98 protein-coding genes, 1 tRNA gene and 2 pseudogenes (1 of these 101 running past the window's edge) are annotated in these 115,343 nt (G+C 38.0%); 50 read left to right on the top strand and 51 right to left on the bottom strand.

The genetic code is table 11. The annotated features are described in order from the left end of the window. The 3 genes from BM141_RS07435 to BM141_RS07425 form a co-directional block, all read right to left on the bottom strand. On the bottom strand, positions 1-639 hold the 5' portion of the coding sequence (locus BM141_RS07435) for an MFS transporter (RefSeq protein ID WP_091542622.1). It extends 597 nt beyond the left edge of the window; only the first 639 of its 1,236 coding nucleotides appear in the window; its start codon is at positions 637-639; its stop codon lies off the left edge, out of view. A gap of 190 nt (positions 640-829) precedes the next feature. After that, positions 830-1,420 carry a carboxymuconolactone decarboxylase family protein gene (locus tag BM141_RS07430; protein ID WP_091542620.1) on the bottom strand — a complete coding sequence of 197 codons (591 nt, stop codon included), beginning with the start codon at positions 1,418-1,420 and terminating at the stop codon, positions 830-832. 163 nt (positions 1,421-1,583) lie between these two features. Further along, on the bottom strand, positions 1,584-2,084 hold the full coding sequence (locus tag BM141_RS07425; protein ID WP_091542617.1) for a hypothetical protein: 501 nt from the start codon (positions 2,082-2,084) through the stop codon (positions 1,584-1,586). Positions 2,085-2,289: 205 nt separating this feature from the next. Here BM141_RS07425 and BM141_RS07420 point away from each other — a divergent pair, with 205 nt between their 5' ends. Beyond that, entirely contained in the window at positions 2,290-4,722 is a 2,433-nt protein-coding gene (locus BM141_RS07420; protein WP_091542614.1) for a S9 family peptidase, read from the top strand. A 90-nt stretch (positions 4,723-4,812) separates the two neighbouring features. On the opposite strand, the gene aspS is transcribed toward BM141_RS07420, so the two are convergent. Beyond that, positions 4,813-6,561, bottom strand: a complete 1,749-nt coding sequence (gene aspS / locus BM141_RS07415) for an aspartate--tRNA ligase (RefSeq protein ID WP_091542611.1) — start codon at positions 6,559-6,561, stop codon at positions 4,813-4,815. 373 nt (positions 6,562-6,934) lie between these two features. On the opposite strand from aspS, the gene rplB reads away from it, so the two are divergent. The 5 genes from rplB (at position 6,935) to BM141_RS07390 (ending at position 9,941) form a co-directional block, all read left to right on the top strand. Continuing rightward, entirely contained in the window at positions 6,935-7,759 is an 825-nt protein-coding gene (rplB, locus tag BM141_RS07410) for a 50S ribosomal protein L2 (RefSeq protein WP_091542609.1), read from the top strand. Further along, the gene (gene rpsS, locus BM141_RS07405) at positions 7,759-8,034 is read left to right on the top strand and encodes a 30S ribosomal protein S19 (protein ID WP_091542606.1); all 276 of its coding nucleotides are present in this window, start codon (positions 7,759-7,761) and stop codon (positions 8,032-8,034) included. The genes rplB and rpsS overlap by 1 nt, the downstream gene beginning before the upstream one ends. Then, a complete protein-coding gene (rplV, locus tag BM141_RS07400) occupies positions 8,034-8,435 on the top strand; it encodes a 50S ribosomal protein L22 (RefSeq protein ID WP_091542602.1) in 402 nt (133 codons plus the stop codon). The genes rpsS and rplV overlap by 1 nt, the downstream gene beginning before the upstream one ends. 18 nt (positions 8,436-8,453) lie before the next feature. Continuing rightward, the gene (gene rpsC, locus BM141_RS07395) at positions 8,454-9,224 is read left to right on the top strand and encodes a 30S ribosomal protein S3 (protein WP_091542598.1); all 771 of its coding nucleotides are present in this window, start codon (positions 8,454-8,456) and stop codon (positions 9,222-9,224) included. A gap of 336 nt (positions 9,225-9,560) precedes the next feature. After that, on the top strand, positions 9,561-9,941 hold the full coding sequence (locus BM141_RS07390) for a DUF1987 domain-containing protein (RefSeq protein WP_091542595.1): 381 nt from the start codon (positions 9,561-9,563) through the stop codon (positions 9,939-9,941). Between the two features lie 108 nt (positions 9,942-10,049). On the opposite strand, the pseudogene BM141_RS07385 reads toward BM141_RS07390, so the two are convergent. Further along, a pseudogene (locus BM141_RS07385) lies at positions 10,050-10,493 on the bottom strand (cobalamin B12-binding domain-containing protein); the annotation flags it as partial. A gap of 136 nt (positions 10,494-10,629) precedes the next feature. Between BM141_RS07385 and BM141_RS07380 the strand changes: the two are divergent. The 3 genes from BM141_RS07380 (at position 10,630) to BM141_RS07370 (ending at position 15,565) form a co-directional block, all read left to right on the top strand. Further along, on the top strand, positions 10,630-11,082 hold the full coding sequence (locus BM141_RS07380; RefSeq protein ID WP_143090834.1) for a Uma2 family endonuclease: 453 nt from the start codon (positions 10,630-10,632) through the stop codon (positions 11,080-11,082). Between the two features lie 235 nt (positions 11,083-11,317). Next, entirely contained in the window at positions 11,318-13,207 is a 1,890-nt protein-coding gene (locus tag BM141_RS07375; protein WP_177217298.1) for a 3-keto-disaccharide hydrolase, read from the top strand. A 168-nt stretch (positions 13,208-13,375) separates the two neighbouring features. Then, on the top strand, positions 13,376-15,565 hold the full coding sequence (locus tag BM141_RS07370; protein ID WP_091542585.1) for an AAA-like domain-containing protein: 2,190 nt from the start codon (positions 13,376-13,378) through the stop codon (positions 15,563-15,565). A 130-nt stretch (positions 15,566-15,695) separates the two neighbouring features. Here BM141_RS07370 and BM141_RS07365 read toward each other — a convergent pair whose 3' ends face one another. The 4 genes from BM141_RS07365 to BM141_RS07350 all read right to left on the bottom strand — a co-directional run bounded on the left by BM141_RS07365 (position 15,696) and on the right by BM141_RS07350 (position 21,309). After that, positions 15,696-17,375 carry a sodium:solute symporter family transporter gene (locus tag BM141_RS07365; RefSeq protein ID WP_091542582.1) on the bottom strand — a complete coding sequence of 560 codons (1,680 nt, stop codon included), beginning with the start codon at positions 17,373-17,375 and terminating at the stop codon, positions 15,696-15,698. Positions 17,376-17,769: 394 nt separating this feature from the next. Next, positions 17,770-19,053, bottom strand: a complete 1,284-nt coding sequence (locus BM141_RS07360) for a mandelate racemase/muconate lactonizing enzyme family protein (protein ID WP_091542580.1) — start codon at positions 19,051-19,053, stop codon at positions 17,770-17,772. Positions 19,054-19,165: 112 nt separating this feature from the next. Beyond that, positions 19,166-19,801 carry a flavin reductase family protein gene (locus BM141_RS07355; protein WP_091542577.1) on the bottom strand — a complete coding sequence of 212 codons (636 nt, stop codon included), beginning with the start codon at positions 19,799-19,801 and terminating at the stop codon, positions 19,166-19,168. Between the two features lie 656 nt (positions 19,802-20,457). Continuing rightward, a complete protein-coding gene (locus BM141_RS07350) occupies positions 20,458-21,309 on the bottom strand; it encodes an Rpn family recombination-promoting nuclease/putative transposase (RefSeq protein WP_091542574.1) in 852 nt (283 codons plus the stop codon). Between the two features lie 340 nt (positions 21,310-21,649). On the opposite strand from BM141_RS07350, the gene BM141_RS07345 reads away from it, so the two are divergent. The 3 genes from BM141_RS07345 to BM141_RS07335 all read left to right on the top strand — a co-directional run bounded on the left by BM141_RS07345 (position 21,650) and on the right by BM141_RS07335 (position 26,921). Continuing rightward, positions 21,650-22,783 (top strand): DNA polymerase III subunit, encoded by a 1,134-nt coding sequence (locus tag BM141_RS07345; RefSeq protein ID WP_091542571.1) that lies wholly within the window; start codon positions 21,650-21,652, stop codon positions 22,781-22,783. A 24-nt stretch (positions 22,784-22,807) separates the two neighbouring features. Then, entirely contained in the window at positions 22,808-25,138 is a 2,331-nt protein-coding gene (locus BM141_RS07340; RefSeq protein WP_091542568.1) for an FdhF/YdeP family oxidoreductase, read from the top strand. A gap of 100 nt (positions 25,139-25,238) precedes the next feature. Next, positions 25,239-26,921, top strand: a complete 1,683-nt coding sequence (locus BM141_RS07335; protein ID WP_091542565.1) for an amidohydrolase — start codon at positions 25,239-25,241, stop codon at positions 26,919-26,921. Here the strand turns inward: BM141_RS07335 and BM141_RS07330 are convergent. Beyond that, complete coding sequence (locus BM141_RS07330; protein ID WP_091542562.1) at positions 26,901-28,775, bottom strand: SpoIIE family protein phosphatase; 1,875 nt, start codon at positions 28,773-28,775, stop codon at positions 26,901-26,903. The two genes, BM141_RS07335 and BM141_RS07330, sit on opposite strands and share 21 nt — an antisense overlap. Before the next feature lie 126 nt (positions 28,776-28,901). Here BM141_RS07330 and BM141_RS22855 point away from each other — a divergent pair, with 126 nt between their 5' ends. Continuing rightward, a complete protein-coding gene (locus BM141_RS22855) occupies positions 28,902-29,045 on the top strand; it encodes a hypothetical protein (protein WP_177217297.1) in 144 nt (47 codons plus the stop codon). Between the two features lie 6 nt (positions 29,046-29,051). Here BM141_RS22855 and BM141_RS07325 read toward each other — a convergent pair whose 3' ends face one another. Then, positions 29,052-30,764, bottom strand: a complete 1,713-nt coding sequence (locus tag BM141_RS07325) for a hypothetical protein (protein ID WP_091542558.1) — start codon at positions 30,762-30,764, stop codon at positions 29,052-29,054. A gap of 586 nt (positions 30,765-31,350) precedes the next feature. Here BM141_RS07325 and BM141_RS07320 point away from each other — a divergent pair. From BM141_RS07320 to BM141_RS07310, 3 genes are all read left to right on the top strand, one after another. Then, entirely contained in the window at positions 31,351-31,641 is a 291-nt protein-coding gene (locus tag BM141_RS07320; protein WP_143090833.1) for a hypothetical protein, read from the top strand. A 167-nt stretch (positions 31,642-31,808) separates the two neighbouring features. After that, entirely contained in the window at positions 31,809-32,801 is a 993-nt protein-coding gene (locus BM141_RS07315) for a sugar phosphate nucleotidyltransferase (protein ID WP_091542554.1), read from the top strand. Between the two features lie 92 nt (positions 32,802-32,893). Beyond that, on the top strand, positions 32,894-34,213 hold the full coding sequence (locus BM141_RS07310) for a hypothetical protein (RefSeq protein ID WP_091542551.1): 1,320 nt from the start codon (positions 32,894-32,896) through the stop codon (positions 34,211-34,213). Positions 34,214-34,360: 147 nt separating this feature from the next. On the opposite strand, the gene BM141_RS07305 is transcribed toward BM141_RS07310, so the two are convergent. Then, entirely contained in the window at positions 34,361-35,623 is a 1,263-nt protein-coding gene (locus tag BM141_RS07305) for a M56 family metallopeptidase (RefSeq protein WP_091542547.1), read from the bottom strand. Positions 35,624-35,702: 79 nt separating this feature from the next. Continuing rightward, a complete protein-coding gene (locus BM141_RS07300) occupies positions 35,703-36,062 on the bottom strand; it encodes a BlaI/MecI/CopY family transcriptional regulator (RefSeq protein WP_091542544.1) in 360 nt (119 codons plus the stop codon). Between the two features lie 227 nt (positions 36,063-36,289). Between BM141_RS07300 and BM141_RS07295 the strand changes: the two genes are divergently transcribed. Beyond that, positions 36,290-38,113, top strand: a complete 1,824-nt coding sequence (locus BM141_RS07295) for an ABC transporter ATP-binding protein (RefSeq protein ID WP_091542540.1) — start codon at positions 36,290-36,292, stop codon at positions 38,111-38,113. Positions 38,114-38,205: 92 nt separating this feature from the next. Here the strand turns inward: BM141_RS07295 and BM141_RS07290 are convergent, their stop codons facing one another. Further along, positions 38,206-39,306, bottom strand: a complete 1,101-nt coding sequence (locus BM141_RS07290) for a type III polyketide synthase (RefSeq protein WP_091542536.1) — start codon at positions 39,304-39,306, stop codon at positions 38,206-38,208. Positions 39,307-39,388: 82 nt separating this feature from the next. Between BM141_RS07290 and BM141_RS07285 the strand changes: the two genes are divergently transcribed. The 3 genes from BM141_RS07285 (at position 39,389) to BM141_RS07275 (ending at position 42,384) form a co-directional block, all read left to right on the top strand. Next, positions 39,389-39,895, top strand: a complete 507-nt coding sequence (locus tag BM141_RS07285; RefSeq protein WP_143090832.1) for a hypothetical protein — start codon at positions 39,389-39,391, stop codon at positions 39,893-39,895. A 184-nt stretch (positions 39,896-40,079) separates the two neighbouring features. Next, a complete protein-coding gene (gene pdhA, locus BM141_RS07280; RefSeq protein WP_245764007.1) occupies positions 40,080-41,042 on the top strand; it encodes a pyruvate dehydrogenase (acetyl-transferring) E1 component subunit alpha in 963 nt (320 codons plus the stop codon). 151 nt (positions 41,043-41,193) lie between these two features. Then, positions 41,194-42,384: an outer membrane beta-barrel protein gene (locus BM141_RS07275; protein ID WP_091542529.1), complete on the top strand. Its 1,191-nt coding sequence runs from the start codon at positions 41,194-41,196 to the stop codon at positions 42,382-42,384. Between the two features lie 3 nt (positions 42,385-42,387). Here BM141_RS07275 and ytxJ read toward each other — a convergent pair whose 3' ends face one another. Further along, positions 42,388-42,735 (bottom strand): bacillithiol system redox-active protein YtxJ, encoded by a 348-nt coding sequence (gene ytxJ / locus BM141_RS07270; RefSeq protein ID WP_091542527.1) that lies wholly within the window; start codon positions 42,733-42,735, stop codon positions 42,388-42,390. A gap of 122 nt (positions 42,736-42,857) precedes the next feature. Here ytxJ and BM141_RS07265 point away from each other — a divergent pair, with 122 nt between their 5' ends. Next, on the top strand, positions 42,858-43,478 hold the full coding sequence (locus BM141_RS07265) for a cytochrome c oxidase subunit 3 (RefSeq protein ID WP_091542522.1): 621 nt from the start codon (positions 42,858-42,860) through the stop codon (positions 43,476-43,478). A 94-nt stretch (positions 43,479-43,572) separates the two neighbouring features. On the opposite strand, the gene BM141_RS07260 is transcribed toward BM141_RS07265, so the two are convergent. The 3 genes from BM141_RS07260 to purS all read right to left on the bottom strand — a co-directional run bounded on the left by BM141_RS07260 (position 43,573) and on the right by purS (position 45,825). Next, complete coding sequence (locus tag BM141_RS07260) at positions 43,573-45,000, bottom strand: arginine deiminase family protein (protein ID WP_091542519.1); 1,428 nt, start codon at positions 44,998-45,000, stop codon at positions 43,573-43,575. A gap of 129 nt (positions 45,001-45,129) precedes the next feature. Continuing rightward, positions 45,130-45,453 (bottom strand): thioredoxin, encoded by a 324-nt coding sequence (gene trxA, locus BM141_RS07255; RefSeq protein WP_091542516.1) that lies wholly within the window; start codon positions 45,451-45,453, stop codon positions 45,130-45,132. A 123-nt stretch (positions 45,454-45,576) separates the two neighbouring features. Beyond that, complete coding sequence (gene purS / locus BM141_RS07250; RefSeq protein ID WP_091542514.1) at positions 45,577-45,825, bottom strand: phosphoribosylformylglycinamidine synthase subunit PurS; 249 nt, start codon at positions 45,823-45,825, stop codon at positions 45,577-45,579. 168 nt (positions 45,826-45,993) lie between these two features. Here purS and BM141_RS07245 point away from each other — a divergent pair, with 168 nt between their 5' ends. The 3 genes from BM141_RS07245 to BM141_RS07235 all read left to right on the top strand — a co-directional run bounded on the left by BM141_RS07245 (position 45,994) and on the right by BM141_RS07235 (position 53,888). Then, positions 45,994-49,788, top strand: a complete 3,795-nt coding sequence (locus BM141_RS07245) for a zinc-dependent metalloprotease (protein WP_091542511.1) — start codon at positions 45,994-45,996, stop codon at positions 49,786-49,788. Positions 49,789-50,125: 337 nt separating this feature from the next. Next, complete coding sequence (locus BM141_RS07240) at positions 50,126-52,312, top strand: ATP-binding protein (protein ID WP_091542508.1); 2,187 nt, start codon at positions 50,126-50,128, stop codon at positions 52,310-52,312. A 130-nt stretch (positions 52,313-52,442) separates the two neighbouring features. After that, the gene (locus BM141_RS07235; protein WP_245764006.1) at positions 52,443-53,888 is read left to right on the top strand and encodes a Gfo/Idh/MocA family protein; all 1,446 of its coding nucleotides are present in this window, start codon (positions 52,443-52,445) and stop codon (positions 53,886-53,888) included. Between the two features lie 92 nt (positions 53,889-53,980). Here BM141_RS07235 and dprA read toward each other — a convergent pair whose 3' ends face one another. Both dprA and rbsK read right to left on the bottom strand, forming a co-directional pair. Further along, positions 53,981-55,081 (bottom strand): DNA-processing protein DprA, encoded by a 1,101-nt coding sequence (gene dprA, locus BM141_RS07230; RefSeq protein WP_091542502.1) that lies wholly within the window; start codon positions 55,079-55,081, stop codon positions 53,981-53,983. Between the two features lie 95 nt (positions 55,082-55,176). Further along, entirely contained in the window at positions 55,177-56,100 is a 924-nt protein-coding gene (gene rbsK / locus BM141_RS07225) for a ribokinase (protein WP_091542500.1), read from the bottom strand. Between the two features lie 118 nt (positions 56,101-56,218). Here rbsK and hisB point away from each other — a divergent pair, with 118 nt between their 5' ends. From hisB to BM141_RS07205, 4 genes are all read left to right on the top strand, one after another. Beyond that, positions 56,219-57,331, top strand: coding sequence for a bifunctional histidinol-phosphatase/imidazoleglycerol-phosphate dehydratase HisB (gene hisB, locus BM141_RS07220; protein WP_091542497.1), 1,113 nt, complete (start codon positions 56,219-56,221; stop codon positions 57,329-57,331). Positions 57,332-57,408: 77 nt separating this feature from the next. Next, a complete protein-coding gene (locus BM141_RS07215; protein ID WP_091542495.1) occupies positions 57,409-58,779 on the top strand; it encodes a hypothetical protein in 1,371 nt (456 codons plus the stop codon). 284 nt (positions 58,780-59,063) lie between these two features. Beyond that, positions 59,064-62,453 carry a transglutaminase family protein gene (locus tag BM141_RS07210; protein WP_091542492.1) on the top strand — a complete coding sequence of 1,130 codons (3,390 nt, stop codon included), beginning with the start codon at positions 59,064-59,066 and terminating at the stop codon, positions 62,451-62,453. A 29-nt stretch (positions 62,454-62,482) separates the two neighbouring features. Beyond that, positions 62,483-63,913, top strand: a complete 1,431-nt coding sequence (locus BM141_RS07205) for an alpha-L-fucosidase (protein WP_091542489.1) — start codon at positions 62,483-62,485, stop codon at positions 63,911-63,913. Positions 63,914-63,920: 7 nt separating this feature from the next. Here the strand turns inward: BM141_RS07205 and recN are convergent, their stop codons facing one another. Then, a complete protein-coding gene (recN, locus tag BM141_RS07200) occupies positions 63,921-65,576 on the bottom strand; it encodes a DNA repair protein RecN (protein ID WP_091542487.1) in 1,656 nt (551 codons plus the stop codon). Positions 65,577-65,917: 341 nt separating this feature from the next. Here recN and BM141_RS07195 point away from each other — a divergent pair, with 341 nt between their 5' ends. Then, on the top strand, positions 65,918-66,301 hold the full coding sequence (locus tag BM141_RS07195; protein ID WP_091542485.1) for a nuclear transport factor 2 family protein: 384 nt from the start codon (positions 65,918-65,920) through the stop codon (positions 66,299-66,301). Positions 66,302-66,326: 25 nt separating this feature from the next. Here BM141_RS07195 and BM141_RS07190 read toward each other — a convergent pair whose 3' ends face one another. The 7 genes from BM141_RS07190 to BM141_RS07160 all read right to left on the bottom strand — a co-directional run bounded on the left by BM141_RS07190 (position 66,327) and on the right by BM141_RS07160 (position 72,347). After that, complete coding sequence (locus BM141_RS07190) at positions 66,327-67,982, bottom strand: mechanosensitive ion channel family protein (RefSeq protein WP_091542482.1); 1,656 nt, start codon at positions 67,980-67,982, stop codon at positions 66,327-66,329. Between the two features lie 315 nt (positions 67,983-68,297). Next, positions 68,298-68,537, bottom strand: coding sequence for a DUF2798 domain-containing protein (locus tag BM141_RS07185; RefSeq protein ID WP_091542479.1), 240 nt, complete (start codon positions 68,535-68,537; stop codon positions 68,298-68,300). Positions 68,538-68,539: 2 nt separating this feature from the next. Beyond that, positions 68,540-69,145 (bottom strand): hypothetical protein, encoded by a 606-nt coding sequence (locus tag BM141_RS07180; protein ID WP_091542477.1) that lies wholly within the window; start codon positions 69,143-69,145, stop codon positions 68,540-68,542. A gap of 71 nt (positions 69,146-69,216) precedes the next feature. Further along, positions 69,217-69,801: a Crp/Fnr family transcriptional regulator gene (locus tag BM141_RS07175; RefSeq protein WP_091542474.1), complete on the bottom strand. Its 585-nt coding sequence runs from the start codon at positions 69,799-69,801 to the stop codon at positions 69,217-69,219. Between the two features lie 339 nt (positions 69,802-70,140). Further along, a complete protein-coding gene (locus BM141_RS07170) occupies positions 70,141-70,941 on the bottom strand; it encodes a hypothetical protein (protein ID WP_091542471.1) in 801 nt (266 codons plus the stop codon). 87 nt (positions 70,942-71,028) lie between these two features. Then, a complete protein-coding gene (locus BM141_RS07165; protein ID WP_177217295.1) occupies positions 71,029-71,598 on the bottom strand; it encodes a Crp/Fnr family transcriptional regulator in 570 nt (189 codons plus the stop codon). 44 nt (positions 71,599-71,642) lie between these two features. Further along, positions 71,643-72,347: a 16S rRNA (uracil(1498)-N(3))-methyltransferase gene (locus BM141_RS07160; RefSeq protein ID WP_091542465.1), complete on the bottom strand. Its 705-nt coding sequence runs from the start codon at positions 72,345-72,347 to the stop codon at positions 71,643-71,645. 155 nt (positions 72,348-72,502) lie between these two features. Between BM141_RS07160 and BM141_RS07155 the strand changes: the two genes are divergently transcribed. After that, positions 72,503-73,663, top strand: a complete 1,161-nt coding sequence (locus BM141_RS07155; RefSeq protein ID WP_091542462.1) for an MFS transporter — start codon at positions 72,503-72,505, stop codon at positions 73,661-73,663. Positions 73,664-73,767: 104 nt separating this feature from the next. Beyond that, complete coding sequence (locus BM141_RS07150) at positions 73,768-74,292, top strand: DinB family protein (protein WP_091542676.1); 525 nt, start codon at positions 73,768-73,770, stop codon at positions 74,290-74,292. 13 nt (positions 74,293-74,305) lie between these two features. Here the strand turns inward: BM141_RS07150 and BM141_RS07145 are convergent, their stop codons facing one another. Further along, positions 74,306-75,409: an NAD(P)/FAD-dependent oxidoreductase gene (locus BM141_RS07145; RefSeq protein ID WP_091542459.1), complete on the bottom strand. Its 1,104-nt coding sequence runs from the start codon at positions 75,407-75,409 to the stop codon at positions 74,306-74,308. Positions 75,410-75,494: 85 nt separating this feature from the next. On the opposite strand from BM141_RS07145, the gene BM141_RS23410 reads away from it, so the two are divergent. The 4 genes and pseudogenes from BM141_RS23410 (at position 75,495) to BM141_RS07130 (ending at position 78,395) form a co-directional block, all read left to right on the top strand. Then, positions 75,495-75,677 (top strand): GNAT family N-acetyltransferase, encoded by a 183-nt coding sequence (locus tag BM141_RS23410; protein WP_221407640.1) that lies wholly within the window; start codon positions 75,495-75,497, stop codon positions 75,675-75,677. 15 nt (positions 75,678-75,692) lie between these two features. Continuing rightward, positions 75,693-76,022 (top strand): annotated as a pseudogene (locus tag BM141_RS23405) (GNAT family N-acetyltransferase); the annotation flags it as partial. Positions 76,023-76,059: 37 nt separating this feature from the next. Continuing rightward, positions 76,060-76,791, top strand: a complete 732-nt coding sequence (locus tag BM141_RS07135; RefSeq protein WP_091542455.1) for an MlaE family ABC transporter permease — start codon at positions 76,060-76,062, stop codon at positions 76,789-76,791. Positions 76,792-77,111: 320 nt separating this feature from the next. After that, a complete protein-coding gene (locus tag BM141_RS07130; RefSeq protein WP_091542452.1) occupies positions 77,112-78,395 on the top strand; it encodes a metallophosphoesterase in 1,284 nt (427 codons plus the stop codon). Between the two features lie 10 nt (positions 78,396-78,405). On the opposite strand, the gene BM141_RS07125 is transcribed toward BM141_RS07130, so the two are convergent. Beyond that, a complete protein-coding gene (locus BM141_RS07125; protein WP_091542449.1) occupies positions 78,406-78,798 on the bottom strand; it encodes a hypothetical protein in 393 nt (130 codons plus the stop codon). A gap of 123 nt (positions 78,799-78,921) precedes the next feature. Then, the gene (locus BM141_RS07120; RefSeq protein ID WP_091542446.1) at positions 78,922-79,908 is read right to left on the bottom strand and encodes an ABC transporter substrate-binding protein; all 987 of its coding nucleotides are present in this window, start codon (positions 79,906-79,908) and stop codon (positions 78,922-78,924) included. Positions 79,909-80,211: 303 nt separating this feature from the next. Here BM141_RS07120 and BM141_RS22845 point away from each other — a divergent pair, with 303 nt between their 5' ends. Next, positions 80,212-80,385: a hypothetical protein gene (locus BM141_RS22845; protein ID WP_177217294.1), complete on the top strand. Its 174-nt coding sequence runs from the start codon at positions 80,212-80,214 to the stop codon at positions 80,383-80,385. A 64-nt stretch (positions 80,386-80,449) separates the two neighbouring features. Here BM141_RS22845 and BM141_RS22840 read toward each other — a convergent pair whose 3' ends face one another. Further along, positions 80,450-80,611, bottom strand: a complete 162-nt coding sequence (locus BM141_RS22840) for a hypothetical protein (RefSeq protein ID WP_177217293.1) — start codon at positions 80,609-80,611, stop codon at positions 80,450-80,452. A gap of 126 nt (positions 80,612-80,737) precedes the next feature. Here BM141_RS22840 and BM141_RS07110 point away from each other — a divergent pair, with 126 nt between their 5' ends. Beyond that, positions 80,738-81,466, top strand: coding sequence for a PPK2 family polyphosphate kinase (locus BM141_RS07110; protein ID WP_091542441.1), 729 nt, complete (start codon positions 80,738-80,740; stop codon positions 81,464-81,466). 139 nt (positions 81,467-81,605) lie between these two features. Here the strand turns inward: BM141_RS07110 and porN are convergent, their stop codons facing one another. Beyond that, positions 81,606-82,478, bottom strand: a complete 873-nt coding sequence (gene porN, locus BM141_RS07105) for a type IX secretion system ring subunit PorN/GldN (protein WP_091542438.1) — start codon at positions 82,476-82,478, stop codon at positions 81,606-81,608. A 200-nt stretch (positions 82,479-82,678) separates the two neighbouring features. Next, positions 82,679-83,119, bottom strand: coding sequence for a peptidylprolyl isomerase (locus BM141_RS07100; protein WP_091542435.1), 441 nt, complete (start codon positions 83,117-83,119; stop codon positions 82,679-82,681). 221 nt (positions 83,120-83,340) lie between these two features. Here BM141_RS07100 and phhA point away from each other — a divergent pair, with 221 nt between their 5' ends. The 7 genes from phhA (at position 83,341) to BM141_RS07060 (ending at position 90,017) form a co-directional block, all read left to right on the top strand. Then, positions 83,341-84,078, top strand: a complete 738-nt coding sequence (gene phhA, locus BM141_RS07090; RefSeq protein ID WP_245764005.1) for a phenylalanine 4-monooxygenase — start codon at positions 83,341-83,343, stop codon at positions 84,076-84,078. A 209-nt stretch (positions 84,079-84,287) separates the two neighbouring features. After that, positions 84,288-85,121 carry an EcoRI family type II restriction endonuclease gene (locus BM141_RS07085; protein ID WP_091542428.1) on the top strand — a complete coding sequence of 278 codons (834 nt, stop codon included), beginning with the start codon at positions 84,288-84,290 and terminating at the stop codon, positions 85,119-85,121. Between the two features lie 12 nt (positions 85,122-85,133). Next, entirely contained in the window at positions 85,134-86,171 is a 1,038-nt protein-coding gene (locus tag BM141_RS07080) for an adenine-specific methyltransferase EcoRI family protein (protein ID WP_091542425.1), read from the top strand. A gap of 44 nt (positions 86,172-86,215) precedes the next feature. Further along, on the top strand, positions 86,216-86,926 hold the full coding sequence (locus BM141_RS07075; RefSeq protein WP_091542421.1) for a methyltransferase domain-containing protein: 711 nt from the start codon (positions 86,216-86,218) through the stop codon (positions 86,924-86,926). An 80-nt stretch (positions 86,927-87,006) separates the two neighbouring features. Further along, positions 87,007-87,090: transfer RNA gene (locus tag BM141_RS07070), tRNA-Leu, on the top strand. A 171-nt stretch (positions 87,091-87,261) separates the two neighbouring features. Continuing rightward, positions 87,262-88,803: a histidine ammonia-lyase gene (gene hutH / locus BM141_RS07065; RefSeq protein WP_091542418.1), complete on the top strand. Its 1,542-nt coding sequence runs from the start codon at positions 87,262-87,264 to the stop codon at positions 88,801-88,803. A gap of 62 nt (positions 88,804-88,865) precedes the next feature. Beyond that, positions 88,866-90,017, top strand: a complete 1,152-nt coding sequence (locus BM141_RS07060) for an efflux RND transporter periplasmic adaptor subunit (RefSeq protein ID WP_245764004.1) — start codon at positions 88,866-88,868, stop codon at positions 90,015-90,017. 21 nt (positions 90,018-90,038) lie between these two features. Here BM141_RS07060 and BM141_RS07055 read toward each other — a convergent pair whose 3' ends face one another. Both BM141_RS07055 and BM141_RS07050 read right to left on the bottom strand, forming a co-directional pair. Then, on the bottom strand, positions 90,039-92,915 hold the full coding sequence (locus BM141_RS07055; RefSeq protein WP_091542412.1) for an Eco57I restriction-modification methylase domain-containing protein: 2,877 nt from the start codon (positions 92,913-92,915) through the stop codon (positions 90,039-90,041). Between the two features lie 52 nt (positions 92,916-92,967). Beyond that, positions 92,968-94,587 carry a Na+/H+ antiporter gene (locus BM141_RS07050; protein ID WP_091542410.1) on the bottom strand — a complete coding sequence of 540 codons (1,620 nt, stop codon included), beginning with the start codon at positions 94,585-94,587 and terminating at the stop codon, positions 92,968-92,970. Positions 94,588-94,718: 131 nt separating this feature from the next. On the opposite strand from BM141_RS07050, the gene argC reads away from it, so the two are divergent. Together argC and BM141_RS07040 are read left to right on the top strand one after the other, a co-directional pair. Further along, positions 94,719-95,675, top strand: a complete 957-nt coding sequence (gene argC, locus BM141_RS07045) for an N-acetyl-gamma-glutamyl-phosphate reductase (RefSeq protein WP_091542407.1) — start codon at positions 94,719-94,721, stop codon at positions 95,673-95,675. A 134-nt stretch (positions 95,676-95,809) separates the two neighbouring features. After that, the gene (locus BM141_RS07040; RefSeq protein WP_091542405.1) at positions 95,810-97,720 is read left to right on the top strand and encodes a TlpA family protein disulfide reductase; all 1,911 of its coding nucleotides are present in this window, start codon (positions 95,810-95,812) and stop codon (positions 97,718-97,720) included. Between the two features lie 125 nt (positions 97,721-97,845). On the opposite strand, the gene BM141_RS07035 is transcribed toward BM141_RS07040, so the two are convergent. Beyond that, positions 97,846-98,700, bottom strand: a complete 855-nt coding sequence (locus BM141_RS07035) for an SDR family oxidoreductase (protein WP_091542401.1) — start codon at positions 98,698-98,700, stop codon at positions 97,846-97,848. A gap of 220 nt (positions 98,701-98,920) precedes the next feature. Here BM141_RS07035 and BM141_RS07030 point away from each other — a divergent pair, with 220 nt between their 5' ends. Beyond that, the gene (locus tag BM141_RS07030) at positions 98,921-99,190 is read left to right on the top strand and encodes a hypothetical protein (RefSeq protein ID WP_091542398.1); all 270 of its coding nucleotides are present in this window, start codon (positions 98,921-98,923) and stop codon (positions 99,188-99,190) included. Between the two features lie 3 nt (positions 99,191-99,193). Here BM141_RS07030 and BM141_RS07025 read toward each other — a convergent pair whose 3' ends face one another. The 3 genes from BM141_RS07025 to BM141_RS07015 form a co-directional block, all read right to left on the bottom strand. Next, the gene (locus BM141_RS07025) at positions 99,194-99,991 is read right to left on the bottom strand and encodes an RNA methyltransferase (protein WP_091542396.1); all 798 of its coding nucleotides are present in this window, start codon (positions 99,989-99,991) and stop codon (positions 99,194-99,196) included. A 12-nt stretch (positions 99,992-100,003) separates the two neighbouring features. Continuing rightward, the gene (locus BM141_RS07020; protein ID WP_091542394.1) at positions 100,004-101,113 is read right to left on the bottom strand and encodes a DegT/DnrJ/EryC1/StrS family aminotransferase; all 1,110 of its coding nucleotides are present in this window, start codon (positions 101,111-101,113) and stop codon (positions 100,004-100,006) included. Positions 101,114-101,273: 160 nt separating this feature from the next. Continuing rightward, entirely contained in the window at positions 101,274-102,455 is a 1,182-nt protein-coding gene (locus BM141_RS07015; protein ID WP_091542391.1) for a sensor histidine kinase, read from the bottom strand. A gap of 380 nt (positions 102,456-102,835) precedes the next feature. Here BM141_RS07015 and phnD point away from each other — a divergent pair, with 380 nt between their 5' ends. Beyond that, a complete protein-coding gene (phnD, locus tag BM141_RS07010; protein ID WP_143090831.1) occupies positions 102,836-103,777 on the top strand; it encodes a phosphate/phosphite/phosphonate ABC transporter substrate-binding protein in 942 nt (313 codons plus the stop codon). A 112-nt stretch (positions 103,778-103,889) separates the two neighbouring features. Here phnD and BM141_RS07005 read toward each other — a convergent pair whose 3' ends face one another. From BM141_RS07005 to BM141_RS06985, 5 genes are all read right to left on the bottom strand, one after another. Then, positions 103,890-105,605 (bottom strand): IlvD/Edd family dehydratase, encoded by a 1,716-nt coding sequence (locus BM141_RS07005; protein WP_091542386.1) that lies wholly within the window; start codon positions 105,603-105,605, stop codon positions 103,890-103,892. Between the two features lie 24 nt (positions 105,606-105,629). Continuing rightward, complete coding sequence (locus BM141_RS07000) at positions 105,630-107,051, bottom strand: APC family permease (RefSeq protein ID WP_245764003.1); 1,422 nt, start codon at positions 107,049-107,051, stop codon at positions 105,630-105,632. A 78-nt stretch (positions 107,052-107,129) separates the two neighbouring features. Next, on the bottom strand, positions 107,130-107,750 hold the full coding sequence (locus BM141_RS06995; RefSeq protein ID WP_091542382.1) for a TlpA family protein disulfide reductase: 621 nt from the start codon (positions 107,748-107,750) through the stop codon (positions 107,130-107,132). A gap of 43 nt (positions 107,751-107,793) precedes the next feature. Beyond that, positions 107,794-108,711: a lytic transglycosylase domain-containing protein gene (locus BM141_RS06990; protein WP_091542379.1), complete on the bottom strand. Its 918-nt coding sequence runs from the start codon at positions 108,709-108,711 to the stop codon at positions 107,794-107,796. Between the two features lie 39 nt (positions 108,712-108,750). Next, on the bottom strand, positions 108,751-109,710 hold the full coding sequence (locus tag BM141_RS06985) for a metal ABC transporter solute-binding protein, Zn/Mn family (RefSeq protein WP_091542377.1): 960 nt from the start codon (positions 109,708-109,710) through the stop codon (positions 108,751-108,753). A 284-nt stretch (positions 109,711-109,994) separates the two neighbouring features. Here BM141_RS06985 and BM141_RS06980 point away from each other — a divergent pair, with 284 nt between their 5' ends. Then, positions 109,995-110,753, top strand: coding sequence for a hypothetical protein (locus BM141_RS06980; protein WP_091542373.1), 759 nt, complete (start codon positions 109,995-109,997; stop codon positions 110,751-110,753). On the opposite strand, the gene coaE is transcribed toward BM141_RS06980, so the two are convergent. The 6 genes from coaE to BM141_RS06950 form a co-directional block, all read right to left on the bottom strand. After that, a complete protein-coding gene (gene coaE, locus BM141_RS06975) occupies positions 110,743-111,375 on the bottom strand; it encodes a dephospho-CoA kinase (RefSeq protein ID WP_091542369.1) in 633 nt (210 codons plus the stop codon). The two genes, BM141_RS06980 and coaE, sit on opposite strands and share 11 nt — an antisense overlap. Beyond that, complete coding sequence (locus BM141_RS06970) at positions 111,326-112,285, bottom strand: YbbR-like domain-containing protein (protein WP_091542365.1); 960 nt, start codon at positions 112,283-112,285, stop codon at positions 111,326-111,328. The genes coaE and BM141_RS06970 overlap by 50 nt, the downstream gene beginning before the upstream one ends. Before the next feature lie 13 nt (positions 112,286-112,298). Then, on the bottom strand, positions 112,299-112,622 hold the full coding sequence (yajC, locus tag BM141_RS06965; RefSeq protein WP_091542363.1) for a preprotein translocase subunit YajC: 324 nt from the start codon (positions 112,620-112,622) through the stop codon (positions 112,299-112,301). A gap of 133 nt (positions 112,623-112,755) precedes the next feature. Beyond that, complete coding sequence (locus tag BM141_RS06960; protein WP_091542361.1) at positions 112,756-113,049, bottom strand: putative quinol monooxygenase; 294 nt, start codon at positions 113,047-113,049, stop codon at positions 112,756-112,758. Between the two features lie 5 nt (positions 113,050-113,054). Further along, positions 113,055-113,954 (bottom strand): lipoyl synthase, encoded by a 900-nt coding sequence (lipA, locus tag BM141_RS06955; RefSeq protein WP_091542359.1) that lies wholly within the window; start codon positions 113,952-113,954, stop codon positions 113,055-113,057. Positions 113,955-113,992: 38 nt separating this feature from the next. Continuing rightward, positions 113,993-114,721, bottom strand: coding sequence for a hypothetical protein (locus tag BM141_RS06950; protein ID WP_091542356.1), 729 nt, complete (start codon positions 114,719-114,721; stop codon positions 113,993-113,995). 364 nt (positions 114,722-115,085) lie between these two features. Between BM141_RS06950 and BM141_RS06945 the strand changes: the two genes are divergently transcribed. After that, on the top strand, positions 115,086-115,343 hold a 258-nt coding region (locus BM141_RS06945; protein WP_143090830.1), incomplete at its 3' end, for a hypothetical protein.

The raw sequence follows: 115,343 nt of genomic DNA, 5'->3' as shown, positions 1-115,343 counted from the left end.
GCTTGAGCGGGTTTGTTGTTTTGTACTTTTGCTTTTTTTCCACCTTTCAGATTCAGGCAATAAAGCAAAAACAAGGATTGACAAAATCAAAGGCAAAACTCCCAGCCAAAATGCTTGTTTCCAATAAGAAAAAACGACATTTAAGCCTCCTGTCAAAACGATGCCTATGGGGAAAGCTACCGCCAAAATGCCCAAAGCCACAGGGCGACTGTCCTCTTTCCAAATTTCTGCAATGTAAACAGTGCTAATGAGCAAAACTCCTCCTACGCCCATGCCCGCCAAAAAGCGATAAGCCAATAAAACCTGCCAATGAGGAACAAAAACGACCAATAGAGTGAATAAGCCATACAGACCTACCGAAAAAGACAAGGCTTTGACACGACCTATTTTGTCGCTGAGAAAGCCCATACACATTCCGCCGACCATCCAACCATAAATAAATGAGGAGTTTAAGTACGCACCTATTTCTCCTAATTCTTGCTCTGAAACTACCTTTTGCAATAGCTCAGGAATTGCCACAGGCAAGTAAGCAGACATCAAAGTAGCCACCGTTCCTCCAATCAGGTAGGAAAGCATACACAAGGCAAAAGCCAAGTTATTGCATTTATTGGTTTGATTTTCAGCTATTTTTAATTTCATTTCCAATGTTAGTTATAAGTTATGAGTTTTGAAATGCTTGTTATCCGTTATTCAGTTCCGTTAAGAACGATAGCTTTGTAGAAACAAAAAATCTAAGTCTCATAGGGACGTAACTTGTTGTTATGTAATTCATTGTTCCGTCCTTATGGGACTTAAAACCTAACATTAACTTCCTACAAAGCGGTCATCTCTACGAGATTGATTGAATAAGACTTTCGTTTTGTTTTTTGATTTCATCAAAACCGTACTTAGGGCGGTTATAACCCAGATTGACAATGCGTTCCCCTAATTTTTCATAAAATTCAGGGTTAGAAGGTGTAAAGGTTGCCAAGCCATCTACATACTTGTTGTAAAGGCAAAACAAAGCCGCAATCAGCACAGTATCATGGATTTCCATGTCTGTTGCACCTGCTTCTTTGGCTCGTGTGATTGCCTCAAAGGTTACGTTTTTTCCGTTTTGCTGTACCAAAGCTGCAATAGCCAGCAAAGCCTTCATTTTTGCGCTAATAGGTGCATTCTCGTAATCTTGTTTGACTAATTCGCAAGTTTCCGACTCACCCAATAGTAAATCTGCGGCGGCAGTGTGTGCGGCAGTACAGAACTTACATTGGTTTTTGGAAGATACCAAAGTCGCAATGAGTTCTCTTTCGCCTTGCGTAAGCGTAGAATCACCTCTGAGCAAAATTTGAGTTAGCTCACGAATCGGTTTGGCGGTATCCTGACGGTATTCGAGCAAGCCTGTAATCCCGGGCAAATGCTCATCTAAGGAAATGTATGGCATATTTTTGTGTTTTTTTGAAATAAGGTGTACAGATTATAAGTACCTTATAATCAAATAAATTAGAAACAACAGTAAATTGAGTAAGTCATTCCGTTATTTCTTTAAAAACAGAAATTGTAAAGAATGAAGTATCAAAAATGAAGTAACCAATAAGAAGAAGAAGTTATGCCTGCTTAGGGGGAGGTAAGCTAATTTGCATATTAATAGAGGAGTACTTAACGATTAAAGGAGGATAAACTACTTTAGTATGCTGCGGTAATATAATTAAATTGATTTTTTGTATAATAGCTATGTAGTCTTTGAGGTAAGGTTTAATTACTTTTTTTGCGTTATTGGAAGAGTTAGTTTGTTCGTGATTTACAATATGTTCTTTATTGTGTTTAGAGAGGTCTTGATGGAGTTTTGCTTTTTTGGGATTATTATAACAATAAGTGTACAAAGTATCTTTGGAAATACTTTGTTTCACTATATCGTAGTAATTACCTTTATACTCCAGCTCACCTTTTGCATGATGTAGTTCTCTATCAGGATAGTGATATATAAGTATGGGGATTTTAAACACAACTAATTCACTCTCTTTAATTTGATTACTATTTATATACTCTGCCAATTCTTGATTTATTTGTATTCTTTTGAATACTAAAAATAGATAATACCCCAGCATATTGTGCAGAAGTAATATCAATAAAAATATGGAAACTAATTTTTTCAGAAGGATCTTTATTATTTAGGGCAAATTTAGAGATAAGTTCGAGTATTCCAAGAAGAAGGAATATTTTATTTTTTTGATGCTTTTTGCTTAGAGAGTTGTATTATTGTTATAAAAAATATTACCATTATTCTAATTAGTTAATCTAAAATTATTTATCATGAAAAGACTATATCCAATCGTATGCTTTTGCTTAGCACTCTGTCTGATGACTCCTGTGCTTGCCCAAGAAGCCCTTACTTACCAAAAACCTCCGAAAGAAATAGAGGACTTGTTCAATGCCCCACTTACGCCTTTGGTGAGCATAGACTCCAAAGGGAGCATGATGTTGTTCATGGAACGTGCTGATTATCCAAGTATCGCCGAGCTTTCTCAGCCTGAGCTTCGTTTGGCAGGTTTGCGAATCAATCCCGCTACTAATGGACAAAGCCGCACCAGCCACTATATTGGCTTAAAACTTCGCAAACTACTTGGGAAAGAAGACATTGCTATCAAAGGCTTGCCAGAGAATCCATTGATTAGCAATGTGCAATGGTCGCCTGATGAAAGTAAGATTGCTTTTACTAATACGACTGCTTCTGAAATTCAGCTTTGGGTAATAGACGTAGCCACTGCCCAAGCTAAAAAAGTAACAGATTTAGCTATGAATGATGCTTACTATGGGAGTCCTTTTGAGTGGTTGGCAGATAATAACACCTTCATTTGCAGAACAGTAGCACAAGGCAGAGGCAAAGCCCCAGAGCCAAATAGAGTGCCTACAGGTCCTACTGTACAAGAAAATTTGGGTAAAAAAGCCCCTGCCATGACTTTCCAAGACTTACTAAAAAATAGCTATGATGAAGCCTTATTCGACTACTATTGCACTTCGCAAGTAATGAAAATTTCCTTAGACGGGAAGGTAGGAAAAATAGGTAATGCAGGAGTAATTCAGTCTGCCAATGCTTCCCCTGACGGAAAATACATAATGATAAAAACCACTCATCGTCCTTATTCTTACTTAGTTCCCGCAGGGCGTTTCCCTTTAAAAGTCGATTTGTACGATATTAATGGAAATTTTGTAAAAACACTGGTGGACAATCCTTTGTTGGACAATATTCCTTCGGGCTTTGATGCAGTGCAAACAGGGCAAAGAAACCATGCTTGGCGCAGTGATGCTCCCGCTACCTTGTACTGGGTAGAGGCTCAAGATGGCGGCGACCCTAAAAAAGAAGTAAAAATCCGCGACAAAGTATTTACCCTCGATGCTCCGTTCAACGGTACTCCAAGCGAGTTATATGCTTCTACTTACCGTTTTGGGGGCTTTACTTGGGGCAACGCGAACTTGGCTTTTGCCTCAGAGTATTGGAGAGCTACCAGGAAGTCCATTACTAAAATCATCAATCCAAGTGCAAAGACAGAGCCTGTCGTACTTTTTGACCGTTCTTCTGAGGACAGATACAATAACCCCGGCTCACCTGAACTAAAGAAAAATCAATATGGAAAATATGTTTTGGATATTAGCAAAGACAACAGCATTGTCTTATTTGGGCAAGGGGCTTCTCCCGAAGGCGACAGACCTTTTGTCGATATTTTGAACCTCACTACCAAGCAAACTAAGCGTTTGTGGCGTTCAGAAGCACCTTATTTTGAAAGACCTGTCGCTGTTTTGAACTTGGAGCAGCAGCAAATTTTGACTACCAGAGAGTCTCAAACTGAGAACCCTAACTACTTCATTCGCAGTTTGAAAGCAAAGAAAAATAACCTCGCTCAAATCACTTTCTTCCCGCACCCTTATCCTCAGCTGAAAGATGTGAGCAGACAAGTGCTAAAATACAAACGCAATGATGGAGTGGATTTGACCGCAGAATTGTACTTGCCCGCAGGCTATACCAAAGAGCAAGGCGCATTGCCTACCTTCCTTTGGGCATACCCTGTCGAGTACAAAAGCAAAGATGCGGCAGGGCAGGTAAGCGGCTCTCCGTATCAATTCACTCGTTTGAATTGGGGAACGCCACTGTTTTGGGTTACGCAGGGGTATGCAATTTTGAATAATGCCACTATCCCCATTGTAGGCGAAGGCAATCAGCAACCCAACGACACCTACGTAGAACAGTTAGTCGCAAGTGCAAAAGCAGCAATAGATGAAGGCGTAAGATTAGGAGTGGTCGACCCGAAGCGTGTAGCGGCAGGAGGACACTCCTACGGTGCATTTATGACTGCCAACTTGCTTACTCACAGCAACTTGTTTAGGGCGGGTATTGCCAGAAGTGGGGCTTACAACCGTACTTTGACTCCTTTTGGCTTCCAAAATGAAGAACGCACTTACTGGGAAGCACCACAAGTATATAATGCCATGTCGCCTTTTATGAATGCCCATAAAATGAACGAACCTTTGCTACTCATTCATGGAGAAGCAGACAACAATACAGGCACTTTCCCAATCCAAAGCGAACGCTACTTCAACGCACTCAGAGGCTTAGGGGCAACAGTTCGCTACGTAAGTCTGCCTTATGAAAGTCATGGCTATGCGGCGAAGGAATCCATTATGCACACCCTTTGGGAAATGCACCAATGGCTGGAGAAGTATGTGAAAAACGCAAAAACTTCAGAGTAATAAAGGATTATTACCGTTTATAGCTATTTGAATAAAATAAGCCAATAAAAAATTTTATCGGCTTATTTTATTAGATTATTTTAGTGCTTATCAATTAGCATCAACCTTGATATGCAATTCTTTTAGTTGCTCCTCAGAAATCGTGGAAGGGGAATCTATCATTACGTCGCGCCCTGCATTGTTTTTAGGGAAAGCAATGAAATCCCTAATTGAATCTGCTCCACCAAACAAAGAACATAATCTATCAAAACCAAAGGCAATACCGCCATGAGGAGGGGCACCAAACTCAAATGCGTCCATGAGAAAGCCAAACTGTGCTTTTGCCTGCTCGTCAGAAAAACCAAGTAGGCGAAACATGGTAGATTGCAGCGTTCTGTCATGAATACGGATAGAGCCTCCACCTACCTCTACTCCATTGATAACCATGTCATAAGCATTGGCTCTGACTTCTCCTGGACGAGAGTGTAACTTGCCGATGTCCTCTGGCTTGGGTGAGGTAAAAGGGTGGTGCATGGCGTGGTAGCGACCAGACTCCTCGTCCCATTCCAACAAGGGGAAATCCAACACCCAAAGAGGTTTGAACACATTTTTATCTCTTAGTCCTAAGCGAGTCCCCATTTCTAAGCGTAACTCATTGAGTTGCTTACGCGTTTTATCTGTTTCTCCCGCTAAAATCAATAAAAGGTCGCCTTTTTCTGCCTTGAAATAGCCAGCCCACTCGCTTAACTGCTCGGCAGAGTAAAACTTATCTACCGAAGACTTGATACCCTCATCGCTCAAACGCACATAAATCAAGCCTTTGGCTCCTATTTGTGGCTTTTTCACAAATTCCGTCAATTCGTCCAACTGCTTGCGCGTATATTCCGCGCAACCTTTGGCGTTGATACCTACTACGATTTCTGCCTCATCAAATACCTTAAACCCTTTGCCTTTGGCTAAATCCGTAATTTCTACAAACTGCATATCGAAGCGCGTGTCAGGCTTATCAGAACCGTAATATTTCATGGCATCAGCATAGGTCATTCTTGGAAACTGCCCAAACTCAATTCCTTTGATAGTTTTAAAAAGATGTTTTACCAAACCCTCAAAAGTATTTAAAATATCTTCTTGGTTTACAAAAGACATTTCACAGTCTATTTGGGTAAACTCTGGCTGGCGGTCAGCGCGCAAATCCTCATCTCTAAAACATTTTACAATTTGGAAATAGCGGTCAAAACCCGAAACCATGAGTAACTGCTTGAAAGTCTGGGGCGACTGTGGCAGGGCATAAAATTCGCCAGCATGAAGCCGAGAAGGCACAACAAAATCTCTCGCTCCTTCGGGAGTGGACTTAATCAATACGGGTGTTTCTACCTCTAAAAAGCCCTGACTATCCATGTAATCTCTGGTGGCTTTTGCCATGCGGTGTCTTAGTTCCAAACTTTGCCGAACTATTGGTCTGCGAAGGTCTAAATATCTGTATCTCATTCGCAAGTCGTCCCCTCCATCGGTTTCATCTTCTATCACAAATGGAGGGGTTTTAGCAGGGTTCAAGATTTCTAACTCGCTGACTTTGATTTCTATATCTCCTGTATCTATCTTATTATTTTTAGAAACACGTTCTATCACCGTTCCGACTGCCTTCACGACAAATTCACGCCCTAACTGCCTTGCTGTCAATACAATCTGCTCCGCACTTGAATTTTCCTCAATCATCAACTGCGTAAGCCCGTAGCGGTCGCGCAAGTCTATCCATATCAGGCTTCCCTTATCCCTTATTCTTTGTACCCAACCACAAAGTGTAACAGTTTTATTGACATCTTGGAGGCGAAGTTCTCCGCAAGTATGCGTCCTCAACATATATTTTAAAGTTTTAATGCTAAATTTGATTTACTTTGAATAAAAGTTCGCAAAGTTAAAGTTTTTTTGAAATTTTGGGAATTAGGTAAATGAATTTTCTACGCCTCAGTATTTTTTAGCTCTTTCCTAAATGTAAACCAACCTTAGCAAAATACAAACTAAGCACAAAATAGAATCAAAATTCTGCTAACTTACCTAAAATCAATAGCTTAAAGATATATAAATCAAATTGAATAAAAAAATAGCAGTAAAGCATTGTCATTATCAATATTTTATATAACTTTGCGGTCTCAAAACGGTGTTTGGTAACAAATCGTTGCATTAAAACCTTGCAAATAAGCAAGTTATCTTATTGCTAAATACTTTAATCACAATGGCAGTAAAAAAATTAAGACCGATTACACCTGGTCAGCGAGGACGGATAGCTCCTACCTTTGAGGAGATAACCAAAAGTAAGCCTGAGAAATCGCTGATAGTTCGTTTGAAAAGAACGGGTGGTAGAAACAACACAGGCAAAATGACCATGCGCTACATAGGCGGCGGTCATAGAAAACTCTACCGTATTGTAGATTTCAAAAGAAACAAGCATCACGTACCTGCTGAGGTAATAGGGGTGGAATACGACCCTAACCGCACAGCGCGTATCGCTTTGGTACAATACGAAGATGGAGAAAAACGCTACATCATTGCCCCAAACGGAATTAAAGTGGGTCAAAAAATTATTTCTGGTCCAGGCGTAGCCCCTGAAGTAGGTAATGCCCTTCCCCTTGCTGAAATTCCTGTGGGTACTATCGTTCACAACATTGAAATCCAACCCGGTGGAGGTGGTAGTTTGGCTCGTAGTGCTGGTACTTATGCTCAATTGCTTGGTAGAGAAGGTAAATATGCTATACTGAAAATGCCTTCTGGAGAAACTCGTATGGTACTTACCGCTTGTTTGGCTACCGTAGGTTCTGTGTCTAACAGCGACCATATGAACGTAGAACTTGGCAAAGCAGGTCGTACGCGTTGGATGGGACGCAGACCGCGTAACAGAGGGGTTGCAATGAACCCAGTAGACCACCCAATGGGCGGTGGTGAAGGTAGAGCATCAGGTGGGCATCCACGCTCTCGTAAAGGTCTTTATGCTAAAGGTAAGAAGACCCGTACACCTAAGAAATATTCTAACTCACTAATTATCAGCAGGAGGAAAAAATAATGGCACGTTCACTTAAAAAAGGACCTTATATAGATTTTCGCCTTGAGAACAAAGTATTGGCGATGAACGAAAGTGGGAAAAAGTCAGTCATTAAAACATGGTCAAGACGTTCAATGATTTCGCCTGACTTTATTGGTCATACATTCGCAGTACACAACGGGAATAAATTTATTCCAGTTTATGTAACTGAAAACATGGTAGGGCATAAACTTGGTGAGTTCGCACCTACTCGCACTTTTAGAGGACATACAGCTAAAAAAGATAAAAAGAAATAATGGAAGCAGTAGCAAGACTAAAAAATGTCCCTACCTCACCACGAAAAATGCGTATGGTGGCTGATATGATTAGGGGACAGAAAGTAACGAAGGCATTGAACATATTGAAGTTCGAGGCTCGTATAGGAGCAAAAAAATTAGAAAAATTATTACTTTCTGCTATCTCTAACTGGGAACAGAAAAACGAGGGCAGAAAGATAGAAGATGCAGACCTATATGTAAAAACCATTTATGTAGATGGTGGAACTATGCTTAAAAGAATGCGTCCAGCCCCACAAGGTCGTGGCTATCGCGTTCGTAAGCGTTCAAATCACGTAACTTTGATAGTAGATGAGTTAGCCGCTCCCCAAGCAGTTTTTAACTCTACTGATAACAATACAACAGAGTCAAATAACGATTAAAAAAAGAGGTAAAATACTATGGGACAAAAAGTAAATCCTAATGGTCTAAGACTTGGAATCATCAAAGGTTGGGATTCTAATTGGTATGGTGGCAGAGATTTTTCTGAGAAGTTAGTAGAAGACGAAAAAATCAGAAAATACTTAAATGCGCGTATTCCCAAAGGAAGCATCGCCAAAATCGTTATTGAAAGGACTTTGAAGCGTATCATCATTACTATCAATACTGCTCGTCCTGGCGTAGTCATTGGTAAAGGCGGCAAGGAAGTAGATACTATCAAAGAGGAGTTAAAGAAAGTTACTAAAAAAGATGTGCAAATCAATATCTATGAAATCAAAAGACCAGAAATTGATGCACGCCTGATAGGTCAGCAGATAGCTCAACAAATAGAAGGTCGTATCTCTTATCGTCGCGCGATGAAGCAAGCAATTAGCAATGCGATGAGAGTAGGGGCACAAGGTATCAAAGTTCGTATTTCTGGTCGCTTGGGAGGTGCTGAGATGGCTCGTACCGAAGAGTACAAAGAAGGCAGAGTACCATTGCATACCCTTAGAGCGGATATTGACTATGCAATCTCAGAAGCATTGACGGTATATGGCAAAATAGGCATTAAGGTTTGGGTTTTCAAAGGTGAAGTATATGGCAAGCGCGACCTTTCTCCTATTACGGGTACTGTTCCTAAGGCAGAGCAAGGCACTGGTGGTGAAGGAGGCAACAGACGCAACGAAAGAGACCGCAATGATAGGGACAAACGCAAGAAAAAAGACCGCAATAAAAAGAAAGGGAAATAAGCAATTTTCTCATAAAGGCATAAATTATAAAAGTTTATGCCTTTATTTTTAAAAAAAAATTGTGATTTTATAAATATTGTCATAATTTTTGTATTATTGCTTTATAAAAGGCATTTATCAGACAGCCCCCACAAATGTTCTTGTTTTTTATATAAACTCCTGCAAAAGTTTGTTTCAATTTGTATTTCCAAAGTATTATTTTTATAAAATTGTATTGGAATTAAAAAATTGTTTATTTTTGAGAGTTTTATAACCAATTTTAATTAATAAAACAAAGGTATTTTTAGGAAACAGTTTGACTTTAGCTGTTAGATTATCTAAACCCGAGCAAAGCACATGGACAACTTATTCATCAAAGGCTCAACCTACATTCCTACGGTAGATTTTAATGCGCAGACGAATATCTTAGAAATGTCAGGTGAATCTTATCACGAATACACCATAGAATTTTTTCAGCCTATTTTTGAATGGCTCAGTACTTACCTCTCACAACCTGGGAGAAGTTTTGTATTCAATTTTAAAATGACTTACTTCAATACAAGTTCATCAAGACGTTTCTTAGAAATATTTGACATGCTGGAAAACTATGTGAAAAACAAAGGAGGTAAGGCTGAGGTAAATTGGTATTACAAAGAAGGTGACTTAGACATGCTTGAGAGTGGCGAGGAGTACGCCGATGACGTAGATTTGAAATTTAACTTCATTTCCTACCCATAAAAATGAACCTCAGCTGATTAAAATATTGCGTTGATAAATCAACGCTTTTTTTGTTGTATCATTTTTATATATCTACTTTAAAGTGCTAATCAAATTAGCTATATCAATCGTAGGAAAGTCACACTTTTCTAATAAATCATTAATCATGCCTTGCAAACCCATCGCTCTGCCGTCATCTGGTGAGTAGATACGTGCAATGCCATAAGCATGCAACTCCTCTATCTCAGAGGGAAGAATCGTCCCCCCTCCACCTCCAAAGATTTTGATATGCCCAGCATTTTTTGCTTTCAGAAGGTCATACATATATTTGAAATACTCTACATGCCCGCCTTGATAAGAAGTAACAGCAATTCCTTGCACATCTTCCTGAATGGCGCAATCTACTATCTCTTGCACAGAGCGATTATGACCTAAGTGAATAACCTCAGCCCCAGAGGCTTGCATAATTCTTCGCATGATATTGATAGCTGCATCATGACCGTCAAAAAGCGAGGCGGCAGTAACAATGCGTATTTTATTTTTTGGCTGGTAAATAGGCGTTGCTGTGTTCATTTGATAGTTATTTACTTGATGTAAACAAGACTTTGCTTACAAAATTAACTTTTAGATTTTTTATTTTACATATCCCAAAGTCAAATACTTGAAAATTTTTGGGGAATTTGTAAATTTGAACAAAATCTTATTGCTTATGCAAACAGAAGAAATCAGTATAGATATGCCAAGCCTCTATCATTCCGTAGTGCAGTCTAATCTTGCGGCACTTTTTTATATCGGTTACGGAACGGAATATCGCGCACTCACGCAACCTACTCTTTTGCTCAATGATTGGGAATCTGAGCCTGATTTGGCTATTTTTCCTAAGCGTCCTCTCAACTGGGTACTTGATGAAATCAGAATTACAGAAATTCCTCTTTGCATTATTGAAATCATCTCGCCAAGGCAAGGCACTCAAGAAATTAAAGAAAAATTTGTCAAGTACTTTGAGGCTGGGGTTCCCTCTTGCTGGTTAATCAACCCTCTTATGGAAACAGTACAAATCTATTCCTCAGATTGGCAGCACAAATCTTTTTCTAAGGAACACACTTACATTCAAGATAGTAGCATTAATGTAAGTATTGAGTTTGCAAAGATATTTTCTTGAAAATCATACATCTATTAGTTATCCTTTTTCAAAATAAGTAAGTTCTAACAAATATTCATTTCTTGTAGGTCTGACCTTTTAAGCCATATTGAAATTATTAGGAGCTATCCCTCTTGCCTTGTTATTTTCTTACCCTGCTCCATGATTTGTTTTTTAGATTTCTAACGAATTACTATTTTTACCCCAAGAATTACTTTAATTTAGCACCAAAGAAATCATTAAAAACGTAATGAAAATGAATAAATCGCTTATTATCAGCATAAAATGTTTGGTTTTATGCTTTCTCCTGACTTTAAGGATATATCCTACACTGTTGGCTCAGACCAAAGAATATCCTTTATCTCCACTTTCTTTAACAGACCTCAGTAATTTTAAGAATCCAAGTACCAACTGGCAAATTGTAGGCGATGTTTATGCAGACCGCAATAAAAATGCTTCTATGAGTACCTCTACAGGAACGGGTATATTGGTAAATATGCCCTCAGAAAAAGCTAAAGAAGACCTTTTTACTGCTTGGGAGCATGGTGATATAGAAATGGAATTGGAGTTTATGATGCCCAAAGGCTCTAATTCTGGGATTTATTTTCAAAGCCGTTACGAGCTTCAGCTATTGGACTCTTGGGGAAAAAAAACCGTCAAAGCTGGAGATTGCGGAGGCATCTATGAGCGATGGGACGAGAGCAAACCCGAAGGGCAAAAAGGCTATCAAGGACACCCTCCCCGTATGAATGCCTCTAAAGCACCCGGACTATGGCAAAAATTGAGGATAGAGTTTTCTGCTCCTAAGTTTGATGCCAATGGAAAAAAGGTCGCTAACGCTCAGTTTGTGAAAGTGTTTCTTAACGGTATCTTGATTCATGAAAATGTAGAACTGCTTGGAGTAACCAGAGGGGCAGTTTCTGAGCGGGAAGTGGCTTCTGCTCCCTTGAGGATACAAGGCGACCATGGAGCCATTGCTTTTCGCAATATCAAATACAAAAGATTTGATAGACAGGCACTTAAATTAGAGAATATTACTTACCAATGCTACAAAGGGATTTTCAATGGAATGCCAAGCTATGATACCTTAAAGTTAGTAAAACAAGGAAAAGCAGATGCCATAACAAGTGAGCTGACTTGCTTAGAAAATGACTTTTTGATTCGTTTCAAAGCTGAACTCACTGTGCCAGAGACAGGCAATTACTATTTTACTATCCAACAGGGTGGCATGGCACATTTATACATTGATGAGAAAGTAGCTATAGAAGCCAATAAGTTTGAAAGTTGGTTCAACGAACAACGTACAGAAATAATCCCTCTTAGCGAAGGGAAACATAGTATAGATATAGCATATAGAAAAAACACTAATTGGATTCCTACGGCTTTAGGACTTTTTATAGAAGGAAATGGAGTGCGCTTCCAGCCCTTACACGCTTTAGGTTCTATTCCTCTGATAGCTTCTGAGGGAGCGATTTACCTCAACCCAGAGCAAAAACCACATCTGCTCCGTAGTTTCATGTTTTTCAAAGGAGAAAAGCGTACCCATGTTATTTCAGTAGGGGAAATTAGCAAAATTAACTACGCTTATGACCTAAGTCAAGGAACACTGATGCAAGTATGGAGAGGGGATTTTTTAGACGTAACAGGTATGTGGCAAGACCGAGGTGGCTCGCAAGTAGCCGCCCCTATCGGCAATCCTGTGGAACTTTTTGCTACACCGACTTTGCTCATCTTGAATGATGCCAATGCTTCATGGATAAGTAAATACAAAGAAAATGATGGATTTAGACAAAAAGGCTACAACCTCGACGACAGTGGAAGACCTACTTTCAAGTACATATATCAAGGTATCACTGTAGAGGATAAAATTATGCCTATAGAAGATAGCAGGGCGTTGAGCAGAGAGCTATTGCTTAATGTTTCTCAAACAGTCAATAACTTGTACGCTAAAATAGCAGAAGGCAAAGAGATAGCCCAGCTACCAGATGGGGCTTATAGTATAGACGACAAACAATATTACATACAAATCTCAGAGGCTAATAAGCCCAAGGCATTTATTCGCCAAAGTGGAGATAAAAAGGAACTACTCATTCCTGTTGTTTGGGACGGCAACAAAGCAAAAATACAGTATGCAATAATTTGGTAAAGAATAATTTTTCCTTATTTCATTTTCTTAGCAATAACTCCCCTACCCTATTGCTAAGAAAATGAAAAATTATTGAATAGCAAAATTAGCTACTAATTACAAAATAAGTTACAACTAAATTGAAGCCCTTTTCGTAATATAAATAAACATCTTTTTGGCTTTATTTTCATGAGTTTACACACCACTATCAATTTCTACCAAACAGGCGGCTCGCTTCCTTTTGATTCTCCAAGCTACGTCAAAAGGAAGGCAGACGATGAGTTGTTCTATCATCTGAAAGGTAGTCATTTCTGCTATGTGCTTACCGCAAGACAAATGGGGAAATCGAGTCTAAGAGTGCAAACTATGAAACGTCTTATAGAACAGGATTTTCTTTGCTCTGCCATAGATTTGACCTCCATAGGTACGCACAACGTTTCTGCTGAGCAGTGGTATTATGCTCTGCTTGACCGTATCGCCTATGACTTGGATATTTACGAAGCACTCGAGGTTTGGTGGGAGGATAACCTCAAACTGCCTCCTGTGAGTCGTTTTGCCAACTTTTTAGAACAGGTCGTTTTAGAAAAGACCAAGCAATCCATAGTGATTTTTATTGATGAAATCGATACGGTTTTAGGTCTAAACTCTGCTGAATTTAACGCTGACGACTTTTTTGCTGTCATTCGTAGCTTCTACAATGCAAGGGACACCAACCCCAAACTAAATCGCTTAAACTTTACCCTATTAGGGGTTGCTTCACCTGATGAACTGATGCGAGATTCTGCACGCACCCCTTTTAACATTGGCGTTCCTATTTATCTGGAAAATTTCAATTTTGAAGAATCCAAACACGTCCTTACACAAGGATTCTCCTCCATTACTCACGAACCAGAAAAACTGTTGAAAGCTGTTTTTGAATATACCAATGGACAGCCATACCTTACGCAAAAAATATGTGCCTATCTCTTGCAGAAAGGCTTTATTGTCAATGAAAAAGAAGTAGTCAAGCAATTAGTCGAGCAGCTATTCCTTAGTCATCAAACAGGAGAGTTAGATGCCAACTTAGCCAATATTCAAAACAGAATCTGCTCTGATATGCGCTATGGAGTAGAGATGTTGCACTTATACCAAGACCTACTTAACAGAACTTCTATTCCTATCCAACGCTCCAATCCTGTGCAAATTTACCTGAGGCTTTCTGGTTTAGTATCAGAAAGTAACAAAGGGTATTTGCGCATAGACAACAAGATTTACGAGCAGTTTTTTAACAAACACTGGGTAGTAGAAATGCTGAGCAAGTTGGATAGACCTTTTACTTTTGACTTGGCAAGGTGGGTACAATCGGGGAAAAGTGATAAAGCTACGGCACTTAGGGGAAAGTTTTTAAAAGATATGATTGCATGGTCAAAGGTTAGTGATTTGACCGATTTGGAAAAAGAGTTTTTGATTTTTTCTCAAGATATTTACACCCATGAAAAGGAAAAAGAATACGAAAGAAAACGCCTTAAACAAAGAAATGTTACACTACTTATCGTATTGATTATTACTATTATAGCAAGTACTGTTACCATTGCTATCCAAAGGCGTTATTTGCGTGCTGATAAAGAGTTAGATGCAAAAGTCAAAGAATTAGAAGAAAAAGAAAGTCAATATAACCAACTCTTAGAACTTAATGATGACCTTAGTGACCAAATTAAAGCTAGAGAAGACTCAGCATTAGCTTATTCCCTCAAATTGAGAGAGTTACAAAACAAATATGGAGAAATCATTAAGCGATTAGATGAAGGGAACAAAGATGAACAAGAGCAGAACGCGCAAATTGCAGCACTTAGAAAAGCCCTTAGTCAGCTTCGTAGCGACACCATGCAATTAAGACAACAAATACGAGAAATACAAAAAAACAATGAGTTAGCGGACAAGCCCGTACCAGAGCAGATTTGTCGGAATGCACGCTTGGCAATCATGCAGTTCCGCTACGGAGAAGAAAATCAGTTTGACCAAGGACACTACAAAACGGTTACAGAGCGGAATACAATATTCATCGGTAGGGAACTATCTGACTCGAAAAAGTTTATTAACTTTAAATACTCTAAAAAAGACTATTTTGACCATACAACCAACCCAGAAACTATCCGAGAACAAGGCTATCATGGTTATATCACTGGTAATTTTATTCCTGCCAGAAATCATGAGATAGTAATAAGGGTAGATGTACATATCTTTGGTCAGAAAAAGCCTTGCACAAGTTTCCTTATTACAGGCATTACCGAGCAGATGTTTTTTGATAACTCTACCATAGGAGTAGAGCGAATCAAGCAAAGATACAGAGAATCTATACAGCACCCACCAAGCCAAATGCGGTTTCAGATAGGAAATTAAAAATTTTTCATATTTACCCTCAACCACTAACCTCTAATGAACTGTATCCACTTAAAAAAACCTGTTAGCCAAGACAACAAACCTTGACTAACAGGAAATATCTATGACTTGTTAAAAAATATTACTTATTTTACCAAAAGTACGCATACAAAAAGACAAGTATAGCAAAAATTAGCCCTGCTCCCCATGCAAAACTTGGGCTTACTTTGAACATCTCTTTGTTAATCTCTAAGCCTTTGTGCGAAGGATTGCGTATGCCTGTAACCCAAATTACCAAAGAGCAGTAGATAAAAACAAAGCCCATGCGGTCAAGGAAAGGAATTTCATACACACCTGCTTCATTAGGATTAGGATAAGAAAAACCAGAAGCATACAAGAAAGACAAATCTACTCCCATAGCTGGCAAGAATTTGAGAATCACCGACAGGGCAAAACCACCTACAATCGCCAAAACTGCTCCAAGCGAATTAGACTTTTTCCAGAAAAATCCCCAAATGAATACGGCAAAAATACCGGGCGACATGAAGCCTGTGTATTCTTGAATGTACTGAAAACCACCTTTCTTGTCTATGCCTAAAAAAGGAGAAATCAGTACAGCGGCTAACATAGAAACCACAATCGCAATTCGCCCTACTATTACCAAGTGCTTTTCACTTGCCTCTCTTTTGAAATAATGTTTGTAAATATCTAAGGTAAAAATAGTAGAAATAGAATTTGCCTTCCCTGCCAAAGAGGCTACAATTGCCGCCGTCAAAGCCGCAAAAGAAAGTCCTTTCAAACCCACAGGAAGTAAACCTAATAGTACCCCGTAAGCATTGTCGGGATTGATAGTACCATCAGCACCTAACATTTTTTCAGAAAAATTGCCGTAACCATCTTTGTAAAGCACATAAGCAGCTATACCGGGCAGTACTACGATGATAGGCATGAGTAGTTTTAGGAAAGCGGCAAAAAGAATCCCATTTCTTGCAGTTGTGAGGTCTGCACCTAAAGCCCTCTGCGTAATGTACTGATTACAACCCCAATAGTTCATGTGAACTATCCACATACCACCTAAGATAACCGTAAGTCCCGGTAGGTCGACATAATTGGGGTTGTCTTTGGTCAGAATCATGTGAAAATGACTATCCGCCTTGCTTTGCATTTCTCTTAGCCCAGCCATAATTCCCTCCAAACCATTGTGCATGGAAACCAACTCAATAGCTAAGTAGGTAGTAGCTAAACCTCCCAAAATCAAAAAAAGTACCTGAATTACGTCAGTAAAGCCGATTACTTTCATTCCTCCCAAGGTGATAAAAATTGCAAAAATCGCCAGCCCCATCATGCAAGTATAAATATCAATTCCTGCCAGCGTACCTATGGCTATTGCTCCCAAGTACAAAATAGAAGTCAGATTCACCACAATATAAAGCAAGAGCCAGAATATTGCCATAATCAAACTCACCGTAGTATTATACCTTTGGGTAATGTACTGTGGCATAGTGAAAATTTTGTTTTTCAGATAGATAGGCATAAAAAAGATAGCAATAATAATCAGAGTAGAAGCCGCTAACCACTCGTAAGTAGCAATAGTCAAGCCCATTTTGAAGCCCGAGCCGGACATTCCAATAAACTGCTCCGCCGAGATGTTAGAAGCAATCAGCGAAGCCCCAATAGCCCACCAAGTAAGCGAACCTTCTGCCAAAAAAAAGTCCTTAGAGGAGGCTTCTTTGGCTTTTTTTCTTTGATAAATCCAATAGCCATAGCCAGCTACTACGATAAAATAAAAAATAAATACCAGATAATCGAGTGTTTGAAGTCCTTGTTGCATGATTTCTTAGATTAGTTTTCGCTGTAAATGATAATGTTAAAAGACAAAATATAAATTAAGTTTATGCAATCGGTTGCAGATGCTAAACTATGTATTATTTTGGAATATTTTTACAATGTTGCACTATTTTTTATTTGCATGATTTCTTAGTGCAGGTCTGACTTCCCAAACCTCAATGGAACTGTTAGAAACTGCCTAAAAGTTCCACTAAGGTTTAGAAACTCTTGTCAATAAAATTTTGGGGTTATTTCACAAGATAGCATAGAACACAAATTTTACAGATAGCACAACCTAAATCTGTGAAAGGCTGTGTAATCCGTAACATCTGCAATTTTAAACAAGCAGCTATAGCTATCCCCCGCTTTATGATTGGACAAATGGGAATCAAACCTTTTTATTCAAAGAAAGGAACGCCCGGTTGAGCATATTTTCTCATACCCTCCTCATTGATTTCTACACCTATGCCCGGCTTTTCGGATACGGTAATGTAGCTATCTTTGACCATTTCTCCCTCAAAAGTAATAATTTCTTTGAACATAGGGTCAGTATGGAAATAGATTTGCCACTCCAAAATCAGGAAATTAGGCACAGAAGCGCATACATGAGCCGAAGCCATTGCCCCCAAATAAGAGGCTACCATGTGAGGAGCAAAGGGAACATAATAAAGATTGGCTAAATTGGCGATGCGTTGTCCTTCGCCAAGTCCTCCTGCTTTTTGCAAGTCAGGCATGATTATATCTACTGCTCCCAACTCTAAAATTCTCCTAAAACCATGAGCCAGATATAAGTTTTCACCTGCACAAATAGGGGTAGAGGTAGAATCTGTAATTTTTTTGTAGGCTTCTACGTTCTCAGCAGGGATGGGTTCTTCTAACCACATTAGGTTTAGCGGCTCAAACATTTTAGCTACCTGCTCACCTGTAATAGCGTCATACCTTCCGTGCATATCTACGCATATATCTATCTTGTCCCCTACAGCTTTGCGAGCTGCGGAGATTTGGTCGTACATTCTTTGGAGTTCGCCTCTACTTGCCGTCCAGTTATAGAAGTCATACTTTGCAGGGTCATTAGCTTGGTCGACATCAAACTTAATAGCATTAAAGCCCATCTTTACTGCTTGAGTTGCCGCTTCTGCGAACTGTGCAGGAGTTGGTAGTTTGCTTTGGTACAGCGCAGTATCGCAATATACCCTTACTTTGTCGCGAAACTTCCCTCCAAGTAATTGATAAACAGGAAGATTGAGAGCCTTGCCTGCCAAATCCCAGAGGGCTGACTCCACCGCAGAAAGTACTGCCACATACATCCCAGACTGCGCCCCCTCAAAAAAACCAGACCTACGTAACTCTTCAAATAAGCGATGCACATTTAGCGGATTTTTACCCTCTAACCTTCTTTCAAACATCTTGACTAAGTGATAAGTACCCGGTGTAGCATCTACACCCTCTCCACACCCCCAAATGTCTTGATTGGTGTAAATTTTTACAAATAGGCTATGCCCTCCACGAATATAACCACACTTGATATTGGTGATTTTCAAGTCAGAAGGACGAGACATCACGGGGGATTTTTCTAAGGCGTTTTCCAGTTCTTTCCCAAAACCTGTCAAAGAAAGTGTACTAAATGCTCCTGTCAAAGCACTTTTGGCAAGAAAAGAGCGTCTTGATTGTTTCATTTTCATATCAAATAAGTTTGTAGTTTGGTATTAAAAAAGTGGGTCGTAATAAATTTATTCAATTATACCAACAAATTTTCTTATTTTAATAGGATTATGACAAAAAATCTTGCTTTGGCTACTTTATCTCTTCCAATGCTTTGTCTGGTTTAGCATAGGAAAGCCTTGACAATCTTTGTGTAGTGTGGTAAGAGTCCAAAGAGGAACAGGTGATGCTTTCTGCTTTCTCTATGTCAATATAGCCATCGGGCATAATGTAATCCATAGGAACAAAAGTTTCTATGACCTTGCCTATCACCAAAATAGTCCCATTAATAGCTAAGTGATGCGTTTCGGCTAAAGCCAATCCTATTTTGATGTGAGCTTCCGCCACATAAGGGGCAGGGTGCAGAGAGCCAAACTCGGGAGTGAGTCCACAAGCCTCAAACTCAGATATTTGATAGCGCGCACTTGTTTGATGTGCTTGTTTGTAAAAACTTGGACGAATATGGTTAAGTGTAAAATAACCTGTAGTTTCTATGTTTTCCAAACTATGTCGGCGAACTGTATCGGGTCTGACCAATACTCCCATAAGAGCTGGATTTGCGCCAATATGAAATACTTGGCTGAAAATAGCTACATTGGTAATGCCTTCTTTGGATACAGTTCCTACCAAATTGACACTTTTAAAACCACTCAAAGAGTTAATGAAATTGGTACGGAACTGTTTTTCAAATCCTTCAAAATCAGATGCTACGTAATGTGAAACGGTCATAGACGATGTAATTTAAAGTAAATTTGTACCTTTAATGTAAAGTTGGAAACTACTAATTTTCTAAAACGTTTCCAATTTGTCTATCAATAAGTTTTTTAGGTGGTAATTCTGAAAAATCTGCTATGCTACCAAATAATTCAATAACTTTTTGCCTTTCCAAGAAAGTGTTTTCTCTACCAAAAAACTATGACAAGAAATAGCTTCAGTATTTTTTCTAACTGGTGTTTCAGTGGGTTAAAGTGTATGTAATGCAATACTCTTACTAAATACTCATCGGTATCTATTTTTTTTCGTTTAAAGTTGGGTATGAAAAGGCTACCCATTTGGTCTTATTGCTTGTTGAAGGCTTAGGTAGTTAAACTGCACCTTATTCTCCTTACTCGCCACCTGCACACAATCCAAACCAAAAGGACAGAGAAGTAATTTATGCACTTCGTACCGAGAGATAATATATAAATTACTGGCAAAATACGCTTTTTCGCGTATTTTCACGCGAAAAACTATACTTTACATAACCTGCTGACTACCAAGAAATAAAACTTATTTTTCATTCTTACGCACCTACACGCCAATCAGAAACTGGCAGATAGAACGTCTTAGACACACTGCGTTTAAGTCTAAGAAGAACGGGTAGAAATAAAAGTTTACAACTTCTCCTACTTCACCTCCTTCCTCAATGCTTCTATCTGCTCAAGGGTTAAGCTTGTTACCTCTCCAATGGTTTCATTGTCAAAGCCTTTTCTTATCATGTTCTTGGCTATTTCAATTTTTCCTTCAATTTTCCCTTCATTAAACGAAGTTTCCAAAGAGGCTGTAAAGTCCAAATAGTTCTTTTCGCTATCTCGGTAAGATTGCAACTGCTTCTCATCAAAACGTGCAATCTCTGCGATTTGAAACAGCTTTTTAAATACTTTTTCTTGCAACTTAGCTGGTATCTCCTCTATTTTTACTAAGTTTTTTAGCACATACAACCACTTGTCAAAATGTGTTTCTATCTCCTCTAAGGTCTTGTCAAACTTCTTGATTTCTACATAGATAAAGCGCAACTTGTCATAAAATATCTTATGTGTTTCCTTTTCTATCAGTCTGATGTCATGCACTATCTTGTTTTTGTTTGCTTTGTCATCGTCTATGAGAAAGTCGGTAATAGCTATGGAATAAACCCCTTTCAATTGATAGTTCCAATCGCCTCGCTTTGCCTGTTCTTGAATGGGAAAAGTGGCGTAGTATAAACTCCTATCCTTAAAAAAATCCTGTTTTGCTCTTTGCATTTCCACAATGAATTTTTCTCCTTTTTCGTTTTCACAATATAGGTCAAAGATTGCCTTTCTATCCAAGTCAGTAGTCCCCAAATGCTCGCTTTTCAAATAAGTCAGGTCTATGATTTTGCCTTTGTCTGTGAGCAGTTCATTCAAAAAATCAATGAGCAGGTCTTTGTTTGCCTCTTCCCCAAAAATTTTCTTGAAGCCGAAATCGGTAAAAGGATTGATGTATTTTTTTGCAATCATATTCTATCTTGTTTTAGACAAAGATAGGGAAAATCATGGGCAAATCTGGAATGAAAAGGCAAGATTATAAATACATGATAAATTTGGATCGCAAAGCCTTGATAAAGTAGGGCGAAATTACAAATCCCAACCAGCAAGGAATTAGGTTAAGCATATTTGTCAAAAGTAAAAATAAAAATTTTATCTTAAAGACAGAAGCCCTTTGCCTGTTTGATAAAAAACCATCTATTCTTTAAAATCTGTGTGCCAAATCAGCAAATAGACAACTTTTGAAAGAAATCTCTTATCAAAATTCATTAATTTTGAACACTAAAACAGTAATGTTCTTAAATATAAGCAAATGCAATTTTCTCAAATCATTGGTTTAGAAGATATTAAACAAACTCTTGTGCAGTCGGTCAATAAAAATCATGTTGCTCACGCTCAGCTTTTTTTAGGCATAGAAGGGAGTGCCAATTTAGCTTTAGCTGTGGCGTATGCTACTTTTCTGAATTGTGAGAATAAGACTGAAACAAGCACGGACTCTTGTGGGACCTGTCCCTCTTGCTATAAAATGAACCGCCTGATTCACCCTGACTTACATTTTATTTTTCCTACAGCAACCACTAAGCAAATTACCAAAAGGGACGAGGCAGTAAGTCAGGCATTTATGAAAGAATGGAGAGAGTTTTTTACGAAGAATCCTTACAATTCTCTCAAAGCGTGGTCTTTGGCTTTTGGGGCAGAGGGAAAACAGTGTATTATTCCTGTGGAAGATGGAAGAAACATCATCAGAAGTTTGGCTTTAAAGGCATTTGAAGCAGAATATAAGGTGCTGATAATCTGGCTACCAGAACTCATGAATGTCAATGCTGCTAATGCCATTTTAAAAATATTGGAAGAGCCACCAGAGAAAACCATCTTTCTCTTGGTGGCTAACAGTGCGGAAAATATGCTGGCAACTATCCAATCACGCACACAGTTGGTACTGATTAGACCATTTAAAGATGAAGAAATCAAAAAGCACCTAACAGAAGTTTGGAAAACCGATGAGGAAAGAGCCAGCCAAATTGCTATGTTAGCCGACGGCAATATGAACGAAGCATATCGCTTACTCAATGATACACAGAACCTTAGCCAAGACACTTTTCGCGATTGGATGCGTTTATGCTTTCGTTTTGATATTCCCAACCTCATCAAAGAGGCAGACAAATTCAATGACTTAGAAAAAGAAGCCCAAAAAAGTCTGCTCCAATATGGCATGAATTTACTCAGAGAGGCATTTGTTTATAAGTTTGGAGGTGAGCATTTGGTCAGGGCAGACAAGCAATCCTTAGAATTTATCAAAAACTTTTCTAAAGTCATTCATGAGGCTAATGTAGAAAAACTACAAAATAAGTTCAATGAAGCCTATTTTCACTTGGAAAGAAACGCCAATTCTAAGATTTTATTTTTAGATTTGTCCTTACAAGTAGCAGGAATTTTTAAGCAGTGATTTAGCTTTAACTTTTATTTTCTTATGCAAGACAAGCCTCATGCCCAGCCCCCAGAAAAGCTCACTGGACTGACCCTGACCGAACCCAAAGACAGTGCGGCAGGACTAACCGCAGTGCTATCGACTGCCAAACACATCTTGGAGGAGATGAATTTGAGCAAAGGAGTAGCCCTACTCTCGAAACTCAATCAAAAAGGTGGGATAGACTGCATGAGTTGTGCTTTTCCTGACCCCAAAGAGCGTTCTGCCGTTGCTGAGTACTGCGAGAATGGAGCAAAGGCAATCGCAGAGGAGGCTACTGACAAGCGAATCACAGCTGATTTTTTTGCTAATTACAGCGTTGAGGAACTCTCTGAGCAGTCTGATTATTGGCTGGGCAAGCAAGGCAGACTTACCCAACCTATGATACTGCGAGCAGGGGAAAAATACTATAAACCTATCACTTGGGAAGAGGCTTTTGCTTTCATTGCCAAGCAGTTAAATGCACTTTCCTCTCCTCACGAAGCCATTTTTTATACTTCGGGAAGAACAAGCAATGAGGCAGCTTTCCTTTACCAACTCTTTGTACGTCAATTTGGTACAAATAACTTGCCCGACTGCTCCAATATGTGCCACGAGTCGAGTGGAGTAGCACTTTCTGATACTTTGGGTATAGGCAAAGGCTCTGTAATCTTAGAGGATTTTGAAAAAGCAGAAATTATTATGATTATTGGGCAAAATCCAGGGACTAATCACCCCCGTATGCTCTCTGCCCTCCAAAAAGCAAAGAAAAAAGGTGTTAAAATCATTTCTATCAATCCTTTGAAGGAAACAGGCTTGCTCAACTTCAAACACCCTCAAAATCCAATAGACTGGGTAGGCAAAGGAACAGAACTGACAGATTTGTATTTGCAAGTAAAAATTAATGGAGATGTCGCCTTGCTCAAAGCATTGATTTTGTGTATATTAGAAAATGAAAACCTCCAAACACTTGAGAACTGGAGTAAAAGTGCAAATCAGCATCATTCCGAAAGAAATACGATTGATTATGGTTTTATCCAAACACAAACCACAGGCTTTGAAGATTTTATTACAGACTTGAAAAAATACAATTTAGAATATTTAGTAGAGCAAAGTGGGGTGAGCATAGAAGAAATAAAAAAAGCGGCAGATTTACTCAAAAAATATCATAAAATCATTGCTTGTTGGGCAATGGGCTTGACTCAACATAAAAACGCAGTAGGAAATATCCAAGAAATTGTCAATTTGCTATTGCTAAAAGGGAGCATAGGAAAAGAGGGAGCGGGAACTTGCCCTGTGCGCGGGCATAGCAACGTGCAAGGCGACCGCACTATGGGCATAGTAGAAAAGCCTAAACCAGAATTCTTAGACCGCTTAGGCAAGGTGTTTAACTTTACCCCTCCCCAACAGCATGGCTACGATACCGTTGCGGCTATCAAAGCCATGTACGAAGGTACTGCCAAAGTGTTTATTGCCTTAGGTGGAAATTTTCTTTCGGCTACGCCTGATACTGAATATACTGCTAAAGCACTGCAAAACTGCGATTTAACAGTGCATATTTCCACCAAGCTCAATCGCTCTCACCTCATTCATGGGAAAAATGCCTTGATTCTGCCTTGCTTAGGCAGGACAGAAAAAGATGTGCAAGCAAGCGGCGAGCAGTTTGTCAGTGTGGAAAACTCTATGGGTATCGTCCATTCTTCACAAGGCATACTGCCTCCTGCTTCCAAGTTTTTACTGAGCGAAGCCTCCATAGTGGCGGGCTTGGCAAAGGCAACTTTGGGAGAAAAAAGTACAGTAAACTGGGATAAAATGATTGAAAATTATGACAATATCAGAGATAAAATAGAGCAAGTAATTGTAGGATTTGAAAACTACAATCAAAGAGTAAGACATCCTGACGGGTTTTATTTGCCCAATGGCGCAAGAGAAGGAAAGTTTCATACCAAAGATAAAAAAGCACATTTTACCATTAACGAACTGCCTAAACACGAACTCCAAGAAGATGAATTTCTGATGATGACCATTCGCAGCCATGACCAATTCAATACGACTATTTATGGGCTGAATGACAGATACAGAGGCATTTTTAACGAGAGGAGAGTAGTACTAATCAATCCTCAAGACATGAAAAAGTTTGCTTGGCAAGCCCAACAAGTGGTAGATTTGTATAGCAAGTATCATGGTGAGGAAAGAATCGCTAAAACCTTTGTACTTGTGCCTTACGATATTCCTCAGCAGTGCATCGCTACCTACTTCCCTGAAGCCAATGTACTCGTTCCCATAGATTTGAAAGCGGACAAGAGCCATACCCCTGTTTCTAAGTCCGTGATAGTGAAAATAATAGCAAAATAAGTTTGAGCCAATTAGCAATTATTTTTTTGAAAAAAAAGAAAACGCTTTAAAAGCAATAGCTCAAATTTTATACATTTGTATCAATTCAAAAAATATTCTTATGAAAAAACAATACTATATTTTTGTTCTTTTGCTTTTCCTCTTAGCTTGTAGTGGCAAAAAACAAGCAGATTTAATCGTATTCAATGCCAAAGTTTATACAGTGGATAGTAGCTTCACTACTCAAGAGGCTTTTGCTATCAAAGACGGCAAGTTTATTGCCATAGGGAGTTCCAAAGAAATTTTAGAAAGCTACCAATCTGCTAATCAGATAGATGCTAAAGAGAAATTTATCTATCCGGGGTTTTACGATGCTCATTGTCATTTTTTTGGTTTGGGCAATTCCATGCAACAAGTAGATTTGGTAGGCACATCTTCTTTCCAAGAAATTGTCCAAAAATTAGTAGATTATAAAGCACAAAATCCTAATAAACAATGGATTTTAGGGAGAGGCTGGGACCAAAATGATTGGGAGGATAAAACTTTCCCTCACCGAGATACCTTAGATATACTTTTCCCTGAAACGCCTGTATATTTAGTAAGGATAGACGGACACGCCGCCTTAGCCAACGGTGCGGCTCTTAGGCAGGGAAGGATAGGTGAGAAGCCTCTGATAGAAGGCGGTCAAGTAGAAGGTGGCTTGGTAGAAACTAAAAACGGAAAAACCACAGGCATACTGATAGACAATGCCATGCGTTTAGTAAGTAGCGTCATTCCCCCTCCTAACGAAGAGGAAAGCAAAAAAATATTGCTTACCGCTCAAAAAGCCTGTTTTGAAAATGGATTGACTACGGTAGATGATGCAGGTTTAGGTAAGGAAATTATAGATTTGATAGATAAAATGCAGAAAAGCAATGAATTAAAAATAAAAATCTATGCTATGGTAAGTGCCACAAGAGCAAATGTAGAACACTTTATCCAAAAAGGAATTTACAAAACAGATAGGCTCAATGTGCGTTCTTTTAAAATCTATGCCGATGGAGCCTTGGGTTCTCGTGGGGCTTGCTTAATCAAACCTTACAGCGATGACCCCAAGACTACGGGCTTCTTACTTTCTCGCCCAGATGAGTTAGAAGCAAACTTCCAACTCATCGCCAATAGCGATTTCCAAGCCAACACCCATGCCATAGGCGACTCTGCCAATAGGATTATCTTGGATATGTACGGTAAAATGCTCAAAGGTAAAAATGACCGCCGTTGGCGCATAGAACACGCTCAAGTGGTTAGCGATGAGGACTTAGCCAAATTTAAAAATTATAGCGTAATTCCTTCCGTCCAGCCTACGCACTGCACTTCGGATATGCCTTGGGCAGGAGCAAGATTAGGTTTCCCAAGAGTAAAAACAGCCTACCCTTACCAAAAACTCTATGAGCAAACCAACATACTTGCTTTGGGGAGTGATTTTCCTGTGGAGGCAGTCAATCCGATATTCGGATTTCATGCCGCAGTAGCCCGCCAAGATGCAGAAAATAAGCCTGAGGGAGGCTTTCAAATGGAAAATGCCATCAGCAGAGAAAATGCTTTGCGTGGCATGACTATCTGGGCGGCATATTCCAATTTTGAAGAAAAAGAAAGAGGAAGCATAGAAGTAGGGAAGCAAGCAGATTTTGTAATGTTGGAAAGTGATTTGATGACCACTGAAAATCAAAAACTAAGAGGCATTAAGGTTCTTTCAACTTTTGTAAATGGGGAAAAAGTTTTTGAACACAATAAAAATCATATATCAAATGCGAAAGCCTATTAAGGAAATATCATCGCGCTGAGCTTGTGTTTGCATAAAATTATTTAGTTCTATCAATAAACGTCCATATTGCTCTCTTAAAGGAAGGTGAGATACATTCATTAGCAAATCTTTCAATCGCTCTTTGCCATATTTTTCTCCCGAAAGATTTTGCTGGTCGGTGATGCCATCAGTAAATAGATAGATAATCTCACTTCCTTTTAATACAAACTCTTGATTTTCAAATGATTTAGCCTCTGATTTTTTTCCTCCTCCTATGGAGCGTTTAGTACCTTTGAGTTCTTTTAGCTCTCCTTTGTCAGTATAAAAAAGTTTAGATTTTGCCCCAGCAAAAGTTACTTTACAATGCTTAGGATTGTGCTTATCACTCTCTATCAAGCAAATACCGATGTCCATTCCATCATCATTTTTGTTATTTTCCTGCTTTAAAGCGTCTTTGACTTCTATGTGCAAGACCTCCAAAATGGTAGCAGGGTCATGGATTTTGGTTTGCGTAACGATTTTATTTAGCAAAGTATGCCCTATCATAGACATAAAAGCCCCCGGTACTCCATGCCCCGTACAATCCACCATAGCCACAAAGAGCTTGTCATTTCTCCGATTTATCCAATAAAAGTCCCCAGAAACCACGTCTTTGGGCATATACAAGACAAAATATTCTGCAAAGCAATTACTGAGGTCTTCGTCGTCGGGAAGGATAGCACTTTGAATTTGTTTGGCATATTCCAAACTTTTCATTAGTAAGTGCTGCTTTTCTTCTATTTTTTCAGATTTCTTACTGATTTCTTCTATACTTTCCTGAACTTTGGTAAGCATATATTGAAAATCCTCTGCCAGCCCCCCAATTTCATCTTTGGACTGCACGCTAATTACTTTCATATCTTTAGCAAAATTACTGTCTATTACATCATTAATAGACCTTGATAAGCGGCTAATAGGAAGGCTGAGAGATTGAGTAATAAAAAATGCAAAAACGATGAAAACAACTACGTAGAGCGCAATCGTAGAAAAAAAAGCATAGTTGATGTTGGCATATACATCATTGGTCTTTTGGATAAGCAGGTGGTTAAGGAGATTTAATTGAATCAAAAGTTTATCAGAAATCTGACGTAATTGTTTTTTTAATCCACTTTGGCTGTCAAAACCTATCTCTTTTTCTACATTGGCTAATTGCAAAAAGGTATCTCTGTAGTTATTAATTAGGTATTTCACTTGCTTTTGAGCCTCTTCTTGCTTGATTTTTTTCACTACATCTTCTTCTAACTCTCTCAAAGCCAATATATTTTTTCTTACATAATCTTCATCTTTCCTCAATATAAAATCCTTTTCATGGCGGCGAACAGTGAGTAAGATAGTTTTATCCAAAGGATAAGGTGATTCTTCTATGGTATGAATGCTCTCTCGCATTTTGCCCTCCAAGCCGTAGTCTTTAAAGCCTCTAATCCGAACAAAATCATGGAGTTTATTAAAAATCTCACAGTACTCATCGATATCTTTTTTCACCGCATCTAAATCTGACAGCAGCTCAAATTGACTTATTTCAGGAAATTGGCGTAGCCCTTCTATTTTGCTGTAAATAGTATTAAGTACCCTCTCACGCCGATACAAATATTCGCTCTTGCCAGTGCGATAAAAATCTGGATTAATGGCTTCGTCTGTAAAAAAATCTTTTTCTAACTTATTCAAGATGTGTATATTGCGGTCTATATCTCCAAGCAAGGCAACTATACGCCCGAGCCTTTCTTCTTTGTTTGTAAACCACAGATTTGACCCAATTACCACGCAAGTAATCAAAAAAATGATGCCAAAAGAGAAAAGTAATTTAGCCTTAATGGTTTTGAAAGTATTAAATGGCATAGGAAAAATATGTGCTTACGTATGACTTGCAAAGTTACTATCTATCTATTACCAAATAATTACTAAACCTTGAAAGATGTATGAAGTTTTCTGCTGAAGCCTACGGTCTTTATTTTTAAACCTCTTGTGAGCGGTGAAATCATATTTATTAAAGAGCAATTTTTTATCCCTATCTCGGTAGAAAAGAAAACTAAGGACAAAGAGAAGCAAGCCAAAGAAGAAGCATTGGCAGAGTTAGGAAGATTGAGAAAATCAATCCGTCAAAAATAATAATCCTTAAAACTCATGCAAACGCTGCTGTATATTTAGCCGCAAGGAAAGTGCAGTATAGTTGGTATTGTAATTCCTACTCGCAAAATCCGTTTGCTGATTTCTAATCACTTGCTTTAAGTCTATAAAAAGATTATGTTTAAGTTGATAAGATGCCGTTAAATCTATAAAAGTCAGATTAGTAGCTACCCCTTGCCCTACTCGGTTTCCATATTCCAATTCTTTGGTCGTGTTGTCCAATAAAATATCACTTCCCCAATTTTTGCCGTCCCAATCCCTGCCCATTTTTGTAGAAAATACTTTGGCTGTCAGGCTCAGTTTAGGGATAGGCTGATAACGCAAGATTGCCAAAATTTCCCTAAAATTCGCTCCCAGCGGGTGTGCCAAAGGCTGGCTAAAATGCGTATAATTGGAAAGTCTGGGCTTGTCGAAGTGCGTATAAGTAAAGGGTCTAACCGTATTTAGCTCCACTTGCAAGTCCAAGTTGGGGATATTCAGTACATCTATGTACTTGAAACCCAACTGCCAAGCCTGTTTGTTTGCCCACCAACCGTTTCCTGCCCTTACCTCGCTAATGACTAACTCATCTATCACTAACTGTCCATACAGCTGAAATTGCTTCAAGAAATTCCACTTAAAATCAATACCCGCAATGGAGTTATCTTGACTGCCCATGTTTTGTTCTAAGCTACGGTAAAAAATAATTGGGTTCAGGTAAGCCAGCTCAAAAGTATCATCTCTGTAAAGGTCATCTCTCCCATAAGCGATGGACTCAAAAAAACCAAAATTTAGATTGTCCGTTAGATTTAGGCTAAGATGATGAAACATCACATATTTTTTGGGATACAGACGATTCGTGCCAGAAGATTCAGAAAACATCTGGGTATAAAGGTTGGAATAGTTAAATTTCCAAATCTTGGTGTTAAGTTTCAAAAAAGTATAATTATTGGCAAAATCAGACAGTTGTAACGAGCGGTAGCCCACGCCGTACGCATTTTTATCGTAGCCAAATTGGAGGGAAACATATTTTTTGATAATGTCAAAAGAAATATAGCCTCTTGCAGTCAAGAAATCTACCCCGTTAGTAATACTTGTACCTGTAGGGTCTTTGTAAGTTTTCCAAAATCCTTCATAAGGCACAGCTTGGAAATCAGTAATAAACTGCTGGGCATAAAAGGGAAAAATCGCTTGATTTTCTGCTATATAGGAGTAAAAACCCAGCCTACGCGCTATCATACCCCTGATTTCTGCCCCTCGCGTATTGGTAAAAGGTCTTTTTTGGCTATTGCCGTCATTGCCTACGCTTAGGTGCAGGACGGGATTTAAGTGAAAATCAAAATCCTTAGAAGTATCTAAGTCATTGTCTTTCAATCGGAAAAGGTCTGCTTTGGTTTTGTAAAAACGATTCCAAATCGCTTTTTTGCTTTTATTGTCCAGACTATCCGCCCATTCTGAGTTGTCGTTGAGCAGATAAATCAAATTGAACCTATCTACTTGCGAAAGCCCCTGTTTCAAAATCATGGAATCTGCTAAAGCCGCCACCCCTTTGCGACTGTACGGCTTCATAGCAGTAAATAGATGCTCGGCAAAACTCCCTTTTTTGATTTCATACCTATCTACTAAGTGATAATAGTCTGTATTGAAGGGGACAAATGTGCTTTGTGCTTGTAAATGAAAGATATATAAAAAAGAAAATGCGAGAAGGAAAATTTTTTTCATTGTATTATGTTTTCAGGATTAGTGTCTTGTGTATGATATTTTTGTTAAAATAGATTAAAAATCAAATCAATAAAATAAAAATAAGTGATTAAATATGAAATACTTACATTTTAATATGTTAAACTATTTTAAAAATGCTTAAAATTAATAGCATGGAAAGTACAAATTTTTTAAAAAAAACTGAATTAAGCCTAAAAATAATCAAATAAAAAGAGGAAAATGCTCACTTAATAAGCAGAGTGTCCTAAAATTTGTACGTAAATGAACACATTGTATCTAAAAACGTACACTTTTTTAGATAAAGCTGAGGCAAAAAAATATATAAAATAATGATTGTCAAACTTTTACTATTTTTTGGCATATCCTTTGGCTAATAGAGAAGTATTAGAAAAATAATTAGAAAAAATAGATAGTAAATAGAAAGAAAAATCTTAGTTAGATAGAAAAGTTAAACCTGAAAGAAAATTAATTACTTAAACTTAAAATAGCTTTAATAAAGATGAAAACTAATAGAATGAGTATTATTAGAAGTATAAGTTTCAGATTATTGTCATTAGCTTTTATATTTTTCTCCTTGATTTTCAGTGTGAAAGCTGAAGATAACAAAGACAAAGGAAAAAAGAAAGAACAAAATCAGGAGAATGTAGTTATATATAGTGCAAGTGAGATGGCGTTTTTAGAGCAGGTAAGTAAAGAGTTTGAAGCGAAAGTAAGCAAAGCTATCTCAAATACTTTGGAGCGAGGTGTAGAGTTGATAAAAGTAGTTGATAGTGAGGGGAATGTGATTTTGAAAACTACCGAGATGAAAGATATTCCTTCTAACGCCGAAAAGCTAATGGAGTACAGAAAAATAGCATTTTATATTGTGAATTTATAGGTTGATATGTTTTAATTGTTGTAGCTAAAAGCTACCTCCTATGGAGGTAGCCTTTTTCTTTTTAGGGGAGTGCTGCTATAATTTTTCTAATCTTTTTACTCTTACACTTTACAAATCCAATAAAATTTACAAATTTTACCTTTTAGAACATTCTCCATTTGCAAAATATGAAAGTTGTCATACCCTTAGCAGGCATAGGTTCGCGTTTACGTCCTCATACTTACACCCAACCTAAAGCACTCTTACAAGTGGCAGGAAAGCCTATTTTAGGACACATCTTAGACCGCTTGCTGAGGGTGGGTTTAGATGATTTTGTGTTTGTTATAGGGGATTCGGGTTACTTAATAGAAAGCTATATCAGCAGTTTTTACCCTCAAATCAAGCGGGTATTTGTGGCACAGGACAGCCTACTCGAAACTGCTCATGCAATATGGACAGCAAGACAATTTATTGAAAATGATGAAGAAATACTCATCGTGCCGGGAGATAGCATTTTCAGTTTGAAACCACAGGAAGTACTTTGGGTGAGAAACTCCGTAGCAGGAGTGCATAGAGTAGATAATCCTGGACAGTACAATATTGTAGAGTTAGATGATGATAAAAAGTTTATCGAGAAAGTCAGTGTAAAACCTAAAATTCCTATGTCTAACTTGGCACTGATTGGGATTTATAAAATTAGTAACGTGCCTCTATTATTAAAAGCAGTAGAACATTTGGTAAGCAACGAACTCATTACGCATGGTGAGTATTACATGACTGATGCCCTGAAAATCATGCTTTCCGAAGGAGAAAAAGTAGGCATTGCTGAGGCAAACTACTGGTATGATTGTGGGAAAAAAGACAGCCTGCTCGCCGCCAATGTAGTGCTGCTCAATCGCCCTGAGTTTCAGTCAGCTGACCCTGAAAAATACCGCTCTTGTATCCTGATTCCTCCTGTAAGTATAGGGGAAAACTGCCAAATAGAAAATTGCATTATCGGACCCGATGTAGCCATAGGCAATGACACTAAAATCAAGGAATCTATTATTAAAAACAGCATTATTGGCTCTTACAGTGAACTGCAAAATACCGTTTTAGATGCCTCGCTGATTGGAGATGATGTCATACTGAAAAGCCCAAGCCTCAAACTCAATCTCGGCGACCATACAGAAATGAAATAAGTGTATCAGGTTACTTACTTTTTCAGAAAAGTAGGCTTTCTTTGCTAATTAATCAATAAATTTGGTAAATCATATCAGAAAAATTGACATCTATGACGAACACCCAACTTTCTGCCAAACCTTTACAAGCTACCAAACAGGATATTCAAACTGTACAGCAAGAACTTCAAAAGCAGAAACAAGGTATGACTCCTGCGGATTTGATAGTAAGAACAGGGCTTTCTGTGTACCAAGTCAATGATGCCTTAGCAGAGCTCATCAAAAAGCACCCTTGCCGCTTAGATGTCAATGAAAAAGGAGAACTTATCTATGAGTTTGATTTTCAACCTGAAAAAAATACTTTAGCAAAGTGGGCAAGCAAAGCATGGCAAAGTACCAAAAAAGGCATCGTTAATTTTGTTAAATGGCGGGTTTCCAATGACCTATACAAAAACTATAGTGGTGGTATCATTAATTGGGTGATTGCCCTTGCCCCTCTCTCACCGCTGATTCCTTTTTACTATCTTTTTCGCAAGTTTATCCCAAGTTTTAAAGTTAAAACAGATAACCTTATCCAATTTTTTTGTGAAGGAGAACCTCCACCTTACTACAATGCTTTTCGCAAAGATGAGATAAGAAAAATAGCTTTTAACTTTATCTTTGGAGAAAAAGAGAACAAAGATGAATTAGATTTAGAAAAAAGAATTTTGTCATACATAGATTTGCACAGGGGAAAAATCACTACGGCAGATTTAGTCATGCTGACAGGTTGGAGTTTTGATAAGGCAGAGCAGGAAGCTACTAAACTGATGGTACAATACCAAGGAAATGTATATGTTACCGAAGAGGGAGTCATCGTTTATCACTTTCCAGAAATAGACAGCCAAAACAAGGTTTGGTACAATACTAAGCCCAATGCCTCCCCCTACATTTGGGATAACCTTATTCCTTTGCGAAAGTGGAACAGCAATTACGCTTCAGAAAATACCACTATGGCAAAGGCAATTACTATACAGTTTTTGTATGCTTTGTTTTTCTTACCGCTTTGGTTTTTTCTTATGCAAAATTCTAATTTTATGTTCAGTACAATGTTTAGCTTGCTTTACTATGGATTTTGGATAACAATAAGTTTAGCGTATAGTACCTTTTTACCTACTTTTATTGTGGGCAAGACTAAAATGCTCAAAGAAAACAAAAAGAGAAAGCAAGAAAATGAGTATTTTTCCTTTCTTCAAAAAGTTTTCTCCTCCCAAGAACTTCTTTTAATCCTCGATGAGAATATACCCAACAGCGAAAAAGAAAAACTTTACGATAGGGTACTGCATGAATGGCAAGCAGAGATTAAACATGATGAGCAAGGCAATATCGTTTATCATTTTGAAAGGTTAGAAAAAGAATTAGAAGTAGTACAAAGAGAAAGAAACCGAGAATGAAGCGAGTAATTTTAAATAAAAATCAACATTGATAAGGCTGCGAACCTCATAATGTTGATTTTAAATGGATTAACTAACATTTGATTGAATTTTATGCAACTTTCGTTGATGCAAAGGATATTTGTTTGTTAGGAGAGCGTTCGCTTGCTATTCTACACGCATCTTGCACGGGCTACAAGAGCACGCATAATAAGCTGGTTTATTATTTTGCGGTGGATGATACTCTACCACACACCCACAACTACCTTCACATGAAATCGAGGATTCTGTGCTACTTATTTTAAATGTTTTACCGTCTTTTTCTAAAGGAGTAGCTATAGAAATTAACCGATTGTTTTTGTCTTTAATAGCAGTATATAAGACACTTTTCCCATCTTTATAACTCACTATTTTTCTCTCTGCCATGCTGTTTTCATCAAGTTCCATAGAGGCATTTTTGGCATGGCGAGTAATGATTGGGCTTAATTGTTTTACAAAATCCTTCTCACTCTGATAAAAATAAACATCTTTTCCATTCTGATAGGCAATTGTGGCTTTATCAATTTCAGGAAGAATTTGCTTACTACAAGCTACCAATAGGGCAGTTGTAGCCACTAAGGCTATCGCCAAAACCGTTTTAGCATTGCCTTTCAACTTGGTTGTTTTTTGTGCGTGTAACATTTTGATTCTTTGTTTAATTTGTTGATTGTGAAATGAATGTATAAAATCAAGTTGTAAATTTTTAAATAGAGAACTAACCATAAGGCTGACATAATCCTCTGTATTAGAGATAGTTTTTGCCTTTCGGTCTGCAATAAACTCGTGCTGATTGACGATTTCTTTTTCGTATAAGTAAATGAGAGGGTTAAACCAAAAAATAACCTTTTGCAAGGCTATGAAAATCAAGTCGTAGGAATGTCCTCCTCTGATGTGTGCTAACTCATGCTCTAAGATTTGCTTCTCCTCCTGCTTAGTCAAGTTTTGTGAACTATCCCAAAAAAGGTAGTTGAAAAAGGAAAAAGTACTGGAGTGCGAGTTTCTAACTCGTATATTTGAATAATTGTGGAAACGATTTTCTAACTCGTTTTCCTTTATCATTTTTATTAATTTGAAAATACGTATCAGAAACATTATCAAGGCAATACCCACTCCTAACCAATAAATTCTCCCAACTATTTCTCCCCATGACCAGCTTTGCGTTTCTGTTTGCTCTACAGTAATCTCTGGAAGCACAAAAACTTGCATTTCACCTATTTCGGTAGCACGCTGTCTTGATAGAGGAATATCCAAAAAAGGGGCAAGCAGAGCCACTGCCAGAGAAGTCAGCAGATACCAACGATTCCTTTCAAAAAAAGTATCCTTTTTTAGGAAAACTTGGTAGAAAGCAAAAAAGACAAGCACGCTAAGAAAGTGATAAATGAAGTAGGTCATTTTAGTTATGAGTTATAAATGGGAAAATAATGTCAGACTACTTCAAGCAGTCCTCAAACCGTTTTTAAACAATTGTAAACTATTCTAAATCTTTCTTTACATGCTTCATCAACTCCTCTACATCTTTCAAGTCCATATCATTTTGCTTGACAAAGAAAGATACCATTTTCTCAAACGAGCCACCAAAATAGCCGCTTAAAAAGTTCTTTAAGAATGAGTTACTGTATTCACTTTTAGAAATCAAAGGAAAATACTCATAAGTATTTCCATAGACATTATAGTCGACAAAACCTTTTTCTTTTAGAATCTTCATAAAGGTTCCCACTGTGTTATAGGCAGGTTTGGGTTCGGGCAGCTTCTCTATGATGTCTTTGACAAAACCCTTTCCTAAGTCCCACAATACCTGCATGATTTGTTCTTCTGCTTTGGTAAGTTGCATCTTTTTTCGAGTTATGAATTAGTAATTATAAGTTATGAATGATTGATATACATTATAATTTATAATCTATCATTTATCATTCGCAATTCAAACATAGTACTAATTTTTTAGTTTTGCAACTAATTTATTAGGAATTTATTGTTAAATTTTGCTAAGAAAGGCAATGTAGGGAAAAATTCAATACTTTTCCTAACTTTGCCAGCTCAAAAAGATACCCTTTTCAAATAATGAATTCTTATTTACGCATTATCTCTTATTCCAAGCCATACAGTAGTTACGTTCCTACCTATCTGATTTTGACCTTATTAGCTGTGATTTTTGGCTCTTTGAACTTTGTATTGCTTACCCCGGTCTTAGATGTACTTTTCCAAAGCATTCCTGCTGAAAACTTGCAAAAGCCAGAGTTTGCATGGAGTATCAATTACCCTAAGCAGTTTTTTTACTATTATTTGTCCAACATAGTGAAGCAATACGGAAGCATGAAGGCTTTGCAGTTGGTCTGTGCCGTTATTGTGGTTTCTGTACTGCTTTCCAATGTATTTCGCTATGCTTCTTTTGTAGTGATAAACAAGGCGATGTATAAGATTTTGAGTAAGATACGAGAGGAAATTTTTAATAAAATGTTGTCTTTGGACTTGGCTTACCTCTCCAATGAGGCAAAAGGAGATTTGCTTTCTCGCATCACTAACGATGTAGAGCAAGTAGAGCATGGGGCGGTGATGCAACTCAAAGGCATTATCAAAGAGCCATTGACTATCCTTGTCAATTTTAGTATTTTGCTCTATATTTCCTTCAAACTAACGATTTTTGTAATTTTAGTACTGCCCGTAGCTATTTTGCTTATTGCACGCTTGGCAAAAAGCCTACGAAAACACGGCATAGATAGCCAGCAACTGTTAGGGAAAATCCTTTCCACCGTAGAGGAAACGCTCTCAGGCTTAAAAATTATTAAGGCTTTCAATGCGTCTGACTTTATCCGCCAGAAGTTTCACCAACAAAATCAAAGCTTTACTAAGACAATCATATACATTCTTAATAAGGGAGATTTGGCAAGCCCGATTTCCGAAACCGTAGGCGTAGTTACTGTTTGTATTATTTTGCTTTATGGTGGTTCTTTGGTACTGAGCGACTCCCCGGATTTGACTGCCTCTCAGTTTTTTGCTTACATTGCGATTTTTCTACAAATTCTCAATCCTGCAAAAGCGTTTTCCTCTGCGGTGAGTGCTTTGCAAAGAGGACTTGCTGCCGCCGATAGGATTTGGGCTGTATTAGATATTCGACCAAAGATAAAAAATGCAGAAAATCCTATCTCCATCAAGGCATTTAAGGAAAGTATTATTTTCAAAAATGTATTCTTCAGCTATAATTCAGAACGTACTATACTGAAAAACATCAATTTGGAAATAAAAAAGGGTAAGATGGTTGCCTTAGTAGGCAACTCGGGGGGCGGAAAATCTACTTTAGCAGACCTCATTCCAAGATTTTATGACGTGAGCGAAGGAGAAATTTTGCTTGACGGCACAAATATCCAACAATACGACTTGGAAGAGTTGAGAAAACTCATGGGCATAGTAACCCAAGAGTCTATTTTATTCAATGATACTATTTTTAACAATATTGCCTTTGGTGTGCCTAACGCTACGGAAGAAGCGGTAATTCAAGCGGCTAAGATTGCCAATGCTCACGACTTTATCATAGAAACAGAAAACGGCTACCAAACCAATATTGGGGACAGGGGAATGAAACTCTCAGGCGGGCAGAGGCAAAGATTGAGCATCGCAAGGGCAGTCCTGAAAAATCCTCCTATTTTGATTTTGGACGAGGCAACTTCCGCTTTGGATTCACAATCAGAGCGTTTGGTACAAGATGCCCTGAATCACCTCATGGAAAATCGTACTTCCATAGTCATTGCCCACCGACTTAGCACTATCCAACAAGCTGATGAAATCATTGTGCTTCAGGAAGGTGAAATTATAGAAAGGGGTACACACGAAGACCTGCTCGCCAATGAGGGATTTTACAAGCGATTGATTGCTTTGCAATGGCAATGATTTATTAGAGTTCTTGCGAAAGTACCTATTTCCCCTCTCAGAAGGAAAGGGGGCAGGGGTGAGGCGATAAAAAAAACGCTTTTGCAAGAAGTCTATTGGTGTATTTTCATTAAGGCTGACTCTACGGTAAGCCCAGGTCCGAAAGCCATACCCAAAATATTGGCTGTATCTTTTTGAAAATCAAAATTTTCTAAGATATTTTTTAATACAAAAATAATTGTAACAGAAGACATATTGCCAAAGTTTCTCAGTACCTCGTAGGCATATTGATTTTTTTGCGGAGGCAAGGCTAAGATTTTTTCTACCGTTTCCAATATTTTTTTTCCTCCTGGGTGTATTGCTAAGGTATCTATCTCTGCTAAAGTCAGACCAAACTTGCTTAATAGCTTGAAAATCAATTCTTTCATTTTTCCCTCTAATAACTTAGGAACATAAGAGGAAAGTCGCATTTCAAAACCAAAATCTCTGACAAACCAAGCCATATCGCTTCTTCCCTCAGAAGCTAAATCGCAATAGAAACCTTCTAAACTAAAGGCTTTGCCTTCTGCTTTTTGGGCTTGCACAAGCATCGCTCCCGCACCATCAGCAAAAATAGCATTAGCAAGCAAGTGATTTTCAGTATTTTCTTTTTGAAAATGCAAGGTACAAAGTTCTACATCGGCTATGAGTACATAAGCCTGAGCATCTGCCTTGCAAATCGCATCGGCTACTTTGAGGGCATTAATTGCGGCATAGCACCCCATGAAGTTGATACAAATACGTTGAGTATGAGTAGGTAAGCCTAATTTTTCTATGATTTCTATGTCTATACCCGGAGCATACATTCCCGTACAGCTAACGGTGATGAGGTGGGTAATTTTTGTTAGTAAGTCTTTATTTTTTAGGCAGTTATCTATTGCTTTTACACATAAGTCTGCGGCGTATTGCTCGTAAATTTTCATACGAGCAGTAGTGTTAGGGAAAGGTTCTAAACCATTTGTATTGGGAAAAAACTCAAAATCAGCTAATTGGGCGTAGTCATTGATGACGGAGTAACGAAAATCTATGGCAGTCGCCTTGTAAAGCATACGCAAGCGTCTTTCCTCTACTTTGTCTAATTGAAGGGCTTTTGCCATGAAACTTGCAATTTGAGATTGTGCTACTTTTGTGGAGGGATTTGCCGTACCGATAGCAGTAATATAAGATGTCGACATTTTGATTTTTCAATAGAATGATGTTACTTTGAAAGATAATTAGGATAAAGTTATGAAACAAGCCCAACAATGTTTTTTTCTTGTGATACTTCTTGCATCGGTAAGTTGTAAGACTACTTCCACCGTTAGTAATTCCCAAAACACTAATTTTAGCGATGATGTTAGTAGTTTTAGAATAAAATTTAACCCAACAGATACTCCTGTGCAAACAGTAAATCCTAATAACAATGCAGTTAAACCCCCTGTTACTAACTTGCAAGAACCTATAGGCAGCATGAAAGTTCCTTTGGATACGCTTTTGGGGCAGATAGCAGAAAGCAACAAATCTTTTTCTGTCAAGGGATATAGAATACAGATTTATTCAGGTTTAGACAGAAAGGAGGCAGAAAAAGCAATGGCAGATTTTAACAACTTAAGGACAGGCTCAGAAGATAGACCTGAATTGGAATATGTACAGCCCAATTTCAAAGTAAAAGTAGGCAATTATTTAGAGAAGCCTAAAGCCTATGAATTGTACTATAAAATCAAGGGTGTTTTTCCAAGTGCCTCTATTATTTATGAAAAAATTAAAATTCCAAGATATAAATAGGCTTCGTGTAGCCCTAAGTTTTGGTTTTTAAAGAAAAAGTTTTCAATTTTACACTATCGTATTTGATTTAGCTATATTTATCTCGGTTTATTCTAATATACAGCAAATTATGGAAGTAAAAACGAATGGTCTAACGGCAGAGATAGCCATAGAAAACGAACATGAGTTTTCTAAGGAAACCTATATGTATTGGTTCAGGAGTATGCTGCTGATGCGTAGGTTTGAGGAGAAGGCAGGGCAACTATATGGGCAACAAAAAATCAGAGGTTTCTGCCACCTTTATATTGGTCAGGAGGCTTGTGCCTCAGGTGCGGTTTCTGCTTTGACCAAAGATGACAAGTGGATTACTGCTTATCGCGACCACGGACATCCCTTAGCCTTAGGCACAAGCGCAAGAGCGGTCATGGCTGAGCTTTACGGAAAATCCACAGGAACAACCAAAGGCAAAGGAGGTTCTATGCACATTTTTGATAAATCAGTAAATTTCATTGGGGGACATGGCATTGTTGGAGGACAGATTCCGCTGGGGGCTGGTATTGCTTTTGCTGAAAAATACAAAGGTACGAAAAACTTGTGCATGTGCTACATGGGCGATGGAGCGGTAAGGCAGGGAGCTTTTCACGAAGCACTGAATATGGCGATGACTTGGCAACTACCCGTAATTTTTGTGATAGAAAACAACGGCTATGCGATGGGTACTTCCGTAAGAAGAACATCTAATGTAGTGGAACTGTATCAGTTAGGCTCTGCTTACAATATGCCTTCCGAACCTGTCGATGCTATGAACGTAGAGGCGGTACACCGAGCAGTAGCCAAAGCAGCAGAAAGAGCAAGAAATGGTGAAGGTCCTACCTTGTTAGAGTTTAGAACTTACAGATACAGAGGACATTCTATGTCAGACCCTGCTAAGTACCGCACCAAAGAGGAAGTAGAGGAGTACAAAAAACAAGACCCCATAGAGCAGGTAAGAGCGACTATTTTGGCGAAAGGCTTTGCTACAGAGGAGGATTTAGAAAAAATAGACGAGGAGATAAAAGCAGAGGTGCTTGATGCGGTAGATTTTGCAGAAAAATCTCCCTACCCAGACCCTTCCGAAATCTATACAGATGTTTATCTGCAAGCAGACTATCCGTTTATCAAGGAATAAACCTGAAACTATACTTCAAAAAAGGAACAGCCAAGTGAGAGCTGTTCCTTTTTTTTCTTTCTAAATAAAATTACCTACACAGAAATAAATCATTTCTCCATGCACAATTATTCAAAATATTTTTATCTTTGAATAAAACAAACACTACAAAATGAGATACTTATTGTTATTATTGCTTCTTTCTTTGATGATTCAAACTTCTTTTGCCCAAGATACTGATTCTAAAATTACCTTGCTCAATAATAAATACAAAACCATAGCCAATAACTTAGAAAAATTGTATCAAAATGGTGAATTAGAAGAAGTTATTAGCTTATTTAGAAAATCTTGTTTAGAGAAAGATGAGGATTTGGCTCGCGAATCCAAAGATTTCAGAAAAGTAAAAAAGGAGTTTCAAGCCGATATATACAGTATAGTTTGTCGTGCTTATATCGCTTTGGACAAACCCAATTTAGCTGACAGATTTCTAAGTAAACTTTTTGCCATTAGGGTCGATGAGGACTTCCAAGAGTATTGGTTAGCTATCAGAGAATCGAAAAGCTATGATTACTATATAGCTCCAAGATTACAGATAGGAGGGGTCATAGGGAGCAATCTCTCTTTTGCTATGCCTACTGAGCGGTTCTCTATATTTAACAATATGCAGTTAGGCAATAGCATAAGTTCTGAGAAAAAGTATTTTAATAGTTTTGAAGAAAACAATTTGATAGGTTTTAGGCTGGGTTTTTTACTTACTTATGCCCTAACAAAAAACTTTGCCTTGCTGATACAGCCCTCTTATAGCAATTATCGCTTTGCTTATCGGGATTTTTATGGCTGGGCTGACAACCCTGCACCTAATTTGAGCCTTTTGTTAGACTTAGAAAAGAATAGTATCCAATCCATCAATTACATAGAAATACCTGCGGTGATGCGTTATCAGTTCTTAATCGACAAAAAGTTTAAACCCTACTTGCTTCTTGGGGCATTCAATGGCTTATTGTCTAATGCAAGTAAAACATTAGTCATCAAAGAACTACCCGGCATACGCATCAATGGAGAAAAGACTGATTTTTTTGGTAATACTGCTTCTGCTCGCTATGACGTTACTAACCTACTCAGTAGCCATTACTACGGGCTGGTCATAGGTACAGGCATGGGTTATCACTTTCAAAACTTTCGCTTCTCATTTTCTGCTACTTATCGATACGGGCTTAACAACATCGTCAATCCCGCCCAACGATATACCAATCAGGATTTAGTATTTGGTTATCACGATATTTTTGACAATATGCTTCTAAACTCGCTTAGTTTACAATTAAGTATCAGTTACGTGCTTACACACAAAGCATTTAGGAGGTAGCTTTTAGTAATTAGCCATAGATTCTTGCACGATTTCAGCAAAATTAATATCAAAATGTGAAGCATGATAAATACATTTGCCCTTGTCTATGAGCAAGACCTGTGGGGACTCGTGTATAACTCCATAAAAATCAGCAATATGATTAGAAAGTTCTCGGTAAGAAATTAAGTCCAAATAAAAAGGAATGATGTGTTTTGCCTGTTCCTCTTTCCAATTTCTTTCTAATCGATTTAGGACTGTGGCACTGATAGAACAGCGAGTGCTATGCTTAAAAATGAGTGCTTTTTGGTGATAAGATTGCTGATTAATTTTTGCTAAGTCTTCTAATGAAGTTATTTTTTGCCAATTCATATACTTTTAATTTTTGGAACAGTGAAAATCAAGAACCAACTAAATATTGAACCACTATAAAACATAAAGCCTTCAAAAAATGTTTCGTAACTAATTAGATACCTTTCAATATTGCTTATTTTATGGAAAAAAACGTTCCTACTCAAGAGATTCCTCTTTTCAAACGATTAGAAAAACAGCACCCCTTCCTCATTATGCTCTATTTAGCTATGACAGGTAGCGGGGTAGTATTTTTATTTCTTTTAGTTGGGTTTACCAAATCCTTAGAAAAATTTGACCTTAGTAATTTAGCTTTTCCTAAGTTTTTCTTTGTCAGCACTATTTTTATTCTGGTCAGTAGCTACTTTGCCCAAAAAGCATGGACAGACTTCCATATAGACGAAGCAAAATCTTTGCGTACAAATCTTTTTTATCTGTTTATTGTAGGAGCAGCATTTTCAATTTGCCAAATCTTGGGCTGGCAAAGTTTAGTGGCACAGGGTATTAGGTTCTCGGGAAAAGCAGCAGGTTCTTATATGTATATTTTAACAGGGCTACATATCTTACACCTGCTTGCGGGCTTAATATTTGCGATAGTACAGTTCAACCATTACAAAAAAGCAAGCGAAGATGCGGTGCAAGCACTCATTATCTTTAGCAACAAATATGAAAAAATGAAAATGCGTCTATTAAAGGATTATTGGCATTTCTTAGACGGTTTATGGATAATTATATTTTTGTACTTGTTGTTCTTTTTCTTTTGAGAAATTTTCGTGTTTGAACGGCAAGCTATTGATTATGTCTATTTTAGCTTGCCGTTTTTAATGAGAGAAAGCCTTTTTGCCAGCCCTATTACCTCTACAGTTTATCTCTTAGGATAGGCATACTCATACAGTGCGAGCCACCTCGCGCTCTTGAAAGCTCTGCGGAAGGAAGCATGATGAGAGTATCTTTGAGTGTATCAGGCTTAAGTTCTTCTTTTTCAAACTTTTCCAACAGTTCTGCCGCTTTAATTACCCTAAATCCTTGCTTAGCAAAAGCCTCTGCTGTGTGATGATTTCTGTCATAGCCTACCACTACTCCCTCTTTGATAGCCAACAAGTTACACGAATCAGTCCATTGCTCTCTTTGACTATAAGGAAAAACATCATCGCCAGAGTAAATAAATTGGGTAGGAGATTTGGAATTGAGGTCGTTCTGGCTGATGTCGTCTAATAAATCTTCTAAATAGTCAAACTCGACAGGCTTACGCTTTCCTTCCCAAAACTGCATTATCTTCATCTGATTTTCCTCATTTCGTTTTCTCTTGCTATACATTTTTTCTAAGCGGTCTTTTTCTTCTAACTGTCGCTTTGAGAACTTGCCAAAAAGCACCCACATATTGCGTTTTACTTGGGTAAAAACAGTATCTATGTGCATAAAATCGCGCTTAGGCGGAATTTTGATAACTGATACTTTTTCTACTACTTCTTTCTTGAATAAAGCGTCTATGATTTTATTTACTGCATTGGGCGTAGTGCGCTCGCTCACTCCTACAAGCAGATTATTAGGAGCGACCATCATGATGTCGCCTCCCTCCAGCGTAACTTGCTTATGTTCGCGCTCTGCTCCCTCTAAGAGGAAAAACAACTCATCGTCTTGTATTTCAATGAGTTTATCTTTATAGCTTTCAAAAGTAGGGTGATAGTGGAATACATATTTTGAAATAAAAGACTCTCTGCGGCGCGCTTCTTTTGCAGGCTTATTGAGCAAGATATGGTCATTGATAGTAATGCCTATGTCGCGAGTGAAAATAAAATTAGGAACGGGGGCAAAAAGCATCTGCTCATTTGGCAAAGAGCCAGAAATCAATGTTTTAGCTAACTCTATGGGCGATAAATCATTGAGGAGGCGTTGTTGGGCAAAAGAACAACGCTCTAATGCACAGATAGAAGCCACTATCTCATTTTTAAGGCTTTTATCGACAAGAATTTCAGAAAGTAAGTATTGCATATCCAATACTTTATCTGATTTGTGATAGCCAGCATCATCGGGCTTATAAAATGCTCTGTTATTTTCAGGTTTATCTATCTCTGCTAACTTTCCTTTGACTTTTTCAGTATCTAAAAAGTAAAGTAAAATTTTGACAAAGTAGTCGTACTCTTGTCTGCGAATATTTTTTAGGTCGACTATGTCCTCAAAAAGCCAATCTTGTGCTTTGGAAGGGACTACCTTCCCCAAACCACTATCAGGGCTATGAATAATTACTCTTTTGAGTTTGCCTATTTCAGTACTTACGTGAATCATACGTGCTAATTGTTTGTTTGCAAAATGTCTTTCAGATTTGCAAGAAAGCACTTATTTTCTGAAAATAAAAACAGTTTTGGCAGAAACCTACCAAAACTGTTTGATTTACCTCAATTTGTATAAAAAAGACTACAATTGTGCTTCTAATTTTTTAGCTAAAACGTTTTTTGTGGTCGCTCCGATGATTTTATCTACCACTTGACCATTTTTGAAAAACATCAAGGTAGGGATACTGCGAATACCATACTTGAAAGAAACCTCTGGGTTGCTATCCACATCGAGTTTAGCTACGGTAGCTTTCCCTTCATAGTCGCCTGCCAACTCCTCCACTACAGGAGCTACCATGCGACAAGGACCGCACCACTCTGCCCAAAAATCTACTAAGACGGGTTTATCAGAAGCAATTAATTCTTCAAAATTTTTATCTGTTGCTTCAATTACTGCTTTTGCCATTTTGTTATTAATTTTTTGTCAAAATAATTTTTTGCTGTGAAGTAAAAAAACATAATCTCTATTTTACTTCATTAATACTAAAAACAATAAATACAAAAATAAGTTCATTGCCTCGGCAAAGCTTTATATTTCTATAAGTTCGTAGTCGAAGCCTTCCATGATAGGATTAGCAAGTAATTTTTGACAGGCGGTTTGTACTTTTTCGTTTGCTTCTTCTTTGGTATCTGCCTCTATTTCTATGCTAATATGCTTCCCTATTCGCACATCAAGGCTTTGTATGCCAAGATTTTTTAGTCCAAGCATAACGGCTTTGCCTTGTGGGTCAAGCAATTCTTTTAAGGGCATTACATCTATTTCTGCTCTGAATTTCATGAGATTTAAGTAGTTTAAAATTGTATGCAAAAAATTATGCTGTAAACTTACATACGCTTTTCCAAATTAGACATAGTTTTTGCTTAAAATTATTATTACATTGTTAAAATCTATTAACTTGAAAGCCATTTACTCCGTTATAGACCTTAGTAAAAAATAGTTAAACTCATGAAACGAAAATACCCTATTGTGTTTCTAAGCAAGTATTCAGTAAACCTTCGCTCACTGCTTCTGGCTTGCTTTATTACTTTGCAACTTTCCGCCTTTGCTCAAAACCGTTTTAGGCAGTGTGCTTTTGACCAGATTCACAAAAGTATGCTTCAAAAAGACGAGCAATATAGAAAAAACGTAGAGGCGATGGAGGCTAAAATACTCGAGATGATAAAAAAAGGAAGTGCTTACAGAACTGAAGCCGCTACCTATATTATTCCCGTAGTAGTTCACGTAATGCACACAGGGACGGCAGTAGGTACGAGTTATAACATTTCCGATGCTCAAATTCAGCAAGCCTTAGACCATGCGAATCAACTTTTTGCAGGCTCTATGCTGAGTACCAATACGAATATGGAGTTTGTCTTAGCAAAAAGAAGCCCCACTTGCGCAGCTACTACAGGGATTAACAGGGTAAATGTAGGTGGAAATGCCACTTATGTAGCGGGTGGAATTAAGAGAAGCACCATGACAGGGGTAGATGAAGAAGTAGTAAAAGACCTAAGTCGTTGGTCTAATAAAGATTATTATAATATTTGGGTAGTCAATAAGATTGATGGAAATGATGGAACAGTATGCTGTGGGTCTTTCACTGCGGGCTATGCCTATTTCCCGGGCGCACCTGCTAATGTTGATGGAACGATAATCTTAGCAAGCCAAATGACCAATACAAGTGGAACGCTTGCCCATGAATTAGGTCATGCTTTTGGGCTGTACCACACCTTTGAAGGAGATGACAGTGGCTGCCCTGCCAATGGGAATTGTAACACAGACGGGGATAAAGTATGCGATACAGAACCTCATGAAAACCCAAACCTGACTTGCGCTTCAGGCAATAATCCATGCACAGGCGCAGCTTGGACTACGGCAGTGTTGCGAAATATTATGAACTATTCTACTTGTGGGGAAGACATTTTTACTGCTGGGCAAGCAAACAGAATGGAAAGTGCTTTGCTTAGCTCTCGCTCCTCTTTGGTCAGTTCTTTGGGAGATGAGCCTCCGCCTGCTTCTTTGCCTACTGCCCCCACTTGTGCTTTTTCTGCGACTCATGGTTTAGGTAATGGATTTGGCATAGAAAACTTTACCTTTACCAATGGCACAAATACGATTAACGTAACCTCCTCCTCTTCCGCAGGCGACGGGACTAATTACACGGACATGACTTGTAATCAAGGCACTACCGTACAAACTAACACTACCTACAATGTTTCTGTAAAGACATGGTTTGACTTGAACTTTCACGATGTACGGATTTACATAGATTTTAATAATGATGGAGATTTTGTAGATGCTGGTGAAACAGTTTTTACCTCCAATAACTCTAAAGGTCCTCACCTTGGTACGGTTACTATCCCTGCCTCTCCTCCTCTCACCAACACGCCCCTGAGAATGAGAGTGTTAGCAGATATGTCAGGAGGTATCGTTAGCCCTTGCCAGATTACAGGTTTTTCTGGTTTTGGTGCAGGGCAAGCCGAAGATTATACCATCATCATACAAGGGGGAGCATTGCCTACTATTAACACCCCTACCTCTGCGACTATTACCCACAATTCTGCAACTTTGGGAGCAACTATTACCGCAGACGGAGGCTCTGCCATTACAGAAAGAGGCATCGTTTGGTCGGTTACAAGCACTAACAACAACCCTATCATTGGGGGAACAGGCGTTACCAAAGTTATCGAGGGAGGTACGGCGGTAAGTGCATTTACTACCGCCGCAACAGGGCTTCCCGCCAATACTAATATTTCTTTTAAGGGCTATGCCACCAATGCTAATGGGACAGCTTATACTTCGGTAGCTACTTTTACCACCGACCCCTCGCCCAATCCGAACTTAACTGTAAGTGCGAATGAAACTCATAGTGGTAACTACAACAATGTAACGGTAACAGGTACAGGAACGCTAACTTTGAATGGAAATATCAATGTAGATGGTACTTTTACTATTCAAAATGGAGGTAAGGTAATTACAGATTGCCATATCATTACTGGAAATGGAAACTTTAACTTGCAAGCTGGCGGGATATTACAAATTTGTAGCAATGCAGGTATTACTTCCTCTGGAGCGGCAGGCGATGTACAGGTAATAGGTACGCGTACTTTTAGCAATGATGCCAATTATATTTACAAGGGAAATGCCGCTCAAAACACAGGAAATGCCCTCCCTTCACAAGTGAGAAACCTAACGATTGATAATGCTAATCACGTAACCCTTTCCAATGCCTGCGGAGTAAAAGAGTTGGTGATTTTACTAAACGGCAATCTGATTTCCAATGGAAACTTGACCTTGCTATCCAGTGCAAGTCATCAAAGCATGGTACAAAATCATGGGACTTCTGTGGTAGTGGGCAATGTAACCGCACAAAGACACGTGCCTAATTATGCCCTTCGCACCACAGTTCAAGGCTACAATTATTTCTCTTCCCCGATTTCCAATGGCAAGGTCAGCGATTTTAATGGGGTGGGTTTTGCAGCGGTCTTAAACCCTGCTTATGACTGGGTAGTGCCATACTCAGGTGCATTCCCTAATGTCTATCGCTACAATGAAAGCAAAGTGGTCAGCTCGCCAGCCACTTTTGATATTTTTGAAAAAGGCTGGGAATCTCCTGCCAATACGACTGAAAACTTAGAGGTGGGCAGAGGCTACATCTTAAACCTCAACTCTGGAACAGTCATAGATTGGGTAGGTACGCTCAATAACGGGGACATCAATATTCCTATTACCAAAGGCACAGCCACTAACTCTGGGTGGAATTTAGTAGGCAATCCTTATCCTTCCAATTTGGATTGGGACTTGGTTTGTAGTTATATGATTGATGTAAATAGCAATAAACTTCAAAATACAACTATCCATCGTAGGATTGCTACTGCCCCTTACGCAGGAACTTGGGCAACTTACAATGCAGACGTGCAAATGGGGACAAATTCAGGAACGAAAGAAATTGCTATGGGACAGGGTTTCTTTGTATTAAAAGCAAATATGGGTAGCGATAACTTAGTATTTACTAATGCGATGCGCACTTACAATAATACTCAGTTTTTTAGGACTGAAGAAAATGAAGAAGGCAAAACACAAGGAGCAATGAAGCTAAAACTCTCCTCTCAAAGGTGGTCAGATGAAACGGTACTTTTCTTCAAAAGAGGCGCAACTGAGGGGTTTGATGAGCGTTTAGACGTACCTAAAATCCAGCTCAACTCGAGTCCTGCCCCAAGCCTTTATACCAAAGTGGGGAATAAAAACTTGGTTTACAATGCTATGTCCATAGAAAACTTGCCCAAAGAAGTGCCTTTGCATTTCTATGTAGCAAGCAACGGGCAGCATGAAATCAGCCTGAGCGATTTGAGAAACTTCAAAGAAAACTTGCCGATTTACTTAGAAGACAAGAAGTTAGGAATTACCCAAAACTTGAGAGAAAAACCCTATACTTTTTCTGCCAACGCAGGCACAGATACAAGTCGTTTCGTCTTGAAATTTGAAGTCGCTTTTGCTCAAGTAATTCCAGATGAATCCTTGCTTATTTATCCTAATCCAACAAGTAAAGAGTTGAAAATCAATATAGACAACCATTACAAAGGTAAGGTGCAAATTCGCTTGAAAGATATGTTGGGTAAGGAAATCAACGAGCAGATTTTTGAAAAACAGTTTACCAAGCAAGAAGTGGTATTGGATTTAGAAAACTTGACAAAAGGAGTTTACTTTGTAGAAATACAAAATGGACAAGGAAAACAGATAAAGAAAATAGTGAAAGAGTAGTTTTTTCAAAGTAAATTGGCATACAAAAAACAAAGCATCAAACTTACAAGTATCGGACTTAGGAAGTTTGGTGCTTTTTGCATTAATTTAAGAAAATTTATCATAAAAATATAATTTTTTGTGCGTCTTTTGTTATATTTATTACGTTTTTACAATAATCAAATTTGAGGACTTTAATAACTATCTTGTGCTTATCGCTCTCTATGCTGTAATAGAAATTTGACCCCATGTAAAAAAGTTTTAAAATTATACATAGAAAATGTACTTATTTGTATTTTTGGCGAAATATTTTGTATTGCTAACATCATAAATTTAGTTAGTAAGCATTGGCAACAACATGAAACTCTCAAATACTCAATATCAAGTACTTCATATATTGATTGCCCGACTACTACAAACTTTTTTAGTAGCTGGGTTAATTTCTTTCTTAGTAGGAAATTACTCTCTTTACGCACAAGGAGGAGGACAGCTAACTATTAGAGTATTTGATGAGAATAATGCCAAATTAGCAGGAGTAACTGTGCGTCTGGCGGGTAGCAAAATTGAACGAACTACAGACGGGAAAGGAGAGGTTAGATTTTATTTAGAAGATAGGGCAGGTTTTGATGCTAATAGTCTTGTTTTCATTAAGAAAGGGAAAAGTGTTAAATCATATTCTCTTAGCCCTGATGGGAAGGAGATGATTGTAATCATGCACAATACTCAGGAAAATTCAGGGACATTGTATGACGAACGAGGAAGCCTTATGGCTAATACTCCCGTGAAGTACATAGATTTTAATGAAACAGTTGTTACTACAAAAACAGGCAGGTTTACCATACATACGCCGGTCAATCAAAAAGTGAGCAAAGACAGCAAGTTTGAGGTTAAAGGAATACTTATTGCCAAAGAGGATATAAATACAGAACAACAACCCAATGGCACAGTGAGATTTAGCCTTATTTATCGCGAGCCTAAGACTATTGCTAACAATAAAAATACTGTTCAGAAACAAGAAGGTATCTCTGAATATATTATTTATTTAGAAGACAAAAAACCTGCGGCAAATCTCAAAGTATTCATTAATGAAGATTCTTATATCACCAACACAGAAGGCAAGATTACCCTAAAATCTCCAATTACTCAACTTATAGAACCTATTTTTCCAGAAAGTTACCTTGTAACACACAAAGAACAAGATAATAGATATGCTTACATTTTTATAAAAAAGGCTCAGACAGAGATTCCTCCACCAAACACGTCAGGTGTAAGAGAAAATATTGAAAAAATTACAGAGGAACTACTTACTGTGCCTATTCTATTGAGAGAAAAAAGTAAGAGAATTAGTGCAGAGATTGTTAAAATAGAAGATAAAATCAAAAATGATAAATCTTTGACCGAGGCACAGAAAAAGAAATACACTGAAGTTTTGGCAAATCTGAAAGAAACCTTAGCAAAGAATGAAGAAACTTATAATCAGTTACAGCAACAGTCAGGCGAAGTATTAGCTCAGATGCAGTTACTTATTGCTTCCAAACAAGATTCTCTGAAGAAACAAGCAGAGTTAGCAAAGATTTTGCAGGAGAAATACGAGAAAATAGAGGCAGAAAAAAGGCAACTTGCAGCCGAGTTTAGAAATAAGATTATCCTTTTCTCCTTAATTGCTCTTGTTTTTGCTTTTGCGGCGATTTTCCTCTTTATCTTATCAAGACGGTTGGACAAGCAGAAAAAAGAATTGGCAGAAACCCTCGCTCAAGTACAAGCACAAAAAGTTCAGATAGAACAACAAAATACTCAATTACAGGTACAGAAACAGGAGATAGAGCAGAAAAATACGCGATTAGAAGACTTAGACAGAGAGAAAAATAGTTTGATGAACATAGTAGCTCATGACTTGAAAGCACCACTCAACAAAATTGCGGGAGCCGCACAGTTGTTACCCAATTTGGGAGATTTGAACGAAGAGCAAGAAGAATTTGTGCAAATGATACGCAAAGTAGCTTTCGAGGGCAAAAAATTCATAGAAGACTTGTTAGATATTAATGCCATAGAACAGCAAAAACCAGAAGCGATTAACTGGGAAAAGGTTGACTTAGAAAACTTCTTGATTCCTGTGGTAAACAGCTACAAACAACAAGCAGAGAACAAAAAAATACAGCTACATTTTGACCAACAACTGAATACGAAGGTGATAGATGCAGACCGCAGTTACCTCAATCGTATTTTAGACAATTTGGTTTCTAATGCAATCAAGTTTTCACCTCAAGAAAAAAATATTTACATCTCGGCGGTAGAAAACTCTCACATCGTCTCTATTTCTGTCAAAGATGAAGGACCTGGTATTAGTCCTGAAGACCAAAAAAAGATGTTTAAGAAATTTCAAAAACTTTCTGCCAGACCTACCGCAGGGGAAAGTTCTACAGGATTGGGCTTATCTATTATCAAAACCTTAGTAGAGCGAATGAACGGTAAGATTAGTGTAAACAGTGAATTAGGCAAGGGGACTGAGTTTGTGATAGAGTTACCTAAAGAAAAGAAAGTATAAAAACTGCTACTTGGGGAAAGGTAGTTGTGTGGCTTGACCAATTTTAGACATTCAGATAGATACTTTTGCATTTCAATCAATACTATTTTTTATAAATTCAGTTATTTTTAATACTAAAAATCATCAATCAATGAGTATGTCTAACGAAGAGAAAAGCACTGCTACCAAATCAAATCTTTCACGAAGAAATTTTATCAAAAGTGCAGGGATAGCTACTGCGGCTTTTAGCATCGTACCTCGTTTTGTTTTAGGAGGTAAGGGATTCATTCCCCCAAGCGACACGCTTTACATTGCGGGTATAGGAGTAGGGGGAAAAGGAGAATCTGACTTGACAGGTTTTGCTAAAAATCCAAAAGCAAAAATTGCTTTTTTATGCGATGTAGATGAAAGAATGACCGCCAATTCACGTAAAAATTTCCCTAATGCAAAGTTTTACAGAGATTTTCGTGAAATGTTTGACAAAGAATCTAAAAATATAGATGCTGTGTCTGTTTCTACACCTGACCATACACACGCAGTGGCTACTATGGCAGCTATCCAAAGAGGTAAGCACGTGTACGTACAAAAACCACTCACACACAATATCTACGAAGCACGTATGCTTACCGAAGCCGCAAGAAAGTACAAAGTAGTAACGCAGATGGGCAACCAGTATGCCTCTGCTGACTATGTACGAGTAACCAAAGAATGGGTAGAAGCAGGTCTGATAGGGGAAGTTACCAATGTACTTACATGGACAAATCGCCCAGTTTGGCCCCAAGGTATTCCTACCCCCAAAGGCAAATTTGATATTCCCAAAGAATTAAGTTGGGATTTGTGGTTAGGTCCTGTCAAGCCTATGGACTTTAACCCTGCTTATTTACCTTTTAACTGGCGTGGGTGGTGGAATTTTGGCACAGGAGCTTTGGGCGATATGGCTTGTCATATCATGGATGCCGCTTTTCGTTGCCTTCCTATAGACTATCCTTCTGAGGTAGAGTGCAGTGCGACCACAGCATGGGAAGACTTTTTCAAAGAAGCAAATTATGTAGATAGCTGTCCCGCTTCTTCTATTATACATCTTAAATTCCCACGTAAAGATGGCAAAGGCAGTATTAATTTTACTTGGATGGACGGAGGACTCATTCCAAAAAGACCAGAAGAACTACTCCCTGACGAGCAGATGGGTGGTGGTGGCAACGGCTATATATTCGAGGGAACTAAGGGTAAACTGATGGCAAACTATCAAAGTATGCCTGTACTCTTGCCTACTTCTCGTATGAAAGAAGTAGAACTTCCTAAACCAACGATTCCAAGAGTAGAAGGAGGAGAAGCAGGACACTATACTCAGTGGGTAGATGCTTGTATCAAAGGCTATGGAAATATGGAATTAAGTTCCCCATTTGATTATGCAGGTCCTTTCACGGAGGCAGTACTCATGGGCAACTTAGCTATCAGAAGCTATGCTATGCGTGACGGAAGGAACTATCCCGGTAGGAAAAAACTGCTTTGGGACGCAAAAAATATGAAAATTACCAATTTTGATGAAGCCAACCAATTTGTAAGACGAGAATACAGAGAAGGCTGGACTTTATAAGCGGTTTAGATAAATCAAACCCTAAGAATTTTCAAAGTTCTTAGGGTTTTTTAAAGAAAACAATCGTTCTATGACAATCAAAAAAATAAGTTTTATAGCAAAGCAAACTTTTTGCCCGGTAGGGCTTTGACTAAGTTTTTAAATTCCATATTGAGCAATACAGTAGCTACCTTGCTCACACCTAATTGAGATTGCCACCCCAACTCGTCCAAATGAAGCTCTTTATGCTTCATAAGCAAGTCATAAATAACCTGTTCCTCAGCATCTAAGTCTATCGTCAATTTTTTTACTACCCTATCTTTTTCTACTTCTCCCTCTTTCCAATTCATGAAAGTAATAATGTCCTCGGGAGAAGTCAAAATATTGGCTTTGTGTTCTTTAATTAAGTTATTACAACCTGCTGAGTATTTGTTGTAAATATTTCCTGCGACGGCAAATACCTCCCTATTGTACTGATTAGCTATCTCGGCAGTAATCAACGCTCCCCCCTTTGTACCAGCTTCCACTACAATAGTTGCATCTGCCAAACCCGCAATGATGCGATTGCGTTGTGGGAACTGACGCGGGTCAGGCTTGGTCTGCAAAGGGTATTCCGTCAATAAACCTCCTTCCAATATCATTTGTTCAGCAATGGATTTATGCACTGGTGGATAGATAAAATCTAAGCCACAAGCAAAAACAGCTATTGTTGGTAGGTTGTTTTGCAGGGAAGCCTTGTGTGCGGCGATGTCTATTCCATAAGCCAAACCACTTACTACCAAAGGATTACATTTTTTAATGGTATGAATGATGTCCTCCACTACTCTTTTACCATAATTTGTAGCCTGCCTCGTACCGACTATGCTGACGACTTTGCTATGATTTAAGCCTGCTTTTCCTCTGTAAAATAAGACCGTAGGAGCATCTTCTAACTGCTTGAGCCTCGTAGGATAGTCTTTATTCAAGTAAGATAATATGCTAACTCCTTCTTTTTCACATTTTAGTACCTCTTTTTCTGCTTTTTGTAGTGCTTCCTTGCCTTGCGAAATGATTTGGTCAGCCAGAATTTCACCGATATTAGGAATCCTTAAAAGTTTACTTTTGGGCATTTGGAAAACTTTTTCTGCTGAACCACAATAGCTAATAAGTTGCTTTGATAGACTACAACCGATACCTGAAATAAAAGTTAGTGCAAGTTGATGAGTAATAGACATAAATTAAAGTATATGTGGAAAATGTAGATAAATATAAGCACAAGTAAGTGTAAAAAATTAAGAATATATTGTGTTCATTTTTGAAAAGTAGCTTTTTACTGATTTTTTGCAAGTAATCCTTTTAAAAAATTCTCTATCTCACTTTTGCAAGGAGCAGATGGTTGCGCTCCTACTTTGGTAACTGAAAGGGCAGCGGCCGCATTGGCAAAGTGAACTGCCTCTATCAATGTCCTCTGCTCTGCTAAACTTACTGCCAGCGTCCCACAAAATACATCTCCTGCCGCAGTGGTATCTATCGCTTTTACTTGGGGGGCAGGTATCTGTCTTGCTGATTGACTATCAATAACATAGCAACCTTTTTCTCCTAAGGTAATAATGACCGTTTCTACTCCCAAAGAAAGTAGGTTTTCTCCTACTATTTTGATTTCTTCCTCAAATCTTATACCTGTAAGCATTTCCGCCTCTATTTCATTAGGTATCAAAATATCTACCTTGCTAAGCAAAGACTTGGGTAGCCTTTGAGCGGGGGCGGGATTTAGTAAGACTTTTTTTCCCATTTGCTTTGCCAAATCTATAGCATAGATGACAGTTGCTAAGGGGATTTCTAACTGCAAAAGCACAATATCAGCCTCTTCTAATACCTGCCTTGCTTGGTCGATATGCTGAGGGCTAAGTCTTTCATTTGCTCCTGAGGCAACAGCAATGCTATTAGTTCCTTTTTCATCAACCATAATCAAAGCAATTCCCGTAGCCACATTTTTCTCCTTGAATACAAAATCTGTATAAATACCCTCTTTTTGAAAGTGTTGGATTACCTCTGTACCAAAGGTATCGTCCCCCACACAGGAGATAAATGTTACCTGCCCTCCCATCCTACTCGCCGCTACAGCTTGATTTGCTCCTTTCCCGCCGTATGCTTGGGAAAATGTACCACCAATCACCGTTTCCCCTGCTTGGGGCAGGTGAGGTACTTGGGCTATCATGTCTATATTTGTACTCCCTATCACAACAATATTCATCTGATTATCAGTTTTTTACATAAACACAGGTTTTTTACTCTCTTGCTTTTTAAAAAGTTATCGTTAAAATTGCAAAACATTTGCAATAAAACCGAATTATCAAAGCATATTAAATACCATGAAAAAACGCATCTTGTTTATTGACCGAGACGGAACTATTATTACTGAGCCTCCTGACGAACAGATTGACTCCTTAGAAAAATTAGCTTTCCTTCCCAAAGTCATCACTTCTTTGCACAAAATTGCCAAAGAAACAGACTTTCTTCTGGTAATGGTTACAAACCAAGACGGATTAGGCACACCTTCTTTTCCAGAACACACTTTCATACCTGCCCATGAAAAAATGATGAATCTACTTACCAATGAGGGTATTAACTTTTACAAAGTACACATAGACCGCACTTTCGAACACGAAAAAGCACCTACTCGCAAGCCCCATACAGGCATGCTGACTGAGTACCTCGATGAAACGAAATATGATTTGAAAAACTCTTTTACTATTGGAGATAGACTTACAGATGTAACCTTAGCTGAAAACTTAGGAGCAAAAGGTATTTTGATAGGAAAAAAAGATGAGAGAGCTGTGCTTTGTACTTCTGACTGGGAAGAGATAACCCAATTCTTAATCCAACAAGATAGAAGGCATAAAGCAAGAACCGCACAGGTGCATCGCAAAACAAACGAAACGGATATTACCATTCATTTAGAATTAGACGGACAAGGCAAAGCAGATATTCAAACAGGCATTGGATTTTTTGACCATTTATTGGAGCAGATAGCTAAACACGCTCGCTGCAACCTGACTATCAAAGCCATAGGCGACTTGCACATAGACGAACATCATACTATTGAGGATACTGCTTTGGCATTAGGAGAGGCTTTCCGAAAGGCTTTGGGAGAAAAAAGAGGCATTTTTCGCTACGGGCATTTCACCTTGCCTATGGACGAGGCTCTTTCAGTCGTAGCCTTAGACTTTTCTGGAAGACCTTATCTGGTATGGAATGCTACCTTCCAAAGAGAAAAAGTAGGCAATATGCCTACGGAAATGTTCTTTCACTTTTTCAAATCTTTTTCAGATACAGCACTTTGCAATCTGAATATCCACATTGCAGGAAGTAACGAGCATCACAAAATCGAGGCTACCTTTAAGGCTTTTGCCAAGGCTGTCCGCATGGCTATCGCCAAAGAAGTAGGCAATGAGGAGATTCCAAGCACCAAAGGGGTATTATAACTTTTTTTGAATGTTAAGGTCAGAGTTGCTATTTACTTTACCTGCCTTTTGGCAATTCAATAGAAAAGAAAATACCTATGAAAAAATCACTTTTATTCTATCTTTTTAGCTTTTATCTCCTTGTGTCTGTTATTGCACCTTGCTTTGCAGGAGAGCCTATCAGCCTTATAGAGGCAGTCAAGCAAAAGTTAGCCTCAGTTAAGTCCACAGGAAAAGGAGGCTACAACGGCAAATGTTTAGACATCGAAGTTAAAAATATTTCTACTAAGCCTTTAGAAATAAAGATATTGGCGGGGACTATTTTTGACAATACAGAAGAATGGCAACAAGACTTAATGGTGGTAAAGGAGCAGGCAATAGCCCTACGTCCCCAACAAACAGATATAAAAAGTCTGCAAACGGTTTGTATCCAACCAAGTAATGGTTCTCCTGCCAAAGGAGTAAGTTTTTTACTCTGGAAAATGGCTGAAGGTCATTTGCTCAAATTGGCTCAGTTCATCAACGAGAAAAAATATTTTACCAGCACCGCTCAGTCTGCTGTATGGGCAGTAATTCGGGGTAATGGCTTAGAAAATATCTATGGGCAAGACAGCCTCATGGTCAGGGAATTGTGTAAAATAGTTAGCGAAGCTACGGGCAAACTGTGTAATGCAAAAAACTACGAGTCTCGTCCTCACCAAATTACCTCTATCAATACGAGTTTAGATGTTTTGATTCCTGATTATACCCAAAATGCTACGCTGACACTCTACACTCGCAATGGACAAGTTTTTGACCGTCATCTTAGCAATTTGGCTTTAACACCCGGATTTTATCGCTTCAAAATGGGAGTAAACCATACCTTGAACGATACCTCTACTTTCTATCTGCGCTTGGAAGAAGATGGTAAAATCATTAGTCAAAAAATTGTTACTAAAAATGACTCTGTATCAAGTTTGCAGAAAATGGAAGCTACTACTTTAACATATCATCTTGAAGATGACGTAGAAGCGCGGGTAGGTATTTATGATGAGGAAGATAAGCTATATATCTTGCTATCAGACAATAAGTTGCTCAAAAAAGGCTTTCATAAAACGGAATTATCAGGTACCAACCGAGAACTTCCTCTCCATAAAAACTACTTTTTAAAGGTCAAAGCAAAAGAAAAAACGGTTGCCCAGCAAAAAATTTTCTTAGACAAGTCCGAAGCCAAAAAATACGCACCAATTACTAAAAGAGGTACTTTCTCTTGTAAATTGGATAAGGATTTGGACAAGGCAAGACTTGCAGTGTATGATGAAAATGAGCAAATTATCTGGGTAGTTTTTAGTGATAGCAAACTGATGAGAGGACAAAAGCAATTTCCTTACGTATTCCAACATCAGCAAGGAGCAGATGCTACTTTTACTTTAAGACTAACAGATGAAAATGGGAATGTTATCGCCTCACAAAATGTGAAAGGAAAGTGAAACTGACGTTGTATGTTTTCTTAGTGCGGTAAATATTCTCAAACCTCTGAGATTGTGCAAAATCTCAGAGGTTATATTTTTTTACAAAGACATATTTGCATCACACCTTATGTTTTTTTTTCATACTCTTTCAACTTCTGAATATACATTTTTTGCTTTATATGGAAAGCATACTCAAACATTTGCTAAAATCATTATTTTACTTATCTTTGCTACCAACACACGCATAAAATCTATACAAAAACAGCAACTCATAACTCCTAACTCAAAACTAACTAACTATCATGTCTATCAAAATTGCTATCAATCACGACACCTATTATCGCTACGATAAGCCTGTTATCCTTTCCCCTCATGTGTTTCGTTTACGTCCTGCGGTGCATAGTCGCACCAAAATTTTAGGGTATTCCTTGAAAATCAAACCTGAAAAATACTTTATCAATTGGCAACAAGACCCTTTTGGCAATTTCTTGGCAAGGGTAGTTTTCCCTGAGCCTACTACCGAATTGGCTGTCAATGTAGAAGTAATTGCTGAACTTTCGGTTATCAATCCCTTTGATTTTTTCTTAGAAGAATACGCCAATGAGTTTCCTTTCCAATACGACAATCAACTAAAAAGAGAACTTACCCCATACTTAGAAGTAGCCGAGAACGGAACTCTGCTCAAAGAATGGCTCAAAGAAGTAGATACAAGCAAAAAAATCAGAACGGTAGATTTTTTAGTAGCTATCAACCAACGCCTGCATAGAGATATTAATTACACTATTCGCATGGAGGCTGGCGTGCAGACATGTGAGGAAACTTTGACCAAACGACTTGGCTCTTGTCGGGATTCTGCATGGCTTTTAGTGCAGATTTTGAGGCACTTGGGCTTAGCGGCACGCTTTGTTTCAGGCTATTTGGTACAGCTTACTGCGGATATAAAATCCTTAGACGGTCCTTCAGGTCCTGAGCAGGATTTTACAGACTTACACGCATGGGTAGAAGTATATATCCCAGGCGCAGGGTGGATAGGACTTGACCCTACTTCTGGGCTTTTTGCCAGCGAAGGACATATCCCGCTCGCTTGTACCCCTGACTATGTAAGTGCTGCCCCTGTAACAGGCTATTTGATGACCGCTTGCAAAACAGAAGAATTTAAGTTTGCAAACATAGTAAAGCGAATCCATGAAGACCCAAGAGTTACTAAACCTTATACAGAGGAACAGTGGCAAAAAATCTTGGCATTGGGCTACCAAGTAGATGAGGACTTAATGAATGGCGATGTACGCCTTACTATGGGAGGTGAACCTACTTTTGTTTCTATTGATGACATGGAATCTGCCCAATGGAATACCAAAGCAGACGGCGAACATAAGCGAAAATTGGCAGGAGATTTATTGCTCAGACTAAGAGATACTTTTGGAAAAAATGGCTTGTTGCACTACAGCCAAGGCAAGTGGTATCCCGGCGAACCCGTCCCCCGATGGCAGTTGGGGCTTTTTTGGCGAAAAGATGGGCTGCCTATTTGGCGAAATGACGCTTGGACTGCCAAAGACGGCATAGATTATGGCTACACCCAAGAAGATGCCAAGAAATTTTTAACACACCTTTGTAAATTTTTGAATGTGAATCCATTGCATATTATTGCTGCTTATGAAGATGCCTTACACTATATTTTAGAAGAACAAAAATTACCTATCAATGTAAATCCTTTGGAATATGACCTCAAAGACAGTTGGCAACGCCAAAATATAGCAAACGTCTTGCAAGGTGGTTTAAACAATCCTGTAGGCTATGTATTGCCTTTGAAATGGAATGATTGGGACGGAAGATGGCAAACTTGCTTGTGGGAATTTAGGCGAGGGAATCTATTTTTAATTGCCGGAAATTCTCCGATTGGTTTGCGTATGCCTTTGAACTCCCTACCCTATCTGTCGCCAGAAAAGCGAGAAATCATGCCTGAAAACGACCTTTTTGCTGAGAAGGAAGTTTTAGAAAACTATGTGGAAAAGTATGAAAGGAACAGTGAGTTGTCTAAGGGTACGCAAGCAAGGGTAGGGGAAAATAACCCAAAACTTAAAACTTATAACTCTCAACTCATTGACACCATTAGAACTGCAATTTGTGCAGAAGTTAGGGAAGGACGTTTGCACATTTTCATGCCTCCTTTTTCGTATTTAGAGCAATATTTAGACTTGATTGCGGCAGTAGAAAAAACAGCCAGCGAACTCAAAATGCCTGTACGCATTGAGGGTTATGAACCGCCTAAAGACTGGCGCATAGAAAACCTGAAAGTTACCCCTGACCCTGGCGTCATAGAAGTAAACATTCACCCCTCGAGTTCTTGGGCGGAGTTAGTGAAAAATACGGAATTGCTTTATGAGCAAGCTCGCTATGCCCGATTAGGCACTGAAAAGTTTATGATTGACGGAAGGCATACAGGTACGGGAGGCGGTAATCATGTAACAATTGGCGGAAAAACGCCTTCGGACAGCCCTGTCCTTCGTCGCCCTGATTTACTGCGTAGTTTGCTTACCTATTGGCAGCACCACCCCTGTTTGTCTTATCTATTTTCAAGTGCCTTTGTAGGTCCTACCAGCCAAGCTCCGCGCATAGACGAGGGACGCATGGAAAATTTGTATGAATTAGAAATTGCTTTTAGTCAAATTCCTGAAAATAGGGAAGTTCCTTTCTGGCTCACTGACAGGCTTTTTCGTCATCTTTTAACCGATATTACAGGTAATACGCATAGGGCAGAGTTTTGCATTGATAAGTTGTACTCACCTGATTCTGCTTCGGGAAGATTGGGCATTGTGGAGTTCAGAGGTTTTGATATGCCCCCACATTACCGCATGAGTTTAGTACAGATGCTCCTAATAAGAGCCTTAATTGCCCACTTTTGGGAAAAACCGTATAAGCACAAATTGGTGCGTTGGGGGACAGAGCTATACGACAAGTTCATGCTTCCTCATTACAATTTTACAGACATGAAAGAGGTCGTAGAAGACTTACAAAGAGCAGGTTACGGCTTTGATATTTCTTGGTTTGATGCTTTCTTTGAGTTTCGTTTTCCCCATTATGGTACAGTACAGATTGGTGACATTTCTATAGAACTGCGCATGGCAATAGAGCCTTGGCATGTACTTGGTGAGGAAGCAACAAGTCAAGGAACTGCCCGCTATGTGGATTCTTCAGTAGAACGTATCCAATTGAAAATCAATGGTTTGACAGATAGTCGTTACATATTAGTTTGCAACAGGAGAGGCGTTCCATTGAAAAGCACAGGAGTTCATGGGGAGTATGTAGCAGGCGTAAGATACAAGGCATGGCAACCTTGGTCAGCCTTGCACCCTACTATTCCTGTGCAGTCGCCTTTGGTATTTGATATTTATGATACATGGAATAAGCGTTCCATTGGTGGCTGTACCTATTTTGTATCGCATCCCGGGGGCAGAAGTTATGACGTTTTCCCTGTCAATTCCTACGAGGCAGAGTCAAGAAGAATCAGTCGTTTTTGGAACTACAACTATGAGCAGTACCAAGAACCCATCTATGCGCCACAAGCCACAGGCAGTAGCATAGGCAGAGTGGAAGCCAAAGGCATAGACTTACAGCCCAAGTTTGTACCTACTGACCCTAAAGATGAAATCAATCCAGAGTATCCTTATACGCTGGATTTGAGAAAGGTGTAAAATCATTAGACCAATAATCAAAATAAAATATGAAAAGAACCTCACTTATTTTTTCTTTCCTTTTTTTACTTTTTGCTTGCAAAGACAAGGAAGCTATGCCGCCTACTCCTTTTGGAGCAGTACCCTCTCAGCGCCAGTTAGCTTGGCATGACTTGGAATACTATGCTTTTGTGCATTTTAATATGAATACTTTTACCAATGAAGAATGGGGACATGGTACTGAAAATCCTAATACATTCAATCCTACTCAGTTAGATTGTGAGCAATGGGCAAGAATCTGCAAACAAGCAGGCATGAAAGGCATTATCCTAACCGTAAAACACCATGATGGATTTTGCTTATTCCCAAGCAAATACACTGAACATTCTGTAAAAAATAGCACTTGGAAAAATGGGCAAGGAGATGTGGTCAAGGAACTTTCTGAAGCCTGTAAGAAATATGGCTTAAAGATGGGCGTTTATCTTTCGCCTTGGGACAGGAATCACCCCACTTACGGCACTCCTGAGTACAATGAGGTTTTCAAAAACACACTCAAAGAAGTCCTTACAAGCTACGGCGATATTTTCGAGGTTTGGTTTGATGGGGCAAACGGCGAAGGACCTAATGGCAAAAAGCAAGAATATGACTGGAAAGGTTTTATAGAGGTAGTAAGAACCTATCAGCCCAATGCTTGTATTTTTAGTGATGGAGGTCCCGATGTACGCTGGGTAGGCAACGAAAATGGTTTTGCCAATCCTACTAATTGGGGAACACTCAACGGAGATAAAGTGTATCCGGGATACCCTCAGTACAAAGAACTGACCTCTGGACACGAAGACGGTACACACTGGATTCCTGCGGAGTGCGATGTTTCTATACGCCCGGGTTGGTACTATCATGCTGACCAAGACGATAAAGTCAAAACGCTCCCCCAATTAGTAGAAATCTACTTCAGCTCTGTGGGAAGGAATGCCAATCTTTTACTCAATCTACCGGTGGATAGACGAGGCTTAGTGCATGAAAACGATTCTATTGCTCTGGTGAAGTTAAGAAAATACTTAGATGAATCTTTTGCCAATAACTTAGCCAAAGGCACATCTGTCATTGCAAGTGCTTACAGAGCAAATGATGATAACTTTGACGGCAATAAGGTTACGGATGGCGACCCAAAAACTTATTGGGCTACTGATGACCAAGTTACCACTGGAAGTTTAGAAATAGATTTACAAAAAGAAAAACCAATCAATACGCTTGTGATACAAGAATTTATAACCTTAGGACAGCGTGTAAAGTCTTTTTCTATCGAAGTATGGAAAAATAATGCTTGGGAAAAAGTAGCCCAAGAAACAACTATCGGTAACAAACGCATAGTCAATCTCCCTGACATTAGTACCTCAAAAATAAAAATCAACATCTTGGAATCCAAAGCTTGTCCTTTGATTTCCAATGTGGAATTATACAAAATCTCAGAGGCGAAGTAGATACTGCTTAGTACAAAGATAAAAGTTCCTTAGCACTTTGCAAAGCTGTAGGGCTGGGATTCGCTCCGCCTATCATCTGAGCAATCTCTACTAATCTTTCCTGTTCGTTGAGTTTTTTAATTTTGCTAATGGCTCTTTCTGAGCTATCATCTTTGTAAACAAAATAATGACAATCTCCATTCGCTGCAGTTTGTGGCAAGTGGCTAATCACGATAAGTTGATGCCTTTTTGCCATTTCTTTCATCATTTTACTTACTTTGATAGCGATTTCTCCAGAGATGCCTGTATCTATTTCATCAAAAATAATAGTAGGTAAGGCGGTTTTTCCTGCTAAAATGTATTTGATACACAACATCAAGCGAGAAAATTCCCCGCCAGAAGCTACATTTTTCAAGGTATCAGGCTTTACTCCTTTATTGGCACTGAAAAGAAAACTTACTTGGTTTGCGCCTGAGGGTTGTGGGGCAGTATCAGCAAGTTGTATAGAGAGGTGAGCATTAGGCATTCCCAATTCTTTGAGTAGATTGTCGACTTCTTGTTCTATCTTTTCTATCACTTCCTTGCGCGAACTGCTCAAAATTTCCGCTATTTCCAACAAAGTTTGATAGGCTTGGTCTTTTTGTTGGCGTAGTTTTTCTATATCTTCATCTAAATTCAGCACTCTGTTTACCTTTTCTGTTAGCTCATTTCGAAGTCCTATCAGTTCTTCTACAGAAGTTTTGTAATGCTTTTTTTGAAGGGAATAAATAAGATTAAGAGTTTCTTTGATTTGTACAATTCTCTCCTCGTCTAAAAAGGTCTTTTCTTCCTCTCTTTCTATTTCTCCAATGATGTCTTTTAACTCAATAAACAGGCTATTTGCTCTCTCTGAAAGCTGTTGGAAACGAGGTGCATAGTTTTCTAATTGACGCAGTTCTACGAGGGCAGAGCGCAAAATACTCTCTGCTCCTTGCTCATCATTGGTAAGAAAAGAAAGCACCAAATTGAGTTTGGTTTTGATAGCTTCTGCATTTTCAAGAACTTCCAACTCCTGCTCTAACTCTGTTTGATTGATTAGGTCTAACTTGATTTTGTTTAACTCCTCCAAAAGGAATACATTGTAGTCCTGCTCTTTGCGAGCTTGTTCTGCTTCGGCAAGCAGTTTTTTGTATGCACTTTCTGCTTTGGTATAGGCTTGATAGGCTTGATAGTAAGTTTCTCTATAATTCTGATTTTGAGCATAATTATCTACAATAGCCAGTTGGAACTCATTAGAACCTAACTGAAGCGTATCGTGCTGTGAGTGAATATCCATCAGGCGAGAAGTTACCAACTCTAAGACTTCTAAGTTCACAGGGGTATCATTAATAAAAGCACGAGATTTGCCATTGGGGCTGATTTCCCTCCTGATGCTACATTCCTCAGAAAAATCCAAGTCTGCTTCCTTGAAAACAGATTGGAGTTTATAAGCCCCAATTTGGAAGTCTCCCTCAATTACGCATTTTTCTTCTTCATCAAAAAGTACACGTACATCGGCTCTATTGCCAAGTAGCAAGCCAATCGCTCCCAGCATGATAGATTTTCCTGCCCCTGTTTCACCTGTAATGATGTTGAGTTTGGCTGAGGGATTAATTTCCAACTCCTTAATTAAAGCATAGTTCTTAATGAATAAACGAGTGAGCATAAGCTATGATTCTGCGTTATTTTCCGCTTACAAAACTATGATAAAATCGCTGTACTTTTATCAAATCTGTTTTTTTTGTGGTCAAAATAATTTGAGATGCCTAAGTCCCCTAATGAATAGCTTGTATATCAAGCATACAAGTAAATTCTATGAGGAATTTTGAACCTTTAATTGAAAAATAATCATGATATTTGAGAAAATTGTAAGTAGTTATGCATTATATAAGTTATGAATTAACACAAAATACTAATAATCAACGCTTTAATGAATATTTATAAATTAATTTTGCGGGGCTATTTACAAGAAAAAATTTTGCAAAAACTTATACAATGATACGCTAAATGACCACACAAGAAAAAGAAAAACAAATCAGGAAGTACATAGATGCTTATAACCACTTTGATATTGCTGGAATGTTAGCCAACTTGCACGAGGAGATTCACTTTAAGAATATTTCTAATGGAGAGCTTACCCTTGAAACCAAAGGAAAAGACACTTTCAAAGTTCAAGCAGAACAAGCAAAAAGATTTTTTATAGAAAGAGAGCAGCAAATAAAACAACTTGTTAACGAAGAGGATAAAGTTGAGGTGATGATAGATTACAAGGGCAAATTGGCGGTAGACTTACCTAATGGTATGAAGGCTGGCGATTGGCTTTTACTCCAAGGCAAGTCTATCTTTTACTTTGCAGAAGGAAAAATCATTGGAATAGAAGATGTAAGTTGAGGTAAGAATTGATTACAGAAACAATTTACTCATTCGCTTCCACTTTCTCCTCATATTGTTTCAAAAACTCTTGGATTTTGGCTTGGTAAGCCTCTTTACTTAGCTTGGTATTGTCTATCATAGAGCCTTGCCCTACCATGCTTTCTATGTGTATAGTAGAAGTAGGAAAAGCAAATCTAACCCCTAAGAAATCAGCTAAGTGTATGACTTTTAGCAAAATTTCCTGTCGCCAAGCAAACTCTTGGGAAACTTCTGGAGTAAGAAAATGAATAATTAAAAGAATATCCAAAGAAGAAGCGGCAAAATCGTGTAAAAAGACCATGAAATTTTCTTTATTGGTATATGGGTGTGCCTTGACGATTTCTCTGATACCCTCTATATAGGCTTCTATCAAAGTGGGAGGAGTATCATAAGTAATGGAAATGCGAGTTCGGTAGCGAATCATTTCTCTAATACCCATATTGTCTATTTTCATATCTGTAATTTTGGCATTAGAAACAGTAATCACAGAATTATAAAAAGTGCGAATACGGGTAGAGCGAAAACCTATCTCCTCCACTTTACCTTCTATTCCGTCAGTAACTATCCAATCACCAATCTTGAATGGCTTATCCAAGAGAATCATCATAGAGCCAAATACGTTCTTAAGCGTATCCTGTGCCGCCAAAGCTACTGCCAAACCGCCTAAGGACAAACCTGCGATAATACCTGTAATATTCCACCCAATAGTTTCTGTAAAAGCCCAAACACCAAAAATGACGACTAAAATTCTCAATGTTTTTCTAAGCAAGGCGTTAAATTGGAGATTGAGCGTGTTATTGGGTCTTTGCGACCAAGCGTCCAAATAAAAGCCTAAAATATTGACCGCTTTGTAAGCAACATAAGTAAGAAATACGATTTGGGCAATGTCAAAAAAATGTTGAATGAAATAAGAATACTCTAAGGGCAGTTGCAAAGCTCTTACTAAAATACGCAAAAAGGTAATTAAAAAAGCCAGACTCAGAGGGCGAGCAATCTGAACAAGGTAAGAAACAAAAACCTCTCCTTTGTCTTTTTGTCTAAAAACTTTTGCCAAGACAAACTCCACAAAAAACTGAATAATTTTAAATAAGAAAAAGCTGATAATCAACAACACAGCAATTCCTATGTACTGATAAAAGGTCAGTCCTAAGTATTTTTCGCCTGCTTCTATGCTTACTCCTAAATATTTTTCTATCTGCAAGGGAAAAACTGTTTGGTACATAAGGGGAATATTCTCCACGGTTTCCTTAGAATAATACCAATTGCCATTGATTTTTTCCAAGTAAATATCTACACCTAACCTACTGACCACAGTATAAACATTTTTGCGTCCCTGAGTAGTGTCCATATAATTAGGGTTGTCAGGAATGTCCTCAAAAACAATGTATTCGCCTAAACCTTCATAAATTTCTTTGAGCAATACTGCTCTGTGTTGGAGGTCTTTGCGGGCTTGCTTGCTTAAGTTTGGGTTGTTAAGCGCATAAGAGGAATAAAGTGCATATCGCCAAGCATTACTTTTAGTTTGGTACTCTTCAGAAAGATACTTGAGGTGAGTTTCTATAGTTTGACGCGGGGAACGCAAACTCCACTGAGCCGCAACATGGTTGGTGAGTAATAGACTACATATAATACAAAAAAGTGATAAAGTTTTTATCTTCATGCCAATTCACTGATTAGGTTAAGCATATTTGTCAAAAGCAAAAATAAGAACTTTATCTTAAAGATTGAAGAACTTTGTCCATTTGATATAGACAAATTACGGATTTAACCCATGAAAGACCGTACTTGCGTTCTGTGGTATATAAGGCAGTAGGTAAGAGATAGGTTTGCCATCTGCCTATAAGCCAAGTTCTTCGTGCCGAGTTCGAGGGGGTAGTCGGATTACAAATCCTCAATAAAGAATGTCCACCTTGCAAATGCAGGCTAATAGGGAAATCCCTGCTGTCAGTGAATAAACGCCAGCAGGGATATGTCTTTATTTTTTAGCGTACTTGGCAAATAGCCAATCTACCAATTTTCTTACCAAAGGACCTGTAATAAGAACAAAAGGTAAAACAGTAAAATAGGCTTTGGGGATTAGAAGCATCCAGTTATTTACAAAATTTTCAGTTCCAAAACCTTGTCGCAAAACAGTACCTAAAAATGATACATAAGCAGAGGTCAAGAAACTAATGATTATCCCAAATGTGGCTAATTTTTTTAATTCTTGGCTCATAGTTACTCCATGATGTCTGTTAAGTTTTTATGTTTCATTTTTAGCAATCTACTTAGCGAAATAAAATGCGTAAAACCTGATAATGGTACCCCGAAAAGAGGAATCATTATCAAAGGTAATTGGATGATAGGACTCATGCCGTCATCTCCTAAAATAGTCAATGTGATGCCTGTGCCGACAGCCAAAACAAAGTCTAACAAGCCAATAATATTAAATATGTAGTAGTTTAGTTTGGTATGCCCAAGAGCAAAAACAGCAAGACCCAAAAAGCCAGAGATAATATCACCATAAGAAGCATTATTGATAAAGGTTTCGGAGAGTACCCCACTAAAAGAAAGAAATACCCAACCTGCGAAAATTCTCCAAGCATGAAATAATGCTATTGCTTTCAAAGGAATAGCATTACAGAATTCATGGAATGTATGATTGTTTTGATAAACAACGATGAGTATTATTAAGATACTAACTACCACTCCTCCAAATATAGGTCTGGGGATCGATGCGAAAAAGCCATAATAACCCAATAAAAAACTGGCAATGCCCCAAAAAACAACTATAAGGGTGATTCTTCTTTCTACATTGTTTTTCTGAAAAGCTATTGTTTGCATAAACTTTTAAATTTTAGTTTATACAAATTTCTTAGGTTATCAAGAAAAACTACTTGACAAATGACAAGAAATTACTTTCGCAAAAAATCTTTTCGCAGGCGGCTTAGGGAACTATCCGTAATGCCTAAGTAAGAGGCAATGTATTTGAGAGGCACGTATTGGAGTATATCTGGACTTTCGCTCAATAGTTTTTCATAGCGTTGTTCTGCTTTTTCAGTTATCATTGAGATAGTTCTTTCTTTGAATGAAATAAAACCTTTTACTAAAACAGCCCTACCAAACTCTCTAAATTCTGGCAAAGAGTGAAAAAGTTTTTGAAAACTCTCATATTTCCCTCCCCAAGCGGTACATTCAGTAATAGTCTCGATATTTTCTTTTGAGGGTTTTCGTTGAAAATAGGAAGCTACTTCAAAAACCATTTGATTAGGCTTAAAAATATTAGTAGTTACTTCATTACCCTCTGTATCAAGAACATAAGAACGCATATAGCCACTTTCAAGGTATAAATAATCAGAGTTTATTTTTCCTTCTTTTAGCATCAAGGTATGTTTTGTATAAGTAATCCTTTCAAAATTATCTGCGATGAGTGCAGCAGCATAATCTGAAATAGGATAGGTATTTTTGATGAATTGTATGAGCAGGTGATTATTTTTCATTCTATGAGTTATTTTATTGCCAATAACACCAAATCAGGCTGATAAATTCATGTTTATCAGCCTGATATTTTGCTATTGTTATATCAGTCTTTTTATCTCTTTGTCAATAGAAAATAACTTGTCTGCATGATATACTCCTATCCAGTGGAATAAAACTCCTAACCCCCAGCCTAAGGAAGGTCAAACAGGCCATAAGTACGTTGTGTCGGTAAGTATCCAAATCAGCCAATTTATAGGAAACAGTAATAGAAAAATGGTAAAATGTATTTTAAAACCGATTCTTCGCTTGGCTTTCTCTATGATTTGTTGGTCTAACAGATGATTCATAATGATTATGTCTTAAAAATTAACTCCTATTTTCAAATCGCCAAGTCCATATATTTGTGTGCTATTAGTGCGAGGCCATTGGTTAGTATTAAGAGGTACATAGCCAAAACCGCACTGTCCAATAATAAAGAATGAGAATTTTTCTCTCCTAAACAAATTGAACTTGTAGCCTAAAAAGGTTTGAGTAAATACGACAAAGGCATGGTAATTTTTGCCATCTACTTTGCTATTGCTGATACTCCCTTTCCCAAAGTTAATTACTTCTTCAAAATGCAGCCCCCTCCAAAAGTACTGGCGAACGGCTATAGATGCCATGTAAGCAGAGTAAAGCCCATCTTTATTGAAGGCTTCACTCATTTTTGCTTGGGAGGCTGGTTGTATGAGATAACCCAGACCCAACTCAGTTTGGAATTGTTTGGTGGGATTTAAGGCATAAGTAATCTTACCCTGAGCAAGTCTGAACACTCCTGCTCCAATAGGACTAAACTCTGCGCCCCAACATAATGAAGTTGGAACTGCTCGAGAGTCGACATTAGCATAGTCTCGTTGCTGCGCTGATAGGGTAGGGGTAGAAAGCAATAGCAGCAACATGACAGGGGTAACTATTTTATCTGATTTTGTAAAACCTCTTCGTACAAGATGCCCTTTCCACAGCCATAAACCTGTAATAGCTGTGAGTGGAATCAAAACAACTTTTGTAAGCAGCTGAAAAACAAGAACCTCACCCCAAGGGGAATAGATGTAAGTGGCAATGGTGCTTCCTACGATGATATGCAGCCATCTTGTAAGGCTGCGTTGAGTTGATGCTTTCATGATGGTACTGTTTAAATGGTAAAATAATTAAAACTGAACAGTACAAATTTCTGTAAACCTATCAAGCTATACATTCACATAGGTGAACTAATAAAGTTTACCTGCTATTTCTGCTCTAATGCGGCTTAGACTTTGAGGTTTTACGCCTAAGTAAGAAGCAATATAATGCTGGGGAATTGCCTGAAAGAGGGTGGGGTTGCGAGAAATAAGTTTGAGATAGCGAGTTTTCAAATCATCTGTTTGATGTTGTTTCAAACGTTCTGCTGCACTTAGATATGCCTGCTCTGCCATGACTCGCCCTAAACGTTCAAAAATTGGATACTTGTCGTACAAAGAAAGAATATCTTTTTTTGAGAATTCAGTGTATTCGGTTTCAGTTAGGGTTTCAAAATATAAAGGACTATCCGCTTCGGTGAGAAAACTTTGAAAATCTACAGCAAATTCATTATTTGTAAAAAAATAATACGAATAATCTTCCCCGTCTATAAGCCTGTATGCTCTAATGATTCCTGAATGAATAAAGAAAAGTTTGGAGAAAGGCTTATCAGCGTTAAAAATCAAAGTTTTGGCTTTTTCCTTTCGCGTGATTCCTAAGGATTCAAAATATGTGATTTCCTCTTCGGAAAGCTGCCTGAACTTAGAAAGAAAATTTCTCATAAGCATCTAAACAAAAATAAAAATTACATTCGCATTAAACTTTCCTACTCATTCAACATATTCAAAGTGCAACATGCTACCAAACCTGCGGTTTCTGTTCTTAGGCGGTTCTGTCCCAAGCTAACTTTTTGAAAACCATTCTCTAATGCTGTTTGTAGTTCTTCTTTGCTAAAATCCCCTTCCGGTCCTATCAATATACAGTAATGCTGATTTGCCTTTGCCGCTTTGAAAAGTGTTTGAGTATTCTCATTATCTACATAAGCAATAAATTTTTGGCTTTCAGTTCTTTGCTCGATAAACTTAGTAAAATCCATAGGTGGATTGATTTTGGGAAGCCATGTTTGCAAAGATTGTTTGAGTGCAGTAATGGCTTTTTTCTCGATTCTTTCTGTATTAAAATGGCTTCTCTCTGTGTGTTTAGTCATCACAAAAGAAATTTCGTCTATGCCCATTTCTACGCATTTCTCTACCAACCACTCTATGCGTTCTGCATTTTTAGTTGGGGCGGTAGCTAAGTGAGTGTAAAAAGATTTATTATTTTCTGTAAATTGATAATCAACGATTTCTATTTCACACTTTTTAGGGTTTGGCTGGCTTATTTGTGCTTTGGCTAAGGCACCTTTGCCGTTGGTAAGGTATAAAAAATCTCCCTTGACTAATCGCAATACTTTGATGCAGTGCTTTGATTCGTCTTCGTCTAAGTAACTGATTCCCTTTGGAGAGATGTTTTCCTTGAAAAATAAAAGCATATTAGAAAAATCTTTGAAGCGATTTTACAAAGATAGTTTTTCTACTCATACAAACTTTAAAATGTAGAAAATATAGATTCTTGTAGAAATCTAATATTTTTGTAGGTTAGATAAGAAGCCGCTCGTTATTTATTTTATCAAATTGACTATTTACTTTGAAAGAAGAAAGTTTTTACACCGTTCAGTTTGGACTGCTTAGCCTGAGCAGTTTTTTATTTTTCCTTAGTTTTAACATGATGATTCCTGAACTGCCTGCTTTTCTGAGTAACTTAGGAGGTGCAGATTACAAGGGACTTATCATCTCACTTTTCACACTTACGGCAGGGGCGTCGCGTCCCTTTAGCGGTAAATTAGCAGATACTGTGGGGAGAATCCCTGTGATGATTTTTGGTGTAGCAGTTTGTGTAGTTTGCTCTTTGGTTTATCCAATTCTAAGTACCATTTGGGCATTTTTCCTTTTAAGGCTGGTACATGGCTTTTCTACGGGATTTACTCCCACAGGTACAGCCGCCTACTTAGCAGACATTATTCCTGCCTCTCGCAGAGGTGAAGCCATTGGTTTGCACAGTCTGACAGGAAGCGTAGGCAATGCCCTTGCCCCTGTCATTGGGAGTGCTATTGCTCAGGCTTATGGCTTGAACGCAATGTTTTATGCTTCTTCTTTTCTTGCTTTTATTGCTGTATTGATTTTTTATCAGATGAAAGAAACTTTGACTACCAAAGAGCAATTCCAAATCAAGCTACTAAAAATAGAGGCTAATGAAGTGGTAGAACCCAAAGTATTTCCTGTGGCTATTGCCATGATTTTGATTGAAATAGCCTATGGAGCAGTGCTTACCCTTGCGCCAGACAAAAGCCAAGATTTGGGAATTGCTAACAAAGGACTCTACTTTGCTGTCATGACCTCTACTTCTTTGCTTGCTCGTTTTTTAGCAGGAAAAGCCTCCGATAGGTACGGCAGATTGGGCATTTTAAAATTCTCTGCTTTTATTATCCTATTGGCAATGATTTGGACGGCTTGGGCAGACCATAGCATTTCATTCTTGTTGGCAGGAGGTTTGTATGGATTAGGTTTGGGCATGGGTATGCCTACTTTGTTTGCTTGGACGATAGACCTTTGCGACAAGGAAAAAATAGGCAAGGCAGTAGCTACTACCTACATTGCCTTAGAGATAGGTATTGGTTTAGGAGCTTTGCTGAGTGGTTGGCTTGCCAATATTTCTTATGGTTTTGTTCTCCCCTTTGCGTTTAGTGGAATAGCAAGTGGAGCAGCTTGGGGATTTTTGATACTATACGAAAAGAAAAAGGCTAAGTGAGGATTTTCTTATTTTGTTAAAGCCAATGGAAATTTTTGAGTTTATATAGGTTTAAATATATTTGTGGTATATATAAAGTCGCAGAAGTAGATAACACAAAAACTATGAATAAACAGGCGATTAAACTCCTTTTATCTGATAATCACAAGACCTTTGTCGATTATATTGGTAGCCTGACTGCGGAGGAGTTTCTATTGAGCAAAAATAGTAAATGGACACCCGGACAGCAGCTTGAGCATATATATCTCGGCGTTAGACCTGTAAGACAAATTTTAGGCTTTCCTAAATTGTTGTTCAGACTTATATGGGGGAAAGCAAACAGGCAGAGTAAAACGTATGATGAATTGGTGAAAAAATACTTACAAAAGTTAGAAAATGGGGGCAGAGCAACAGGTAGGTTTATTCCTAAAAGTGTAAGTCTTGATAGGAGAGATAAATTGACTAATGCACTACAAAAAGAAATAGTCATCTTAAACCAACGAATTGACAATTTTACAGAAGATGAATTAGACAAGTATATTTTACCTCACCCTTTGTTAGGAAAACTGACAATTCGAGAGATGATGTATTTTACAATTTATCATGTAGAGCATCATAAAAAATTGACGGAGAGAGACTTAAAGCAGTAAAGATATGCTCATTTTAATTTTGTAAACTTGTGTCCAAGAATCTTAACACACTTACTTCTGCCTCCAATGTTTTCCCTTCTAACAAATAGTCGCAGAAAGCATCAGCAAAATAAGGAGCAAGCATTACCCCTTTTGTGCCTAAACCATTGAATAAGCCTACATTAGCATACAAAGGGTGTAGCCCTATGAGTGGGCGGCGGTCTGTGGTAGTAGGTCGCAAACCTGCCTCTTGATGTGTGCAAGCAAAAGGGAATTTGATAAGTTTGTTTACTTTGTCTAAAATCTCATTTTTAGCTTTTTCAGTGATTTCCAAACTTGTATCATCCCAATCGTAAGTAGAACCTGCTTTGTAGGTATTATTGCCAAAAGGAATTACCCAGCCTGAGCGATTGATGATTTCCTCAAAGGCTAACTGTTCTTGAAAATGTCCTGTTAAAACTTCGCCTTTGACTGCCCGAAAAGGCAAAGCCTTCCAAAAGCGACTTTCCCCATCTTGAATGCCTCTGCAAAAAATAACTTTTTTCGCATTGATTTTCACACTTGTTTGTGCATTTTCCCAAATAATCGAATCTTGATGCTGAACAGTCAAGTTATTTTCATCAAAATTGGTTTGTAGAAATAATTGCTCTTTTTTTAAAAAATCTTGGAATGCTTCTAACATAGTGCTTACTGCAAGGTATCCGCCTTGTTTGAGTTCTGCACCGCCAAATTCGTTGAAAACAAAGCCTTTGTACTTTTCATCTTTATTATCTATTTCTATAAAATCCGCAAAAGCCTGCTCTGCCGCCTGCCCCAGTACGTGATTTTGCTGTTCTATACTTTCAAAAGGGCGATAAATAGTCTTAGGAAAAAAAAATTTTACTCCTAAAAAGTTTTCCAACTCTTGGTAAAAATGATGTAAAAACGGGAAAAGTACATCTGCTTTCCAAGTTTTGACTACGCGCTTTCCTGTAATAGGGTTGAACATTCCTACTGCGACCTTAGAGGAGGAGTGTTGGTAGCCGTCGTCTATCACATAAATATTTTGTTTTCTTTTAAGTAAAGAATAAGCTAAAGTAGTGCCTGCAATTCCTTGACCTACAATTAGATACTGACAGTTTATTTCTTTTGCTCGCATGAATATTTTGAAAACTTGCCTTCAAAGTTATTACAATAAATTTTGTGTTTGTAAGTTTGTAAAAATAAACTCATTAGAAAATATTATGTTTATCTCACTTTCCCCATTGACCTCAGCCGATGTAACAGCCTTGGCTACCTTAGCCAACAACCCCCAAATAGCGATGTGGGTACGAGATATTTTCCCTTCGCCCTATACAGAGCAAGACGCAAGAAACTTTTTAGCCTACCTCTCTACCCAAGAACCTCTTACTACCTTTGGGATTTGATATCAAAGCAAGTTAGCAGGCGTGTGCGGTTTAGTATTACAACAAGATATTTTCAGAAAATCTGCCGAAATAGGCTATTGGATAGGTGAGCCTTTTTGGGGTAAAGGTATTGCTACAGAAGCTGTTAGGCTACTTTGCCAAATGGGTTTTGAGAAGCTGGGCTTAGTGCGGATTTATGCAGGGGTTTTCCCTATAAATGTAGCCTCTATGCGCGTTTTGGAAAAAGCAGGTTTCCAATTTGAAAGTATTGCTAAAAAAGCCCTCATCAAACGAGAAGTCATCTATGACGATTATATTTATAGAATGACGATAGAAGAATGGGAAAGTTCAAAGAAAAAAGTCTAACTTTGTTTTTTAGAAAGAAATTAAACCCTTTTAGCACATGAGAGCTATCGGAAAGTATGTCATTTTTCTTTATAAAATCTTCACCAACAGAGAAAAGTTTAAGGTTTATTGGCAACTCTTTATAGACGAATGTATGCTTATCGGCATAGATTCACTGACTATCGTAGTGATTACTTCTACCTTCATTGGGGCGGTTTCTGCCGTACAAACTACCTATAACTTAGTGAGTCCCTTGATTCCCAAGTACATTATCGGAACAGTAGTGAGGGATATGACCTTATTGGAACTCGCCCCTACAGTAACAGCCATCGTATTTGCAGGCAAAGTAGGTTCTAACATCGCAGGGCAGTTAGGAACGATGCGCATTACCGAGCAGGTAGATGCCATAGAGGTCATGGGGATTAACTCTGCTTCTTACTTAGTCATGCCCAAGATTTTTGCTTGTATTACCATGTATCCTATTTTAGTGATTTTAGCAGGTTTTTTATCTATCTTAGGGGGGTATGTGGCGGGTACTGTCTTAGAACTTTACACGCCTGCCGAGTACATTCAAGGCATCAGAGAAGGTTTTAAAACATTTAGCGTTACTTTTGCCCTTATCAAATCATTTACTTTTGCTTTCTTAATTTCCTCTATATCAGCGTACAAGGGGTACTATACAGCAGGAGGAGCTTTAGAAGTAGGCATCGCAAGTACGCAAGCAGTTACCAACAGTTGCATTGCGATTTTGGTAGCGGATTATCTATTGGCTCAACTTTTCTTAGGGTAAAGATTTAAAAAAAGTTGTTTTGAGTTAATATTTAATTCCGTTAGGAATGGTATATTGGTAGAAATTCTAACATCATTAGGCTAAAAGAACTCCGTAGGAGTGGCATATCTCACCCCTACTGGGTTCTTTTCATCTAAAAAATCTATTTTCTAACAATGTAGAAAATCAACTTCCACATATTCCTAAAAAATGTCAAAAAAGATATTTAGACGAGGTAAATTAAACTTTTAGACCAAGATATGAGTTTAATGCTAATGTAATCCTATCCACCTGCTATCAGCCTATTTTTTGCTTTTTATTTCCTAATCTTCTAATCTTAAATGTATAAAATTGTGGCGATTGCGATTTTGACCTTGTTATTAATTGCAGTGGATTTTTATGTTTTCCAAGCAATTAAAACTGTTTTTGATGACAAAAATGCGACTTCTACTAAAATCATTTACTGGACTTTTTGGTCGTTGAATGTATTGACTATTCTGGGCGTACTTGCCTATAACTTGGTGCCTCGTAGCGGATTCTTGCTAACTTTTACCCGCTTTGTCTTGGTTTGGTCAGTGATTTTTTATTTTTCCAAAGTTTTTGCCGTACTGTTCTTACTCATTGACGACCTTGTTCGCTTGGCACAGTGGGTTTACTACCAGTTTGCGGGTTTTCCTACCAAAGAAACTATCATAGAGGCAACTCATCAGACCAATGCAGAGGGAGAGGAGCTGATACCTCGTTCTGAATTTTTGAGCAAGGCTGGTCTGATAGCTGCTACTACCCCTTTGCTTACGATGAGCTATGGCGTTCTCTCTGGGGCGCATGACTATCAAGTACATAGAAAAACGCTTTACTTGCCTAATCTGCCCAAATCTTTTGACGGCTTGCGTTTTGCCCAACTTTCGGATATACATTCAGGTAGCTTTTTTAACAAAGTAGCCGTAAAAGGAGGGATAGAAATGCTACTAAGGGAAAAGCCTGATGTAGTGTTTTTTACAGGTGATTTGGTAAACAACGAGGCAAGCGAAATGAGAGATTACCAAGATATTTTTGCCAAAGTCAAAGCACCTCTGGGGGTTTATAGTACCTTAGGCAATCATGACTACGGCGATTATGTAATGTGGGCTTCTGCGGAAGCCAAGCGAAAAAACTTGGAGGATTTGAAAGCTACGCATAAGTTGATGGGTTGGAACTTGCTCATGAACGAAAGCCGATACCTTAGCCAAAACGGAGATAAAATTGCTATTTTGGGTATAGAAAATTGGAGTGCTAAGGGGCGCTTCCCTAAGTATGGGAGTTTAGCCAAAGCCTATGAAAATACAGACGAGGCAAGCGTGAAAATACTGCTTTCTCACGACCCAAGTCATTGGCGGGCAGAGGTATTGGAGCAGTACGAGGACATAGACCTGATGCTGGCAGGGCATACACACGGTATGCAGTTTGGCATAGAAATAGGCAATTTCCGTTGGAGTCCTGTGCAGTATTTTTATGAAGAATGGGCAGACCTATATACAAAGGCAAATCAGTATCTTTACGTAAATCGTGGTTTTGGCTTCATAGGCTACCCCGGTAGGATTGGGATTCTGCCTGAGATATGTATTTTTGAGTTAAAAAGGGCATAAGTTTATCTATTCAAACTCTGACCTTGCAACAGATGACTTCATGAATCTCTGCAACATCGGGTAATGCTGCTTTGGCATATCTTTCAAAGATTTTTTGCGGGCTAAGTAAATGGTTGTTTTCTTCTGTTTTCCCAAGCGTCAAGATGCTATGCCACATTTTAATTGCTTTCTGTGGAGTATAATAGCTTAACCACAGCAAAATTAGACCATTTGCCTTCATATCCACAGGAAATGGGCTGTAGAAATCTATTTCCTGATATAGATTTTTACTTGGTACGACGGTAGAGTAGTTATTGTTTTTTTCAAAACAAAAATCGCATATTCCTACTTGGTAATTTTCTTTGTGAAACTCTTTGCACTGCACACAGCGAATTTCATTTCTATTTAAGGCAAATACACTCATAATTTTTTGGCGGATTGAAGTTTGATATTGTAAAGGTATTTGCCTTTATAGAAAAGAAAAATGATGAAAGTCATCATACTACGATGTTTTCATCATTTTTAAGATTTTTTATGAAATCTTATGCTATTGTATTTGAGGTTTGAGAATTTCTTGGACCTCTGAGGTATTCAGATTTTCTGGAGTAATCATAGTAACTCCTGTATCTATGCGTTTTTCTACCGTTTCTTTTTTTAGCACAGCTAAGGCTGTTTTTACCCCTTCGTACCCCATCTTGTAAGGATTTTGCACAGAAAGTCCATGAATTTTTCCTGCTTGCATGGCATCTAAAAGTTCTTTGGTAGCATCAAAGCCTATGAACTTTACTTTGCCTGCCTTACCTGAGGTTTCTAAGGCTCTCAACATACCAAAAGTGGACGATTCGTTAGGTGCAAAGATGCCCTCAACTTCTTTGAAACGGTTAAGCAAGTTTTGTGAAGTTTGGAAGGCTTCCTCTCTGGTAGCTCCTGCATACTGATTATCACTAAGTATTTCTATCTCAGGAGCAAATTCTTTCAAGCCTTCTAAGAAGCCTGCTTCTCTTTCAGTAGTACTTGCTGAGCCTTCCGCATAACGCAAAAGAATAATTTTCCCTTTTCCATTCATGACTTCTGCCATGCGTTTGGCACAAAGGCGACCTCCCTCTTTGTTATCAGTAGCGACAAAACTGCTGTATTCTTGGGCATCTAAACCTGAATCAAAAATTATAACAGGAATATTTCTCTTAATAGCGGTTTGCACAGGAGGTACTAAACTGCGCGAATCCAAAGGAGCAAGTACGATGGCACTTACTCCTCTGCTGACAAAGTTTTGTACCACTTGGATTTGCATTTGTCTATCATCTTCTTTTTGAGGACCCTGCCAAAGTACTTTTACGCCTAAGTCTTGTCCTGCTTTTTCTGCACCTAACTGTACACTTTTCCAAAAAGCATGAGTAGTCCCCTTGGGAATGACGGCAATTTGTATTTCTTGGTCATTTGTATTCTGTTTGGAGGTATTCTCGCTACCTCCACAACCGAGTAAAGCAATAGCAAGAGTAATGAATAATACGTTTTTGATTAAAAGTTTTTTCATTTTCTTTATTTTTTTAATTTTTGAGAAATATAGATAGTCTTACAATGATGCTTTATGCACTAAGATAGACAAATACTGATTTTTTATAATCAATATTACCGCCAAATTTTGGTTTACTCGATATTGACGGCGCGTAATTTAACAAAATTAAGCAAGATTTCATCATTAAAAAAATCCTGAGAGCTATCCTGCTCAGTATTTAAAAAATAATGATAGTACATTTGAGCCTTTTGAATGGCTTTTAGGTCAATAATAGAAATCTTTAGGATGGTTGAATAGCTTTTTGTACTTTTCCAAGATGATTTGCGCCACTATCCGGCAAGTAAAGATAATACTGACCGCATTAGTCAGTTGATGTTGTTTGTAGTTTTTGAAATCAGAAAGTCCAAAAAATTGCTTGGCATCTCTAAATTATTTGCAGCGGTGGAAGCCTCCGTTTTAGTAGGTTTGACCAGTTGTGTGCAAGATAAAAAATGAGATTTTTCACTGCTCACATTCACCACACTTGCGTCCAGAAAACTGACCGAAGAAATCAATTTCCCTACCAGCGAAGAGTGGATAAACTGCCGAAACGACCAATGGCTCGGGTAGTTACGGGGACAGATAAACGAAAAATAGTAGTGATGATGTTAGCTAATTTTGCTATATTTGCAAAAGAAACTTCTGGGGCTAAGACTAAGAAGATTTCTAATAAATTTGGCATTTTTTTTAGGTTAATCGTGAGAAAATTCCCCTAAATAAATGCCATTTTTTTTTATTTAAAACATTTCAAAATTGGCGATCATGTTGAAACTTACTCCGTTTATATTACTTTTTAAAAAAGAACAATATGCAAAAATTATCAGCAATTTCCACTCGCGCGCCCAAAGAAGCAGACAAGGAAGCAATCAAGGAAAAAACAAAAGTCCTTTTAGAAAAAATAAGAACATATCAGCGTAGCATGTATGCCCAAGCAAAACATAGTTTGCTTGTTATTTTGCAGGGCGTCGATGCTTCGGGGAAAGACGGTGCCATTGCTAAGGTGTTTACCGGGGTCAATCCTTTGGGTTGTCGCGTATATGCTTTCAAAGCTCCTACGGCTGTTGAGCTTTCTTATGACTTTTTATGGAGAGTTCACCAGCAAGTTCCTGCCAAAGGCATGATGCAAGTTTTCAACAGGTCGCACTATGAAGATATTTTAGTGCCTAAAATAGAGGGCTGGCTTAGCGAAGAGCAAATTCGAGAGAGATACCATTTTATCAATGTATTTGAAAGGTTATTAAAACACAACGATACTCACATTCTTAAACTGTATTTGCATATTTCGCCAGAGGAGCAGAAAGAACGACTTATGGAAAGGCTAACTAATCCTAAAAAATATTGGAAACACAACGACGGCGACTGGCAAACAGTAAAAAAATGGGATAATTTTATGAATGTTTATGAGGAGATATTTGAAAAGTGTAATGAAATTCCTTGGCACATTATTCCCTCAGACCAGAACTGGTACAAAGAATACCTAATTGCAGAGAAAATCGTTCAGACTTTTGAAAAAATGGATTTAGGAGATAATCATTAAAACATGATGCTGGGCTGTGTAAACTTGTACGAGCTGTATCAAATTTTAATCAATGCTCATTCCCTGTGTAGGTCTGACTTTCTAAGTCAGACACTATCTACAACTCAGGAATGCTTATTTTTGAAACATCGATGTGAACTTAGTATTCCCAAAGCAAAGCCTCAAACTCTACTAAGTCATACTTAATCTGTTCAGAAGCAATGAGAGCTGCCCTTTGGTTGTTGCCATACATAGTATCTATATACAAATCATCACCATTTTCCATTTTGACAATTCTACCATTAAACAGATTCAGGTCAAAGGCATGTAAAAGATTCATGTGTGCTGCAGGATTTTCAAAGTTGTACCAGATGGCTTGCTCATTTTCTTCAAAAACATCTCTGGCTAATTCTTTGAAAGAGAAAGTAGCAATCGGCATATCTATTCCTTTGGCAGGGTTGCGCTCAGCAGGAATAATAATGGTAATAGCTTGAATATCACGATACATTCTTGAACGTTTTTTATCAAAAATCAAATCCATTTTGATTTCAAAAATGTACATATCTTGAGGGAGATAAAATCTATTGGTAGGAACTTTTGCTTTCTCTTTGTCGTCTTCATCATCTTCCCAAGCATCGCCTCCGCCTGTGAGCAAGTCCTCGGGTTTGAACCCTAAGGCTTTTTCTTCTGCACTTAGTTCAGGTGCCCCCTCAGGAATGGTCAGCCTTTCTATGAAGGTCTGCTCGTCCATTCGAGTAATCAAAGAATCATTCATGTATGGGCGTATTAGACCTGCTTTTACCCCATCTAAAATCACTCTGGCAAGTTCATGATTTTTTGCATGAAAAGACTTATTCATTTTTTCTCTGCAATCCATTCTAACCCAAAGTGTCCTTTTAAAAAGTTGGTCGTGCTTGTGGATAGGACGCAAAGAATTCGGATTGTAACCATTATCTTTGGGTGCGGGTTTAGTTTGCGCAAGCAAAGAATAGTTAGTAAAAACCAAAAAAGCGAACAAAAGCAATTTCCTCATATATTTCAAATGTTTTAAAAAGCTATGCTATATAATTAAAGAAAAGACCATTAGACTTTCTTTGCTCATTTATAGCAATTAGCTTGCAAAAGTAACAATTTTCCTAAAATTTTCTTTTTGCTTACTACCTAATCTTTGCTAAAACACTCCTACCGACCTACTAACTTTTCCTCAAAAATAAAGGTACGACCGATAAGACACTATACCTTATCATCTAAAATAATGATTTTTATAATTTTATCACCTTGACGAATTTGGTCTATCACTTCCAAACCTTCAAACACCTTTCCAAAAGCAGTGTGTTTACGGTCTAAGTGCTTGGTATTTTCTCTGTTATGACATATAAAAAATTGCGAACCTCCTGTATCTTTGCCTGCATGAGCCATAGAAAGTACTCCTCGTTCATGGTACTGGTTGTCGCCGTCCAATTCACATTTGATAGTATAGCCCGGTCCGCCACGTCCGTCTCCTCTTGGGCAACCGCCTTGAATGACAAAGTTCGGTACAACCCTATGGAAAGTAAGTCCGTCATAAAAGCCTTTTTTCGCTAAATCAACAAAGTTAGCTACTGTATTTGGAGTATCTTTTTCAAAAAATGAAACCTTCATTACTCCTTTTTCTGTATGAATTTCTGCTGTCATTGTGTTTTGATGAATAATTTAAACCAGCAAGTTAGCCAAACTTGCCCAAAGTATATAGAGAATGATAAAAAAATTTTCCCTTGCTTGTTGTTTACGCCATAACTCAACTATTTTGTAGTCCTTTGCGTAAATACTGAATATAGTTGCTTTTGTCTTTTGACTAAATTTTACTATTTTTGTTCCAAAAAATATACATAACCTTAACCAATTTAACAACGACTATGGTGAGTTTTAATATGCGACAAGACTACGCTAAGTACACTCCCGAAGACCACCACGTTTGGCAATTACTTTTTGATAGACAGATGAAGCAGCTGCCAAACTTAGCCTCTAAGGCATACTTAGAAGGTATCCAAGCTATTGGTTTTACAAGAGAGTGTATTCCTAATTATGAGGAAACCAACAAACATTTAATGGCTATCAGCGGCTGGAGCATTGAAGTAGTCAAGGGACTGATTCCTAACAAAGAATTTTTTGAACTACTTTTGACCAAGCGATTTCCCGCCTCGACTTGGTTGAGAAAGTTAGAACAGTTAGACTACTTGGAAGAGCCAGACATGTTCCATGATACTTTTGGGCATATCCCTATGCTAACCAATTTGGACTTTTGCGACTTCCTCAAAGGGCTGAGTGCCATTGCTTTGCGTTTCTTAGATAGCGAGTTGGGGGTAGAAATGATAGCCCGCCTGTACTGGTACACGGTAGAGTTTGGACTAATCCAAGACCCTGAGGGGCTTAGAATTTACGGTGCAGGCATTCTCTCCTCAAGCGGCGAGTCTGTTTACAGCCTCAGTGATAAACCTCAAAAAGTCCCCTTTGATGTGGAACAAATCGTTCATACTCCTTACATTAGGGATAAATTCCAAGAAAAATACTTTGTAATTCATTCTTACAAAGAACTTTATGATTCCCTGCCTACTTTAGAAAGAGTATTGGAGGAGGAAATAGCTATGGCATAAGCAAATGTAAAATTCATTTGCAACTAACAGCGGCTTGGTGTAATGGTGGGTGATATGGTTAACTGAACATTTTACCCCGAACCAACTTTTGTGGTTTATTGACAGTTTTGTGCTTCAAAATCCACCACTGCGCCAAGCTGCAAAACGTTGCCTGCAAGCTTAAAAGACGACCATTACTGCTAAATTTGTAAGAAAATATAATTGATAAAATGGCAAAAAAGAACCAATCAACAAGATTGACAAACCAACATAAAAAATCACAAGGAGTAGTAGGTATTTTTGGAGACGAAGCAAAATTACACGACTTAACAGTTGGAGAAATATCAAAATTTGTTGTCGCACAACTTGAAGAAGAATATCCGCAATTGACTTTCCGTTACAGAACAAGTATTCGGAAAGAAGAAATAAACGAAGCATTACAGAAAATTGACCCGGAATTAGGACAAACTCTTTTCGTTCCAAACTCAAGCATTATCCCCGATGGCGGAATAATTGAAGTAAAGGACGACAACGATAGTTGGAGAGTCATTTTAGTTTCAGGAGCAAAACATCAAGGAAAAGACATTGAGAATATTAAAAAAGGTATTTTAGTCAGAAAAGCGGATAATCAAGATTTGATGGCGGCTGGTAATGCGATTGAAAGGTCACATAAAAATATATCAGAAATTGCTAACTTTATGCTTGCTGAATCACATTTTCCTTATGTCCTGTTTTTAGAAGGTTCTAACTTTTTAACTGAAACAATTGCCATTGAAAGACCTGATGGAAGAATAGTAACCCTTGAATATAACTCGGGTATGTTAAATAGATTAGACAGGCTGACTTCTGCAAATTATGGAATGCCGATTAACACTAATCTTTGCGTGAATAAATTTGTTAAGCACAAAGACAAAACGATTATGCTTCAAGCAACGTCTATTTATACGCAAGGAAAGGGAGAAAAGTGGAACAGTAAGGAAATGTTTGAGATTATGATTGAAATTTCAAAAACTTCCCTTAAAGTCTTGGGCAGTGATTTATTCAATCAGATAACCAAAAAGTAAAAAAGAAGGGTTATGGCAAGAAATGCAACAAATAAATTATTGCAAAATGCAAAAAAATCAAAAAGTGATGAGTTCTATACGCAACTTTGCGATATAGAAAGTGAATTACAACATTACAAAAGCCATTTTAAGAACAAAGTGGTTTTTTGTAATTGCGATGACCCAAAAACCAGCAATTTTTTCAAATATTTTTCATTAAATTTCAATGAATTAGGTTTAAAAAAAATCATAACCGCCTGTTATCAAAAGCAAGAAATAAATTTGTTCAATAATGGTAACGTAAAAAAAGGCTTTTTCACAGAGTATTCAGAACCCAATACGCCAATTGAAATAAAAGAGTTTAATGGAGATGGTGATTTTCGTAGTGCTGAAAGCATTGAACTCTTAAAACAATCCGATATTGTTGTTACCAATCCGCCCTTTTCATTATTCAGAGAGTATGTGGAGCAGTTAGTAAAATATGAAAAAAAGTTTTTGATTATTGGTAACATAAATGCCATAACATACAAAGAAATTTTTAAACTTATTAAGGAAAACAAAGCATGGTTAGGCATACATCTTGGCAGAGGTATTTCAGGTTTTATTGTGCCCGACCACTACGAACTTTTTGGAACAGAAGCACGAATAGACAGTTTAGGAAACAGGATAGTATCCCCAAATAATTGCCTTTGGTTAACAAATTTAGACAACTTCAAACGACACGAAGACATACAACTTACAAAAAAATATTTTGGGAACGAAGCCGAATATCCAAAATATGACAACTATGACGGCATAAACGTTGATAAAACAGAGGATATACCATTGGATTATGACGGATATATGGGCGTTCCTATAACATTTCTACACAAATTTAATCCAGACCAATTTGAAATAATTAAATTCAGAAAAGGGAATGACGGAAAAGACTTGGCAATCAATGGTAAATGTCCATATTTTAGAATAATTATTAGAAACAAACGAATACAGAATAAATCAAAAGAAGATAGAAAAAAGCCAGCAGGCGACTTTGATAAAACACAAAATTTTGTCAAAGTTGCTTACTTTTGAGAAGTTAATCTTATCATCAACACACCATAAAAAGCCTAATAAAGATGTTTGAATCTCGCTCCTCTCAACCTGAACTTATGGATGACCTTAGTTTGGCTAATGAGGCTCTAAAAAAAAATTTAGATGAATTAGAACTGGTAAACAAATACTTAGGAGGGAACAGCATTGTCATAGGAGCATTAAAGAAATTGCATAGACAGGGTTTGCTGCCTCCTAATCAAAGCATTAGCATTGCTGACTTGGGTTGTGGGGGTGGAGATACACTCAGGGAAATTTTTAAATGGGGAAAACAGCATAAGCTCAACCTTCAGCTCATCGACATAGATGCCAACCCATTCATGCTCGACTATGCCCAAGATAAAGCTAAGCAAAAAAAAGCTGATATTCATTTTAAAAAGCTGAACATTTTTTCAGACGAATTTGAAAATCAAAAGTTTGATATAGTCATTTGTAGCCTATTTTGTCATCATTTTACTGATGCAGAGTTGGTCAAACTATTTTCTCAAATACAAAATCAAATTCGTATTGCATTTATTATCAATGACTTGCATCGCCATTGGTTTGCTTATTACAGCATTAAGTACATTACTAAAATTTTAAGAGGTTCTTATTTGGTTCAGCACGATGCCCCCTTGTCAGTTTTGCGTGCTTTCAAATATCAAGAGTTAAAAAATCTACTCCAACAAGCAGACATTCAAAACTATACGCTTCATTGGAAATGGGCATTTAGATATAGAGGCATCATCTACAAATAAAAAATTTTAAGAAAGACTTGTAAAAAAGAAAAAAAGATATGACCTTTGCACCACTCAAAACAAACACTAATTCAACAGTAGCCCAGATGGCGGAACAGGTAGACGCGCTGGTCTCAAAAACCAGTGGGAGTTTTCCCATACCGGTTCGATTCCGGTTCTGGGTATTTTAAAGAGATAAGCCACTAAATTACGTCATGTAGTTTAGTGGTTTTTTATTAATACGGCTTGGCTTGATAAACAGACTCTTATACAAATAACTTTTTTAAATCAATTTTTTAAGCATCGTATTCGTTCAATTATAGTCTTAACCAATAAACTTTAAATTATACCAACTTATGTTTTACTACGGAAAGGACTTGCTTACTGTCGGTAAAGCTATACAAATACTGCATGGCTCTCTTGCTACTACGCTTACCCCAGAAGTTCGCACAAAAATCCTTCAAAGTCAGCAATATGTTGAGAACATTGTAGCTAAAAGCGAAAAAGTATATGGTATCAATACAGGTTTTGGAGTCTTGTGCGATACTATTATTTCAGATACTCAGACCAAAACCCTACAATATAATCTACTTCGTAGCCACAGCGTTGGGGTAGGGAAGCCTATTGCCAAAGATTTGGCTAAACTCATGCTTATTTGCAAAGTACAATCCTTAGCCAAAGGTTTTTCAGGAGTAAACTTAGCGACAGTAGAAAGGATTTTGTGGCACATAGAAAATGATGTGATTCCTGTAGTTCCTGAAAAAGGCTCTGTAGGTGCGTCTGGGGACTTAGCACCGCTTTCTCATCTATTTTTGCCTTTGCTGGGTTTGGGAGAGGTTTTTGATGAAAACAAGATAGTACCTACCGCTGACATCTTAAAAAAGTACAACTTAGCCCCTATCCAGCTGGGAGCAAAAGAAGGCTTAGCTCTTATCAACGGTACGCAGTTTATTTTGGCTCATGCCGTCATGGGGGTAGCTCGCTTGCATCACTGTTTAGAATTAGCTGATATTATTGGGGCTATTTCTTTGGAGGCTCTCATGGGGTCTATCAAGCCTTTTGAGGCTCGACTGCATCGGATTCGCCCTTTTAGAGGCAACCTATTAGTCGCTCAAAGAATCTATAACTTAGTCAAAGAATCAGAAGTACTTAAATCTCATGTGGATTGTGAGAGAGTGCAAGACCCCTATTCCTTGCGATGTATGCCACAAGTACATGGGGCTTCTCGCAATGCGTGGTTACACTTAAAGGAACTCACTGAGATAGAACTCAATGCTGTTACAGATAATCCAATTATTTTTGGGGAAAATGACACGATAAGTGGGGGCAATTTTCATGGACAGCCCTTAGCCTTGCCTTTGGATTATGCTACTTTAGCCGCCGCAGAGATAGGGAATATTTCGGACAGGAGGTGCTATTTGATGATAGAAGGACGTTTTGGTCTGCCTCGCCTTTTATTAAAAGAAACAGGATTAAACTCTGGGTTTATGATTCCTCAATATACTACTGCTGCCTTAGTTTCTGAAAACAAATCGCTTTGCTTTCCTGCCTCTGCGGATAGTATCCCTACCTCACTTGGGCAGGAAGACCACGTTTCTATGGGGTCTATCAGTGGAAGAAAATTGCACCAAGTCATTGATAATTTGGAGTATATTCTCGCAATAGAAATGCTGTATGCTACCCAAGCCTTAGAGTTTAGAAGACCTCTACGCTCTACTGCTCTTGTAGAAGACGTAGTCAATCAAATTCGCCAACAGGTAGCTTTTGCTACCGAAGACCGCATTTTTGCTGAGGACATCAATACCATACACCAACTTATCCTTTCTAAATCTTTTAAAAGCCTTGTCCAAGAATATGAAAAGTTAAATATTGGCTTTGAGGAGTTTAAGTTGGATTGAGAGTAGTATGAAAAAAGGAATTATATTGCTTTAAAAAAATAGTAGATTTTTCTATAATTCTTATGTTTTCATTACTTTTGATAGTGAAAACTACAAGCAGACCGATAAAAGTGATGAAAATTAGGTATCTATTTTTTATAGTTTTATTTTTTGAGTTCTTCCTCATTTTTTCCTGTTCTAAAAAAGAGAAAACCCTAAAACCAGCATACAAGCAACTGACAGAATCAGTATATGCCTCAGGGAGCATTTTGCCTAAAAATGAATACAAGATATATGCTATGGCAGATGGTCTGCTGATTCAATCTTTGGTACAGGAAGGAGATACCGTGAAGGCAAATCAAGCCCTTTTCAGGATAGAAAGTGATATAGCAGATGCGCGCTTCAATGCTTCTAAGGAAGTCTATCAAGTCAGCAAGCAAAATCTTAGTCAGGGTTCACCTGTACTTCGCGAATTGGAAATAGCCCTCCAAAATGCACGCATCAAGTATGAGCAGGATTCTATCAACTACCACAGGTACAAAAATTTGTATGAACAAAATGCTACCTCCCAAATAGAGTATGACCGCTATGCTACCACTTTTAAGATTTCTAAAAATGATTTTTTATCACGCAAAGCCAACTTTGAAAAAGTAAAAAATCAACTCTACGTAGATTTGCAAAATGCTGAAAGCCAATATAAAATCAATGCCAAAGATGGGAGCAACTATGTGGTTCGCAGCACTATAGACGGATTAATATTTGAAATTTACAAGGCACAAGGCGAAGCAGTAAGACGAAATGAAGCCTTAGCCCTGATAGGAGATAAAAAGCATGTGTATCTAAAACTTAGTGTAGATGAATTGGACATACACCGAATTGCACTCGGGCAAGATGTACTCGTCAAGGTAGATGCTTACAAAGATAAAATCTACAAGGCAAAGGTAAGCAAGATATACCAAGTGCTGAACAAACAAGAGCAGTCTTTTAGAGTAGATGCGGATTTTGTAGAGGATTTTCCCTACAACTTTGCAGGGCTAACAGCAGAAGCAAATATCATTATCCATCAGAAAGACAAAACTTTGACTATTCCTAAGTTCGCATTAGTAGGGTCAGACAGTGTTTTAGTAAAGAAGAATGGAGAGGTGATAAAAACTAAAATCCAGAAGGGCGTAGAAACCTTAGAACTGGTAGAAGTACTCAATGGCTTGAGCGAGCATGACGAGATAATTTATTGACTCTGCTAAAAAGTTCATCTCTTACTCATACTCAGGGTCTATCAGTTTGATTTCCTCGGGGCTTAGCTCGTAAAGTTGGTAAATTAGTTGGTCGATTTGCCGCTCTGCCGCTTGGATTCGGGCTTGCAGTTGGCGAATGTCAGAGGGCAAAGTAGCCTTATGTAATCGCTTGTTTAACTCCAAGAGCATTCCTACAAACTTCACAATTTCATCATGAGCTTGCTTCTCGGTGGGGTTATTAAAATCAATTAATCTTATGGGTAAAACTTTTAAATTCACTACTTTGACTTGTGCAAATACTCTACCCCCTTCATTTACCTTAGACTGATATATAAAATTAAGTAGTTTTGAATTAAAAATGCCTAAAAGATATTTCAAAGAAAAAATATCATTTTTGAGATGAATTACATGTGTACTATCTAAAGAAAAATAACTATTTGTATCTAAGGTGGCTACTAATTTGTCGCTTGTTTGACGGCTAATAATTTTTTCAGGAACTCTGAACATTTTTTCATTTGCGTTGCTCCAGAGTTCCTCAGGTTTGTAGTAAACATAGATATTGGAATAACTAATACTATATCTATTAATATCTCTACCTCGTAAAATAGGTTGCCAATCAGATGAAACTCGCTTTTCTGCAAGAAATTTTTGATTATTTCCCGTAATAATGCCTTGATATATTTTTGCTATCTCTCCTAATTTTACAAAACTTAATCTTTTAAATTTCTCCTCAAAACGTAAATCCTTAGTAAAAAAATTAATATTAAAATGCTCATTTTGAAGTATATCTTCAGTAGTAATGGTAGTAATTTTAGGTATTTTAAACTCATCTCTGTTCTCTGCTATTTTGAGTTGAATTTTACTATTATATTTGTCTAAATGATACACAAAAATACTATTTCCCCCTATCTCAGCCTGATTGAAAACTTTAAAGCGAATATCATAAATAGAGGAAAAAGAGCCTTTTTCAAGAAGAAATTTCCGTAAGCTTTTGAAATAAAAAGAGTTATGAAATGTGCTGGGAACAATAAAGGAAGCATAAGATTGCTTTGATTTTAGTAAAAAAACCATTCTTTCCATAAACAATGCAAAAAGGTTCACTTTATATGAAAAAGAATAAGGAAACTTAGTCTTGTAATAATTCAACAAATATTCTTTTTCACTTTCTTGCTTCTTTCCTAATTGTAAAGTCCTGTACGGCGGATTACCCATCACCACATCAAAACCGCCTTGTCTGAACACCTCTTTGAAGGCAATTTTCCAATCAAAAACGTTGATTTTCCTTTCCTCTTTGGGTGTAAGAAACAGACCACTATTGTAAAAATCAGTGCCTATCAGCGAGTTGCCGCACTGAATATTGTCGTCAATAGAGGGCAACACTCTTTCATTGAAAAGTTTGAGCGAGGCATGGATAGAGGCTTCGGTTTCCCCTTCTAAGGCTTTCAGAAGCAGACTTAGCTTAGTAACTTCTACGGCTTGAGCATCAATGTCCACCCCAAAAATATTGTTGAGCAAAATGCGTTTTTTCTCTGCCGTAGTCAGTTTGCCGTCAGGGGTAAGTGTATCAGTCCCTCCCTTTGCTTTCCCCAAAGGAGAAGGATGGGCTTGGTAATAACTTAAATGATAATCCAAAAGGTATTGATAAGCACCCAACAGGAACGAACCGCTCCCGCAAGCAGGGTCAAGCACTTTGATAGCTGAGATTTCTTGGGGTGTTTTGCCCGCAATCACCTCTCCAAGCGTTTCTTTGACGATGTAGTCCACGATGTACTGAGGAGTGTAGTAAACGCCCCCAGCCTTGCGAACTTCGGGTTTTTCCTCTATTTTAGCACTGTTAGCCGAGGTAAGGTAAATGACTTTGCCCAAAAACTGCTCGTAGGCATAACCTAAAATTTCTACGGGAATGATGTTAAAATTGAAAGTAATCCCATTTTCATCTTCGCCATACAGTTCCTCTATGATACTTTTAATTACCTTATTGTCAATGTGTAAGTTTGCAGTAACGGTATCTTTTTTTAGGTCAAATAGTCCTGAGTTGTACTTTTGGTCAGCAAGGACAAAGTATTGGTAAAGGTTTTGGTAATAGTTGCCTTTCTTGATTTGGGCAATGAGGCTACCTTCTTTTTCTAACATTCTGTCTTCGCATACTTTCAAAAACACAATGCGGTCTATGGTCTGCTGTACGGCAAAGTTGAGTTCGTACTCCTCTAAGTTTTTGTTCAGCTGGGCAATATTGGTAGCTAAATAAGTACGCCAATCTTCCAAAGATTTTAAAAATGCCTTGTCGACAGGCTCGGCATTTTTGAGGTCAGCATATTTCTGACCGTAGGCAGTGATGCTTCCTTTTTCTACATTCTCAAAAGCAAAAGTATCCCAGAGAAAATCAAACTCTTGGAGGTATTGGGTATAGTGAATGTATTTGAGCCTCTTAGTAATAGCTCTGTCGTGCTTTCGGGGCTTTCGGGTACAGTCGTAGATAGCAAACTCCTCAAAATCAGTAACTACAGAAATAAGTAAGCTGGCGTTCCAAGCATAGTTCCGCACTTGGATAGCAGGCTCAGGTTGCTCTTTGATAGGGACGGCAGGCTTTTTTGCTTCTACAAAAAAAGTGCGTTTGCCATTGACGTTAAAGGCATAATCGGGGGACTTGGTGCGTCCGCTTACTCTGATTTTGTCCTCTAACTTTACATCGCGATAGCTTTCTAACTTACCTTTTTTGTTGTCTATATCCCAGCCCAAAGCCCTAAAAAAAGGGTCAATAAAATCCTTGCGCGTTTGGGTTTCGTTGTATTCTAAGGTTTTAAAATACTCTTTCTGCGACTCAAACTTTTCTATGAGTTCCCTGATTTTTTCTTTTGCTTCTTCTTTCGTTACCAAAGGAAATGTATTTACTTGCATAACTGCAATTTTAGTGATTATTCAATTTTTCAACAAAAGAAAAGAGAAAATATTACTCATCGTACATCTCCATTCTCAGCCTTGCTTCCTCTAAGTCAAGTTCTTTTTCTAATTTCCTTAGCACCTCCTCATTAGCTTTTCCTTGCTTATGCAGTTTTTTGAGGTAATTTCTTTCTACCTCTATCAGGTCTATCTGGTACTTAGTGAACTGATTGAACAGGTCTTCTATGGTCTGCTCTGTGTTTTCTTCTTGGTTGAGCAAATGTTTTTGGTGATAGTCCAAAGGCAAGGTAGTTTTTTGAAGCCTATTAAATTTGATTTCGTATTTGCTCTTGATTTTTGCCAATAAGTCTTCCTCTATGAAAGCCAAGTTTTCTTCTATATGGGCAATGGAATGATTGACCAAGGCTAAACGAATCTCGTATTCCTCTGCCAGAATAGAGTGTCTTGGCAATTTTAGGGTTTTGATGAGCCAAGGCAGAGAAAGCCCTTGGAACACCAAAGAAAAAATAATGACACAAAAAGTGAGAAAAATGATTAAGTCGCGATTGGCAAAGAGTGTTCCATCGGGCATAGTCAAGGGCAAAGCCAAAGCTGCCGCCATAGATACTACGCCTCTCATACCTGCCCAAGTAAATACCCACCAATATTTTCTGCTGTAATGCTCTCTTTGTCTGATTTTTGCACTGAGCATTCTTGGTATAGCTGAGGCAGGAATGACCCAAATCAGCCGAATAAAGAAGATGAAAATACTTAGCCCTATTCCGTAAGCTATCCATAGCCAAAGGTTAGTATCTTCTTTGACAACATAGCTAAGCTGCAACCCTATAAGTATGAAAACCAGCCCGTTCAAAATGAAGATAATCACGTCCCAAAAAGCATACGCCTGAATACGCGACTGGTGCGAAAAAATTTCTCCTGAACTATAAGAAAGTAATAAACCTGTGCTTACTACTGCCAACACTCCTGAAACATGGATAGACTCTGCCAGAAGGTAAGAGGCGAAAGGCGTAATAAGAGTGAAAGCCACCTCGATATTGGCATCTCGGACTAAGTATTTATGCACGAAATACATCGCCCCACCCACAGCCAAGCCAATCGCTGTACCTGCTCCCACTACCCAAAAGAAGTGCCAACTTGCTTCCCCCCAATCAAAGAAACCTGTCATAATAGCGGCTAAGGCATACTTGTAGGCTATTAGTCCGCTTGCATCATTCATCAAACTTTCTCCTTCTAAAATGGCAATGATGCGTGGGTGCAAACCCAGCCCTTTGGTTACAGAAGTAGCGGCAACAGCATCAGGAGGCGAAATAATAGCCCCTAATAGGAATGCCTCTGCCCAAGACAAGTTAGGAATAAACTCGTGTGCCGCCCAGCCAACTAAAATTGTAGTAAAAAAGACTAAGCCAAACGCCGCTAAGGAGATAGGTCTGAGATTTGCCTTGAAGTCATGCCAGCTTGTATTCCAAGCCGCCGCATAAAGCAAGGGAGGTAAAAAGATTAAAAAAACAACCTCTGGCTTCAAAATAACTACAGGTAGGTTAGGAATAAGGCTAATCACTAAACCTGCTAAAACCAAAGCAATAGGAATAGGAAATTTGTATCTATTGCTCAAAATCGCCAAGAAAGTAATGCCAGAAAGCAATAGGACAATGACAGAAATGTTTTCCATATAGTTTTGAAATAGATTGAACTTTTAAAAATAAGGGAAAATCTCTAATTTTTGTCCTAATGCAAGGAGGTAGTACGATAAAAGAGTGTAATTTTGTGGGGTATAATTAAAATTAGCAAATATCTTTTAAAATGAAAATCGGAATCATAGGAGGTGCAGGCTATACTGCGGGAGAATTGCTCAGAATACTACTTCGCCACCCACAAGTAGAGATTGCTTATGTGCATAGCAACAGCAATGCCCATAAGCCCATTTATGAGGTACATCAAGACCTAATAGGAGAAACAGAACTACACTTTACAGACGAAATTTCGCAAGCGGTAGATGTCGTTTTCCTCTGTGTGGGACATGGCGAAGCTGTCAAATTTTTAGAAAAACATACTTTAGGCTCTCACATTAAAATCATAGACCTCAGCCAAGACCACCGCTTAGGAAAGTTAGATTGGGTATATGGCTTACCTGAACTCAATAAACCTGCTATTCAACAGGCTCGCTTTATTGCTAATCCCGGGTGTTTTGCTACTTGCATAGAGTTAGCACTGCTTCCGCTGGCAAAGGAACACCTTTTAAATGATGAAATACACATTAGCGGAACAACAGGCTCTACAGGGGCAGGGCAAAAACCTACTGAAACTACCCATTTTAGCTGGCGAAACAATAACTTGTCTGTTTATAAAGCATTCGAGCATCAGCACTTGGCAGAAATAACTCAAAGTATTAGGCAGTTACAGCCCAATTTTAACCATGACATTAACTTTATTCCCTATCGTGGCAATTTTACCAGAGGCATTTTAGCTTCGGTATATCTCCACTTTGATGCAACAATAGAGCAGGCAAGAGCTATTTATCAAAGTTATTATGAAAACGAACCTTTTGTGGTGCTTTCCTCTGCCAACCCAGATTTGAAGCAAGTGATAAATACAAACAAATGTATTTTGTATTTGGAAAAACACAAAAACAAGCTATTGATTATTAGCTTAATAGATAACTTAACGAAAGGAGCATCTGGGCAGGCAGTGCAAAACATGAATCTTCTTTTTGGCTTAGAAGAAACAACAGGCTTGCTGCTCAAACCAAGTGCTTTTTAACAAAAATACAAAGTTTTAACATAAGAAAGTTAAAAGTAAAAAATTACATGGAACTTCTATAACTTTTGGTATTTTAGGGGATCAATTCTACATTGTGTATTTTATCATATCCTTTTACTTTAAAAACGAATCTTATGAAAAAACTATTGGTGTTCCTCTGCCTTGCTTGGATAGCCAACTTAGCTATTGCCCAAGAAATAAATTATTCTAATCTGCAAATCTTACCTGCTTTTCCTCAAGCAGGAAAAACTTTAGAAATTACCTATCAGCCCGTCAAGGACTTGAAAGAGGCAAAGGAAATTTCTTGTATCATTTACTTTGGCAAAGACTATGAACTCATAGCTCACGAAATCGACCTCAACAAAGCTGACAACTTTTGGAAAGGCTCTTTTCAAGTGCCTGATACCGTCCAAAGTATGATTTTTGTTTTTACTAACGAAGAGCAAAAAGATTTTAACGGCAAAGACTGGTACACTGCATTGGTCTATGATGCCCAGCAAAAACCCATAGAAAATGCCTATGGCAGTCTAGCAGTTATCTACGCAAGGTGGTATTACCTTATTAGCGAAAATGATGAAAACTATAATCCTAAAATAGTAGCACTTTTTGAAAAGGAGTTTGCGCTGTATCCTACACAAAAACAAAAAATCCAAACTCTTGCCACTTATCTACGGGCATTAAAAAGTGAGAAGAAAGAGCAAGCCAATGAGATTATCGCCCAAGAATTAGCTAATTTAGAAACCAAAAAAGAATTTGATGAAAATACTTTGGAGTTTTTGGCAGGACAGTACGAGCGTTTGGGGGATAAAGAAAAGACAGAAAAATATAAAAATCTATTGAAAGAAAAGTACCCACTTGGGAACGAAGTACAGTGGAAAGAGTATGATAAGATTGACCAAGAAGAAGACTTTGAGCAAGTGAAGAAATTAATAGAGGAGTTCAAAATAAAATTCCCTTCCTCTCGCTACATAGAATCTTTGGACTATTTGCTTGTAAATAAGGCGATTAAAGCCAATAAGATTGATGAGTTTGAAAAACTCTCAGCAGGCAAATCCATAGACAATTTAGCACACACTTACAATAACATCGCTTGGGGCTGGGCAGAGAAAGGCGAAAACTTGGACAAGGCATTAGCATATTCCCAAAAAGCCACTGCTTGGGCAAAAGCAAGGAAAGATATGCCTGTGGATATGAGCAAAAAACCTTCTTATTTTACTGAGAAAGCATTTAAAGATGAAAATAAAAATACTTATGGCATGTTTGCAGATACATACGGCTATATCTTGTACAAGCAAGGCAAGTACGAAGAGGCTTACCAATACCTAAAAGATGCCGTAGAGATATACAAAAGAAGGCTTGCTGACTATAACGAACGCTACGTGCTTGCTCTTGCTAAAAGCAAAGCCTCTGCTTCCTTGAAAACTGAATTAGAAGACTTTATAAGAACTGGGGCTGCCTCTGCCAAAATGAAAGAAATGCTCAAAGAAATCTATGTCAAAGAAAAAGGCAGTGAAAAAGGGTGGACAACTTACATCGGAGCCTTGGAGAAAGCAAGCAAAGAAAAAATGAAAAATGAGATTAGTAAAAAACTCATTAGGGAAAAAGCTCCTCAATTTACTTTGAAAAATCTGAAAGACGAGGAGGTGAGTCTGGCAAGCATGAAAGGCAAAATTGTAGTCGTGGATTTTTGGGCAACTTGGTGCGGACCTTGTATTTCTTCCTTCCCAGCCATGCAACAAGCCGTAGATAAGTACAAAGACGACAAAAACGTAGCTTTTGTTTTTATAGACACATGGGAAAGTGCCAAAGACAAAAAGCAAAATGCAGGAGATTTTATAGAAAAGAAAAAATATACTTTTAATGTCCTTTTGGACAATGACAACACCGTAGTAGCCAACTTTGGTGTTTCGGGTATTCCTACCAAGTACATCATTGATAAAAATGGAGATATTCGTTTCAAAAGTGTAGGTTTCTCTGGCAACACCGAGGCTACCGTACAAGAAATCAGCTTAGTAATAGAGATGCTTAATGAGGAAACAAAGTAAAAGATAATTGAACGAAGCTAAAAGCCCTAAGAATTTTCAGAACTCTTAGGGCTTAATCATGAATAGTAAAACTATTATAAAAGCTATTTTCATAAAAAATGTCTTTAAGAAAATTACCAGCAATATCAGGCGGCTTCTCCTTGTACTAAGTTAGTCATCTGTTCACTCAACTCCCAAAGCCTTTTGAGTGCTTCTTTGCTATAAGCAATGGTTTTAGCTTTGATAGCTTTCTTTTTGGTAAAATATTGTCCTGTCAAACCTTCCGCCTGTGGTGAAGTAGCTAACCAGATAGAGGTTTCTGCCCCTTTCTCGGCACTAAGCAAAGACCATCTGAAAGTTTTAAAAAGCCAAGCTATCAAGCCCTTGCCATCGCTACCAAAATTAGTAGCCACCGCTCCCGGGTGCAGGGCATTGGTAGTTACTTTTGTCCCTTCTAATCTTTTGGCTAACTCATTGCTAAACATGATATTTGCCAATTTGGATTGGGCGTATGCCTTCAAAGGAGTGTAACTCTTAGTAAGCCCAATATCGTCCCAATAAATGTTGCCTATCTGCTGAACTTCTGAAGCCACATTGACGATGCGCGCTGCGGGGGCGGCTTTGAGATTATCTAACAGTAAATTTGTCAGCAAAAAATAAGCAAGATGATTGGTTGCCCAAGTAAGCTCTATACCGTCCTCACTTTCTCTGCGTTCAGGCACAAGCACTCCCGCATTATTAATCAAGACATCTATGATAGGATATTCTTTTTTAATCTCCTCCGCCAAGAGCCTAATTTGCTTTTGGGAAGACAAATCTGCTATTTTGAGCAATATAGCGGTATTACTACTCTTTTTGATGATTTCTTGGCGTGCTGCCTCTGCTTTGTCCTTGTTGCGACAAACCATGACTACTTCTGCCCCTAACTTTGCAATCTCTAAGGCTGTAACGTAGCCTATGCCTGAGTTTGCTCCTGTGATAACAACCGTTTTATTTTTCATGAGTGAAAACGATAAGTACATCAAGATAATATAATTATCATGTATTTAACTATGCTTAATGAAATTAGTTTGTAAAAAAACGATTTTCAATTAGTTTTCAAAGATAAGGACATAGGCAAATGTAAAGTTGAACTAATTAGCTCTTAGGAATCGTTCTAAAAGAAATCTTTACAAAGTTGACGAAGTTTTTGTGAAACATAATAAATTGATAACAAATATTATGGAAAGTTACTACCCTATTGATTGTGGATTCTATGACATCTTGGAAGCCAATGCCACATTAAAAAAATACGTAAAAGTACAATATTACACGGATATTCACGAGTTTATTACTACCAATGCCGTCATCAAATCCTTAACTACCGAAAGAGGAGAAGAATTTATGGAATTAGCTACAGGAGAGAAAATCCGTCTGGACAGAGTAGTAAAGATAGATGAGAAATATAATCCAAAGTATAATGGCTATCAAGATTTTACTTGCGACTGTTAAAGTCTATCTTTTTCTATCTTGATAAGACTTGTGAAATAAAATGTGTCTTTTCCAGTTGTCGCAAATGATTGCTGTAGCTATCGCTGCGTTAAGTGATTCAGCCTTGCCAAATCGAGGAATAGTAATACGATGCGATATGTATTGGGCTATTTCATCTGAAATACCGTTGGACTCATTACCAATAACTATAATGCCATGAGCCTTAAAATCTTCTTCGTATATATTTTTACCATCTAAAAAAGCTCCATAAACACTATCAGAAAAATTCTCTCTTAGATAATTGTCCAATTGACAGTAATAAGGTCTTACTCTTAGAAAAGACCCCATCGAGGCAGAGATGACTTTTGGACTGTAAAAATCTGTAGTTGTTTCAGAACAAATCATCTTGTTTATCCCATACCAATCTGCTATCCTGATAATCGTTCCTAAATTTCCCGGGTCGCGAATGTCTGCCAATGCCAACACCATCTCATCAGCCCTATCAAAAGGAAGGTTCTGAGGAAGGTGCGCCACTGCTAAAATACTATCGTTGGTCTGCAAAGTACCAACGCTTTGAAGTATTTCCTGTGTAACTACCTCACTGTAAGCTACTTTTTTTTGAAAAGATGCCAAATACTTCACATACTCTTGGGCAAATTTAGGTGTATAAAATAAGGCTTCGACTTCAATGCCCTGCACGTTAGTTTCTGGGGTAAGCAGTTCTACTACACTTTTTTCTCCCTCTACGAGGAATAATCCTTCTTGGTAGCGAAACTTTTTGTTATGTAGAGATTTTACTAACCTTTGCCAGCGTTTGAGCATGTGATTGTTCGGTTATTTTTGCCCGATTTTTCTAATTTCTCCTGCAATAAAGCTAATTTGTTCTTCTGTTAGATTCGTACTTGAGGGCAGGTACAAACCATTTTCCCAAAGATTTTCTGCTACAGGACAGTCAATCTGCTTGAACCCTTTGCGTTTTTGTAAGCAGGGCTGTAGGTTCATAGGGCAGAAGAAAGTACGCGTATCTATCCCCGCCTGTCTTAGTTTTTGCACTAACTCATCTCTACTTACACCAAACTCAGGTTTCACCACAATACCGTACATCCAATAGACATTCTTTGCCCAATCTGCTGTATAGGGTGTTTGTACGCCTTTAATTCCTGCTAAGTGCTTGTCATAGAGGCGAGCCATTTTGATTTTATCATTAACGATGCCGTCCAGTTTGCCTACTTGCACCAAACCCATAGCAGCTTGGTAGCCCGTCATACGAAAGTTAAAACCCGCCTCTTCGTGCCAAAAGCGTGGCTGAGTAAATGCCAGATTACGAAGGAGTTTAAGTTTGTCTGCATATTCTTTGTTATCAGTAAGAATCATGCCTCCTTCACCTGTAGTAATAATTTTATTGGCATAAAAGCTAAAACAAGCCATATCGCCAAAGCTGCCAGCCATTTTCCCTCTACAAGTCGCTCCATGAGCTTCTGCGGCATCCTCTATGACAATGAGTTTGTGTTTTTGGGCTATTTCCATGAGCCTATCCATATCTACAGGATGTCCGTAAAGATGTACAGGTATGATGGCTTTGGTTTGAGGAGTAATCAAAGATTCCAATAAATCTAAGTCCATATTCCACGTAAGAGGCTCAGAATCCACAGGCACAGGGATAGCATTATTGTGGATTACTGCCAATGCGGTGGCGATATTGGTACTTGCACTGACCAGTACCTCATCACCCTCGCCTATGCCTGCCGCAGTAACAGCTACGTGCAGGGCAGTAGAGCCACTGGTAACTGCAATGCCATACTTAACACCACAGTAATTAGCAAAAGCTTGCTCAAAATCAGGAATATAACGACCAAAAGAGCCAGAGATTTCTCCTCTGCGAAGAGCATCAACGACAGCATTGATTTCGTCTTCTTCTATGATAGGCTCAAAAACTGGAATCATGTAGTATGGGGTTGAGTATTAAGTTTTTCAAATTTTTTGTAGTAAACTAATAAGTATTTTTGATGCAAAATACTATTAAACAAGCTAAAATTTTATATCAAAAACAAAATTAGCAAAAGATGAAAAGAATTTGAAAAAGGAATAGATAAAAACATTAATTTTATGAGAGAGGAAGTATTACCTTGAAGGTAGAGCCTACATTTTCTTCACTTTCTACCTCTACTTTCCCTCCCAGTGCTTCTACTTGGGTTTTGACTAAGTAAAGCCCCAGCCCTTTTCCGTCCACATGGGTGTGCATACGTTGGTAAAGTCCAAAAATTTTGTATGTGTCCACTTTGGTCAAATCTATGCCCAGACCATTGTCTTTGACTGTAAGGCAGAATTGATTATTCTCAGAAACGATTGCAGAAATTTCCATTTGAAGGGCTACACGTTTTTTCCTGTATTTAAGTGTATTGGAAATTAGCTGTAACAAAATGTTTTCTATATGGGATTTAACGGAATAGATATAGCTAACTTGATTAAAATTAAGGTTGATTTGAGGAGTGGCTTGTATAATTTCTTCTTTTAAACTTTCTAAGACCTCTTGGGTAAGTTCAGGCAGATTTATTCTTTCTTTTTGTAAGCTAAGATTATTTCTTATACTCAGTATGTGCGTCAAATCTCTGACTATCACATCTAAGTTATAGGCCGCTTTTTGTACGTGAGTTAGGATTTCCTGATTCATAGGGTCTTCTGGGGCTTCCTTGTTAAAAATATTGGCTAAGCCTATGAGGTGGGCGATAGGAGCGCGTAAGTTATGGGACACTATGTATGAAAATTGCTCTAAATCTTTATTTCTTTGTGAAAGACTCTCTACTGTAATTTGCAGTTGTTTGGTATGCTGAGTAATAGAGAGTTCCAAATTACTATTAATCGCCTCGATTTCTTCTTTTTGTTGTTGTATCTCTTCATTTTTATCTTTCAATTCTTTTCTTTGCTTATCTAAGAGCGTATTAAGTTTGTGCGCTTTGGCATTACTGAAGTAAAGAATAAAAGAAAGAACCATCAAGAATATCACCAAAGAAACCGCTACAATAATGATAAGAATTTGTTTTTGTGTGGTAGCTTTCATGAGTTGGTTATCTTTTTGTAAGAGAGCGATTTCATCTTGTTGTTTCAGCAACTCATAATTCATTCGCATTTTGGCTACCTCCAGTTCATTTTTTATCAAGGCATCATTGACAAGGTTGCGCATAGCACTATCTATAGCTGGTTCTGTTTGCATCTGAGCAAAGACAAACTGCCAGCTTAGCACAAACAGAAAGGTGAGAATAATACTATTTTTTGCGTTTTTTTTCAAAGTATCTCAATGATTTAGCAGATACATACTTTAACGTAAAACTACGTAATAAAGCTATTGGATAGGCAAGATTTTATACAGAGGTAGATTTTAATAACATCAATAGGCATTTGAGTAATGTTTGGCTAAAAATTTAGTAGCTGTTATTCTTCTAAAAAAGATTTTATATAAAAGAAAGGTGATTAAACAAGGTAGAAATGCTATCTTTCTCCCGCCTATCTCGCTACTCCCTCTCCTTCTAAGATAAGAATTGGAAGTTTGCTCAAAAAGCTGATTGATTTTGCAATTTTGAGTTCTAAATTTCACATTAACTTAATTCTATTTTACAAGCTTTTCACAATTATTCGAATTAAATTTAAGTTACAAAATTGGAAGTCATTATGAAAAAAATCTACAGCTTCTGTATCTTCTTATTCTTTTCTTTTATTACTTTCACAATTGCTCAGCCTCTTTTTGCTCAAAGGCAAAAGATTACTTTGGCAATCGTTACTAATGTAAGTAGCTCAGTAAACGATAATACCTTTAACAAATTAAAGGAATATCTAAGTCAGCAAACTGGCGCAGAGATAGTTCTCGTCAAACCGCAGAAAACACTTGATTTGGTGGAAATGCTCAAAGAAGGCAAGGTAGATGTAGCAATTATGAATACTTTTGGCTACATTTTAGCTCAGGAAACTAACAATGTAGAGCCTTTATTGATGATAGGAGATAAAAATCAGAAGCCAATTACTTACCAAAGTTGTATCATTGTCAATCCTGATTCCTTAGGACAGATGAAAAACATAGAAGATATAAGAAGGCTCTCGCATCACATAGACTTTATGTTTGTAAACTCTGGCTCTACCTCAGGGCATTTAGTTCCTCGCTTGTATATGGCAAAGGAAAAAATAAACCCAGCGGAGATGTTTTTTAATAATATTGTCTTTGGAGGAACACATCAGAAAACTGTTTTGGCTATCAAAGAAGGGAAGGCATTAGCAGGAGCTTGTAGTTATGATGAGCTACAAGAAATGATACAGGCAAGAGCCATAGAGAAAGACGATGTAAGAATTATCTGGATTTCAGAACCTATCTACAATAGCCCTGTGATTGTGAAAAAAGACCTCCCCAACGAGGTGAAGTATGCCATCAAACAAGCCTTTATGCAACTTCCAACAAAAAATGCCCAACTGCAAGATGAAGTAAAACAACTTTGGCATAATACTGCTTCTAAAAATTGTACTTATGTGGAAACTGATGATAAAATGTACGATTCTGTACGTAAAATGGCAAGTGCTGTTGATAATTTGTCCTTATTTGTCAAAGCGTATGCTAATCAATGAGATGTTTCTTGTGAAGAATATAATAAAAAATAGCCTTAATAAACTCTCAAAAGTTTAGTAAGACTACAAATTATAAACAAGAGTAATACTTTCAAATTCCAACCTTTTATTGCTAATGCAAATCTCTGGTAACTTCGCTTCCTGAGCCACCTCTTAAAATGTCTAAATCTGCCCCGAGATGCGCTTGCTGTACGTGGTCTATGTAAAATTTGACATAGCCTCTGTCAGCTTGCGGTGGGGGTGGTGTCCATGCTGCCTTGCGTTTTGCTAACTCCTCATCGCTAATGTCCAAGTGAAGTTTCCTATTTTCCACGTCCAATTCTATCATGTCGCCGTCTTTGACTAAGGCTAAAACTCCTCCAATAGCAGACTCGGGAGAAACGTGCAATACTACCGTTCCTGCCGCCGTTCCGCTCATGCGTCCATCGGAAATCCTTACCATGTCTTTGATACCTTTCCTCAATAACTTTTCAGGTAAGTCCACATTACCGACCTCTGGCATTCCCGGGTAGCCTACAGGTCCTACTCCTTGCAAGACGATGACAGAGTTTTCGTCTATTTCCAAATTGGGGTCGTCTATGCGTTGGTGATAATCTTCTATGCTTTTGAAAACTACTGCTTTGCCTCTGTGTTTCATCAAGGCAGGGGTAGCCGCAGAGGGCTTTATAATTGCCCCGTATTCGCATAAGTTTCCCTTCAATACCGCAATTCCTGCTTCTTTGAGCAAAGGTTTATCTGCACTTGCAATTACTTCTTGGTCGTAGCAAGGCGCATGGGCATTGTTTTCTCCTATACTTTTCCCGTTAACTGTAATTGCTTCATTATGAATATATTGTTTTAATTCTCTAATTACTACAGGCAAGCCGCCAGCATAGAAAAATTCCTCCATAAGGTATTTTCCCGCAGGTTTTAGGTTGGCCAAAAGAGGAACTTTACTGCCTATTATATCAAAATCTTCCAAATTTAACTCCACGCCCAGCCTTCCTGCAATAGCTAAAAGGTGGATAATAGCATTAGTAGAGCCTCCTATTCCCGCATTGATAACGATTGCGTTCTCAAAAGCCTGACGAGTAAGGATTTTAGAAATCTTCAGGTCTTCTTTGACCATTTCTACTATTCTTCTCCCTGAAAGTTGAGCCATGAGCTTTTTGCGGGAATCCGCTGCAGGAATGGCTGCCATGCCCGGGAGCGTAAGTCCTAAGGCTTCCATCATGCAAGCCATCGTAGAAGCCGTCCCCATAGTCATACAGTGTCCTTGACTGCGTGCTACGCCTACCTCCATTTCATGAATGTCCTCTGCGGTGTAGTTTTCTACGTGTTGTTTTTCTTTGATAAGCCAATTAAAAGAGCCAGAACCTACACATTGCCCCCGAAACCTTCCATTGAGCATAGGTCCGCCCGGTACGACAATAGTGGGTAAATCTACACTACACGCTCCCATAACTGTACTTGGGGTAGTTTTATCACAGCCAGTCAGCAAAACTACTCCGTCAAGTGGGTTGGCTCTGATGCTCTCCTCCGTATCCATGCTGGCTAAATTGCGGAAAAGCATAGTCGTAGGACGCATGATAGTTTCTCCTAAGGACATCACAGGGAACTCCAAAGGGAAGCCACCTGCCTCTACTATGCCTCTTTTAACTACTTCTGCAAAATCTCGCAGGTGAGCATTGCAAGGGGTGAGTTCGCTCCAAGTATTGCATATCCCTATGACGGGTTTGCCTTGGAAATAATCGTCAGGATAGCCTTGATTCCTCAACCAAGACCTATGGACAAAACCCATTTTATCATTTTTCCCAAACCAATCGTAGCTTCTTAATTTTTGGCTCATTGTATTTATAGTTTTGATGAAATTTTATTCTTCCAATATCCTTCTCCTATTCCAATAAAAATAAAAAGGCACACCCGTCAGCATGAGTACCAATCCTATGCCCGCTTCTCTGGGGTGAGTGAACAAGGTAATGATTATCAGGGCAAAACAAAAAATAACAAACAGAGCAGGTACGATAGGATAGCCCCACACCTTATAAGGTCTTTCCGTGTTAGGTTCTTTGATACGCAAAACAAATACGCCTAATGCCGTAGCTCCATAAAAGAAAAATGCCGCAAATATCAGCATATCAGTAAGTTGGTCAAAACTACCCGAAAGTACCAATACACAAGCCCATATCCCCTGAATCCAAAGGGCTGTATTCGGGGTATTGTAGCGGGGGTGGACGTATTCTGCATTTTTGAAAAATAATCCATCTTTTGCCATAGCATAGTAAATGCGAGGTGGCATGAGGATAGTGCTATTGGTACAGCCAAAAGTAGTGAATAGAATCAGAACAGATAAGGCACCCGCACCAATATTTCCTGCATAGGAACGAATGACAGCCACCGCCGCAATTTCATTTTGGGATTGATGGACTTCAATAATTTTATCTATGGGCATGACATAGAAGTAGGTAAAATTTACTAAGATATAAGCAGAAATAATGATGACCATGCCCCCAAAGAGAGCCAAAGGGAGGTTTTTATTTGGATTTTGAATTTCCCCGCCGATAAAGCCTACGGTATTCCAGCCTTCGTAAGCCCAAAACGCTGCCAACATCGCTCCAAATACGGATTTTATTAAGCTAAAATCAGTCCAATCCTTTGAAATATAGTGGATAGCAGGGTTTTGTAAGTTAGCAAAACTTCCTCCTTGTCCAAAAAGTAATCCAGAAATGACTATTACGCCTAAACCTATAATCACCAAAGTAGTAATGGATTTGCTTAAAAAAGAAGCTCCTTTTAGCCCTCTGGTATTCAGAAAAGTCAGAGATAAGATAAGAAAAATGGTCAAAGCCTTTACTCCAAAGTTTTCAAAGGGTTTGAATAAGCCCCAAATATCTATTTGTGCAATCGCATCGGGCAGGTTAGGTAGAGGAAAGAGGGCATTGAAAGATTGAGAAAAAACGTAGGCAATAGAAGCCACTGCCGCAGTCTTGATAGCTGTAAAAGTACTCCAACCATAAATAAATGCCATGAATCTGCCGTAGATTCGCTTGAAATACACATACTCTCCCCCAGAGTCAGCGAGCATACTGGCAATTTCTGCATTGCTCAATGCGCCACAAAGGCTGATAATACCTGCCAGAATCCAACAAAAAAGTACCAACGTTGGTGACTGCAATTCCGCAGACATAGGGGCTACCTTCTTATATACTCCCGAGCCTATCACTGAGCTAATGACCAAAATCATTGCCGCACCCATAGTCAATGACCTGACAAACTGACCTTGCTTTTTTTTCAATGTAATAGAGCGTTAGATGAAAATGAAAACTGAATTTCTACTGTTATTTTCAAAAAAACAAGTTTATTTTCATTAAAATCAATTTTCTTCTTCTTTTGGCAATTCACAGCCATAAGATTGGCTTGCTAAAATACCAAACTGAGGAGGTTCTTTCCCAAGCAAGAGGCTATCTATTGCCATTTGAGCAAAATTAGTCGCTTTGTCGGTACAATAGCGAGATTTGTTATAATTACCGCGATAATAGAGTTTACTGTCAGTAGTCAGAATGACTGCTTGAGGAGTAGAATAAACTCCACACTTCTCTGCTAAAATATTCTGATAATCAACAATAACTTTAACAGGAAGGTCGTATTTTTTTGTAAATTGGCTTACATCATAGTTCTTTCCCTCTACTTGCAAAACTGCATAAAATTCTATTTCTTTATTATACTTCTTTATCAGACTTCGTACATGACTGAGATTGAACTTTGAGCAAGGGCAGTCTGGATTGAAAAAATGTAAAAATATAGGCTTTGTAGATTGGGTTTGGATAAAATCTTCTACAGAAACAGATTGATTAATAGCTACTTCTTGATAGCTTTGAGGGATAGGAGTAGGCAATAAATACTTGACTTCTTCTGACCAAAAAATAAATAAAATAGCTAAGAAGGTAGCCAAGATAGACGAATAAGCGACTATTTTTCTTCCTGTTTTTTTCATATTCTTTTAAAGCTATTTAATTGAAAAACAGCTACTTGTTTTATTAGTTTTTTGTTTTGGGAATCTCGAACCAATAACCTTTACCTTTCTGAACTACCAAATTGTAGTCCTCACTGTCCAACCAAGGGTTGTATATTTTCAAGGTTTTATAGTTAATCCCCATTTGCTTAGCAAACTCAGGCAGGTTGTTGATAGTGCTATCTATCCATACGCGTTCAGTTTCTACTGCTTTCCAACGCTGTTCATCTTCTATATGAAACCCGTACTTGCTGGGATTTTCCATGATTGCTTTCAAAGCTAAGATACGTAACACGTAGCGATAGGTTTCTCTGTTGAGGTAAAGGTCGTAATAAGAATCTACCTTTTGGGCTTCTAAGGCTTTTTTAAGCCCGTTCATACCACGATTATAGGAAGCGGCGGCAAGCGTCCAATTCCTACCGTATTTCTCATAGGCCGCTTTCAAATACTTGCAAGCGGCATAAGTGGAAGCAATAGGGTCTTTGCGTTGGTCGACGTAATTGTTGATTTCTAAACCAAATTCTTTACCGGTTTCTTTGAGAAACTGCCAAAAACCCAATGCTTTAGCAGGAGAAAGGGCATATTCATCTAATTCACTTTCGGCTACAGCTAAGTAGAAAAAATCTTCTGGAATACCTTGCTCTTTCAAAATGGCTTGGATACGTGCTTTCCATTTGCCTTCTCTTTTCAAAATAATCAGAGTAGCAGAGTGCTTGTAACAGTTGTTAATGAGTTCTCTCTCAAGTCGTTCTCTAATGTCTGCATCTTCTAAGGGTACAGGCTCTCCCGCAAAAGAAAGAGAGGCTGGGAGTTCTGGAACGATGATTTTTTGAAACTGCTGAGTTTCTACCTCTTTGACTTTACTTTTTACTAAGTCATTGGCTGTTTGATTCGCCACTGTAACTTGCAAAAAAAAGATAAGGATAAAATGAATTAGATGCATAATTATTAAATATTCATAATCAGACAATTGTAATTAGCTTTATTTCAAAGCATTGGCGATAGTCTTTACATTGCTTTGAATCATACCCGTGTATGTTCCCTCCAAAGTACCCGTTTTACCAAGTGCATCAGAAAAAAGTTTCCCTCCCATTTTCACTTGGTGCCCTTGTGCTTGACAACCTTTAATGACCGCTTTGATAGACTGTTCGGAAACAGAAGTTTCTACAAAGATAGCTTTTATTTTGTTCTTAACAATAAAATTTACCAAATCTGACACATCTTTCAAACCAAAATCAGATAAAGTAGAGATGCCTTGCAAACCTCTTACCTCGAACTGATAAGCACGCCCAAAGTACGAAAAAGCATCATGAGAGGTGATTAATACTTTTTGGCTGGTAGGAATGTGGTCTAAGATGGCTCTTACTGCTCTGTCCAAGCTGTCCAGTTTCTGCAAATAATCTTCTGTATTTTTTCTAAAATAGCTTGCTCTTTTTCCTGCAAATAGTTCTTTGTCTATTCTTTCCAAAGCAATAGCCCCATATCGGACTGCCTCTTTCCAAAGCATGACATCAAACCAAATATGCGGGTCTGGGGTATGAGCATCTTCCATAGGATAGATAAGTCGAGCAGAGTCAAGCCCTTCTCCTAGAGCCACTACAGGCTTCTGTCGTGCCAACTTTTGCATAATTTCCCCCATTTTTCCTTCTAAATGTAAGCCATTGTAGAATACTACATCAGCAGAAAGTAGTTTTTTTATATCTCCATGCGTGGCTTTGTATAAGTGTGGGTCGACCCCTGCGCCCATCAGTGCTACGACCTCAGCCGAGTCCCTTGCAATTTGTTGAAATACATCTGCTATCATGCTGGTAGTGCAGACAATTTTTAGCTTAGTGTTGGCTCTTTTTTTTTCTTGACAGCTGTTCGGTAAAAAGCTAATAAAAAAAAGAATTAAAAATAGGTATGCTTTTTTATTCTTGAGAATAAGCAGTCTTGTAGGCATAGATTTATCCTGATATATTTTTTTTGAAACCCAAAATTAAAATAAAGGAATAAAAAATAAAAATTCAGGCATTGCTAAATTAGTTTTTTATTTACAGCAATAATTACACTAATTATATACTTTTCACCTAAAATCAAGCTATAAACTGCTTGATTATCAATTACTAATAAACTACGTTTCTAAGCTATTTTAAAAAAGTTAAAATAGCATGCTAATAAGTTTTAAAATGTTAAACCGAATAGCTGTTTTGCTCGTTTTTATGTCAGATAAATCCAAAAAATGATATGAAATATATATTATTGGTTATTGGTTTGGTGTTTATTTTTTCTATGCAGGCTCGCTGCCAGCATCAGTACGCAGATGTTATTTACTTGAAAAATGGGAAGGTGGTAAAAGGTAAAATCAAAAAGATAGAAAATCAAATTATAGAATTTGAAACCTTGAATCATACTGCTTTATCTCTTGTAATCAACGAAATAGAGCAGATTAGAAATGAGCGTGTAGAAGGAGTTGAGAGTCCTAAAAGTGCAGAATCTACATGTACAGGATTTGTACGCTTCGTGGAGTTAGCCCATACAGTTGGGACAGGTAATATAATGACTCGTTTTGGCGGGTTAAGAAATACTATGCAGGGACAGGAAATCAATTTTTCTTACAACTATGCCCTATCACCTTCGCTTTATATAGGTTTGGGGACGGGATACAGCAAACAAGGAAATTTACAGCTAATTCCTATATTCTTAGATTTACGTACTGATTTTGCCAAGGGTAAGTGGCGTCCCTTTTTCAATTTCCGTTCAGGACATAGTTTTGGTTGGTCGGAGAATAGGCAAGGCACAGATAATGCAGGTTTCATGGTGCAAGGCAATGTAGGAATTCGGCTTATGTTAAACCATTCAAAATCGGCTTATTTTTCTATAGGACTTAAATCTCAACAGATACAAGTAAATTATTTTATCATTAGAAATAATGGCAGTCCTGTTCCTTTCTCAGAAAGATTAGGGCATCAATTTATTGGCTTTCATGGAGGATTTAGCTTCTGAAAATAGGAACGTGGTTGCTTTTAGAGAGATTTATTAACGCTTGGTGTACTGTTAGCACTTGGGGAATAAGCATTTGTTTTTCATCATTATAAATCACAAAGTCAGCTCTCTTTACTTTCTCCTCCTCGGGCATTTGTTTGCTAATAATGCCTAAGATTTCCTCTTTGCTTCGCTGAGGGTCTCTGGCTTGTATGCGTGCTATTCTGAGGTCTAAGGGAGCAGTTACTACAATGACTTTATCTAACTCTTTGTAAGAACCTGATTCGTAGAGTAAAGCTGCCTCTTTGATGATGTAGGGATACTTTCCTTCTTGTTCATTGAACCATTGCTTAGCGTCCTCCCCTACTTTAGGGTGGACTAAGCTATTCATTTTTTGGATATTATCTTTGTCAATAAAAACTTTCTCTGCCAAATATCTTCTATTGAGTTCGCCATTGAAGTATGCCTCCTTGCCAAAGTAGGCTTTGATTTCGGAAATAAGCGTAGGGTGATGACTAATGAGCCATTTGGCTCGCGTATCTGCATCGTAAACAGGAATACCTAAATGCTTGAATATCAGGCATGCAGTACTTTTACCTACTCCTATCCCTCCTGTTATTCCGATTTTTAGTGTACTTGCCATAGTGAATTTTTACTTTTGAAGGCGTTACTTTGGTATTAGTCAAATCTTGGGGAATCCATAGCATAGGGGTAATAGTAGAATCTTTCTTGTTTCTTGCTCTAAAATCTACGATAGCCTTAATAGTATCTGTGCGTACTCTATTTTCTTTTTCTTTTCGTAGCCAGTATTCTAAGATAACACTTCTCTCATCAATAGTGGCGGAGGAGTCTGCAGGAAAATTGAGTAACTCAATAGGTATGAGTTGGTTATGCTGAACAAAAAGAGATACTTGAAAGCTAACTCTTACTTTTTCTACTTTAGGCTTTAAGTGTTTATGTACAGGATATTGAATCGCTACGTAGTCATTATAGTTTTTGCTAATGCCATCTTCTGCTTTGATACTTAAAAAAATAGTATCTCCCAGTGCCTCTACCAAAGAACTTGCTCCTGTGAAAGTAACTCTGTTGGGAGCAATTTGTATAGGAGAAGTAATCCTATAGTCTTCTTTCAAATCAACTTGGCTAATAGGCAAGTCAAGATATATTTCCTTACTAATGACATTATTATAATCTAATTTGATGGTATCAGGAATGATTTGGTTAATTTTTATATCCTTGAACTGAATACTAAAAATAGGTAAAAAAGCCTTAGTAGGAAAATTTTTTACTCGAAGTACATTAATAAGGTCTATGATAACAGGTTCTACGCCTATGCCAAAGTTTTTACGAAACAAACTCCAGCCCTGTCCTGTTACTTCTACTTCCAAGCTATTCGGAGGGTCATTAACTGGAACAACATTATTTTGCTTGGTTTTAAAAATAACAGGGAATCTGATACGTGTGGTGTAGGTCTTGTTTAGTGCATTAAAAAACCAAATCAAAGTAGCTATCACCACACATAAGCTAATTCCTTTCCAATCAAGTGCTTTCAAGTTTTTAAAATACTTAGGCTTTTGCCTCTGTTTTACCGTAGGCGGCTTTGGTTTGCTCTTGTGAAATTGCAGATTTCTCAAACTTGAGTTTTACGCCTTGGTCTGCTTCTACTAATACCGTATTTCCTTCAATAGACAAAATAGTTCCGTGCATTCCTCCAATAGTAACTATTTTATCGCCTCTTTTGAGGCTTTCCAAAAATGATTTTTGCTCTTTTTGTTTTTTCTGCTGTGGCCGAATCATAAAAAAGTAGAAAACTGCTACCATACCCACGATGAATAGCAAATTCATCATATTTCCACTTCCACCGCCTGTTTGTAATAAAATTGAGTACATTTTTTTAGTTATGAGTTATAAGTTATGAGTGTATAGATAGCTGAAAAGCAAGATGTTCTAACTATATCAAACAAATTCAAATTATTTTAACTATTTCAATTAAAAACAAAGATAGTAGAAAATTGCGAAAACCTCAAACTTTTACGAAGGAATAACTACTAAAAGCCAAAGGTTTGTCGGCAAAAAGTAGTTTAGTGGCTGCCCAAGTAGTTTGAAATAAGGCAGATTGCCTATATTTTTCTAAGGATTGTTCACTGTCCCAATGGCTGTAAGTCATAAAAACATGAGGCTGTTCTGCATCTCTGAGCAATTCCAAATGCAAACAGCCCTGAAAATTTCTGATTTTATCTTTGGACTCTGAAAAAATAGCTAAAAAATCTTCTACTTTTTCTTTTTGAAATGTCATTCTCACTATGCGAATCAGCATTTTATCTAAACGTTTACGTGCCTTTCTGCATGATAGGAGGAGCGAACTAAAGCTCCAGACTCTACATACTTCAAACCTCTTTTTAATCCTTCTTCCTTGAAAAAGGCAAACTTGTCAGGGTGAATATACTCAGCTACTTCTAAGTGCATTTTGGTAGGTTGGAGGTACTGCCCCAGCGTAAGCACATCAAGCCCATGAGCTACCAAATCGTCCATCGCTTCAAATACCTCCTCGTCAGTTTCTCCCAAGCCAAGCATAATGCCTGATTTGGTGCGTTTTCCGTATTCTTTGATGCGTTGGATTTGTTCTAAACTGCGTTCATATTTTGCTTGCGGACGTACTCTCCTATACAATCGCTTGACGGTTTCCATATTATGAGAAACCACCTCCTGCCCTGCGGAAATCATACGGTAAAGGGCTTCCCAATTTCCTTTTACATCAGGAATGAGGGTTTCTATAGTAGTATGAGGATTTAATTTTTTTACCTCTATTACGGTCTGATACCAAATTTCTGCTCCTCTGTCTTTGAGTTCATCTCTGTTTACCGAAGTAATCACTGCGTGCTTTACGCCCATGAGTTTAATAGCTTCGGCTACCCTGCGAGGCTCATCGGTATCGTACTCATTCGGTCTGCCTGTTGCTACGGCACAGAAAGTACAACTGCGCGTACACACATTGCCTAAAATCATAAAAGTAGCCGTACCCGCTCCCCAACACTCGCCCATATTTGGACAATTCCCACTTTGGCAAATGGTGTGTAGTTTATATTCATCTACGATTTTCCTAACTTTTGTAAAGTTCTCTCCCACAGGAAGTTTTACCCTCAGCCAGCTTGGTTTGCGATGCAATGGGGTACTTGGGGGCTGAGTTTCTGTGGTTGGCTCTATGACTGGTAGTTCTATCATTTTATCTATTAAATCAAGTTAAATACTTTTTAAAAAACTTACTTTCTTCCTCCATAAAACAGCACTACATAGGCAGAAAAAAAGTTAGACCTGTTTTCTGCCAAAGGCATGAGTATTACTTTGTTAGAGAGGAAGTCGGCGGCGATGCCTAACTCAAAGCCTGTTACATTATTTTTGAAACTCCCAAACTCAAAGTTAATCCCTGCCCTTACTGTACCTCCGAAGGTCAGGCTTGATTGCCCTAACCCTGAAAATATGCCGGGTGAGCCTACTACATTTTCAAACAAGATGTGTTTTGCGGGGTCATACTGCTCGGTGCGTTGGCTTCTATTGTCATACCTGTATTCTATAAAGTAAGGAACGACCAAACCTAAAGCAGGTCCCGCAGAAAAGTGTGTGTTGATTTGCACCCCCTGCTCGGCTTCTTTTTTGAACAAAATAAATTCTCTACCGTAAGTGGGGCGAAGCATGAAAAGTGCATTTTGCTTACCGGGTATAAAGGTCTGCCCTGAAAGTCGGCTGGTGGAGCGTTGTTCCTTAGGGTGGCGGATATTGACGGCATCTAAACCAAAATAATGGTACATCTTAGGCGTAATAGCTCGAGTATGTCTGATAGTAACACCGCCTATTAGACCCGCATTGGTGCTAAAATTAAGCCCATACGTGGTTTCACTTTTATATAGGATTTCGTTAATTGAGCCTTTTTTTTGGGCTTTTACCCCCCAAGCCAAACCTAAAATAGCAAATAGTAAGGTTATTTTCTTCACGTATCAAAAGTAATTTAAGATGAACAATTATCAAAAGAAGACTTTTTTATTTTTGATAACGTCTGCTTTGATTTTTTCTATCGGAATAAGCTATTGATTCAACAATTATAAAGTAAAGATAGACATAGAATTTTACACTTATCGGTAAAACGCAAAAAAATTGTGTTTTGTTTCCGTGAAACTTTGATAGAGCCTCTTATAAAGTTTTTCATTTTTCAAAATTATTTTTTAACTTTGAAAATAAAAAGAAATAGAAAAAAGTAGCTTTGTCTTTTAGTTTAACATTATGATACCGATTGTGCTAGTTTGGAATTTTCAGTAAAAAAGGTTATCTCTAAGGTGCAACCATAAAAAGAGATAACCTATGCACCAAATCGCAATTGATTCAGTATTCAAAGATAATATAAAAGAGTTAAATTTATCAGATTTTCTGACCCTTACTTTTTTCATTATAGATGAAATTTACAAAGAAGTCGGTCAGTTAGTTGAACGTTCGGGACCTAAACCAACTTTTTCGGATAGTGAAGTGATTTGTCTAAATCTTGTCGGTCAAATGGTTTGCGATTCTGAGAAGGCTTGGTATAAAATAGTCAAGAAGAACTACTTAGCATTATTTCCTAAA

The organism is Thermoflexibacter ruber, from assembly GCF_900113045.1.
Lineage (GTDB): Bacteria > Bacteroidota > Bacteroidia > Cytophagales > Thermoflexibacteraceae > Thermoflexibacter > Thermoflexibacter ruber.
The sequence above is the reverse complement of the archived record's forward strand: the minus strand, read 5'-3'. Positions and strand labels throughout refer to the sequence as shown.

Bases quoted from the DNA above. Each gene is read 5' to 3' on its own strand.
- BM141_RS07430 (WP_091542620.1), bottom strand. From the start codon at position 1,420: ATGCCATACATTTCCTTAGATGAGCATTTGCCCGGGATTACAGGCTTG.
- BM141_RS07080 (WP_091542425.1), top strand. From the start codon at position 85,134: ATGGCAAGAAATGCAACAAATAAATTATTGCAAAATGCAAAAAAATCA.
- aspS (WP_091542611.1), bottom strand. From the start codon at position 6,561: ATGTTGAGGACGCATACTTGCGGAGAACTTCGCCTCCAAGATGTCAAT.
- BM141_RS07370 (WP_091542585.1), top strand. From the start codon at position 13,376: ATGAGTTTACACACCACTATCAATTTCTACCAAACAGGCGGCTCGCTT.
- BM141_RS07165 (WP_177217295.1), bottom strand. From the start codon at position 71,598: ATGAGAAATTTTCTTTCTAAGTTCAGGCAGCTTTCCGAAGAGGAAATC.
- BM141_RS07025 (WP_091542396.1), bottom strand. From the start codon at position 99,991: ATGCTCAAACGCTGGCAAAGGTTAGTAAAATCTCTACATAACAAAAAG.
- BM141_RS07180 (WP_091542477.1), bottom strand. From the start codon at position 69,145: ATGCAAACAATAGCTTTTCAGAAAAACAATGTAGAAAGAAGAATCACC.
- BM141_RS07175 (WP_091542474.1), bottom strand. From the start codon at position 69,801: ATGAAAAATAATCACCTGCTCATACAATTCATCAAAAATACCTATCCT.
- BM141_RS07340 (WP_091542568.1), top strand. From the start codon at position 22,808: ATGCAAGACAAGCCTCATGCCCAGCCCCCAGAAAAGCTCACTGGACTG.
- BM141_RS07160 (WP_091542465.1), bottom strand. From the start codon at position 72,347: ATGCTTTTATTTTTCAAGGAAAACATCTCTCCAAAGGGAATCAGTTAC.
- BM141_RS07135 (WP_091542455.1), top strand. From the start codon at position 76,060: ATGAGAGCTATCGGAAAGTATGTCATTTTTCTTTATAAAATCTTCACC.
- BM141_RS07355 (WP_091542577.1), bottom strand. From the start codon at position 19,801: ATGACCGTTTCACATTACGTAGCATCTGATTTTGAAGGATTTGAAAAA.
- BM141_RS07305 (WP_091542547.1), bottom strand. From the start codon at position 35,623: ATGACCTACTTCATTTATCACTTTCTTAGCGTGCTTGTCTTTTTTGCT.
- BM141_RS07125 (WP_091542449.1), bottom strand. From the start codon at position 78,798: ATGAGTGTATTTGCCTTAAATAGAAATGAAATTCGCTGTGTGCAGTGC.
- BM141_RS07425 (WP_091542617.1), bottom strand. From the start codon at position 2,084: ATGCTGGGGTATTATCTATTTTTAGTATTCAAAAGAATACAAATAAAT.
- BM141_RS07345 (WP_091542571.1), top strand. From the start codon at position 21,650: ATGCAATTTTCTCAAATCATTGGTTTAGAAGATATTAAACAAACTCTT.
- BM141_RS07360 (WP_091542580.1), bottom strand. From the start codon at position 19,053: ATGAAAATGAAACAATCAAGACGCTCTTTTCTTGCCAAAAGTGCTTTG.
- BM141_RS07145 (WP_091542459.1), bottom strand. From the start codon at position 75,409: ATGCGAGCAAAAGAAATAAACTGTCAGTATCTAATTGTAGGTCAAGGA.
- BM141_RS07240 (WP_091542508.1), top strand. From the start codon at position 50,126: ATGAAACTCTCAAATACTCAATATCAAGTACTTCATATATTGATTGCC.
- BM141_RS07365 (WP_091542582.1), bottom strand. From the start codon at position 17,375: ATGCAACAAGGACTTCAAACACTCGATTATCTGGTATTTATTTTTTAT.
- BM141_RS07325 (WP_091542558.1), bottom strand. From the start codon at position 30,764: ATGAAAAAAATTTTCCTTCTCGCATTTTCTTTTTTATATATCTTTCAT.
- phnD (WP_143090831.1), top strand. From the start codon at position 102,836: ATGAAAAAAATCTACAGCTTCTGTATCTTCTTATTCTTTTCTTTTATT.
- BM141_RS07110 (WP_091542441.1), top strand. From the start codon at position 80,738: ATGCAAAAATTATCAGCAATTTCCACTCGCGCGCCCAAAGAAGCAGAC.
- BM141_RS07335 (WP_091542565.1), top strand. From the start codon at position 25,239: ATGAAAAAACAATACTATATTTTTGTTCTTTTGCTTTTCCTCTTAGCT.
- hisB (WP_091542497.1), top strand. From the start codon at position 56,219: ATGAAAAAACGCATCTTGTTTATTGACCGAGACGGAACTATTATTACT.
- BM141_RS07120 (WP_091542446.1), bottom strand. From the start codon at position 79,908: ATGAAAAAACTTTTAATCAAAAACGTATTATTCATTACTCTTGCTATT.
- phhA (WP_245764005.1), top strand. From the start codon at position 83,341: ATGGTGAGTTTTAATATGCGACAAGACTACGCTAAGTACACTCCCGAA.
- BM141_RS07295 (WP_091542540.1), top strand. From the start codon at position 36,290: ATGAATTCTTATTTACGCATTATCTCTTATTCCAAGCCATACAGTAGT.
- BM141_RS07380 (WP_143090834.1), top strand. From the start codon at position 10,630: ATGCAAACAGAAGAAATCAGTATAGATATGCCAAGCCTCTATCATTCC.
- rpsS (WP_091542606.1), top strand. From the start codon at position 7,759: ATGGCACGTTCACTTAAAAAAGGACCTTATATAGATTTTCGCCTTGAG.
- BM141_RS07310 (WP_091542551.1), top strand. From the start codon at position 32,894: ATGACGAACACCCAACTTTCTGCCAAACCTTTACAAGCTACCAAACAG.
- porN (WP_091542438.1), bottom strand. From the start codon at position 82,478: ATGAGGAAATTGCTTTTGTTCGCTTTTTTGGTTTTTACTAACTATTCT.
- BM141_RS07100 (WP_091542435.1), bottom strand. From the start codon at position 83,119: ATGACAGCAGAAATTCATACAGAAAAAGGAGTAATGAAGGTTTCATTT.
- BM141_RS07350 (WP_091542574.1), bottom strand. From the start codon at position 21,309: ATGATTGCAAAAAAATACATCAATCCTTTTACCGATTTCGGCTTCAAG.
- BM141_RS07020 (WP_091542394.1), bottom strand. From the start codon at position 101,113: ATGATTCCAGTTTTTGAGCCTATCATAGAAGAAGACGAAATCAATGCT.
- BM141_RS07075 (WP_091542421.1), top strand. From the start codon at position 86,216: ATGTTTGAATCTCGCTCCTCTCAACCTGAACTTATGGATGACCTTAGT.
- BM141_RS07245 (WP_091542511.1), top strand. From the start codon at position 45,994: ATGAAACGAAAATACCCTATTGTGTTTCTAAGCAAGTATTCAGTAAAC.
- BM141_RS07195 (WP_091542485.1), top strand. From the start codon at position 65,918: ATGACCACACAAGAAAAAGAAAAACAAATCAGGAAGTACATAGATGCT.
- BM141_RS07035 (WP_091542401.1), bottom strand. From the start codon at position 98,700: ATGAAAAATAAAACGGTTGTTATCACAGGAGCAAACTCAGGCATAGGC.
- BM141_RS07205 (WP_091542489.1), top strand. From the start codon at position 62,483: ATGAAAAGAACCTCACTTATTTTTTCTTTCCTTTTTTTACTTTTTGCT.
- BM141_RS07055 (WP_091542412.1), bottom strand. From the start codon at position 92,915: ATGCAAGTAAATACATTTCCTTTGGTAACGAAAGAAGAAGCAAAAGAA.
- BM141_RS07210 (WP_091542492.1), top strand. From the start codon at position 59,064: ATGTCTATCAAAATTGCTATCAATCACGACACCTATTATCGCTACGAT.
- BM141_RS07030 (WP_091542398.1), top strand. From the start codon at position 98,921: ATGGAAAGTTACTACCCTATTGATTGTGGATTCTATGACATCTTGGAA.
- rbsK (WP_091542500.1), bottom strand. From the start codon at position 56,100: ATGAATATTGTTGTGATAGGGAGTACAAATATAGACATGATAGCCCAA.
- pdhA (WP_245764007.1), top strand. From the start codon at position 40,080: ATGTATTGGTTCAGGAGTATGCTGCTGATGCGTAGGTTTGAGGAGAAG.
- BM141_RS07420 (WP_091542614.1), top strand. From the start codon at position 2,290: ATGAAAAGACTATATCCAATCGTATGCTTTTGCTTAGCACTCTGTCTG.
- BM141_RS07190 (WP_091542482.1), bottom strand. From the start codon at position 67,982: ATGAAGATAAAAACTTTATCACTTTTTTGTATTATATGTAGTCTATTA.
- dprA (WP_091542502.1), bottom strand. From the start codon at position 55,081: ATGTCTATTACTCATCAACTTGCACTAACTTTTATTTCAGGTATCGGT.
- BM141_RS07060 (WP_245764004.1), top strand. From the start codon at position 88,866: ATGTTTTCATTACTTTTGATAGTGAAAACTACAAGCAGACCGATAAAA.
- rplV (WP_091542602.1), top strand. From the start codon at position 8,034: ATGGAAGCAGTAGCAAGACTAAAAAATGTCCCTACCTCACCACGAAAA.
- BM141_RS07235 (WP_245764006.1), top strand. From the start codon at position 52,443: ATGAGTATGTCTAACGAAGAGAAAAGCACTGCTACCAAATCAAATCTT.
- BM141_RS07390 (WP_091542595.1), top strand. From the start codon at position 9,561: ATGGACAACTTATTCATCAAAGGCTCAACCTACATTCCTACGGTAGAT.
- BM141_RS07330 (WP_091542562.1), bottom strand. From the start codon at position 28,775: ATGCCATTTAATACTTTCAAAACCATTAAGGCTAAATTACTTTTCTCT.
- BM141_RS23410 (WP_221407640.1), top strand. From the start codon at position 75,495: ATGTTTATCTCACTTTCCCCATTGACCTCAGCCGATGTAACAGCCTTG.
- BM141_RS07375 (WP_177217298.1), top strand. From the start codon at position 11,318: ATGAATAAATCGCTTATTATCAGCATAAAATGTTTGGTTTTATGCTTT.
- BM141_RS06995 (WP_091542382.1), bottom strand. From the start codon at position 107,750: ATGAAAAAAACAGGAAGAAAAATAGTCGCTTATTCGTCTATCTTGGCT.
- recN (WP_091542487.1), bottom strand. From the start codon at position 65,576: ATGCTCACTCGTTTATTCATTAAGAACTATGCTTTAATTAAGGAGTTG.
- BM141_RS07150 (WP_091542676.1), top strand. From the start codon at position 73,768: ATGAATAAACAGGCGATTAAACTCCTTTTATCTGATAATCACAAGACC.
- BM141_RS07290 (WP_091542536.1), bottom strand. From the start codon at position 39,306: ATGTCGACATCTTATATTACTGCTATCGGTACGGCAAATCCCTCCACA.
- rpsC (WP_091542598.1), top strand. From the start codon at position 8,454: ATGGGACAAAAAGTAAATCCTAATGGTCTAAGACTTGGAATCATCAAA.
- BM141_RS22840 (WP_177217293.1), bottom strand. From the start codon at position 80,611: ATGCCAAATTTATTAGAAATCTTCTTAGTCTTAGCCCCAGAAGTTTCT.
- argC (WP_091542407.1), top strand. From the start codon at position 94,719: ATGAAAATCGGAATCATAGGAGGTGCAGGCTATACTGCGGGAGAATTG.
- BM141_RS07315 (WP_091542554.1), top strand. From the start codon at position 31,809: ATGAAAGTTGTCATACCCTTAGCAGGCATAGGTTCGCGTTTACGTCCT.
- BM141_RS06985 (WP_091542377.1), bottom strand. From the start codon at position 109,710: ATGCCTACAAGACTGCTTATTCTCAAGAATAAAAAAGCATACCTATTT.
- BM141_RS07040 (WP_091542405.1), top strand. From the start codon at position 95,810: ATGAAAAAACTATTGGTGTTCCTCTGCCTTGCTTGGATAGCCAACTTA.
- coaE (WP_091542369.1), bottom strand. From the start codon at position 111,375: ATGGCAAGTACACTAAAAATCGGAATAACAGGAGGGATAGGAGTAGGT.
- BM141_RS07170 (WP_091542471.1), bottom strand. From the start codon at position 70,941: ATGAAAGCATCAACTCAACGCAGCCTTACAAGATGGCTGCATATCATC.
- BM141_RS06960 (WP_091542361.1), bottom strand. From the start codon at position 113,049: ATGCTGATTCGCATAGTGAGAATGACATTTCAAAAAGAAAAAGTAGAA.
- BM141_RS07275 (WP_091542529.1), top strand. From the start codon at position 41,194: ATGAGATACTTATTGTTATTATTGCTTCTTTCTTTGATGATTCAAACT.
- BM141_RS06980 (WP_091542373.1), top strand. From the start codon at position 109,995: ATGAAATATATATTATTGGTTATTGGTTTGGTGTTTATTTTTTCTATG.
- ytxJ (WP_091542527.1), bottom strand. From the start codon at position 42,735: ATGAATTGGCAAAAAATAACTTCATTAGAAGACTTAGCAAAAATTAAT.
- trxA (WP_091542516.1), bottom strand. From the start codon at position 45,453: ATGGCAAAAGCAGTAATTGAAGCAACAGATAAAAATTTTGAAGAATTA.
- hutH (WP_091542418.1), top strand. From the start codon at position 87,262: ATGTTTTACTACGGAAAGGACTTGCTTACTGTCGGTAAAGCTATACAA.
- BM141_RS07300 (WP_091542544.1), bottom strand. From the start codon at position 36,062: ATGCAACTTACCAAAGCAGAAGAACAAATCATGCAGGTATTGTGGGAC.
- BM141_RS07265 (WP_091542522.1), top strand. From the start codon at position 42,858: ATGGAAAAAAACGTTCCTACTCAAGAGATTCCTCTTTTCAAACGATTA.
- rplB (WP_091542609.1), top strand. From the start codon at position 6,935: ATGGCAGTAAAAAAATTAAGACCGATTACACCTGGTCAGCGAGGACGG.
- BM141_RS07050 (WP_091542410.1), bottom strand. From the start codon at position 94,587: ATGGAAAACATTTCTGTCATTGTCCTATTGCTTTCTGGCATTACTTTC.
- yajC (WP_091542363.1), bottom strand. From the start codon at position 112,622: ATGTACTCAATTTTATTACAAACAGGCGGTGGAAGTGGAAATATGATG.
- BM141_RS06990 (WP_091542379.1), bottom strand. From the start codon at position 108,711: ATGCATCTAATTCATTTTATCCTTATCTTTTTTTTGCAAGTTACAGTG.
- BM141_RS07130 (WP_091542452.1), top strand. From the start codon at position 77,112: ATGTATAAAATTGTGGCGATTGCGATTTTGACCTTGTTATTAATTGCA.
- lipA (WP_091542359.1), bottom strand. From the start codon at position 113,954: ATGATAGAACTACCAGTCATAGAGCCAACCACAGAAACTCAGCCCCCA.
- BM141_RS07085 (WP_091542428.1), top strand. From the start codon at position 84,288: ATGGCAAAAAAGAACCAATCAACAAGATTGACAAACCAACATAAAAAA.
- BM141_RS07005 (WP_091542386.1), bottom strand. From the start codon at position 105,605: ATGAGCCAAAAATTAAGAAGCTACGATTGGTTTGGGAAAAATGATAAA.
- BM141_RS07260 (WP_091542519.1), bottom strand. From the start codon at position 45,000: ATGATTCACGTAAGTACTGAAATAGGCAAACTCAAAAGAGTAATTATT.
- purS (WP_091542514.1), bottom strand. From the start codon at position 45,825: ATGAAATTCAGAGCAGAAATAGATGTAATGCCCTTAAAAGAATTGCTT.
- BM141_RS07215 (WP_091542495.1), top strand. From the start codon at position 57,409: ATGAAAAAATCACTTTTATTCTATCTTTTTAGCTTTTATCTCCTTGTG.
- BM141_RS07185 (WP_091542479.1), bottom strand. From the start codon at position 68,537: ATGAGCCAAGAATTAAAAAAATTAGCCACATTTGGGATAATCATTAGT.